Here is a 110525-nt window from a genome sequence, read left to right as displayed (position 1 = left end):
TGGCGCCGGGGAAAATGATGCGGTGATTTTTACCGGATCCGGCGCTACAGCGGGTCTCAACCGGCTGGTCAATCTGTTGGGGATCGAGGCCGCAGCACGACCAGTGGTAATGATCGGCCCATATGAGCACCATTCGAACATCCTGCCGTGGCGGGAAAGCAAAGCGCTGGTGATTGAAATCCCCGAAGCATCCGAAGGGGGTGTCGATCTGTCGGCTTTAGAGCGTGCCTTGGTTGAAAACGCGGACTCGGATCTGATCATCGGGTCATTTTCGGCCGCTTCGAATGTGACGGGCATAATCACTGATCCCGACCCGGTTACGCGGCTGCTTAAGGCTAATGGTGCTGTAGCGGTTTGGGATTATGCGGGCGGTGGGCCTTATCTGCCAATGGAAATGGGCCCGGCGGATGCGCGCAAGGATGCGATCGTGGTCTCTCCTCATAAATTTGCCGGTGGGCCCGGCGCGTCTGGTGTATTGATCGTCAATCAAAACGTTGTGCAGCGCACATGCCCCAGCTGGCCCGGTGGTGGCACTGTGAGTTTCGTGTCCCCTTGGGGGCATGACTACAGCGCCGATCTTGCAACGCGCGAAGAGGCGGGAACGCCGAATGTCATAGGCGACATCCGTGCCGCGTTGGCTTTCATGGTCAAAGATGCAGTTGGCGCAGACGAAATCGCAAGGCGCGAGGCGCTTTACAACCAGATGGCATTGGAAGGGTGGGGAGATAACCCAGGTCTGACCTTGTTGGGCGCGGACAATCCACATCGGTTGCCGATTTTTTCCTTTCTTGTTCATGACAGTAAAGGTCAGCCGGTGCACCAGCAGTTATTCACCAGGATGCTGAGTGATGTTTATGGCATTCAAGCCCGGGGTGGGTGTGCTTGTGCCGGGCCCTATGCCCATCGGTTGCTGGGTATTGATCGTGCAGCCTCGGAGCAGTTGCATGCGGCGCTTGGTGCTGGAGAAGAGTTGAAAAAACCCGGTTGGGTGCGTCTGAACTTTTCATATCTGATGTCCCAAGAGACTGTCCGCTTCATCATCGACAGCGTCAATGACCTGTCCCGGCGGACCGAAGAGTTTACTCCTTTTTACGACGCCGACCCGGCGACAGCCCGCTTCAAGGCGGCATAAGGGAATTGCCGCTTTTCTCAACGCTTTGAGACGGGTATGAGGGGCTTCTAAATACGGAGCCTCTTATGACCCAGATCACCCCTCAACCCGGCATTATGGACATCGCGCTTTATCAGGGCGGCCAGTCGAAGGTGGCGGGGGTCGACCATGTGATCAAGTTGAGCTCGAACGAAAACCCCTTTGGCCCTAGCCCCAAAGCGATCGAAGCAGTGCGTGACAGTGCGGCCACCCTGAACCGGTATCCCAGTACAGATCACGCCAGTCTGCGTATGGCTATTGGCGAACGCCACGGGCTGGACCCGGCGCGAATTATCTGCGGCGTGGGCAGTGACGAGGTGCTGCAATTCGTGGCACAGGCCTATGCCGGTCCGGGTGATGAGGTTATCTATACCGAACACGGATTTTCGATGTACCCGATCATCGCTCGGATGGCGGGGGCAACTCCGGTGATGGTGTCTGAAACCGATCGTCACGTGGATGTGGGCAACATTCTTGCCGCTGTGACTGACCAGACCCGGATCGTGTTCGTGACCAATCCGGGCAATCCGACATCGACCATGATCCCCGAGGCTAATCTTATCCGACTGGCCGAAAGCTTGCCGCAGACCTGTCTGATGGTGATTGATGGCGCCTATGCCGAGTTTGTCGAAGGGTTCGACGGAGGCCGCGCTCTGGTGGATCGGTTCGAGAATGTGATCATGACGCGGACCTTTTCCAAGATCTATGGACTGGGCGGGATGCGGGTCGGTTGGGGCTATGCGGCGCAAGAGATCATAGATGTGCTGAACCGGGTGCGCCAGCCCTTCAACCTGTCGCTGACTGCGTTGGCCGCTGCCGAAGCCGCCATAAAGGACGAAGAGTACCTGACCTTTTGCCACAGCGAAAATGCACGCCTGCGAGTTTGGCTTTCGGCCCAGTTGTCCAAAATCGGCGTATCTTCGGATGCGTCCAGCACCAATTTCATCCTCGCCCGCTTTAAAGATCAGGCCGAGGCCGAAGCGTGCGACGATTACCTCAAGACACAGGGTTTGATCGTGCGCCGCGTGGCGGGATATAACCTGCCAAATGCTCTTCGGATCACGGTTGGGGACGAGGAGGCTTGTCGCCGTGTCGTTGCGGCCATAACCGCTTTCAAAGGGAGCGCCGCATGAGCCAGGTATATGACCGCGTTGCGCTGATCGGGTTGGGCCTGATCGCATCGTCGATGTTCTGGGCGATTAAACGTGCTGGATTGGCCGCCGAAGTAACCGGCTATGCCCGGTCCGAGGCCACGCGCGACACCGCGCGCAAGATTGGCCTATGCGACCGGATCTGTGACACCGCGCAAGAGGCCGTTGAGGGTGCAGACCTTGTAGTTCTGTGCGTGCCTGTTGGCGCGATGGGCGCGGTAGCGCAGGAGATTGCGCCTGCCCTGAAGCCGGGCGCGACCGTTTCGGACGTGGGTTCGGTCAAGCGACATGTCATTCAAGATGTCTCACCTCACATCCCGCAGGATGTTCATTTCATTCCCGCGCATCCGCTGGCCGGGACCGAGCATTCCGGCCCTGAATCCGGATTTGCCGAGCTTTTCGACAACCGTTGGTGCCTTTTGGTGCCGGTTGAGGGTTCGAGCCCGGACGCTGTGGCGCGCCTGCGCTCGTTGTGGACGGGTTTGGGTTCGAATGTTGATGAGATGGATGCCGATCACCATGATCTGGTTCTTGCAGTGACATCCCATGCGCCACACCTTATCGCCTATACGATGGTCGGCGTAGCGGATGATCTGCGCCGTGTGACCGATAGCGAGGTCATCAAATACTCGGCCGCGGGCTTTCGGGATTTCACCCGGATCGCGGCCTCGGACCCGACTATGTGGCGCGATGTGTTTCTGACCAACAAGGATGCGACGCTAGAGATATTGGGGCGTTTCACTGAAGAACTGTTTGCGCTGCAGCGGGCCATTCGTACAGGTGACGGCGATCAGCTGTTCGATTATTTCACGCGCACACGTGCGATCCGGCGCGGGATCATTGATGCCGGGCAGGATACGGACGCGCCGGATTTTGGTCGCGGGAATACCAACCCATGAGGCGCGGCTGGAGCGCTCTGTCGATTGGGTGGTTGGTACTTGGTGCCACAATGGGGAATGCAACGCCATCTGAACACCTGTTGACCCCCGATGACCAACCGGTTCTGGCCTTTGCCGCTCCGGTCGGGATGCAGCCAGAGTTGCAGCCGAATACGCTGGTACAGCAGGTGCTGTTCAAAAAGCGTAAGCTGCGCAAAACATCGGTCTGCGGGAATATCGAAATTCAGGGCAAGCCGGTGGGTAATGTTCCCGGCAAGATCAAAGCCTGCGGGATCAAGGAAGCGGTACAGATCACCTCAGTTTCTGGTGTGGCGCTTAGCCGTCCGTCCACCATGGATTGCGGCACAGCAATTGCGCTGAACCAATGGGTCGAGAAAAGCGTGAAGCCCACCTTCAAAAGGCGCGGTCCCGTTGTCGAACTGCAGGTCGCGGCCCACTACGCATGCCGGACGCGCAACAACCGCAAGGGTGCGCGGATATCGGAACACGGTAAAGGCCGGGCCATAGACATATCAGGTTTCAAGATGGCGAATGGCGAGGTTGTGACCGTTCTGAACGGTTGGCGCAAGAACCCGTCAAAGAAGCAACTGACCAAGATCTGGCGCGCCGCCTGCGGGCCGTTCGGAACGGTACTTGGCCCGAATGCGGACCGGTATCACCGGGATCATTTTCACTTGGACACAGCCCGGTATCGCCGTGGCCCGTACTGCCGTTAACGCAGGATCAACCGCGGGGCCGGACCAAGGGGTAGCGGGCCAAGCGCCACATAGCCCTCACGGAAATTCAACTGAAGATCCAGCGCGTCGGGATTGCCCCCCAAGCCAGCCATGAATTTCAGGGCACGTGTAACAGGGTCTACCGCCTGATCGGGTAGGGCCCCTGCGGCGTTGGCCATGGCAACCATCTCACGCCAATTTTCAGCCTTGATCGAAATCTCTCCGGTAGGAATACCCTGTTCGTCCACGTCCAGCTCTCCGGCAGCGAACAGGCGCAATGCACCCCATTTCATCTCAGCTAGACGCAGGTCGATCCGGGTGGGCTGAGGTCGGCTTTGTTCCAGTGCAGATCGATCCCACGGTTTGTCAAAGGTGGCGACCATATCCAATTCCAGCGCATCGAATGTCTGGGGCAGTGTGGTGGCGGAATGCATCATGGCGCGCAGATCATCGCCGGGGGAAAAGCCATCGATCCGCGCGCTGATCGCATAGGCTTGAGGATTTTCGGTTTGCTCCATCACCAGACCAAGCGTGGTTCCCGCTGCTAGCAAATCAGCATCATTGGCAACGGACCATGGTCCGGCAGTCAGAGACATTTTCTCTAGCACCAGCGCGACACCAGGTTGCAACTGCAGCTCGGCCTGCAGGTCAGCTGCAACGATGGTCGACGTTTGATCGAAATAGGACAGCAGCTGCGGCGTTTCCGCGAAACGCAGAACCTGTCGACCCGGCCAGATCGCGGGGCTTTGGAATTCGATCCAGTCGGCGCTCCAGGCGGTGCCGTTGACCGGGTCGGCCAGAGCGGGGCTGTTCAGTCGGGTGACGTGGTTGAATGGATAGCCTGCTGTGGCTACGTCCGAAAAATCGGCCAGCCAGCCTCTTTCTTGTTGGTTGTCGAACCATGTTGTGATCGCGTTGCGCAATCCATATCCGGCGACGAACCAATAGGCGCTCCAGATCGCAGTGATGAAAATGACTACTCGTATTAGCCCGCGCATTGCTAATGGCCCTTTTTCCCGCCTTGAAATTGATGTTTATAGGCGCAAACGGGCAAGGACCAGTGCTATGACGATGTGGGTTTTCGGATATGGGTCGCTGCTGTGGAATCCCGGCTTTCCCGTGTCCCGCAGCGAACGCGCAACCCTGAATGGATATGCGCGGTCTTTCTGCATGAGTTCGATTCATCACCGCGGAACCGAAGAGAAACCCGGCCTTGTTCTGGCGTTGGATGAACAGCAAGACACCCTGTGCAAAGGTCTGGCCCTCGCCGTCGAAGCAGGCCACGAAGAGCGTACCTTGCATGAACTGCGCGAGCGCGAGCTGATCTCGTCGGCCTATGTCGAAAAGATGCTGGATGTGCATTTGGAAACGGACGAGGTCGTAACGGCAGTCACCTATGTTATCGACGCAGATCACGTGCAGTATTGCGGGGGCATGCCGTTGGAAGACCAGGCGCAGATCATTGCCCATGCTGTTGGCGGGCGTGGTCCAAATACCGAATACCTTTATAACACTGCTGAACATCTGACCGAGATTGGTCTGCGTGATCCCGATCTTGAGTGGTTAGCGCAACGGGTGCGAAGCATTACCTCATAAACCCTTGGCGTCACCGGCAGATTTTCGGTAGATTCGCGTCAGAGCAGAAAAGAACCGGGAAAAACGCGCATGGCGCAGGCACAACAGGGCGCGAGACCGCATTTCTCGCAACCCATTCGTCAGATCGTAACGATGCTTGTGGCGATCGGCCTGGCTGGTATGGGCATCTTCATGGCGCTGCCTTACGTTTTGCCGGTTTTCTATGCAAACCCCTATCTGAACGGTTTTATCCTTCTGGTATTTTTTGTCGGCGTAATTGCCTGTTTTTATCAGGTGACACAGTTGATCGGTTCGGTGCGCTGGATCGAGTCCTTCGTTGGTGGCGTTGTTCATGAGGACGCGCGCACGCCTCAGCTTTTGGCACCGTTGGCGTCGCTGCTGCGGGACCGGGGTGCGCGATCACAGATCAGTTCCAGTTCGACCCGATCTATTTTGGATTCGGTGGCCGAACGGGTCGAGGAAGAGCGTGAGATCACGCGTTATATCACCAATGTTCTGATCTATCTTGGGCTTTTGGGAACGTTTTTTGGCTTGGCCACGACGGTTCCCGCTATTGTCGACACGATCCGCAGTCTCAATCCGCAGGATGGCGAAGAAGGGCTGGCAGTGTTCAACCGCCTGATGGTTGGCCTTGAAACGCAACTGCAGGGAATGGGCGTGGCCTTTGGGTCTTCGTTGCTGGGTCTTGCCGGATCACTGATTGTGGGGTTGCTGGAACTGTTCGCGGGCCACGGGCAGAACCGGTTTTATCGAGAGCTCGAAGAATGGTTGTCCTCGATCACCCGTGTCGGCTTTGCAGCAGGCGATGACGGCAGCAGCACCGAACTGGCGGTTCTGACACCGGTTCTGGATGCAATGTCCGAACAGATGAACGCCCTGCAGGACTTGTTTTCGGCGCAGGAAACCGACCGGGCCGAGCTGTCGGGCAAGCTGGGGCATCTTGTCGGCGCTATCGGAGATATGAACCAGCGTCAGTCTGAGACCGAGAATGTCACCGCTGCGCTGGAACGTGTCGCACTGGGGCAGGACGCTCTGCTGGATCATCTGCGGGAACAGGGGACCAGCGAAGGAATAGACGCAGAAAGCCGCATGCGCCTGCGCTCGATGGATGTTCAGTTGCTGCGTATCCTCGAAGAAATTTCTGCAGGCCGCCAAGAAAGCATGAGCGAGCTGCGCAAGGACATCGAACTGTTGGTCAAAGCTCTTACATTGCCCAGAGGCGCCGTTCGAACCGCTCCGGAAGGAGAGTAATCCATGGCTCTGTCCCGTCGCACAGGTCAGCGGTTTCAGGGGTCGGTCTGGCCTGGTTTCGTGGATGCGATGACCGGGCTGTTGATGGTTCTGACCTTTGTGTTGACCATCTTCATGGTGGTGCAATTCGTGCTGCGCGAGACGATTTCGGGGCAAGAGGATGAACTGACCGCTCTGTCCGGCGAAGTGGCGGCCCTTGCCGGTGCGCTTGGGTTGGAAGAACGGGAAAACAGCCGCCTTCAGGCCCGGTTAGGGGCGCTGAATGCGACCCTGACGCAGGCCGAGGAAGATCTGGCGCAGGCGGAAACCAGGATCACGTCATTCGAAGCACAGGTCGCATCTCTGTTGGCCGATCAAGAGCGGTCGCTGGGGGTTATCGCCTCACTGGAATCTGAGCGTTCGGAATTGCTGAATGAACAAGAGGCCCTGAACCTGGCCCTTGCCCAAAGTCGTGCCGAGGTCGATGCCCAGGCCGAGGCCGCCCGGCTTGATGCTGCCCGCCGCGAAGCGCTTGAAGCGTTGGTGGCGGATCTGGAACAAAATGAGGCCGCGCAGGCCGCATTGGTCACCGAGCTTGAAGGCCAGCTTGACGCCGAAGAGGCCGCGCGCCTGGCCGAAGCTGCGGCTGCCGATAACCTGCGCAATCGTCTGCAGGACGCGGATGCGGAACTGACCGCTATGACGCTGGCTCTGGAAGCGCAACGCAAGCAAGCCGAAGAAACCCTGACCCTGTTGGCCGCTGCGCAAGCTGCCAAGGCCGAGCTGGAGCGGCAGTTTGGTGAGCTCGATAGTCAGGAGTTGCAGGCCCAGCTGCAAGCGGCATTGGCCGCCCAAACCGACGCTCTGACAGCGGAACAGATACAGCGTACATTGGCCGAAGAACGCGCAGCCTTGCTGGCCGTTGCGCGTGAGGCAATCTCTGCCGAGAAAGCCGTTTCAGCCAAGGCGCAGCGTCAGACTGCCTTGCTGAACCAGCAGATGGCAGCCCTGCGCGAGCAGTTGGGTGGATTGCAGGCCCTGCTGGACGATTACGAAGACCGCAACGCCGCCGCAGATATTCGTATTCAAACATTGGGTCAGGATCTGAACGCCGCACTCGCCCGCGCCGCCTCGGAAGAGCGTCGTCGTCGTCTGTTGGAAGAGGCCGAGCGCGCCCGGCTTGAGGCCGAGGCCGAGGCTCTTTCGGGTCAGAACCAAGAACTTACGGCGCAGGCCGAGGATCTTCAGCGATATCGCTCGGAATTCTTCGGTCGGTTGCGCGATGTGCTGGGTAATCAGGAAGGCGTTCGGATCGAAGGCGATCGGTTTGTGTTCTCGTCCGAAGTACTGTTCGATACAGGATCAGCAGTGCTGTCGCCCAAGGGTCAGCTTGAGATCGCCAAGGTGGCCAATATACTGCGCAGTGTCGCGGCTGAAATTCCCGAAGGCCTGAACTGGGTTATTCGCGTGGACGGCCATACCGACAATGTCCCGCTGGCCGGAACTGGCCGCTATCGGGACAACTGGGAGCTTAGCCAGGGACGCGCCTTGTCGGTTGTCCGTTATATGGTCGATGCGCTGGGTATTCCACCGCAGCGTCTGGCGGCCAATGGCTTTGGTGAATTCCAACCCTTCAACCCCGCAAACACCCCAGAAGCGCGCGCTCAGAATCGCCGGATCGAATTGAAGCTAACCGAGCGCTGATTGCAGCAAGGAAGGCCCATTGTCAGAGTTGGGAGGTTTTCCGGGCGCCCCTGAGATTTTCTTTTGAGACAGGTGACACGGCTTAGGCAAGAAAAAAGCCCGGCGTAGAAGCCGGGCTTTGATTTGATGCGCTGCTTTTAATCTGCAGTCAGAAGCGGGGGTTTGTCGCCAGGGATGCGCGGTTGATCGGGGCCAAAAATGTCCAGATCCAGCTCTCCCTTCTTGACCGAGACGCGAACGACACCGCCCTTGGCCAGCTTGCCGAACAGCAGCTCCTCGGCCAGAGGTTTCTTGATGTGTTCCTGAATGACGCGCCCCAATGGGCGTGCGCCCATCTTGTCGTCATAGCCTTTGTCGGCCAGCCATTCGGCGGCTTTTGGCGTCAGGTCGATGGTCACATTGCGGTCCAGTAGCTGTGCTTCAAGCTGCAGCACGAACTTCTCGACCACCTGCAGGATGACCTCTTTCGGCAGCGGCGCGAAGGAAATGACGGCATCCAGACGGTTGCGGAATTCCGGCGTGAACATACGTTCGATCGCGGCGGTATCCTCACCTTCGCGGCGGTCGCGGGCAAAGCCGATGGCCGCCTTTGCCTGTTCTTGCGCCCCTGCATTCGAGGTCATGATCAGCACCACGTTGCGGAAGTTCACCGTGCGACCATTGTGGTCGGTCAGCTCTCCGTGGTCCATCACTTGCAGCAGGATGTTGAACACGTCCGGGTGGGCTTTTTCGATCTCATCCAGCAGCAGAACGCAATGCGGATGCTGGTCGACACCATCAGTCAGCAAACCGCCTTGGTCGAACCCGACATAGCCCGGAGGCGCACCGATCAGGCGGCTGACCGCGTGTTTCTCCATGTATTCCGACATATCAAAACGCAGCAGTTCCACTCCCAGCGTATCCGCCAGCTGTTTCGCGACCTCGGTCTTACCCACACCGGTTGGGCCAGCAAACAGATAGTTGCCGATGGGCTTTTCCGGCTCGCGCAGACCGGCGCGCGCCAGTTTGATGGCGCTGGACAGCGCCTCAATCGCCACGTCTTGCCCGAAGACCACCCGTTTGAGCGACTTTTCAAGGTCTTTCAGAACCTCGGCATCGTCCTTGGTGACGTTCTTGGGTGGAATCCGGGCGATCTTGGCAACAACGGCCTCGATCTCTTTGACACCGATGGTCTTGCGGCGCTTGCTTTCAGCAACCAGATGCTGGGCCGCACCGGCTTCGTCGATCACGTCGATCGCCTTGTCGGGCAGCTTGCGGTCATTGATGTACCGTGCTGACAACTCGACCGCGGTTTTAATCGCGTCGGCTGTATATTTGATCTCGTGATGCTTTTCGAAATAGGGCTTCAGACCGCGCAGGATTTTTACGCTGTCCTCGACCGAAGGTTCGTTCACGTCAATTTTCTGGAACCGGCGGCTGAGCGCGCGGTCCTTTTCGAAATGCTGGCGAAACTCTTTGTAGGTGGTCGAACCCATAGTGCGCAGTTTTCCACCCTGAAGGGCCGGTTTCAGCAGGTTCGAGGCATCCATTGCCCCGCCCGAGGTGGCACCGGCACCGATGACGGTGTGGATTTCATCAATGAACAGAACCGCGTCTGGGTGATCCTCAAGCTCGGTCACGACCGCTTTCAGGCGTTCTTCGAAATCACCGCGATAGCGGGTGCCCGCCAGCAATGCACCCATATCCAGCGAATAGATGGTGGTTTCTGACAGGACATCGGGGGCCTCGCCAGAAATGATCTTAAATGCCAGTCCCTCTGCGATTGCGGTTTTGCCAACGCCCGGATCACCGACTAGAAGCGGGTTGTTCTTGCGCCGGCGGCATAACACCTGAATGCAGCGCTCAACCTCATCAGCACGACCGATCAGCGGGTCGATATCGCCCGCGCGCGATTTCGCGTTCAGGTCGATGCAGTATTTCCCCAGCGCGCTTTCTTTTTGCTCGCCATCGGCAGTGCTGGCCGGAGATTCCTCTTCCGCCTGATCCGCGCCCGATACCGAACGGCTTTCGCCGTAGGCTGGGTCCTTGGCCACACCATGGGCGATGAAATTCACCGCATCGTACCGGGTCATATCCTGTTCCTGCAGGAAATAGGCTGCGTTGCTTTCGCGTTCGGCAAAGATTGCGACCAGAACATTCGCCCCGGTCACTTCGGTCCGGCCCGAACTTTGAACATGGATCGCAGCGCGCTGGATCACACGTTGGAAAGCGGCTGTCGGTACAGCCTCGGACCCGTCAATATCGGTGACAAGGTTCGATAGGTCTTCGTCGATGAATTCCACCAGAGTGCTGCGCAATTCGTCAAGATCGACGCTGCAGGCTTTCATCACGCGGATCGCATCGGGCTCTTCCAACAATGCCAGAAGCAGATGCTCCAGCGTTGCGAATTCATGTCGCCGTTCATTCGCAGCCGCCAGGGCCGCGTGGATGGCTTGTTCTAGTGTGCTCGAGAATGAAGGCACGCGGGTGCTCCTCTGTCTTGGGTCAGAAGGGGGCGGGCTGAAGGCCGGATCCCCATCCCAACCATGTCCTCATACTATTAGAGTTTGGTTGATCAGAGCCCGGCTTCAAGGGTTTTCTTGCTCTTGACAGTCACATTTGTTGTGACCGTGGCTGTGAAGTAGGTGAAATAGGTATCAAAACCGATCTTTTCTAGCCCTGATTTCAGCAAAAATTTTGGCTGGTTCGGCGCCTGCCATACCCAGATGCGCCTGAATCGCCGGGTCAGCGGCGCGCAGGAAGGGGTTAGTGGCCTTTTCCAGCGCCAGAGTGGAGGGAACTGTAGGCTGTTTGGCGGCTCGGGTGCTGTCAATTTCTGCGACGCGTTTCTGCAGCGCAGAATTTCCTGGATCGACGGTGAGAGCGAATTTGGCGTTGGACTGCGTGTATTCGTGCCCTGAACAAACCAGCGTGTCATCCGGCAAGGCGCTCAGTTTACACAGCGATTCCCACATCTGCGGTGCGGTGCCTTCAAACAGGCGTCCACAACCCATTGCCATCAGGCTGTCGGCGGTAAAGACCACCGCGCTTTGCGGCATGTGAAAGGCGATATGACCAAGAGTATGCCCCGAAACGTCCAGAACAAGGACGGGTTCCCCGCCGATTTCAAAACTGTCGCCGTCATTGACCTGTTGATCCAAGGGTGGCAGGCGATGTGCGTCGGCTGCCGCGCCGATCACCGTCGCCGGGTGCTGTTCCAAAATGGCCGGCAACCCGTCTATGTGGTCGAAATGGTGATGCGTGAGCAACACATGAGACAAGCCCCAGCCACGTCGTTCCAGTTCTGACAGAATCGGATCGCTTTCGGGCGCGTCGATTAATGCGGTGTTGCCGCTAACCGCGTCATGCGCCAGAAATGCGTAGTTATCGCTGAGACATGGGATGGTGACGATCTCAAGAGGCATGGCCTTTTGCCCTTTCGTTGCTAGACTGCGCTCAGCTAATCCGATTGGCCAGGTGTCCGCAATGCATCTTGATGTGCAGGATCTGAGGAATTTCTACTACCGCAGCACTCTTGGTCGTGCAGCGCAGGCGGCCATTCGTGGGCGAATGATTGATCTGTGGCCCGAGGCCAAAGGTCAAACCGTCGTAGGGTTTGGCTTTGCTGTGCCGTTGTTGCGGCCCTACCTGAAAGATGCGCGCCGCGTCATCGGGCTGATGCCCGGGCCGCAGGGGGTGATGCCCTGGCCTGCGGGAATGCCCAACGTATCTGTTTTGACGGAAGAGACCTTGTGGCCGATTGAAACGGGCCATGTGGACAAGCTGGTGGTGATGCATGGACTTGAAACGTCACAACGTCCCGCCGAATTGCTGGCGGAATGCTGGCGTGTGCTTGGTCCCGGTGGACGGGCGCTTTTTATCGTACCGAACCGTGCGGGGCTGTGGTCACGGACCGATCGAACGCCATTTGGATTCGGGCGCCCTTATTCTGCCTCGCAGTTGGAAAGCCAGCTAAGGGCGCATCACTTTATGACGGATAACTATTGTTCCGCCTTGTATTTGCCTCCGTCCTTCCGTCGGTTCTGGTTGAAATCCGGCAGCCTGATAGAGAAAACTGGCCAGCGATTGCCGACGATCATGGCAGGCGGCGTTCTGATGGTTGAGGCGACAAAGCAAATCAGACCGCCCAGCGGAACCGTCACCAAAGCGACAGGGCGCCGTCAGATCAAGGCGCTGGATGGCCTGCTCAAGCCAGCCTAGCGCAACGCCGGTACTAGCTTCCATCATAAGGCCGAAACACGCGAAAATGGCTGCAGGAATCGCAAAACCTTGCGGTTTGGTAACATTTTTCACCCTCATCAGCCGTATAAAAGGGTCGCACCCAAGCTAAGTGTCTGAAATAGAACGCTTTGTGGATAAGGTGCCCATGGTGATAATATGTTGCTAGCTGGGTTTACCTCTGCTACATCCCCGTTGATTTTGATCCCCGGCCTTATGGACGGGGTTTCTTCACGCCCCCGGGTAGCTGCCGCAACGCGAATTCGGGGCCCAAAATATCGGAAGGGTGGACGTGTCCGAACCAGCTTCGATTTCCACAGGCATCGCCGAGCGCTATGCCACAGCGATTTTTGAGATCGCTAAAGAGAATAAAGACCTCGCAGGTCTGGAAACCGGAATCAACGATCTGGCAGCAGCATTGGGCGACAGTGCCGATCTGCGCGACCTGATCGCCTCGCCTCTGGTTTCGCGCGCTGAACAAGAAGGCGCGATTACAGCGATTGCCGACAAGATGGGTCTGAACGCCATCCTGCGCAACACGCTGGGTCTGATGGCGCAGAAACGCCGTCTGTTCGTTGTGCCGCAACTGGTGCAGGTTCTGCGCGACATGCTGGCCGAAGAGCGTGGCGAAGTGACCGCCGATGTCGCCTCGGCCAAGGCGCTGACTAAGACACAGATGGATAAACTGTCCAAAACGCTGTCCGAGCGTGTGGGCAAGACCGTGACAATAAATGCGACCGTTGATGAAAGCCTCATCGGCGGTCTTGTCGTTAAAGTGGGCTCGAAGATGATCGACAGCTCGATCCGCTCCAAGCTCAACTCCCTACAGAATGCAATGAAAGAGGTCGGATAAATGGGAATCCAAGCTGCAGAGATTTCTGCAATCCTGAAGGACCAGATCAAGAATTTTGGTCAGGAAGCCGAAGTGGCCGAAATCGGTCGCGTGCTAAGCGTCGGTGACGGGATTGCCCGTGTATACGGCCTGGACAATGTGCAAGCCGGTGAGATGGTCGAATTCCCCGGTGGCATCATGGGCATGGCGCTGAACTTGGAAAGCGACAACGTCGGTGTTGTTATCTTTGGTTCTGACCGTGACATCAAAGAAGGTGACACTGTTAAGCGCACCAACTCGATCGTGGACGTGCCGATCGGCAACGGTCTTCTGGGTCGTGTTGTTGACGGCCTGGGCAACCCGCTGGACGGCAAGGGTCCGATCGAATCCACCGAGCGCGGCGTTGCAGACGTCAAAGCGCCGGGCATCATCCCGCGTAAATCGGTTCACGAGCCGATGGCAACCGGCCTGAAATCGGTCGACGCGATGATCCCGATTGGTCGTGGCCAGCGAGAGCTGATCATTGGTGATCGTCAGACCGGTAAAACTGCCGTTGCTCTGGACGCGATCCTGAACCAGAAAGTGTACAACGAAGCAGCAGGCGACGACGAGTCCAAGAAGCTGTACTGCGTTTATGTGGCCATCGGCCAAAAGCGTTCGACCGTTGCTCAGCTGGTGAAGAAACTGGAAGAATCCGGTGCGATTGAATATTCGATCGTTGTGGCCGCAACCGCGTCCGATCCGGCGCCGATGCAGTTCCTGGCACCTTATGCCGCGACCGCGATGGCTGAGTTCTTCCGTGACAATGGCCGCCACGCGCTGATCATCTATGATGACCTGTCGAAACAGGCCGTGTCTTATCGTCAGATGTCGCTGCTGCTGCGCCGTCCGCCCGGACGTGAAGCCTATCCTGGCGACGTTTTCTATCTCCACTCCCGCCTGCTGGAGCGTTCGGCGAAGTTGAACGAAGATTTTGGCGCGGGCTCGCTGACGGCTCTGCCGGTTATCGAAACCCAGGGTGGCGACGTTTCGGCGTTTATTCCGACCAACGTGATCTCGATTACCGACGGCCAGATCTTCCTTGAAACCGAGCTGTTCTATCAGGGTATCCGTCCCGCTGTGAACACCGGTCTGTCGGTTTCGCGTGTGGGCTCCTCGGCTCAAACCAACTCGATGAAGTCGGTTGCCGGCCCGGTTAAGCTGGAACTGGCTCAGTACCGTGAAATGGCTGCCTTTGCGCAGTTCGGTTCCGACCTTGACGCCGCAACCCAGCAGCTGCTGAACCGTGGTGCGCGTCTGACCGAGCTGATGAAACAGCCGCAGTACTCACCGCTGACCAACGCTGAAATCGTATGCGTCATCTTCGCCGGCACCAACGGTTACCTCGACAAGATCGACGTCACCGATGTTGGCCGCTATGAAGCTGGCCTGCTGGCGCATCTGCGTGGCAAGCACGCGGATCTGCTTCAGTGGATCACGGACGAGGACCCCAAGATCAAGGGCGACGCTTCCGACAAGATCAAGGCTGCGCTGGACGAATACGCCGCAACCTTCGCTTAAGGGAGAGGCGGGCACATGCCAAATCTTAAGGATCTAAAAAACAGGATCGAGTCGGTCAAATCGACCCGCAAGATCACCAAGGCCATGCAGATGGTCGCGGCCGCAAAACTGCGCCGCGCCCAGGAATCTGCCGAAGCCTCGCGCCCCTATGCCGCACGGTTCAATGCCGTGATGGCGGGGCTGGCGGCATCGGTCGGGGGCAGCGACAGCGCCCCCAAGCTGCTCCGGGGTACGGGCAGTGATGATGTCCATCTGCTGGTTGTCATGACAGCTGAACGCGGCCTGTGTGGCGGCTTCAATTCGAACATCGCCAAGCTGGCCCGCGCCAAAGCATATGAGCTGAAGGCCAAGGGCAAAACGGTTAAGATTCTGACCGTTGGCAAAAAAGGTCGTGACGCAATCAAGCGCGACTTTGGCGATCTGTTCGTGGGCCATGTCGATCTGAGCGAAGTTAAACGTCTGGGGTATACCAACGCGCAGGACATCGCCAAAGACGTCCTGTCCCGTTTCGACGCGGGTGAGTTCGACGTTGCCACGATCTTCTACTCGAAGTTCGTCAACGTCGTAAGCCAGACCCCGACGGCACAGCAGATCATCCCTGCCTCGTTCGAGGATGTCGAAGGGGACGACAGCGGCGCGGTCTTTGATTATGAGCCCAGTGAAGAGGCCATCCTGGCCGATCTGCTGCCCAAGGCGGTTGCGACTGCGATCTTCTCGGGACTGCTCGAAAACGGGGCCTCGGAACAGGGTGCACGGATGTCCGCGATGGACAACGCGACACGCAACGCGGGTGAGATGATCGACAAGCTGACGATCCAGTTCAACCGTTCGCGTCAAGCCGTGATCACCAACGAGCTGATTGAAATTATTTCCGGCGCCGAAGCGCTGTAGAGACAAACCGGAGACGAAACATGGCGAATGCAAAAGGCAAAGTCACACAGATCATCGGGGCCGTTGTTGACGTGCACTTCGAAGATGAACTGCCTGAAATTTTGAACGCGCTGGACACCACCAACAACGGCAAGAAGCTGGTTTTGGAAGTGGCACAGCACCTGGGCGAAAACACTGTCCGCACCATTGCGATGGACGCGACAGAAGGTCTTGTACGTGGTGCCGAAGTCACGGACACCGGCGCACCCATCGCGGTTCCGGTCGGCAACGCCACCCTGGGCCGTATCCTGAACGTTGTGGGCGAGCCCATCGACGAAAAAGGTCCCGTGGAAACCACCGAAACGCGCTCCATCCACCAGGACGCGCCGGATTTCGCGGATCAGGCCACTGAATCCGAAGTTCTGGTGACCGGTATCAAGGTTGTTGACCTGCTGGCCCCTTACGCCAAAGGCGGTAAGATCGGCCTGTTCGGCGGCGCCGGTGTTGGCAAAACCGTTCTGATCATGGAATTGATCAACAACATCGCCAAAGTGCACTCAGGCGTGTCCGTGTTCGCCGGTGTTGGTGAGCGGACCCGTGAAGGCAACGACCTGTATCACGAGATGATTGAATCCGGCGTTATCGTTCCCGACAAGCTGGAAGACTCGAAAATCGCGCTGGTTTACGGCCAGATGAACGAGCCTCCGGGTGCCCGTATGCGGATCGCTCTGTCGGGTCTGACCCTGGCGGAACAGTTCCGTGATGCAACCGGTGCCGACGTTCTGTTCTTTGTCGACAACATCTTCCGCTTTACGCAGGCGGGTTCCGAGGTTTCGGCTCTGCTGGGTCGTATTCCTTCGGCGGTGGGCTATCAGCCGACACTGGCGACCGACATGGGCGCGATGCAGGAACGCATCACCTCGACCAAGTCCGGCTCGATCACGTCGGTTCAGGCCGTCTATGTTCCTGCGGATGACTTGACCGACCCTGCGCCGGCCACCTCGTTCGCACACTTGGATGCGACCACCGTTCTGAACCGTGCGATCTCGGAAAAGGGTATCTACCCTGCCGTTGACCCGCTCGACTCGACCTCGCGTCTGCTCGACCCGGCCATCGTCGGTGAAGAGCATTATACCGTTGCGACTGACGTTCAGCAGATCCTCCAGCGCTATAAGTCGCTGCAGGACATCATCGCGATCCTCGGCATGGACGAACTGTCGGAAGAAGACAAACTGACCGTGGCCCGTGCCCGTAAGATTGAACGCTTCCTGTCGCAGCCGTTTGACGTGGCCGAAGTCTTCACTGGCTCGCCTGGTGTTCAGGTTCCTCTGGATGTCACCATCGCGTCGTTCAAGGCCGTTGTGGCCGGCGAATACGATCACCTGCCCGAGGCAGCCTTCCTGATGGTTGGCGGCATCGATGAAGTGATCGCCAAAGCGGAAAAGATGGCCGCAGAAGCCGCCTAAGGAGCACACCTGATGGCAAACACGATGCACTTTGACCTCGTCAGCCCCGAGCGGAGCCTTGCTTCACTCGCGGTGACTGCGGTCCAGCTTCCCGGCGCGGACGGGGACATGACGGCGATGCCCGATCATGCCCCCACCATCACCACGTTGCGCCCCGGTCTGCTAAAGGTCGAGGCACCCGAAGGGTCCAGCGAATACCTGGTCACCGGCGGGTTTGCCCAGATCAATGGCGACAGCATGTCGGTTCTGGCCGAGAAGGCCATTCCGGTCTCTGAAGTGACCCGCGCGCATCTGGACGATCTGATCGCCGAGGCACGTGCGTCGCATGACGCGGCCAAAGGCGGCGACGATCAATCAGTCGTCGACGATGCGGCCAAGCTGCTGGCCGATATGGAAGCTCTTGGGACACATATGAGCCTGTAAGTTTCAGGACATGTAGATTTAGAAACGGCCCTGCCTGTGCGGGGCCGTTTTTTTGTGGTGATTTTGGATGAAGGGCGGTCTAAGGTTCCGTAATTCTTTATAAAAGACGACAAAATGCAGACTTTTAGTACCCATCCGATTGGTATCGACCAAGGCGAAGTTGTGCTGTTCTCCGACTTCGCAGATGGCGGTGACATGTGGACAGGCGAGGGGCCGCGCGAACGACGGTCGGACATAGAATTCAGCCAGCCATTCCGTTCCGCGCCTGTTGTACAGATCAGCGTGTCACTGTGGGATGTTGATACATCTTCGGCATTGCGCGCCGAGGTCAAGGCCGAGGACATCACGCCCGAGGGATTTGCTGCGGTGTTCCGTACCTGGTCGGATACCCGCATCGCGCGCATCCGAATATCTTGGACAGCGTTCGGCGAGGTGCCGCATGAGGATGACTGGGATATTCTGTGAAGCCAGCCTTGGGTTTAGGACTCGTCCAATGCCTCTATCATGGCGACCCGGTGTGCATGCCGTCCGCCTTCGAATTCGGCTGACAGGAACGCATCCACTATATCCAGCGCCTGACCCTCACCCACGACCCGGGCGCCGACAGACAGCATGTTGGCGTCGTTATGCTGGCGGATCATGCGTGCGGAAAAGGCATCCGAGCAGACACCGCAGCGAATGCCGGGGACCTTGTTGGCCGCCATCATGATACCTTGACCCGTTCCACACAGAACGATGCCAAGCTGACAATCCCCGGAAGCCACTGCTTGGGCGGCGGCCTTGCCATGAACAGGGTAATGGGTGCTCTCAGGTGTCTTGGGGCCGATATCGACGACGTCCCATCCCTGGGCCGCAATATGAGAGGCAACCGCCTGGCGTAATTCGATAGCTGCGTGGTCGCTGGATAGAACAATGCGTTTTGAGGCTGTCACGGTAAACTCCGACCTGAATTTCAGAAAGAAAAGAGGCGGCCCTTGGGCCGCCGCGTTCGATCAATCCCTATGATACATCGACTCGTAGATCGGCGTCAGCGTCTTATCCTCGAACAATGACGATACACTGGTGCCGTTCCAGATATTCAGGATCGCCTGCGTAAAGATCGGGGCCGTGGGCACGATGCGGATGTTCTTGGCCTTGGTTATTTCTTCTGTCGGCTGGATCGTGTCGGTCAGCACCAGAGATTTCATCACCGAATTGGTCACGCGTTCGACCGCAGGGCCGCTCATGACGCCGTGTGTGATGTAGGAATGAACTTCTTTCGCACCATTATCCAGCAGTACTTGCGCCGCTTTGCACAGGGTACCGGCCGTGTCGCACATGTCGTCCACGATCAAACAGATCTTGTCTCTGACATCGCCAATTACGGTCATCTCAGCGACTTCGCCGGCTTTTTCGCGGCGTTTGTCCACGATCGACAGCGGGGCGTTGATCCGCTTGGCCAACTCGCGCGCGCGGGCCACGCCGCCCACATCGGGCGAAACGACCATGATCTCGTCGAGGCTGTCCTTGAACTGATGTTTCACATCCAGCGCAAAGATCGGCGAGGCATAAAGGTTGTCGACAGGCATGTCGAAGAACCCCTGAATCTGCGCTGCGTGCAGATCCATGGTCAGGATGCGCTCGATCCCGGCGCCAGTCAGCATGTTGGCCACCAGCTTGGCGCTGATCGGTGTGCGGGCCTTGGTGCGGCGGTCCTGGCGGGCATAGCCGAAATAGGGGATCACGGCGGTAATCCGTTGGGCCGACGAACGGCGCAGCGCATCAGCAATGATGAGCAGCTCCATCAGATTGTCATTGGCCGGGTTCGAGGTGGGTTGGACGATGAACATATCTTCGCCGCGCACGTTCTCGAACACTTCGACAAAGATTTCACCGTCGTTAAACCGTTCGACCCGGGCATCGACCAGACCCTGATCGACGCCGCGATACAGGCTCATTCGGCGTGCAATGGATTCGGCAAGCGGAAGATTAGCGTTCCCAGCGATTAACTTGGGTTCGTGAAGTGTCGGCATCGGCTGAGGTCCCCGGGCAGCAATGGCAAATGTGACAGATTCGTGATGTTGACACCGCTTAGCATGGCCTTACCGTCCAGCAAAGATAACGCTGCGGAGAAAGTGAACATGGCCCAAATTGACTACTATTTTGCGACACTCTCGCCATACACCTACCTGGCGGGACTGCGCCTGGAGGAGATTGCGGCCAAACATGGTGCGACAATCAACTACAAGCCGCTTGATATCGTCGCCCTGTTCGGACGTACGGGAGGTGTTCCGCCCAAGGACCGCCATATCTCGCGCATCGAATACCGGACGCAAGAAATGCAGCGACAGTCAAAAAAGCTGGGTATGGCGTTCAACCTGCAACCGGCCCATTGGCCCACCAATGCGGCGCCGTCTTCCTATGCCATTATCGCGGCCATTCAGGACGGGTCGGGGAATGTGGGGCAGCTGGTGCATTCCTTTGTACGCGCCTGCTGGGCCGAGGAAAAGGACATCGCGCAGGACGACGTGATCCGCGCTTGCCTGGCTGACGCAGGGTTTTCCCCGGATCTGGCCGTTGGCGGCTTGCTGCTCGGGGCTGAGACCTATACCGCCAATCTGGAAGAAGCCGTGGAACGCGGAGTTTTTGGAGCTCCGTTCTATTTAACGGAAGACGATCAGCGGTTCTGGGGTCAGGACAGGTTGGACGACCTGGACAGGCATCTGGCCGATCTGAGGGGATAGGATTCTATAATGGCTGTTGCGCAGAACCTGCATGTCACGCGGCTGGGGCAGGGTGATCGCCCTGTGCTGGCCTTGCATTGTACCATTGCTCATTCCGGGGTCTGGGCAGGCCTAGCCGCGGCGATGAAAGGGCAGGCAAGTTTTATTGCACCGGATATGCTGTCCCATGGGCGCAGCCCGGACTGGGATCGCCAGGGGGATCTGTATGACCGGCTGACCGAAGCCACACTTGAACATCTGACCGAGCCGATGGACGTGGTCGGGCATTCTTTTGGCGCGGCGATAGCCTTGCGGCTGGCGGTCGAGCACCCAACATTGGTTCGCAGTGTCGTCCTGATAGAACCGGTGTATTTTGCCGTGGCACAGCAGGAGGCCCCGGACCTTGTGGCGGAATACGCGCATGTTGCCCAACCCTGTATGGACGCGCTTGCATCAGGCGACGAACCTCTGGCGGCAAGGCTGTTCAACCGGTTGTGGGCCGGAGATAGGGGACCGCGTTGGTCAGACATGCCCGAAACTGCACGGGCGGGGATGGTGCGTGGAATTCATCTGGTATCCGAGGTCGAAAACGAACTGATAATGGATTCCAAAGGTTTGCTACGGCCCGAGCGGATCGCACACGCCAATATGCCGGTATTGCTGCTGCATGGGGCGCTCACCCACCCAGTGATGGTCGCGATAAACTCTGGATTGAAATCCCGTCTTCCAATGGCCGAAAGCGCCGTGATCGAAGGGGCAGGGCATATGGCTCCGATCTCCCACCCGACAGAGACCGGCACTCTGATCGAGGCTTTTTGGAACAGACTGCCTGCCACTGCCTGAAGCTTCGGGTGCGTCGTTACAAGAGCGCGATGAACCGATCAATTTGCGCAGGCTCGATGGACCAGTCACAAACCAGCCGACAGGCTAGAATTTCGCTGTCATCTGCCCCGTCCAGTTCTGCCCCCCACAGGTGGTAAACAGCACCTGCGGCATGCAGTTGCTTGTGTTGGGCGCGTGAAAACTGGGCAAAAATCATATTCGCCTGCGGCGCGTGCAGGAAAGAGGCACCTTTGGACTGCAATCCCTCGGTCAGACGGGCGCAGTTGTTATTGGCCTGACGGGCCAGTGTCAGCCACAGATCATCCTGCAGATACGCCGCCATTTGGGCGGACAGATAGCGGTGCTTGGAGAACAGGTGCGCCCCGCGCTTGCGGCGCAATTCGAATTCCCAGGCTTTGCTTTCATCAAAGAAGACAACGGCTTCGACGCCCATCAGCCCGTTTTTGGTCCCGCCAAAACTGACCGCATCCACGCCTGCTTTCCACGTCATCTCGGCGGGTGAGCAGTTCAACGCAACAAGGGCGTTGGAAAAACGCGCACCGTCCAAATGGACTGGCAGCCCATACTCTTTGGCCACAGCGCAGAGCGCCTGCAATTCTGACAGGGTGTAAACAGACCCTCGTTCGGTCACCTGCGTAATGGATACAGGTCCGCGCTGCGGTCCATGCACGCCGCGTGTTTCTTCGGCCAGAATCGAGCCGCGCAGCGCGTCCGGCGCCATCTTGTCCGCGCCCGGAACCAGCGTCAGCTTGGCGCCGCTGTAAAACTCGGGCGCGTTGCACTCATCCTCGTGGATATGGGCCACAGGTGAGCAGAACACCGTCTCCCACGGCTGCGCCAGCGTCGCCAGCGCCAGCGAATTCGCGGCCGTCCCGGTGGCCACCAGATACACGGCGGCGCCAGGTGCCTCGAACACCCCGCGAATGCGATCCCGGACCTCATTCATCAGGGTGTCGGTTCCATAGGCCATCTGATAGCCCTGATTGGCAGCATTCAGCGCTTCCATGACCGCCGGGTGAACCGGCCCCGAATTGTCAGAGGCAAAGTACATTAGCTGGGCTCCTCGATGATATGATCTTCCCACTCCTCCAGCGGAGTTTCGAGTTCCGATACCGTGCGCCCCTGAACCGAGACTCCGGCGGCATGAACGCTGTCCGGTGTGCCAGAAATCAAGGGGTGCCAGTCGTGTAGGGGTTTGCCCTCCCACAACAGGCGATAGGCACAGGTCTGTGGCAGCCAATAGGCGTGATCGTTGATGTTGCCCGGCGTCATCACGATACATTCCGGCACAAATTGGTGGCGGATATCGTATTGGGTGCAGCGGCAACTTTCGTCATCCAGCAGACGGCAGGCGACGCAGGTCAGGGCAACCTCGCCGGTGTCTTCATCTTCCAGTTTGTTCAGACAACATTTGCCGCAGCCATCGCACAAAGCTTCCCATTCGGCTTGGTTCATGCGGGTTAGCGGTTTTCGTTCCCAGAACCTGGGGGCCAGGCCGGTGCGGTCGATCGGATCCGTTGTCATCGGTCCGCCAGCAGGCCGCGGGCCTTGTCGCAATCGGCATCCATCTGCGCGATCAGGCCGTCCAGACCGTCAAAGGTCATCTCGGGGCGCAGGTATTCTACCAGACCCACCGACAGGGTCGCGCCATAAAGGTCACCCGAGAAGTCGAACAGGAAGGTTTCGATATTGGGGACTTCACCATTGAACATCGGTCGCGTCCCAACCGAGGCTGCGCCCTGATGGCTGCCCAGATGAGGTCCATCCAGAACATCGACCAGAACGGCATAGACGCCGAATCTTGGCGGATGCAGCCCCTCAATGGACATGTTTGCGGTGGGAAATCCCAGTTCACGGCCCCGTTGTTCGCCTCCGATCACCTCGCCTTCGATCCGGTGCCAGTGACCCAACATAGTAGCGGCATCCTGCGGGCGGCCCTCGGTTAGTGCAGTACGGATCGCAGTGGAAGAAACGACATTTTCGGACCGCTCCATCAACGGAGCGATGGTGACACCGAACCCCATCTCTTGCCCAAAGAGCACCAAGTCATCAGCGGTGCCGCTGCGGCCTTTGCCGAAACAGAAATCGGCACCTACGACGACATGCGACAGGCCGAGCCCGTCGCAGATTACGTTGCGGGCGAATTCCCTGGGCGTCAGGCCAGCCAATGCGGCGTTGAACGGCAGCTCATACAGCTTTTCGACCCCCAGTTTTGCTAACCGGTGCGCGCGGGCATTGCCGCGCATCAGGCGAAAGGGCGGGGTGTCCGGGGCGAAGTATTCTCTGGGATGCGGCTCGAATGTAAGTACGCCCAAAGGTGCACTCGGCGCGGCGCTGAGGGCCAGTTCAATCACAGATTGGTGGCCGATATGAACGCCGTCGAAATTCCCGATCGCCACGCTGGCGCCGCGATCTTGGGGTTCGATGAATTGGAGGTCACGAATGATGCGCATAGCGACTGCCTAGCGGGACAGGCGCGCTTGTTCAAGGGTCTGAGACCCCCGGAAACGCTCAGTCGAATTTGCGCGACGGGGCCAGCACCATGGCTTCGCCGACCAGCACCTTCTTGCCATCCACTGCGCAGTGACAATCGAGCTTGACCCGACGCTTGGCAAAATCAATGTCGATCACCTTGACCTCGGCATAGACCATGTCACCCGGGCGAACAGGAGCGAGAAACTTCAGCGACTGCCCCATGTAAACTGTGCCGTGGCCTGGCAACTGCTCGCCGATCACGGCCGAGATCAGACCCGCGGTCAGCATCCCATGCGCGATGCGCCCCTCGAAGATCGTGTCGCGGGCGTAATCGTCGTCCAGATGTACGGGGTTTCTGTCGGTCGACACCTGAGCGAACATTTCGATATCCTCGTCCGTCACCACTTTACGAAGGTGACGGGACATGCCCATCTCGATGTCTTCAATACAGATCGTGCCGCGTGGAAGATTATCCAACATGTTGCCCTCACTCGAATTCATCGGGCAACAAAAAAATCAAAGTCACCCCTGTTGGGAAACTTTATTACTTTGCAACTGCAGAAAATCAAGCCTTTTTTGACTACCTAAGGCGGCCGATCGTATAGGTCGGGTTTATCTTTTCCTTTTGAATATAATCAGTTAGGGATTCATGATGCGGATGTGCCTCGGTTTTTGTCTCGGCCGCGGCTAGCCCGCCCGAGATGAAAAGAGAATCAATGCCTTCCCCCATTCCCCCCAGAATGTCGGTGTGCGGACCGTCTCCGATGACAAGAATGTCCCCATCGGGGATGTCGTGGCCAAGTTCCTGCAACCTGCGGCGGGCAAGATCATAGATCGGCGGATGAGGCTTTCCGAAATATAGGCTTTCGCCACCCATTTCCGTATAAAGCCTGGCTAACGCACCAGCGCACCACTCCCGAACCTCGCCGCGGTCCACCACAATATCGGGATTGGCACAAAGCAGCTTCAGCCCCTTTTGTTTGGCGTACAGGAAATCAGCACGGTTCACGGACGGATCGGCCATAGGATCGAAGGGGCCGCAACAAGCAATGCCCTCTGCCTCGGCCAGCGGCACGCGCTCGATATGAATCGGGTGGTCCAACAACTTCAGCGGTTCAAAGAATCCCGCGTCCCGCTGCCATTCGCCCATGAAATAGACCTTTTCGCCCACTGCGCCCCGGAACATGGCCGACCGGGCCGAATCTCCGCTGGTTGCAATCGTGTCATAGGCGTCGTCTGGGACATTGAATTGCGCCAGCTGGGTGGCGACGCCAGCACGCGGTTTGGGTGAGTTTGTCACCAGGACAACAATGCCACCCTGCGCGCGATAGGCCTGCAGGGCCGCAACCGCTTCGGGGTAAGCGGTGATGCCATTGTGAACACAGCCCCAAAGATCGACGAACAGGGCCTTATAACGGCTGGAAACCTCGGGCAATGCGTGGATGATCTGCGTCATGATGGGCCCCCATTGATCTGGAAAGAGTGTCGTTTGAGCCTAAGACAGTGCGTGTGGTGTTTGGCCAGTAAGGGCAATGCCTAGCAAAAAAGGCGCCCGATCAAGGCGCCTTTGGTGATTTTGGGATCAGACCTTGAGGTTCGGAATGATCTGTTTCTTACGGCTCATGATCCCGGGCAGAACGACCGCGTCGCCATCAACCGAAGCGCCAAAGCTTTTCTCGGCCACGGCTTTGACCAGATCGTTGGGAACCAGTAGGGTGGCTTCTTCGTTCAGAATATCGACCACGAACAGCAATACCTGATCGACACCGTCCTCTTTGGCTACGTCGGCCATCGACGCCGCAAGGCTGTCTTTGCGGTCCAGCACGACACCCGGTGCTGTGGTTTCCAGAACCGAAACGCGGAATTTGGTGCCGTCGACTTCGTATTCCTTGCTGTCCATCCGGATCAGCTCGGCGTCCGAGAATGAGGACACATCTGATTTGGCCGCGAACATTTCTGCAGCATAGGCCGAGACGTCCAGACCCAGATCCGCGGCCAGTTTTTCGGCCACAGCGCGGTCATGCGCGGTTGTGGTGGGCGAGCGGAATTCCAACGTGTCCGACAGGATGCAGGTCAGCGCCGCGCCTTTGATGGCATCGGGCATTTTGGCGGCATCGTCGCCGATCATGTCGACCATGATAGTGGCGGTGCAGGCCAGCGGCCGCACGGTGATGTCGATCGGGCCTTTGGTTTCCAGACCGCCGACCAGTTTATGGTGGTCGATAATGGCGCGGATATCGGCGCCGTTGATACTGGCGGGCAGCTCGGCGGGGTTGTTCGTGTCGACAATAACAACCGGTGCGTCAGCCTCTACGTCTGTGATGATGCGCGGCTTGGGCAGGTCCCAGTGCTGCAGCATAAAGGCTGCTTCAGTGTTGGGTTCACCCAGCAGGACAGGCTCGGCCTGTTCGCCTTTGATTTCGTTCATGTACCACGACCACAGGATCGGCGAACCGGTGGAATCAGTGTCGGGGGATTTATGTCCAAATACGAGGGTTGTCATTTCAGCGTCCTGAGGAGAGTAGATTTGGGCGCCTTATAGGGTGGTCTGGCACACTTGTCACCCGCCCCTGCGTAAACTGCGACGAAGGGTAAGGCCGGGCCTAGAAAGCGGCACGTTTCAGCGTGTATCCAGCCTGTTCCAACTGGTTCAACAGACCGTGGTCATCGCCCAAATGTCCGGCGCCCACAGCAATGACCACCGTTTGGTCCTGAATGGCCAATATGTGCTGCATCCAGTTGTTGTTGCGCCCGACTAGAAGTTGCTGTTCGAAACTGGACCACTCTTCGTCGAAAACCTCTTGCGACAGACCGGAGGTTTCAAGCCCCTGTAGTCTGGCAAATTGGATGATCTCTGCGTGCTTTTCTTCCAGATAGGCATTGACCATAGTTGCCAGCTGATCCTCGCTGCTTTCAAAGGCACTGGCCATGCGGATCAGTGATTGCACCTGCTTTTCGATCGGGTGCTGGTCAAACATCGCCATCAGATCATTAATCTGCTCTAAAGAGTACTGGGGGATGTCATGGGCTTCGGCCATGTCGGTCAGGCGCGCGTCCATTCCATAGCTGGCTTCCGGATTCTCGGTCATGCATGGGGGGACACCCAGCATCATGCTCAGAAACCAGGGGCGCATTTTTGCAGCCATCCAACTGGGGATGCCACGCTCTGCCAGGCCGCTGGACAGGGCGGCCCAGTCTTCTTCCGGCATCAGCTCAATCAGGGTGGGACCTGAGGTGATCAGAACAGGGCTGAGGTCTTTGGCCAGTTCCTGTTCAAATGCAGTCATTTCGTCCTGGGTCACTTCGAAATAGAACGCATCCGCCTGGCTGAGTGTCGGTTCCAGCCTTTCTGTGACGGCGTCCATACGCGGGTCGTTTGTGTGCAGCGTTCCTATCAGATGCAGAACTGTATCGCCTTTTGTCGCGATCCAGTGATTGCCTTCCGGGTACGGGAAGTCGGCCAAAGCCTGCTGCAAATCAGCTTGCGCCTCTGGACTTAGGTCAGACCTCAGGTCGCGCCCCTCGCAGGCCGCTTGGGCCGAGAAAGGTACCAGCAGACAAGCCAAAAAGATCAAAAAACGCATCGTACCATCCTGGTTGGATCAATCCCTATATGGGGTGCGACCTTGCCGGGGCCAAGGCCGGTGTTCAACCTGCCAGGATGGACACTGACCTGATCTGTGTCTGGCATTCCACAGTAATTCGAATAGCATGAGCCACATGGACCGCGAGCAGGATCTCTACCCCCCAATCAAGGCGCTGTTAGAGCGTCAGGGCTATACCGTCAAAGGCGAGGTCGGTGCGGTCGATGTCATGGCTGTTCGTGAGGGTGAAGAGCCTGTGATTGTAGAGTTGAAGTTGCGTTTCTCCTTGGCGCTGTTTCACCAGGCAATCACCCGACTGAAGGTTACTGAAAATGTCTATATCTGTGTTCTCAAGCCCCGCGGACGCACGGCCAAGCGGGCGTTGAAGGACAACACGGCGCTATGTCGAAGGTTGGGCCTTGGCCTGATAACTGTTCGGGCGGATGGCGTTGTCGAGGTGCATTGTGATCCTGGGCCCTACGCCCCGCGAAAAGACAAGGCCAAAACAGCGCGGCTGCTGCGCGAGTTTGACAGGCTTGAAGGTGATCCGAACGCAGGCGGCGCCACACGCCACGGCCTCGTCACCGCCTATCGTCAGGATGCTTTGCGCTGTGCGGCGCATCTTGCAGAATGTGGTGCCACAAAAGGGGCAGATGTTGCTAAGGCAACCGGTGTTTCGATTGCGACCCGGCTGATGCGCGAAAACCATTATGGCTGGTTCGACAAAATTGAAAAAGGCGTCTACGCCTTGTCGGAATCCGGACAAGAGGGTCTGAAGCACTGGGCCTATAGCTGGGATCAGCCTGACTGAGTCCCAAGGATAAAAAATTCTTCACGCTTGTTGACTCAGGGATTTCGACCCCCTAGCTATACGCCGTTATCACTCGCAAGGGTCGAGTGCTAACGCCTCACCGCAAGGTGAGGGGAGGATAAATAAACTTTGAGCCCAAGGAGCTGCAAAGATGGCATTGAAACCGCTTCATGACCGCGTGTTGGTTCGCCGTACCGAAAGCGATGAGAAAACCGCTGGTGGTCTGATCATTCCCGACAGCGCAAAAGAAAAGCCCAGCGAAGGCGAAGTTGTTGCGACCGGCGAAGGCGCACGCAAGGACAGTGGCGAGCTGATCGCAATGGCTGTAAAAGCTGGCGACAAGATCCTGTTCGGCAAATGGTCGGGCACTGAGGTTCAGGTCAACGGCGAAGAGCTGCTGATGATGAAAGAAAGCGACATCATGGGGATCATCGAGTAAGCCCACGCGCTTCCTCTGATCTTCATCCCAATACATTTTCTCAAGGAGAAACGACATGGCTGCTAAGGACGTCAAGTTCGACACCGATGCCCGTAACCGCATGCTGGCAGGTGTGAACATCCTGGCCGACGCTGTCAAAGTGACCCTGGGCCCCAAAGGCCGCAACGTGGTTCTGGACAAATCTTTCGGCGCGCCGCGCATCACCAAAGACGGTGTTTCGGTTGCCAAGGAAATCGAACTGGAAGACAAGTTCGAAAACATGGGCGCGCAGATGGTGAAAGAAGTCGCCAGCCGCACCAATGACGAAGCCGGCGACGGCACCACCACCGCAACCGTTCTGGCTCAGTCCATCGTCAAAGAAGGTCTGAAGCAGGTTGCAGCGGGCCTGAACCCGATGGACCTGAAGCGCGGCATCGACCTGGCAACTGCCAAGGTTGTTGAAGGCATCAAGAACGCCTCGCGTGAAGTCAAGGACTCGGCTGAAGTTGCTCAGGTTGGCACCATTTCTTCCAACGGTGAAACCGAGATCGGCCAGCAAATTGCAGACGCGATGCAGAAGGTCGGCAACGAAGGTGTTATCACCGTCGAAGAAAACAAAGGCCTGGAAACCCAGACCGATGTTGTCGAAGGCATGCAGTTCGACCGCGGCTACCTGTCGCCTTACTTTGTCACCAACGCTGACAAGATGGTTGCAGACCTCGAAGACTGCATGATCCTGTTGCACGAAAAGAAACTGTCCTCGCTTCAGCCGATGGTTCCGCTGCTCGAGCAAGTGATCCAGTCGCAAAAGCCGCTGCTGATCATTGCAGAAGACGTTGAAGGCGAAGCGCTGGCAACTCTGGTTGTTAACAAACTGCGCGGCGGCCTGAAAATTGCTGCTGTCAAAGCACCGGGCTTCGGCGATCGCCGTAAGGCCATGCTGCAGGACATCGCAATCCTGACCGGCGGTCAGGTCATCAGCGAAGATCTGGGCATGAAGCTTGAGTCCGTGACCATGGACATGCTGGGCACTGCCAAGAAAATCGAAATCACCAAAGACGAAACCACCATCGTCGACGGTGCTGGCGAAAAAGCCGAGATCGAAGCACGTGTTGCTCAGATCCGCACCCAGATCGAAGAAACCTCGTCGGACTACGACCGTGAAAAGCTGCAAGAGCGCGTTGCCAAACTGGCAGGCGGTGTTGCTGTTATCCGCGTCGGCGGCATGACCGAAGTTGAAGTGAAAGAGCGTAAGGACCGTGTGGACGATGCTCTGAACGCGACCCGCGCTGCTGTTCAAGAAGGCGTTGTTGTGGGCGGTGGTGTTGCTCTGGTTCAGGCCGGTAAAGCACTGGACACTCTGCAAGGCGCAAACGCTGATCAGGACGCAGGCATCAACATCGTTCGTAAGGCAATCGAAGCGCCTCTGCGCCAGATCGCTGAAAACGCAGGTGTCGACGGTGCGGTTGTTGCTGGCAAAGTTCGCGAAAGCGACGATGTGGCATTTGGCTTCAATGCGCAGACTGAAGAATATGGTGACATGTTCGCATTCGGCGTGATTGACCCGGCCAAAGTTGTCCGTACCGCATTGGAAGATGCAGCGTCGGTTGCCGGCTTGCTGATCACTACCGAAGCAATGGTTGCTGACAAGCCGCAGAAAGATGGACCTGCTGGCGGCGGCATGCCCGACATGGGCGGCATGGGCGGCATGATGTAAAACGTCGAATTCGCTTAGGCGAATTCCGGCGGCCCCACAGGCGCTTGGCAGCATAGCCAAACCGCCCAGAGGGGAGCTGCAGAGCTAAGGAACGGGGTCGCCTTCGGGCGGCCCCGTTTCGTTTTGGCACGCCGCTTATAACTGAAACTGTGGCTCAAACTGTTCCGAGGTCGACGGTCTAACCGGTCCCTTCAGGAAAGTGAGTACCCAAACCGGTGTGAAACCGATATCGGGTTGATATGCGACTGTTCCTTCTGACCGCCCTCACCATGTGCGCCTTTGCAGCGAACTCCATTCTGAACCGGATGGCCGTTGAAGGCGGCGATAGCGACCCGGCCGGGTTTGCGGTTATGCGCGTTCTGGCAGGGGCGCTGATGCTGGCGGTGCTGGTTTTGATACGTGGCGGCAGCCTGCCGTTGCGCAGCTCTCGCCGGTTCATTGGCGCTGGCGCCTTGTCGCTTTACATGATCGGGTTCTCGATCGCCTATCTTACACTGGATGCTGGGCTGGGCGCCTTGATCCTTTTCGGGGTGGTGCAAATCACGATGTTCGTGGTCACTGCCGTGACTGGAAACTCACCGACACGACAGCAACTTCTGGGGGCGGCGATTGCATTGTGTGGCCTCGCCTATGTGCTTTGGCCGTCGGGCACGGTTCGCGTGGACCCGGTCGGAGCCGCCCTGATGTGCGCTGCCGGGATTGGCTGGGCAGCATATTCTCTGGCGGGACGGTCCGAGCCAAATGCGCTTGCCGGTACGGCGGCGAATTTCGTCATTGCCCTTCCGGTGACGGCCGGAGCTTTGCTGCTGCTCGGCGGAGGTTGGCAGATGACGGGCACCGGTTTGTTGCTGTCGGCGATATCCGGGGCGGTCACTTCGGGGCTGGGATATGCGTTGTGGTATCGTGTTTTGCCCCAACTGGCTCCGACCGTTGCAGCTGTGGTGCAGTTGAGCGTGCCCGTGATTGCTATTCTGGGCGGTGTCCTCTTGCTGAGCGAAACAGCAGAGGTCCGGCTTTTGATTGGCGCAGCGCTGGTGTTGGGCGGCATTGCGCTGGCGGTGCTGCGACGTCAGCGGGGGTAGGGCTTTCATCAGCGGCGCTAAGGCATTATCTGGCGCTTATGAAAATTCTGATCGCCCTGCTTATCTTTCTGCTTCCTGCCGCGGCCAGCGCGAAATGCGTGGTCTTGTTGCATGGTCTTGCGCGGACCGAGGCCTCTTTCACCGTGATGGAGCAGCTGTTCAAGTCACATGACTATTCGGTTGTGCGCCCGGGCTATCCCTCGACCGAGATCGGTATTCCCGAACTGGCCGAGCAAACCATTCCTGATGCCTTTGCGTCTTGTGGCGATGACACTGTCAATGTGGTGGCACATTCGATGGGCGGCATTTTGTTGCGCTATTGGCTCAAGGATCATAGCCCGGAAAACCTGGGTCGTGTCGTCATGCTGGGGCCGCCCAATCAGGGCAGCCAACTGGTCGATGAACTTAGCGCGTGGGAGGTGTTCGGCTATCTCAACGGACCTGCGGGCCTTCAACTGGGCACAGGCGCCGAAGGGATCCCGGGTCGTCTACCGCCGGTGGATTTTGAACTAGGTGTTATCGCAGGCGAAAACTCCTTAAACCCAGTATTTTCTTCACTGATTGATGGGTCTGATGACGGTAAGGTTTCGGTTGAAAGCACCAAGGTCGAAGGAATGACTGATCACCTGGTTCTGCCGGTGACCCACACGTTCATGATGAACAATCCGCGGGTCATGGCTCAGGCCCTGCACTTCATTGAATTCGGCCAGTTTGACCCGCAGATCACCTGGCTTGACGGGGTGATGGAAGCTATTGACGAGATCTGCATCGGACAGGATTGCTCGGAACCTGACTCGGAGTCCACGCAATGACCGCATTAAGCCTGACTCTGACCGGTGCAGAGGTTCTTCTGCCCGGCGAGGGGCTGACGGATGTCGATCTGACCATTGCCGATGGCGTGGTTCAGACAGGCCCTGCCGGGCGGCAGATCGACCTGTCAGGATATCTGGTTCTGCCCGGTATTATCGACTTGCATGGCGATGGGTTTGAACGGCACATCGCGCCCCGTCGCGGTGCCATGAAGCAGATGAACGAAGGGATCCTCTCGGTCGAGGCTGAACTGGCGGCCAATGGCATCACCACAGCCGTTCTGGCCCAGTTTTACAGTTGGGAAGGCGGGGTGCGCGGGCCTGAGTTCGCAGGGCAGGTGTTTAATGCCATTGCGGCAGTCAAGGACCACACCGTCACCGATCTGATGCCCCAGCTTCGGTTCGAAACGCATATGCTGGACGATTACGCCGGACTGGCAGAAAAGATTGCGGCTTGGCAGGTGCCCTATGTCGTGTTCAACGACCACCTGCCGCATGACCGTCTGGCTGAGGGGCGTAAGCCCCCGCGTCTGACCGGACAGGCGCTCAAGGCCGGTCGCAATCCCGAGGTGCATTTCGAAATGCTGCTGTCGATGCATGCTCGCCGGGATGAGGTGCCTACCGCACTGGATGTACTCTGTACTGCTTTGACAAAGCAGGGCGTCCGCATGGGCAGCCACGATGACGCCAAAGCCCAAACTCGTGCCGAATGGCGCGCGCGGGGCGCGCGGATTTCAGAGTTCCCCGAAACGCTGGAAGCCGCCGAGGCAACCCGCACCGCCGGGGATCACATCATCCTGGGGTCGCCCAATGTAGTACGCGGCGGGTCGCATAAAGGGAATGTTAGCGCGCTGGACCTGATTGCGATGGGGCTGTGCGATGCGCTGGCCTCGGATTATCACTATCCCAGCCCGCGCCGGGCAGCCTTGATGCTGGCCAAATCCGGCCTTCTGGACATGGCGGGCGCATGGGCGCTGGTGTCGTCAGGGCCAGCCCGCGTACTTGGGTTGCAAGATCGCGGCATGCTCACACCCGGGCAGCGTGCCGATCTGGTCATTCTGGAGGCAGATACAAACCGTGTCGCGGCAACGCTGGCTGCCGGGCGCGTCAGCTATATGGCCGGGGATATCGCCGCGCGGTTTGTCGGCTGATTTACCGCGTGATGCGGTTAAAATGACCCATCTTGCGGCCTGCCTTCACCTCGGCCTTGCCATAAAGATGCAGCGCAACATCACGTTCGGTCGCGAGTTCAGGTACGCGGTCCATATCGTCGCCGATCAGGTTCTCCATCACCACGTCTGAATGACGCTGCCCGTCGCCCAGAGGCCAGCCTGCCACAGCACGGATATGTTGCTCGAATTGATCCACCGCGCAGCCATTCTGTGTCCAATGGCCCGAGTTATGCACGCGCGGTGCGATCTCGTTCACGATCAGACCCTGCGGGGTCACGAACAACTCGACCCCCATGACGCCGACATAGTCCAAGGCGTTCAGGATATTTGCCGCCAACAGGATCGCATCTGTGCGCTTTGCTGCGGGCAGGCGGGCAGGGACGGAGGTGGTATGCAAAATGCCATCGCGATGCACGTTCTCACCGGGGTCGAAACAGGCGACCTGACCATCCAATCCGCGCGCGGCGATGATTGATACCTCATGGCTGAAATCGACAAAGCCTTCCAGGATCGCAGGCGCGCCCGCCATATCAGCCAGAGCAGTTTCAGCGTCATCTGGGCTGCGCAGCCGGGCCTGTCCCTTGCCGTCATAGCCAAATCGGCGGGTCTTCAGGATGGCAGGGGCGCCGATCTGGTCAATCGCAGCCTTCAGGCTGTCCAGATCCGTGATATCGGCGAAGGGCGCTGTATTTAGGCCCAGCCCTTGCAAGAAAACCTTTTCGTTCAGTCGATCCTGACTGACCCGCAGCGCCTCGCGCCCCGGGCGGATGGGGCGGTGGGCTTCCAGAATGTCCAGTGCTTCGGTGGGGATATTCTCGAATTCATAGGTGATGACATCGACTGCTTCGGCAAAGGCCTTGAGGGCCTCGGCATCATCATAAGAGGCGGTGATCACCCGATCCGCCACATGACCCGCAGGCGGGGTCGCACCGGGTTCATAAATATGCGACACAAAACCCAGCCGGGCTGCAGCAACGGACAGCATACGGCCCAGTTGACCGCCGCCCAAAATCCCGATTGTCGCGCCGGGGGCAAGCATTTCCACCATTCTCAACTCTCCAAACGTTTGCCAATAGCGCCAAGTGCTGCGTGCAATGCCTTGTGCGCGCCCTGATCTTGCAGGGTCTGTGTCATTTGCAGGCTCAGCGTGCCGTCAGTGGCCAGCGCATCGCGTTCGGCCTCTAGGTGGCCTGCGGCCTTCTTATCCATCGCGTGCAGAAAGCCCGATACCAACTGGGTGGTGTAGAATTCGGCCCCGGCTGCGTCTCCGGTTGTGTCTCCCAGCCAAGTTGCTCCGGTCGCCATCAGGTCCAGAAGGCCGGGAACCATGGCGCAAATGGCGAAATGGGCGTTCAGTGCCGCCTCATCTGCGACCTTGATCACCGGGTTTTCCGGTGCGAACAAATCGGCCAGCAGTTGATCGTTGCCGAAAGCGACCAGCGGGCAGCCACCGGCTTCCAAAAATCCCAGCGGAATGGTTTGCACGATTGCCGGCGCCGGAGAGCAGAGCTCGGTTAGTTCATCTTTCGAAACTGCTGCCATGACCGAGACGATCTGATGGTCGGATCGAAACGTTAAGGCGGCCAGAACGTCCGCAGCGATATGTGGGCGCAGGCACAGGAACACGATCTCGGATGCATCTATCACGGCCTGTGGCGTCGTGACAGACACACCCAGTTCAGCCTTTAGCGCGGTTGAAACCTGGTCATTGCGTTCTGTCACGGAGATCTCGTGCCCTTTACGGGCCAAAAAACGCACCATCGGGGCCGCAATATGGCCCGTACCGATGAATCCGATCCGGCTCATCCCTCGGGTTCTTCGGGGATTGAGGCCGATAGCGCGTCGCGCCAGGCATCCAGCCGGCCGGCCAGAGCGTTATCCTGCAGCGCCAGAATGCCAGCGGCCATCAGCCCCGCATTGGCGCCGCCTGCCAACCCGATCGCCATAGTCGCAACCGGGAACCCTTTGGGCATTTGAACAATGGAATAGAGCGAATCGACGCCAGACAGTGCCCGCGTCTGCACCGGAACGCCGATCACAGGAACGCGTGTTTTCGAGGCCATCATGCCCGGTAAATGCGCAGCCCCGCCGGCCCCTGCAATGATCACCTGCAATCCGCGCGAGACAGCAGTCTTGCCATAGTCCCACAAGCGATCTGGGGTGCGGTGCGCTGAAACGATGCGTTTTTCATAGGCCACGCCCAGCTCATCCAGAATGTCTGCGGCTTCTTTCATCGTGGACCAGTCTGACTGGCTTCCCATGATGATCCCCACTTTAACGTCGCTCATCCGCTTGCGTCCCTGCCTTCCGAAAGAGCGCGAACTATAGCCAAATCCGCCTTTGTGGCAATGCGGTTCAGATGTCTCAGGCGATGATATCTGGGGTCAGGCGGTCTTCGATCAGGCGAATGATGTCTTTCAGGCGCAGTTTCTGCTTTTTCAACCGTTTGATCGTCAGTTGATCCGAGGTGCCAGTGGCCTGAAGCGCCTCGATTGCTTCGTCAAGATCACGGTGTTGACGGCGGAAAACTTCCAGCTCTACCCGCAGAACCTCATCAGTTTTCATCGAAAGATCGGTGGGCGCGTTCATTGGCGACTCAGAGTTGTTGTGGTGCTTGTCACACAAGATAGTGTGTCAGGCTTGATCCGGCCAGACCTTGTGGACATCGCTGTATATTCCCATATTCTATTATACGCGGTTGCCAGAATGGGGCCGCACAACACGTCGCTTTGGCAATAAAGGACGAAAATACGTGTCTAAACTTACTCTGGGCTCATACCCGCATCTTTTGGGGTTCGAGCAGTTGGAACGCCTTCTGGAGCGGTCTGCAAAGGCCGGAAACGAGGGGTATCCGCCCTATAATATTGAACAGACCTCGAATTTTTCCTACCGCATTACCTTGGCCGTGGCCGGGTTTGCAGAAGAGGACCTGTCGATTACCATCGAAGATCGACAGTTGGTGATCCGGGGACGTCAGCGCGACGACAGCGAAGGACGTATCTTTCTACACCGTGGGATCGCGGCACGTCAGTTTCAGCGCATGTTCGTGTTGGCCGATGGGGTCGAGGTTGGCGAGGCGATCATTGAAAATGGTCTGCTGCATGTGGATCTGACCCGCGCCGTGCCCGAAACCGTGGTGCAAACGATCAACATAAGGAAGGGGTAAGAGCAATGAATACACCGTTTGAAATCAACGCCGAAGGCGATCGGATCGTCTATGTCAAAACAGTTGAAGTCGCCGATCTACCTCGGGAAGTTCGCGAACAGGCCGGAGATCTGAGCCTGCTATATGCGGTACACGATGCCGACGGCCAGCAACTGGCACTGGTTGCTGATCGCAAGCTGGCGTTTAACCTGGCGCGCGAGCATGATTTTTCACCGGTGGCCGTGCACTAAAGCGACCTCCGTACGTTTTCCTCGTGACATCCATGGCCTGTCGGGCGAGACAGTCGAACCTATGATGGTTCGAATATCGGAGTGCACGACACATGAATTGGTTCGACTTTGACTGGGTAGACGCCTTCAGCGATCGCGCCTTTGGTGGCAATGGGTGCGCTGTTGTTCATGGTGGGGCAGCTCTGTCCGAAGACGTCTGCATGGCCTATGTGCGCGAGACGTCCTTGGTTGAATGCACCTTTACTGGCCCGTCCGATGTGGCCGATTTCCGGGTTCGTTATTTTCTGGCCAGTCGCGAAATCCCCTTTGCCGGGCATCCCACGATCGCAACCGTAGCTGCAATGCAGTCCAGAGGAATGCTGCAAGGCAATACCCTGACGCTTGAAACCGGCGCGGGGATCGTTTCGATCTGCATCAGCGGTGATGAAATCGAGATGACGCAGATTGCACCACAATTCGGCGCCTATGTTCCCGCCGAGCTGGTCGCCTCTGCCATCAGCCTGCACAAAGAGGCGATCATCTCGCCGCCGCAATTTGTTTCTACCGGGCTGCCCTTCTGTGTCACTGTTCTTCGTGATCACGACGCCCTGCGCGCGGCAAAACTGGTCGAAAGGCCTTTGCGCGAGATTGCCGAAAAGGCGGGCTTTTCCGGCTCCGATATGGCCGAACCTTTTCTTGTAACGCTCAAAGGCGCGACCAAAGCAGGCGATACATTCTCGAGATTGCTGTTGGCCCCGCCCAGCCCGCCCGAGGATCCGTTTACCGGATCTGCCACAGGTGCGATGGCGGCGTATCTCTGGAAACATGGGCTGATGCCAAAGGACGTTTTTATTGCCGAGCAAGGCCATGATATGGGGCGCCCCGGTCAGGCGACTGTTACCCGAGCTGGCCCATCGGATGCGATGACAGGCATCAAGGTCGCCGGTCGCGGGCATATTCTGATGCGGGGTCAGGTTAATTTGCCAGATGCCGGATGATGACAGAACCTGCAATCGCCATTTTGCCCTATGGGCATCGGTTAGGGCCGAAACTGGCCACGGTTCCTTTGTCGGAACTGACCTGGCCCGAAGGTTGCCCGGATCGTCTGATCGGAAAAACAGTGGGCGATCTTGCGCACACGGACCATCTGATCATGTACCCCAATTCCACCGTACATCTGCGTCTTCGTCGGGGAACACGTGCGCGGATATCTTTGATGATGGGAGAGCCTTCGGCCATCCATGCCAAACATGATCGCATGTTGCGCTATACGTGGCGGCGGTTCTTCCGGGTGCTGACCTTTCATGATGTTTTGTTGCAAGGTATCCCAAACGCCGTGTTTCTGCCTTATGGCGTGACGATGGTGCCTGATTGGCGAGAACTTTTGGTCGAGAAATCTAAATCCTGTTCTTTGATCGCCTCGGCCAAACGTGATCTCGAAGGACATCAGCTGCGCCATTCCGTGATCGACTGGGTTCGTGAATCCGGGGCAGATGTCGATATTATGGGGCGTGGCTATACTCCGTTTGACCGAAAGTCTGACGGGCTGGCCCCATATCGCTATTCGGTGGTGATCGAGAATGTGCGGGAGCGGAATTACTTTTCGGAAAAGCTGACAGACGCGATCTTGTGCTCGACAGTGCCGATCTATTGGGGCTGTCCCAATATTGGTGATTTCTTCGACACATCTGGGATGATCCTGTGCGATTCCGAGGCCGACATTCGGAGTGCGATTCAAGCCGCTTCGGTCGATGACTATGCCGCGCGTCTAGGCGCCCTGCGGGCCAGCCACTCCAAAGCGGCCGAGTTTGGTGATTTCGAAGGGCGCGCGGTCGCCGCTATTCGGGCGGAGCTGTAGTCCAATAGAAAAAGGCCCCCGGAAACCGAGGGCCTTTTGCTTGATTCTTTGCGCAGGTTACGATCCGGCGATCAAACCCATGCTTTCCAGCTTGAGCAGAACCTGGTGGGCACAGTTGTCTACGTCCACATTCTCGGTCTCGACGCTCAGTTCAGGATTGGCAGGTACGTCGTAGGGATCGGAAATTCCGGTGAATTCCTTGATCTTGCCTTCACGCGCCAGCTTGTACAGGCCCTTGCGGTCGCGGCGTTCGCATTCTTCGATGCTGGTGGCCACGTGAACCTCGCAGAAAGCGCCAAACGCTTCGACATCTTCGCGGACGGCGCGGCGGGTCGTGGCGTAGGGTGCGATTGGGGCACAGATAGCGATGCCGCCGTTCTTGGTGATCTCGCTGGCCACATAGCCGATGCGGCGGATGTTCAGGTCGCGGTGCTCTTTCGAGAAGCCCAGTTCCGATGACAGGTTCTTACGAACAATGTCACCATCCAGCAGGGTCACCGGACGACCGCCCATCTCCATCAGCTTTACCATAAGCGCGTTGGCGATGGTCGATTTGCCCGAGCCGGAGAAACCGGTGAAGAATACGGTAAAACCCTGCTGACTGCGCGGCGGTTTGGTCTTGCGCAGCTCGGTCACAACCTCAGGGAAGCTGAACCATTCGGGGATTTCCAGGCCTTCGGCCAGACGGCGGCGCAGTTCTGTGCCCGAGATGTTCAGGATTGTGACGTTGTCTTTGTCGGCGATCTCGTCATTCGGTTCGTATTGAGCGCGTTCCTGCACAAAGACCATGTGTTTGAAATCGACCATTTCAACGCCGATTTCATCCTGGAACTGGCGGAACAGATCTTGTGCGTCGTAGGGGCCATAGAAATCTTCGCCGGCCGAGTTCTTGCCGGGGCCTGCGTGGTCACGGCCGACAATGAAATGCGTGCAGCCGTGGTTGGCGCGGATCAACCCGTGCCACACCGCCTCGCGCGGGCCTGCCATACGCATCGCCAGGTTCAGCAGTGACATCGAAGTTGTCGAGGCCGGGTACTTGTCCAGAACAGCCTCATAGCAACGCACGCGGGTAAAGTGGTCCACGTCGCCCGGCTTGGTCATACCAACAACAGGATGGATCAGTAGGTTGGCCTGCGCCTCTTTGGCGGCGCGGAAGGTCAGTTCCTGATGCGCGCGGTGCAGCGGGTTGCGGGTTTGGAACGCAACAATACGGCGCCAACCCAGCTTGCGGAAATAGGCGCGCAGCTCGTTCGGTGTGTCGCGGCGAGCGCGGAAGTCATAGTGAACGGGCTGTTGGATACCAACAACAGGACCGCCCAAGTAAACCTTGCCCGCAGTGTTGTGCAGGTAGTTGACCGCCGGGTGAGCATCGTCATCTGCGCCAAAGACCTTTTCCGCCTCGCGCGCCTTGTTCGGCGTCCAGCGGTCGGTCACAGTCATGGTGCCCAAAATGACACCTTCTTGGTCGCGCAGTGCAATGTCCTGACCCAGTTTGATGCCCTCAGCGAAGTCTTCGCTGACATCCAACGTGATTGGCATCGGCCAAAGGGTGCCGTCGGCCAGGCGCATGTTCTCGACGACATTGTCGTAATCGGCCTCGCTTAGGAACCCTTTCAGCGGGTTGAACCCGCCATTCATCAGCAGTTCCAGATCACAGATCTGACGAGGGCTCAGGTCCCAGCTTGTCAGGTCGGCAGCTTCTACTTTCAGTTTCTGTGCGGACTCGTACGAAACATAAAGTTCAGAGATCGGCGCCAGATTGCTTAACATCGTCATGGGAATTCTCTTGTCGAAGGATGGATTGGCCAGTGATTCAGGGGCGTTTGCCGGGCATGTGCCCCGGCGGTCGAGTGAAGTCCAGATGGATTTATGAAACAAAGGACGATATGCGCGGTTTTTCTCCGGATTGGAAGGATTTTCCACATTTTGACGCGAAACCCGACGACAATCCCTTGGATCAAGGCCAAATAGACCGGTTTGAATGAGTGTGTTCTCAGGCGGCAATCTTGGGGGTGAGGTCGGACGCACGTTCGACCGGCAGGGCAGAAATTGGCCTTGTTACCCCACGCAATTGGAAGGGGCGCAGATCGTTCTGCCAACTCTCATGCCCCGCTGCCTTCAGCAGATCGCCCGAAACCAAAAGCTCGACACCCAACCCCTTGGTCTCGGCCTCCAATCGGCTGGCGACATTCACGGCGTCGCCGATAATCGTGCGGCTTGCAGTGCCTACGGCGCCGATTTCGCCCAGAACCAGATCGCCCAGATGTAATCCCATTCCAATGCGGATAAGCGGGCTGCCCTCGGTTTCGAGTTGCTCGTTGAACCGTTGCAATGCGCGGCTGACATTGGCTGCAGCTTTCATCCCGGCCCGTGCTGAACTTGCAGCATCGGCGGTTTCAAACACTGCAAGCAGCCCGTCACCCATATACTTGTCGACCGCACCCCCATCCGAGGTGATGGCTGGCACGATGGCGTCAAAGAACCGGTTGAGCAGGAAAACGATGTCATAGGGCAACTGCCCGGTGGTCAGTGCCGTGAACCCGCGCATGTCCAGAAACAGCACCGCCAGTTTACGTTCCTGCCCCTGGCTGGCATGGGCGCGATTGCGACCGCTACCGGGATTGTACATCCGAAAGGCCGTGATTGGCTCGGTCGGGCGGATCTGACAGGCCAGGCGTGCGCCTTCGGGTGCTTTTACGGCAGCCAAGCTGCGGGCCTCGATCTCACTGGGGACGGGGAGCTGATCTGCACCATTCTCGACAATAACGCGACAGGTGGTGCAGCGCCCCTTGCCACCACACAGCGCAGTGTGGGGAATGCCGTTGGCCTGAGAAATCTCAAGCAGGGTCATGCCTTTTTCGGCCACAATTTCGGGGCCTTCAACATATTTGATGCGCACCGAATGTCGACGTCGCAAAATTTTGCGCACCAGAAACACAAGCAATGTAGCGCCAACCGCCAGCCCGAATGCAAGCAGCGTATCTTGCCTCACACCCATCAGAGCCTGAAAAGCCTGGGGCGATGGCCAGTTGTAATGTTCGATATACTGATCGCGCAGAAACGGGTCGGCGAAATCAGCCCAGATGCGTCGGCCCTCTGTCAAAAGACCTGCCAGAGCGAAAGACGGAATGAACACGGCGAGCCCGATCAGATAAGGCAGCGTCCTTTGCCACCAGGATGTCAGGCGCAGCCACATGTGAAGACCGATGCAACTGTGGACCCAGACCACCAGCAAAAGCAGGCTTTGTGTCCAGATTGCATAGCTGGGCCACATTAGCGCGATGATATAACCCATCTCATCATTAACCCCGAAAACTGCATGTGCGTATCGGGTGTGAACAAGGTGCGAGATCAGTTGCAGTGGAATCACAAATCCAAGCACCACCTGTAGCCCCAGGCTGAAAGGCATTCGCATGGTTCTGCGCTGAGCTAACGAATACAGCGCCAGCCCAAAATGCACGAGCAAGGCCAGATATAGAATCGCGCTGCCGATGTTATTGCGCGTAATGACATGGCGGCCTTTCTGCATTCCGTGGAGATAATCAGTATGAAACAGTCCCAGACCGATATTGATGAAGTGAAAGAAGGCAAAGATGAACAGGATCAGGCCGCTCATGATCCTCAGCCGGGTAGCCCACCCGCCTTGCCATAGTACGCTTTTCACTCGGTTCACCTGTGTTCGTTTTGCTCGCATCTCAGAGTCTGTAACGGCGCAGAGCGGGGGTCAAGCGAAGCCTCTATGCCCCGGCAACCAGGGATGCGGATCCCCATCCAGGCACACTACCTCTGGCGAGGTGCTAAACAAAACCGCATGACTGAGTTCTGGCCGGGATCGCGAGCTGTATAGCAAGCCGTCGGCGCCTTTGGCGCGGGCGTCATCCGAAAATAGCCAGGTGGGTGAGGCGCCTTCTTTTTCGTGGGCATCCTGCCACACGACCGAGGCTTCGCTGCGCCCCCGCAGATCTACCAGCCGAGCGCCGGTGATCCGGCATTTTTGAAGAATGCGTGGTGGATCGGATAGGCAGACATAGCGTTTGATGGCTACTTCGGCACCCTCAGCGCTCAGCGAAGAATAAAGCGCGAATTGGCCCGCATAATGAAAACGCCCCTCTGGCGCCCGTGCTGGGGCCAAAGGGGCGTCTATCTGTGAGAGGAACAGAATTCTCCAGATCGGGCCGGAGAACTCGATCACCTGATTAATCCTGCTCGGCCAGGAACCGTTCAGCATCCAGCGCGGCCATACAGCCCATCCCGGCGCTGGTAACGGCTTGACGGTAGATGTGATCTGTCAGGTCTCCGGCAGCAAAGACACCTGGAATGGAGGTTTCTGTGGAGCCCGGTTTGGTGATCACATAGCCGCCCATATGGGTTTCCAGCGAGTCCTTGACCAGCTCATTCGCGGGTGCGTGGCCGATGGCGATGAAAACACCTTTACAGGGGATTTCGCGAATCTCACCGGTTTTCACATTCTTGACGCGCACGCCTTCGACACCCAAAGGCGCGTCGGTTCCGGTGACCTCGTCCAGTTCGTGGAACCACAGGGGCTCGATCTTGTTGTTCTTCATCAGCCGATCCTGCAGGATCTTTTCGGCGCGCAATTCATCGCGGCGATGGATCAAGGTGACCTTGCTGGCAAAGTTGGTCAGAAACAGCGCCTCTTCCACGGCGGTATTGCCGCCGCCGATTACAACGATCTCCTGCCCGCGATAGAAGAACCCGTCGCATGTGGCGCAGGCGGAAACGCCAAAGCCTTTGAACTTCTCTTCCGAGGGCAATCCCAGCCATTTTGCCCGCGCGCCAGTGGCCAGAATGACCGCATCGGCAGTGTAGATGGTGCCGCTGTCGCCTTTGGCGGTGAATGGGCGTTTCGAGACATCCAGATCGCTGATGATGTCGCCGATGATCTCGCACCCCATCGCGGCGGCATGTTCCTGCATCTTGATCATCAGATCAGGACCCTGAACCTCGGTAAAACCGGGATAGTTCTCGACCTCGGTGGTGGTCGTCAGCTGTCCGCCCGGCTCGATGCCCTGAACCAGGATCGGTTCCAGCATCGCACGGCTGGCATATACGCCCGCAGTATAACCGGCAGGTCCTGATCCGATTATCAGAACCCTGGTGTGTTTTGTTTCGGCCATGATACCCCCGACTCGATCTGCCTGATACGGGCCTGCGGCCCCTTGGCGAATGGATATAGCGACCCCCTTGAGGCGCTTAAAGCCCCTTCGTGCCGTATCGGAGAATCCGTTTCACAACTCGCGCTAGAAAAATACCTGGAAAACCAAAGAATATTGCGCAAACGCGAAACATTATTGCGCATCCCTTGGGTGCTGATATAACAACCGAAAATTCAGGAGCTTTTTATGGTCGCGACACGGCTGGACGAGATTGACCGCAAGATTCTGGCAGAATTGCAGGCAGACGGTCGCATGACCAATGTAGAGCTCGCGAAACGTGTGGGAATTTCCGCGCCTCCGTGCCTGCGGCGCGTGCGCACATTGGAGGACTCGGGCCTTATCCGCGGATATCATGCGGAAGTGAATGCGCGTGAGCTGGGTTTTGAGGTTCAGGTCTTTGCAAGCGTCGGATTGGAAAGCCAAGCCGAAGCCGAACTCAGCGCATTCGAGGAACGCTGCCGCGAGTGGCCACTTGTCCGTGAATGCCACATGCTGAACGGCGAAGTGGATTTTATTCTGAAATGCGTCGCTCCTGATCTCAGCAGCTTTCAGCAGTTTTTGACAGGCGAGTTGCTGACCACGCCAAATGTGGCCAGCGTTAAAACCTCACTTGTGATACGCGGCGCTAAGGACGAGCCCGGTGTACCGTTTGACGTCCTGGAAGAACGAATGAACCGGACGGCGTAAAGCGCATCCTTTTGTGACGGCTGGTGCACGGCGGCAAAATCGCCGTGACAACCAGAAACAACACCCAACTAATTAAAATCTGCATAAAGCCCCCACTTTGCAGTACTGGTTAAAACTCAGGCAGTGATTGCGTCCACCTCTCCATCTCCGGCACGCGGTAACTGCAGCGGGCCAAAGTCATTCAGCGATTCGACATGCTCGAACAAGTTCAAATAGATTGAGCGAAGCGAATGGCTGATCATCCGAACCGCATTTACGCCTGGATGATATGATTCAAACTGTAATCCGTCTACCTTGATAACCGAATGGCGTTTCAGACAGATGTGAAACAATTCGATTGGGGTAGGCGGTAGCATCTCGATGACACCCATCCCGTCTTGGAACTCGTGCGCGGGCGTCAAAACAGGAGATCCGCCATACAAGTGCCGCAGATGTGCTGGGGTGCCCAACAGGCGCGCAGCCGGACCGACAGTCACGCCTGACATCGGTTTTTGCATTCCGAAGGTATCCGCCATGATGCGTGTCAGCGGGCGCGTGCGACCACGCGAGTCTTCGCGCCCGGGGATCAAAGTCACCGAGCCCTTCCAGACCACGGATTCCGAAGTTCCATTCTGGGTCAAAACCGTATCGCCAGGCAAAAGATCTTCGATCGCTATCGGCCCGTTTTCGGTTTCGACAAGCGAACCCCGCGTAAAGGCACAAAACGCATCCTCGAACATGGGCAGCGCTGGCGCGATGTGGCGGGTTTGGGATACCTCGCCATTGCTCAACAATGAACTGACCTCATAGCGCCGCAGCTGCGCTTTTTGTTTTGTTGTATTTCTTGGAATCTCGCGCAGCATTGTCGACGTATCGACGGCGTTTCTGGCGGCGCGGGCCAAAGAATGTGGAATAGTCATACTAATTCCGTCCCCTCAAACATCCGCTCAGGAAGGCTGAACCCCCGTACAGGCCCGCCTGATCGGTTTTCTTTGTCTTGAATGCTATGGCGACTTCGAGACGTCGGCTGTAACGGCCGCGCAGTGCGATGGAATTTCGCAAACTCTTGGTCAACACATTGACCCCCCAGACAAACTCACAACTCGCAGACGAAAATTGTCTACGCACACAAACTCCTAAACACATTCACAGAAAGCGTCTGTGAAGCGCCACACACCGGATCGGAGCACCCCCGCTGTGTGTCTTGACCCTCAAAGCCGGCAGAATGGCTTTGGTAGGCCTGTCTAATCAGCGTCGCGAAGCCAAACGGCGCGCCACACTGGCAGAACGACTGGAAACCCGTTTCCACGGCATCTCCAGTTTTTGCTCTCTGGACGCTTTTAGAACAGCGCTGAGAAAGCGGGATCTTTGTTTCATCCTGTTGTCCTACTCGTTCAAGGCTTAGTGCCTAACGACCCAATCTGGGCCTAACGTGTCGCCATATTGAGGCGGCCATAAGGCTGACGCGGGTTGAATCTGGGACAAAAGAAAGTTGGTTGTTTCCTTTTCTTAATCTAGCCGCGCTCACATTCAGAAATATGCAGATAACCATCTGAGAGAGGGCAATAAAACCTAATTTTGGCGACTCATATAGACACAACAAATGTGGCGAAAAAGCGGCGATTTCGCCACAATCAGGGCACGCGTCACAGTTTGATGGCGGAAATCAGGCGGCCGTAGTCGGCTTCTTTTGTATGAACCGATCGGCGGTACGAATAGAATCTGTTCGGGTCCGAATAGGTGCAATGACGAATCCACTCTGCATGCCCGACACCAGCCTGACGTAACCGGTGCAGCCCATAGGACGGGAGGTCAAATTGCATCCGATCACCCGTTCCATTTGCGAAGAATCGCAGGTTTTCTGATGATTCAGCGGCAAAGTCTTCTAGGAACTCGGGCCCGACCTCATACGCAGTTTGAGAGATTGTGGGCCCTATGACGGCCACTGTATTCTCGCGCCGTGCTCCCAGCGCCTCCATGGAGTCCAACGTGGCCTCAAGCACACCGTCCAGCGCGCCGCGCCAACCCGCATGTGCAGCTCCTATCACTTTTGCGTGGGTGTCGGCAAAAAGAACAGGTTGGCAATCCGCCGTGAGGATGGTCAGCGCCAGCCCGGGATAGGCCGTAACCAACGCGTCTGCTTTAGGCTTTTCCCCGTCGATTGGACCATCAACAGTTATGACCGTCGGTGAATGCACCTGATGCACCCCGATAAGGGATCCGGGATCGACCTCCATCGCATCCGCTACGCGGTTACGGTTTATCGCGACAGCCTCGGTCTGGTCAGATGATCCATGACCGCAGTTGAGCCCTGCAAAGATCCCGGATGAGGCCCCGCCACGGCGGCAGAAAAAACCATGGCGTACGGATGACAAGAGATCCGAAGTCAGAATTTCCAGCGTCATGATTCCAGTCCCGGTGGCAATGCGGCATAAGATGGGTACAGGCCCAGTACTTTGAACAGGTTTCCCATTTCCTCTGGGTGCGTCAACCGGCGATGTGCGGCTATCAACGCCTCAAGCTTGGACCCGCTGAGTGGTTTCGCCAATGCTTGCGCCCGCGCAGTGATGCCCAGCCGTTCCAGAAAAACGCCTTGGGGTGTCAGGCGCGAATGGGCGCAGCCCGCAGCTCGCGCTGCGCTCGCCAGAGGTTCGAAGTCCACATGGGCGGTCAGATCAGCTTGTCCGGGGCTGGAAAGAGGGTCTATCGGCTTGTGGGCATGCAGCGCTTGAAACGTATCCCCAAGCGAATGCCAGTCGCCATAATCCAGGATCAGTCCGGCCCCGCCGTGTGTCGCGATCCGTCCGGCGATCACAGTGATGATCGGTATGGCCGAAGGGCAAAGCTCGACCAGATCCCCATCCTGCGTGTCCTCAAGCCGGTTCTTCAAAGCGATCTGTGGCGACCGCGGCCCCTGGCCAAAAGCCAGTGATTCGTCCTTCATCCCGATCAAACGTTCCCGCCAATCGCTGCCATCACGGATGAATTGGCGAATGGGCAGAGCGTCAAAGAACTCGTTTGCCACCAGCAAAAGCGGGGAATCGGGTAGATCGGTGACCGATGTAATCCAGCGTGGAGCATAGGCATCCAGCGTCTTTGCCTGAATGGCGCGCAGGGTTGGTGAGGCCTCAAGCAGCACAATATCTGCCGCCGCGTGAAAGCCATCCACGCCCTGTGTCGCACGCAGCATGTCAGCCATCAGCGTTCCGCGCCCGGGACCCAGCTCCGCTAGCGTGAAACGGTCCGGACGCCCCTGGTCAATCCAGCATTGCGCAAGGCTGAGCCCGATTAGTTCGCCAAACATCTGGCTGATTTCCGGGGCGGTGATGAAATCGCCCTGCGGGCCAAGGGGGTCGCGGGTGGTGTAATATCCCAGTGTCGGGTGCAGCAGGCATTCGGTCATATAGTCGGCTACACTCATCGGGCCGTCTTGTGCGATACGAGCCTGTAAGAGGTTGGCGAGGGTCATCACTTGGCCTTAGCGCGTGATGCCAGCCAAAGGCCAAAGGCAATCATTGGCAAAGACAGTAACTGGCCCATGGTCAGGCCGTAGCCGCCCATTTGCCAGGCAAGTCCAAGCGGATTTCCGGCCGAAACAAACTGTGCATCGGGTTGCCGGAAAAACTCGACAATGAAACGCGATGCGCCATAGCCCGCCATAAACACGCCTGTGACCAGACCGGGCCGTAGGAAAGCGCGGCGCCGATAGACCAGCCACAACAGCAGGACGCCCAGCAGCAACCCTTCGAGTGCGGCTTCGTAAAGCTGAGAGGGGTGGCGGGCGCAAAGACCAATAACCTCCGGGCAGTTTTGGGCGGCGGCACCGGGGAATACAAAGGCCCAGGGCAGGTCGCTGGGCCTTCCCCACAGTTCGGCGTTGATGAAATTCGCGACACGACCCAATAACAGCCCAGGCGGCACGGTATGCGCGATCAGATCAGCAAGCGGCAAAATCGAAATTTGGTGACGTCTTGCATAGATATATGAGGCCACGACGACGCCTAGCAATCCACCGTGGAAGGCCATGCCGCCCTGCCAGACCATCAGAATTTCGATCGGGTTCGAAAGGTAATAGGCTGGTTGATAAAACAGCACGAACCCAAGTCGCCCGCCCAGAATCACGCCCAGGATGATCCAGGTGATCAAATCCTCAAGCTGGGCGGGTTGCATAGGTGGCGCCTTGTCGGGCCACAGGGCGGGGCGCTTTAGGGCGATCACCCCGAGACGCCATGCAATCACAATCCCGGCGATATAGGCGAGGGCGTACCATCTAAGTGCGAACTCCACCCCGAACAGCGAGATCGAGAAAAGTTCGGGCGACAGATCGGGGAAATTCAGAACAGCCTGCATGTGCGTCTCATTGCCCGGGCTTTGAGGGTTAAGTCAACCTTGAGCCTGCGCCAATCATTCCCCATATAGAGACCAACCGCCAAATCGGAGGATAACCATGCAAACCCGCAACAAGATTCTGGATGATGTTTCCCAACTCATGACCAACGCCATGGGTGTTGCCCAAGGCGCAAAGGACGAGGCGGAGAACGCCATGAAGTCGATGATCGACCGTTGGCTGGCTGATCGCGATTTCGTCACACGCGAAGAATTCGACGCTGTCCGTGCCATGGCTCAGAAAGCGCGCGAGGAAAACACAGCGCTCGAGGCGCGCATTGCAGCGTTGGAAGCCAAGCTGGGCGAATAATCCCCCGCGAAATTTTTGAAAAAAGACAAACGCCGCGCAATCCGGTTCTGGGTTGTGCGGTGTTGTGCATCATGCCGTCTTGCGGGAATTAATCAAGACAAAGCTGCATCTGATGCCAATATTTTGATCCCCGTTGCCAGCTATCCACAACTTATTGCTGTTATCCCCAAAAATGGGGGTTGTCAGGCCACCACCCACAGCGCACCATATTTAGTACAGGCCTATGGGGGAAGCCCGGCTTGTAGAGCAGGCAACTAGCGCTGGGGCGCTGCCAGCCCCGAAATGCTAGAAATTAGTGAGGTGGCATTATGGCCCTTTCCGAGCAGTTTCTTGACGAAGACCTTCATCCGATCGACATTGTTGAACATCTTGCCGAACATCACGATTGGGACTTTGATCGGATCGGGGATGATCAGATCGCAATGGCTGTCGAAGGACAGTGGCGCACCTACTCGATTACGCTGGCCTGGTCGAATTATGACGAAACGCTGCGTATGGTGTGCTCGTTCGAGATGGAGCCACCTGAGGCGCGCGAGACCGAGCTTTATGAACTTCTGAACAAGATGAACGATCAGTGCTGGGCCGGGGCCTTCACATACTGGGCCAATCAGAAGCTGATGGTTTACCGGTACGGTCTGGTTCTTGCGGGTGGTCAGATGGCCAGCCCGGAACAGATTGATACGATGATCACTGCAGCGGTCCTGAGCGCCGAGCGTTATTATCCCGCGATCCAACTGGTCACATGGGGCAACCGCACCCCGGAAGACGCGATGCAAGTCGCCATTGCAGAGGCCTACGGCCGCGCGTAAAGCTTTGCCCCGAGCCAAATAAGCGGAGGGGCAATCATGGACATGTCACGCGTCGCCGAACAGGGGCTGGTGCTTTTGGGATGCGGCAAGATGGGATCGGCCATGCTTGCCGGGTGGTTAGAGCATGGCCTTCCTGCCTCGTCAGTCTGGGTGATTGACCCTTTCCCGTCGGATTGGCTGAAATCGTCGGGCGTCAACATCAATACCCCGCTACCCGAGGCGCCTGCAGTTGTGCTGGTCGCGGTAAAGCCGCAGATGATGGGCGATGCGCTGCCCGCAATTACAGCCTTGGGCGGCGGGCGCAGCCTGTTCGTGTCGGTCGCGGCGGGCACCTCAATCTCCACATTCGAAGAGGTGTTGGGCCAGAAAACACCAATCGTGCGTGCCATGCCGAACACCCCGGCGGCGATCCGACAGGGAATCACGGCGTTGATTGGAAATTCTGCTGTTTCGGATGCGGATCTGGCCCTAGCCGAAAACCTGCTATCTGCGGTCGGTGAGACGGTCAGATTGCAGGATGAGGCGCAGATTGATGCCGTTACCGGGCTGAGCGGATCCGGCCCTGCCTATGTATTCCACCTTATTGAAACGCTCGCTGCCGCGGGTCAGGCTCAGGGCCTGCCACATGATCTGGCGATGAAGCTGGCCAAGTCCACGGTCGCCGGGGCAGGGGCCTTGGCCATGGCGTCTGACGAGGACCCATCGCAACTGCGCGTCAATGTCACTTCGCCTAATGGAACCACGCAGGCCGCGCTTGAGGTCCTGATGCACGACGAATTCGGTTTTCCCGACCTGCTGCACCGCGCTGTTAAAGCCGCAACCGATCGGTCCAAGGAGCTGTCTCGTGAGTGAAATTACATTCGACGATTTTCTTAAGGTCGACATTCGCGTCGGCGAGGTTATCCGCGCCGAGCCCTTCCCCGAAGCGCGCAAGCCAGCGATCAAGATGTGGATCGATTTTGGACGAGACATCGGCGAGCGGAAAACCTCGGCCCAGATCACCGCGCATTATGATCCCGCCTCATTGGTGGGCAAGCAGGTGATGGCGGTGGTAAATTTCCCTCCGCGCCAGATCGGCAAGTTCATGTCCGAAGTGCTTGTTTTGGGATTGCCCGATGAGACTGGTGAGATCGTCCTGATCGGGCCGGATGGCAAGGTTCCAACCGGTGGGCGGATGCACTGATGCGTGTGTTCATTGCCCGACCGATGACCGCCTCTGTCGCAGCACGTGCACGCGCAGAGTTCGACGCAGAGATGCGCAGTGAAACCTTGCCGATGTCACCCAAGGAAATGGGGCATGCGCTGTCCGAATGCGATGTCGTGGTGCCGACCTTGGGCGACCTGTTTTCTGCTCAGATCTTTGCCGAGGTGCCGAAACCGCGATGCAAGCTGCTGGCGAATTTTGGGGTTGGGTACAATCACATTGATGTGGACGCGGCCCGTAACGCCGGAATTGCCGTGACCAACACGCCGGGCGCTGTCACAGATGCGACTGCCGATATCGCCATGACATTGCTGCTGTCCACGGCCCGCCGCGCCGGAGAAGGCGAACGGCTGGTACGTTCAAACCTTTGGCAGGGCTGGCACCCGACACAGATGTTGGGCCATCACGTGACCGGCAAACGGGTCGGCATTGTGGGCATGGGGCGCATTGGGCAAGCCATCGCGCGACGTTGCCACTATGGGTTTGGTATGCACGTCGCCTATCAATCGCGCAGTCCAAAGGAGTTAGAGTTTCCGGCGGATTATGTCCCAGACCTCAAAGCTTTGGCTGCCGATGTCGATTTCCTGATCCTGGCTGTGCCGGGCGGTGCCGAAACCCGGCATCTGATCAATGCGCAGGTGCTGCAGGCGATGAACGCTGCTGCCATCCTGATCAATATTTCTCGGGGAGAGGTATTGGATGAATCGGCCCTGATTTCGGCGTTGCAAGAAAAGCAAATCGCGGGTGCGGGTCTGGATGTCTACGAATTCGAACCCGCAGTGCCGCAAGCTCTGATAGATTTGCAGAACGTTACCCTGCTGCCCCACCTGGGTACCGCGACTGAGGAGGTCCGCAGCGCTATGGGGCACATGGCGCTAGATAATGTTGGGGCCTTTGTTCAGGGGCGCCCGCTGCCAAATCCGGTTTAGGTGCCCACGGCCTCGCGCCAATGCCTGCGGCACAGCGAGACATAGGTTTCGTTGCCACCAATTTGAACCTGAGCACCCTGGGTGATGGGATTTCCATTCTCGTCCTGACGAATCACCATTGTTGCCTTGCGGCCGCATTCGCAGATCGTGCGAACCTCGCGCATCTCATCCGCCAGCGCCAGCAAGGCGGCCGATCCGGGAAACAGCCGACCCTGAAAATCGACCCGCAACCCATAGGCCAGCACCGGCACGTTCAGGTCATCTACGGCGCGGGCCAGTTGCCAGACCTGATCTTCGGTCAGGAACTGGGCTTCGTCGATAAAGACACATGCAATTTTGCCTTGCGCCAGACGGGCTTCGATCATGGCGAAAACATCATCATCGGTGTCAAAAGTATCAGCCTCGGATGATATCCCAATCCGCGAGGCAATTTTCCCAGCACCGGCGCGCCCATCCAATGCGGCCGTCATCAGGTAAGTATCCATGCCGCGCTCGCGATAATTATGCGAGGCTTGCAGCAACACGGTCGATTTGCCCGCGTTCATAGTCGAGTAGTTGAAGTAAAGTTTTGCCATGGCTCGGGTCTAATTCGCCAGCCCCGCCTGGGCAAGCCATCTCATGTGGCGAAATGAGCGACGCCGCCGTTGTCCAGTTAGGGGATGAGCTCACGCTCTTTGGGGATGGAGCCCCTGCACTCACAACAGCGACGCCTTCGGCCTATAAGCGGCCTAAACGAAGCGGGGCTAATATGTGCCCCGCTATCACTCGCTACCGGCATTATTGCCGCCACTCACTCACAAAACCCTCGCATATCTGAGGGATAGCCAACATATCGCATTTCAATTATGACTCAGGTATGGGAAATTTCATTTCCCTTTCCCCCGCAATGGCAGATGTAGTGGGGAAGGCAGGTAGCAAAGGTAAAAACATGGCAGATATCGGGGCCTATCTCAAAAAGCACACCGAAGCGTTGGTCAAGGACGTTGGAATTGAGTCCGCGTGCGAGGTCACGGGTAAATCCAAAGCCACGCTTGGCCGATATTATTCAGATAACGCAGAGCATGCTGATCGGTTCATGCCGGTTGATGCAGTTGCACGCCTTGAAGCGGTGGCCAACTTTCCGCATGTGACGTCGGCTTTGGCCGACCTCAAGAACATTACGCTGTCATATGATGGCCGCAACACGGACGCTCCTCGCACCGGAGGTGTTAATTCGGATGTCATCGCGTTGAGCCAACGCTTTGCCATGCTTATGACCGAATACCAGTCTGCTATCGAAGACGGTATCATCACGGTGAACGAGGCCAAACGCCTGTTGAAGGAAACCAGCCTGCTGCAGCATGTTCTGATCGAGATGAAGCTGCACCTGGAAGAAGAAAGCGTGAGCTGAGGCAAGGGAAGTTGCATGTCTTGATCCAGTTTGGTGTGCGTACCGATACTCATGACATGCTAGGTCAAACTTGACCCGATCTGAACGCTCGCATGCTGGGGCTTTTGCCGCTTGCCGCCGGACGGGGTGATGCCAGTGCTGAAACAAGGATCAAACAACCAAGCCGGGTCGAATGAGCCCGGCTTTTTTGTACGAATTTGTAGTTGCGCGGAATGTTGTCTTAACCGTGCCGTTTCACGATTACCGAACCCACGGAATACCCTGCTCCGAAGGAACAGATAAGGCCGATCTCGCCATCGGTGAAATCGTCCGAGTATTTCGAAAATGCGATGATCGACCCAGCCGAGGACGTGTTCGCATAGTCTTGCAGGATGTTTGGCTGCTCTCCGGGGGCGGGTTCGCGGCCCATGACTTTTTTACCGATGAAATCATTCATCGTTTTATTCGCCTGATGCAGCCAAAGACGTTTGAGATCGGCGTTGCTGATCCCTTCGGCGTCCATGTGATCGGCAATGTGTTTGCTGACCATTGGAAGAACCTCTTTGAACACTTTACGGCCGTTTTGCATGAACTGCATGTCGCGGCGGTCGGTCAATCCCTCTGGCCGAGTGCGACGCAGGAAGCCATTATTGTTTCGGATGTTGTTGGAAAAATCCGTGGCGCAGCTGGTCGACAAAATCTCGAAATGCGGTCCGGTCGCATCCTCGATCCGTTCGATCACGGTGGCCGTTGCCACATCACCAAAAATAAAGTGGCAATCTCGGTCACGCCATTCCAGGTGGCCCGTGCAAATCTCGGGGTTTACCACAAGCGCACATTTCACCGAACCGGACCTGACCATATCCGCCGCCGCCTGAATGCCGAACGTGGCCGAAGAACAGGCAACGTTCATGTCGAATCCGAACCCTTTGCATCCCAGCGCCTGCTGGATCTCGATCGCGATTGCAGGATAAGCCCGTTCATGGTTCGAAGCCGCGCAGATTACCAGATCAACATCGTCCCCGTTGCGCCCAGCCTGTGCCAGCGCTTTCTTGCAGGCGTCAACGGCCATTTCGGTCATGATGCCAGGTTCATCGTCAGAGCGCTGACGAAACAGCGGGTGCATCACGTCGGGATCCAGAACGCCCGCTTTGTCCATCACATAGCGGTTCTCGATTCCGGAGGCCTTCAGAATGAACTCTTCAGACGAATGCTGCATCGGCTCAACGTCACCAGCGGCAATCGCCTCTGCGTTCTGGGTGTTCATCCTGTCGGCATATGCATTGAAGGCCGAAACGAGCTCGGCATTCGTAATGACATTATCTGGCGTGAAAACACCCGAGCCGGTGATTGCTGGCGTATACATGTTGGGTCCTGGATTTCTGGATTCACCTAAAATGCCGTTATGATTGGTATTGTTCAAGAGAGATTGACCCGAGGGAATGTTAAGCTTGGTTGGAAATTGAGCTTCAGTTCTTGAATAGTTCGTTTTTCGAAGTATATACGCGTCAAATTCTGCAAGGAATCATCCCATGGCCCATGATCATAACACTCTGTTGCATCGCTTAAGCCCCGAGATGCAGGCGATGATGGGTGTGTATGCGCTCTATTGGAAGCTCGAGGAGAGCTTCGATGCCATCGAAATAGAACTGAGCCATCAGGAATGCCATATGGTGATCAAATTGGATCAGCCCAGGCGCATGGGCGTTTTAGCGGCTGACATGCTGTCAGTTCCTTCGACAATCACGTCGACCGCCGATGCCTTGGAAAAAGCGGGCTATCTGAGACGCGAACGCGATCCAGAGGATCGCCGTGCATGGCTTTTGGTTTTGACCGAAAAAGGCACAGAAACACGCCAGATGCTTGTAGCCCAAGCAGGCGCCCTGTTTCAGCGCGCGTCCGGACTGAACAAGGATGAAACCGCAGAATTCGCAAGACTGGCCCGGAAGATCCGGGAAAACATACTGAAAACTGGAATTCCCGAGGGACTGAAGAAATGAAACTGATCTCTGCTTTGGGCGTGGCCCTGATCTTTCTCTCCAGCTCAATCATGGCTGAAGAAGCTGCCAAGCCGGTAAAGCTGATGGTGGTAAAGGAAACCACGCCTGGGTTCACACGTCAGTTCTTTGGTCGCGTCGCTGCGCGGCAAACGGTTGATCTGGCCTTTCAGGTGGCTGGACAGATTGTTGAAATGCCAGTGGCTGAAGGATTTGTCATCCCCAAGGGTGAGCTGATCGCCGAGCTGGATCGTGAGCCGTTCCAGCGCCGCTATGATCGTGCCGTTCTGCAAAAAGATCAGGCGGATCGGACACTGGCCCGCCTGTCTCGGCTGCGGGGAACTGCGGCCAGCCAAGTGGCTGTGGACGACTCTGAGACTGCGGCGCAACTGGCTGATATCGCTGTGCGTGACGCGCTTTACGACCTGGAACAGGCGACATTGACGGCACCGTTTAACGCGCTGGTGTCCAGCCGGGCGGTCGAGGCCTTTACCACTGTTTCCGCAGGTACCCCGATCGTGCGTATCCATGATATGTCCGAACTTCGGATTGAGGTCGACGTACCCGAAATTTTGTTTCAACGGTCGGGCCAGCAGGATGACATCACCATCACCGCGAAATTTCCGGTGAGCGACGAAGTCTTCCCGCTTCAGATCCGCGAATTCGATGCTGAATCTTCAAGCGTCGGTCAAACCTTCCGCATCCAATTTGGCCTGACACCGCCTGAAGGGCTGCAAATTCTGCCTGGTTCGTCGGCTACTGTGACCGTTCGGGTCAAGGACCAGAAACGGGGAATCTTTGTTCCGCCTACAGCCATTGTGGCCGATGTCGAAGGGGCGCTGGGCGTAATGGTGTTTTCTCCGACTGGGGCTGACCAAGGGACACTGCGCCGCGTCCCCGTTACCATCGAGCCCACGGAAACCGGTGATGTCAACGTACTGGACGGCCTAAGTGACGGGGAAGAAATCGTTGTCGCCGGCGGCGACGTTTTGATTGACGGTCAGGTGGTGCGCCGCTTTACCGGTCTTGCCAACTAAGGGGCGGATTGATGAACATCGCACGCGCATCCATTGATCGCCCTATCTATACATGGCTGGTCATCCTGATCGCCTTGTTCGGCGGTATCTGGGGATTTCTGTCGCTTGGCCGTCTGGAAGATCCAGCCTTCACAATCAAAAACGCCGTCATCGCTACCCAATATCCGGGGGCAACGGCTGAACAAGTGGCGCTGGAGGTTTCAGAGCCACTGGAATCCGCCATCCAGCAGATGGGCGAGGTCAAGACAATCACATCAATGAACCAGCCCGGTTTTTCGCTGATCGAGGTCGAGATTAACTCAGCCTATGATGGGACCGAGCTGCCGGAGATCTGGACCAAATTGCGCGCCAAGGTCCGTGACGCCTCACGGGAGCTGCCATCCGGGGTGGGTGATCCGCTGGTCAATGACGGGTTTGGCGATGTGTTTGGCTTGTTTTATGCGGTCACGGCCGAGGGCTTCTCGGACGCTGAAAAACATGAGCTTTCCACATTTCTTCGGCGCGAACTACTGACGGTTGACGGTGTCGCGGATGTCGAGGTGATGGGCCTGCCGCAAGAGGCGATCTTTATCGAACCCGACCTGTCTATTTCGGTGAACCAAAACGTGCCTCTGCAGGCGCTTACCGACGCGATTACAAATGCGGACTCGGTAAACTCGTCGGGGTCATTGCGATCAGAAGATGGCCGGACCGCGATATTAACCGCCGAAGGATCCGATACGGTTTCCGCCATTGCTGGCCTTTCTGTTGGATCGCAGGGCCAGGTTATCAACCTGTTCGATATGTCGAATGTACATCGTGGTCGCCTAACCGATCCTAATGTCATCATCCGGTTCAACGGGACCGAAGCTTTCACTCTGGGTATCGCTGGGCTTTCGACTGATAATATCGTTGAGGTCGGCAAGCGTGCTGACGCGAAATTTGCCGAGTTGGACTCACAAATCCCGTTTGGCGTCGAAATCCTGCCGATCTACCAACAGCACGTGGTGGTCGAGCAGGCCTCGAATGACTTTCTGGTAAATCTCGCCATGTCCGTGACCATTGTGGTTATCGTACTCGCGGTGTTCATGGGATGGCGCGCGGCGGTTGTTGTCGGCTCAACCCTGTTGTTGACCGTGGTGGGAACGCTGCTGTTCATGTCGATGTTCTCAATCGAGATGGAGAGGATCTCGTTGGGTGCGCTGATTATCGCGATGGGTATGTTGGTGGATAACGCCATCGTTGTGGCTGAGGGCATGCAGATCGCGATGCTGCGCGGGAAAAACTCGCGCGATGCCGCGGATGAAGCTGCTTCCAAGACGCAAATCCCGTTGTTGGGCGCAACCGTCATCGGGATCATGGCCTTTGCAGGGATCGGTCTCAGCCCCGATGCGACGGGCGAGTTCCTGTTCTCTCTGTTTGCGGTGATCGGTATTTCACTGCTGCTGAGCTGGGTGCTGGCTCTGACGGTGACACCAATGCTGGGCCACTATTTCTTCAAGCAGGGTGAGGCAGGCGCTGTGGATGCCTATGGCGGGATCATGTTCCGTGTTTATGGCGCGATCCTAAACTGGGCGCTGCGGTTCCGTTGGATGGTGATTGCAATGCTGGTGGGCATTACCGTGGTCTGTTTCGCAGGATTTGGTTTGGTCAAACAACAGTTCTTTCCAGACTCGAATACACCGCTGTTTTTCGTGCATTACAACCTGCCGCAGGGCACACCCATTGCGCGCACCGCCGAGGATATGGCTGTTTTCGAAAACTGGCTGGCGGATCGGGACGATGTGGTATCTGTCACGACATTTGTTGGGCAAGGAGCAACTCGTTTTTTGTTGACCTACTCTTCGGAAAAACCGAACCCCAGCTACGGTCACATGATCATCCGGACGGAAACATTGGATGACATTCCGGCTTTGCGGGCGGATCTCGAGGCGTTTGGCTCGGCGCAGTTCCCCGAAGGCAAGTTCCGCACCAAGCGGCTGGTCTTTGGTCCTGGGGGTGGTGATCCAATTCAAGCCCGTTTCTCGGGAAGCGATCCGGCGGTGCTTCGGCAACTTGCGAATGAGGCTGTGCAGACGATGCGCGCGGCTTCGCCCAATGCGCTGAACGTCTATCACGACTGGCGCGAACAAGGGCTGGCTGTCCAGCCAATTTATGCGACCGAACGGGCGCAGACCGCAGGGGTGTCGCGCGAAGATATCGCGGCGACTCTGCAATTCTCGACCGATGGGATCACCGGTGGTGTGTTCCGCGAGCGCGACCGCCTGATTCCGATCATCTTGCGCCGCCCGGTGGACGGGGATTATTCGATCGTGGATCAGGTTGTATTCTCGGACCAGTCGCAGAAATTCGTACCGATCGAGCAGATGGTCGACAGGTTCGAATATAAGGCACTCAATACGCTGGTTCACCGCCGGGATCGTGTGCTGACCATTACGGTAGGGGCCGACATCCCGCCGGATTTGACAGCTGCGCAGGTTCATTCCGAAGTCCGCACAGCTATCGAAAGCATGGAGCTGCCAGCGGGCTATCGACTGGAATGGGGTGGAGAGTTCGAGAATGCTGGCGATGCAAATAAAAGCCTGGGTCGTCAGTTGCCGTTGAGCCTGTTGATCATGGTTCTGATTTCGGTGCTGATATTCAACGCCATTCGTCAGCCGATCATTATCTGGCTGTTGGTACCGATGTCGGTAAACGGAGTGGTGATCGGTCTGCTGGGCACGGGTCTGCCGTTCACATTTACGGCGCTACTGGGACTGCTTAGCCTATCGGGGATGCTGATCAAGAATGGTATCGTTTTGGTCGAAGAGATCGACTTGGTACGTGCAACCGGTCAGGGGCTGCGTGAATCGATCATAGAGGCTTCGGTCTCGCGTTTGCGCCCGGTGATGCTGGCCGCAATCACGACGATTTTGGGTATGGCTCCGTTGTTGACGGATGCGTTCTTCAGGTCGATGGCGGTGACCATCATGGGAGGTCTGGCCTTTGCCACGGTCCTTACCATGGTGGCGGCCCCCGTGTTCTACATGGTGTTCTTCCTGCCGGAGGAACGGCGCAAGAAACCACCGCAGCCGGTTGTTTAAATGAAAAACCCCCGGTCATGGACCGGGGGTTTTGCTCTATTCTGGTGTAGTGGGAGAAGGTCAGCCTTGCAGGGACCTGACCTCGACATCCCCTTCGGCCTGCGCCTTTATCGCCAACGCGGCAGCGTGGCTGGCGGCGGCGGTGGTGAAATATGGGATCTTGTCATAGAGCGCGATGGACCGGATGGCCTTGCTGTCCTCGACCGCCTGTGCACCTTCGGTGGTATTCATCACCAGCTGTACCTGACCATCTTTAAGCATGTCAGCCACGTCGGGGCGACCTTCGTAGACCTTGTTGACCAGATCACAGGCAATACCGTGCTCGGCCAGCCAGCTTTGCGTTCCGCGGGTGGCGACAAGGGCAAAGCCCTGCGCGGCCAGAACCTGTGCGGCCTCAAGCATGGCAGGCGTCTTGTCGGCATCCTTGATCGAAATAAACGCACGTCCCGAGGATGGCAGCACCATTCCCGCACCCATCTGTGCTTTGAGGAAGGCGCGGGGGAAGTCGCGGTCCCAGCCCATGACTTCTCCGGTCGAGCGCATCTCAGGCCCCAGAATAGTGTCGACGCCGGGGAACCGGGCGAAGGGCAGCACCGCCTCTTTCACCGAGAACCACGGCATATCCGGGTCTGCCAGTGTCATCTGGTCGGCGATCTTGGTGTCGTCCACGGTCTTGTAAGCCGGGCGCAACGGGAAATCCGCCAGCTTCTCGCCCGCCATCACACGCGCGGCGATGGAGGCAATGGCGCTGTCCGTGGCTTTGGCCACAAATGGCACGGTGCGTGAGGCGCGCGGGTTGACTTCGATCAGGTAGATATCGTCATCCTTGATCGCAAATTGTACATTCATCAGGCCGACAACGTTCAACGCCTTGGCCAGCTTGAAGGTCTGATCCTTGATCCGGCTAATCACCTCTTTCGACAGCGAGTAGGGCGGCAGCGAACAGGCGCTATCCCCCGAATGCACGCCAGCCTCTTCGATATGCTGCATGATGCCTGCGACATGTACGTCCGTGCCGTCGCACAGGGCGTCGACATCCAGTTCAACCGCGCCCGCCAAATAGCTGTCCAGCAGCACGGGGCTGTCGCCCGAGACCACCACGGCCTCGTTGATATAGCGCCGCAGCTGGTCCATATCGCGCACGATTTCCATCGCGCGGCCACCCAGTACATAGGACGGGCGGATCACCAGCGGAAAGCCGATATCCTCGGCGATTTTCAGCGCCTGCTCGTCGGTCGATGCGATGCCGTTATTGGGCTGTTTCAGGCCCAGATCGTTGACTAGCGCCTGAAACCTTTCGCGGTCTTCGGCGAGGTCGATGGCGTCGGGTGTAGTGCCGAGGATCGGAATGCCTTCTTCTTCCAGCGCGTTGGCCAGTTTCAGCGGGGTTTGACCACCGAACTGAACGATAACACCGTGCAGCGTTCCGTTTTCCTGTTCTTTCGTCAGGATTTCCATCACGTGTTCAAAAGTTAGTGGTTCGAAATACAACCGGTCCGAAGTGTCATAGTCGGTCGAAACCGTTTCGGGGTTACAGTTGATCATGATGGTCTCATAGCCCGCATCGGTCAGTGCGAAGCAGGCGTGACAACAGCAATAATCGAATTCGATCCCCTGACCGATCCGGTTGGGGCCGCCGCCCAGGATAACAACTTTCTTGCGGTCACTCGGGCGCGCCTCGCACTCAACATCACCCATCATAGGGGCTTCGTAGGTCGAGTACATATAGGGCGTCTGCGCCTCAAACTCGGCAGCGCAAGTGTCGATGCGCTTGAATACTGCGTTAACACCCAGATTGCGGCGGGCGCGGCGTACATTGCCTTCGTCACGGCCTGTCAGGTTGCCCAACCGCGCATCGGTGAAACCCAGCATTTTCAGCTTACGGATGCCGTCCTCGGTGACGGGCAGGCCGTCGCGGCGAACTTCTTCCTCGGCCTCGATGATTTCGCGGATGCGAGCCAGGAACCAAGGGTCGAATTTGGTGACGGCGAAAATCTCGTCGTCAGTCAGGCCGTGACGTATGGCCTGAGCAATTGTACGCAAACGATCCGGCGTTTGCTGGCTAATGGCTTTTACAATTGCAGCTTTGTTGTCTTTCAGCCACGCGAGATAAGCATCTTTATGTTCCCAAATCTCATCGTAGCGCATGTAGTGCGACGGTGTTGGGTTTGGGGTTAGACCGGGGATTTCTACTTCATCAAAGCCAGTCAGGCCGGATTCCATCGAGGCCAGCGCCTTTTGCATCGATTCGTGGATCGTGCGGCCAATGGACATGGCCTCACCCACCGATTTCATCGCCGTGGTCAGGTAAGGTTCAGAGCCGGGGAACTTTTCGAACGCAAATTTCGGAATTTTTGTCACGACATAGTCGATGGTCGGCTCGAAGGAGGCGGGCGTGACCTTGGTGATGTCATTGTCCAGCTCGTCCAGCGTATAGCCAACAGCCAGTTTGGCCGCGATCTTCGCAATCGGGAACCCGGTCGCCTTGGACGCCAGCGCGGACGAACGCGACACGCGGGGGTTCATCTCGATCACGACCATTCGGCCGTCTTCGGGGTTGATCGCCCATTGTACGTTCGAACCGCCAGTCTCGACCCCAATCTCGCGCAGAACGGCGATGGAGCCGTTGCGCATGATCTGGTATTCTTTGTCGGTCAGTGTCAGGGCAGGGGCCACGGTGATAGAGTCGCCGGTATGCACACCCATCGGATCGATATTCTCAATGGAACAGACGATGATGGCGTTGTCGGCCGTGTCGCGTACCACCTCCATCTCATACTCTTTCCAACCCAGCAGGCTCTCATCGACGAGGATTTGGTTTACCGGCGAGGCATCCATGCCAGAGCGGCAGAAGTGAATATAATCCTCGCGGTTATAAGCCACACCGCCGCCGGTGCCGCCCATGGTAAAGGCGGGGCGAATGATGGCAGGCAGGCCGATGTCTTCCAGATCGCCCAAGGCAATCTGGACGCCAGCATCAAGATCGGTGGAGCCGTCGTCGCGCTTGGGGGCGGTAACGATGGTGGCCTTGGGGTTTTCGATGCCCAGCCGATCCATCGCTTCGCGGAATAGTTTGCGGTCTTCGGCCATTTCGATGGCGTCGCGGGTCGCACCGATCATCTCGACACCGAACTCGTCCAGTACGCCCATCTCTTCCAGTGCAAGTGAGGTGTTCAGTCCGGTCTGCCCACCCATTGTGGGCAACAAGGCGTCGGGGCGTTCTTTCTCGATGATCTTGGCGACAACTTCGGGCGTGATCGGCTCGATATAAGTGGCATCGGCCAGACCGGGATCGGTCATGATTGTAGCCGGGTTTGAGTTTACCAGAATGACCCGGTATCCTTCTTCGCGCAGGGCTTTACAGGCCTGTGCGCCTGAATAGTCGAATTCGCAGGCCTGACCGATGACAATGGGGCCCGCCCCGATGATCATGATCGACTGGATGTCGGTTCTTCTCGGCATAGCCTGTTTCCTTCGGTTAACTGCGAGTCAGGGCACCGCCCGCGTGCCCAAATTGTTCTGCGTTATAGGGACCGCGCCAAAAGGTTCAAGAGGTATCGGAAACAGGGGCGAAATTGCCGCTTTCCCCTCTTTCCCTTACCGCCGTATTGTCTATACCGCGCAGCACGACAAATGAGGATGCACGTGCGTATTCGTTTTGATCAGGGGCCGGCCGGATCGGGAACTTATTTCGAACGGCCAGACCGGGTGATCCGCGCAGACAAAGCGGAAGACGTGCCACAGGCTTTGGCGGCGCTGGATGAGGCACGCGCGGATGGGGCCTGGCTGGCCGGTTATGCAAGCTATGAGCTTGGATATGCGTTGGAACCCCGCCTGTTGGACCGGATGCCTACTGACCGCCGCCTGCCACTGCTGTGTTTCGGTGCCTATGATGCGCCAGGCCAGTGCGATCTGCCCGCACCCCTAGGCGGTGTTGCCGAATTCACACCGCGCTGGGACGAGGCAAGATATGCAAGCGCCTTTCAGCTGGTCCACGATGCGATCGGGGCAGGGGATATCTATCAGGCCAACCTGACGTTCCCCATTGACCTGACATTGCAAGGGGATAGCGCCGCGCTTTATGCGGCGTTGGCTGTGGGCCAGCCGGTCGGTCACGGAGCGCTGGTTCAGCAGGATGATTTGCCCGATTTGCTCAGCCGCTCGCCAGAGTTGTTCTTTCGCACCGGTGCAGATCGGACGATCGAAACCCGCCCGATGAAGGGCACACAACCCCGCAGCGAAGACATGGCCGAGGACGCGCGCCGCCGCGATTTCTTGTCGAGAGACGAGAAGAACCGCGCTGAAAACCTCATGATCGTTGACCTTCTGCGCAATGACATCAGCCGGGTTGCGCTGCCGGGGTCCGTGAAGGTACCCGAGCTATTCAAGGTCGAAACATATGCAACCGTGCATCAGATGATCTCGCTGGTGCAGGCACAGCTGCATCTTGGGGCAGAACTTTCCGATATCCTAAACGCGTTGTTTCCCTGCGGCTCGATCACAGGCGCGCCCAAAATTCGCGCGATGGAGATTTTGACCGATCTCGAACCCTGGCCACGCGATATCTATTGTGGTGCTATCGGTTGGGCCGCGCCAGACGGGCGATCCGAGTTCAACGTGGCTATTCGTACGCTGATGGTCGAGGGCAACAAGGCCACGCTGAATGTGGGTGGGGGTGTTGTCTGGGACAGCACAGCCCCATCCGAATATGAGGAAGCGCTATGGAAGGCACGTTTCGCCCACCAGCTGACCCTGACTTCCGTCTGATCGAAACACTGGCATACCGGTCAGAGAGCGGGTTTGTGCGTGTTGGAAAACACTTGGCCCGGATGGAGCGTTCGGCACGGGCATTGGGGCTTCCTTTCGATGCAGGGCGCGCGATTGCAACGCTCGACCAAGTTGCGGGTTCAACCTCGTTGCGCTGTCGATTGACGATGGACATCAGTGGCGGGTTTGGCGTGACAACTGGTGCACTGGCGGATAACCCATCCGTCTGGCGGGTCGCAGTTTCCAATACGAGGCTTGCTGCCTCTGATATCTGGTTGCAGCACAAGACGACGCAGCGCGATGTTTATGACCGGGCCCGGGCGGCACTGTCCGAGGGCGTAGATGAGTGGCTGTTTCTGAATGAGCGTGACGAAGTGTGCGAGGGCACCATCACTAACATCTTTCTGGACATGCCCGATGGTCGTTGCCTGACGCCGCCCTTGTCCTCTGGCTTGCTTCCCGGGATCTTGCGCGAAGCCTTGCTGGAAAATAATAAAGTCAGCGAGGCGGTGCTGACCATGACCGACCTGCAAAGCGCGGAAAGGTTCTGGATGGGCAATTCCTTGCGAGGCCTGATCTGGGCAGAATTGGCGGTACTGTGAACAGGCAAACCGATTGGGCTGAAGCCGCAGCACCTTCCCGTTGGTTGCGACTGGAATTCGGTTTGTTCTTCATCGCCGCACCTGTGCTGATCGCCGTACTTTTCCCGCCCAACTGGATGTTTCCATCGCTGTTTACCTTTACGGCCATCGGGATCGTGTTGTTGCATTTCACGCACGGATTTGCCTGGGCGGAATTGCGATATAACTGGCGCAACTGGTCCTGGCCCGAAGTCGCCGGCTTTGCTGTGGGAATGACCCTGTTTTGTGTTGCGCTAGTACGACTGACCCGTCCCGAAGCTGCCTTTTTCCTGTTGCACAACCAACCCGAGCTGCTGGCGATGATTTGGGTGTTTTACCCATTCGTTTCCGCCCTGCCGCAAGAGCTGCTGTTCCGGTCGCTGTTCTTTCGTCGTTACCACGCGATCCTGCCCAATGGACGCACAGCTTATCTGCTGAATGCATCGCTCTTCTCGCTTGCGCATTTGATGTATTGGAGCTGGATCGTAGCTCTGATGACATTTGCCGGAGGGTTGCTGTTCACCTGGGCCTATCGCAAACGCGGATCGTTTTTCTATGCGGTTCTGCTGCATGCCATCGCGGGGAACATCATCTTTGCAGTGGGTCTGGGCATCTATTTCTACTCAGGCAACGTGCAAAGGCCGTTTTGACGGTGCGACTTGCCTTGACTTTCCCAGTCTGACGCGGTGTATCGGCCCGACCAATTCTGCGCCCGAAGGGATATGATCCATGCACGCCTATCGCAGCCACACCTGCGCCGCTCTGACCGCCGCCAATGTCGGTGAAACCGTTCGCCTGTCTGGCTGGGTGCATCGGGTCCGAGATCACGGCGGCGTTCTATTCATCGACCTTCGCGATCATTTCGGCGTCACACAGGTTTTGTGCGACGGCGACAGCGCGGCATTCGCCGAACTGGAAAAAGTCCGCTCGGAATGGTGTATCCGTATCGATGGCACAGTCAAAGCGCGCGCCGCTGATCTGGTGAACGCGAAATTGCCCACGGGCGAGATCGAAGTTTACGTGCGCGAGTTGGAAGTACTGGGCGCCGCTGACGAGCTGCCGCTGATGGTGTTCGGCGATCAGGAATACCCTGAGGAAACGCGCCTGCGCTATCGCTATCTGGACCTGCGCCGCGAAGTGATGCAGCAGAATATGACCTTGCGCTCGGACGTTGTTGCCTCGATGCGCCGCCGGATGTGGGATCAGGGCTTCCGCGAGTATCAGACGCCAATCATCACGGCGTCCTCGCCCGAAGGCGCGCGCGATTTCCTCGTTCCGTCACGTCTTCACCCGGGCAAGTTCTACGCGCTGCCGCAGGCCCCACAGCAGTTCAAACAGCTGATCATGGTGTCGGGCTTTGACAAGTATTTCCAGATCGCGCCCTGCTTCCGGGACGAAGACCCGCGCGCCGACCGCTCACCCACCGATTTCTACCAGCTTGACCTTGAGATGTCGTTTGTCGAGCAGCAGGACGTATTCGACACGATTCAGCCCGTTCTGACCGGCGTGTTCGAAGAGTTCGGCGGCGGCCGTAAAGTCGATCAGGACTGGCCGCAGATTTCCTACAAGGACGCGGCCTTGTGGTATGGCAGCGACAAGCCCGACCTGCGGAATCCTATTAAAATGCAAGTGGTCTCCGACCACTTCCGCGGGTCTGGGTTCGCGATTTTCGCGAAGCTGTTGGAGCAGGATGGCACCGAAATCCGCGCTATCCCTGCGCCGACGGGTGGCAGCCGCAAGTTCTGCGACCGCATGAACGCCTTTGCCCAGAAAGAGGGTCTGCCCGGTATGGGCTATATCTTCTGGCGCGATCAGGGCGAAGGGATGGAGGCCGCCGGTCCACTGGCCAAAAACATTGGCCCTGAACGGACCGAGGCAATCCGCCAGCAGTTGGGTCTGGGCGTCGGAGACGCTGCGTTCTTCCTTGGCGGCAAACCGAAAGCCTTTGAAAAGGTGGCCGGCAGGGCGCGCGATGTGATCGGTGATGAACTGAACCTGACTGAGAAAGACCGCTTTGCCTTTGCCTGGATCGTCGATTTCCCGATCTATGAGCAAGACGAAGAAACCGGTGCGATCGACTTTGAACACAACCCCTTCTCGATGCCGCAGGGCGGGATGGAGGCGCTGCAGGGTAATCCTCTGGACGTGCGCGGTTATCAATATGACCTGGCCTGTAACGGATACGAGCTGGTCTCGGGCGCGATCCGGAACCACAAGCCCGAGATCATGCTGAAGGCTTTTGAGCTGGCTGGCTATGGCGCGGATGAGGTGAAAACCCGCTTTGGCGCGCTGTTCAACGCCTTCCACTATGGCGCCCCGCCGCACGGTGGCTGTGCAGCTGGTATCGACCGGATCGTGATGCTTTTGGCCGATGAAGCCAATATCCGCGAAGTCATGATGTTCCCGATGAACCAGCGTGCCGAGGATCTGATGATGCAGGCACCGTCCGACCCGGCCTCGGACCAGCTGATGGAGTTGGGCCTGCGGATTATCCCTCAGGACTGATAGAAAACCCGCCACAGTCGCCTGTGGCGGTTTTTTCTGTTTTCAACCCATTCCCAATTCGCTGTTAGCGGGTTTACAGGAAATGGTCCTTTTTCCTCTCGCGGCTGTTCCGAATGTCACGCGCGCTGACGCGTGTCTGTCTGTATGCCCACAGACAAAGGAGCGATGCGGTAATTAGATATGCGGTTGTCACTTCAGATAGCCTCGCGCTGTTCCAGACGGGCCTGCACTATTCCCGCAACTTGGGCTGTCAGAGCGGTGATGGGCATACCTGCGGCGCGTGAGGCTGCCAACTGCTGGGCGGCTTCGGCCAGAACCGTATCTTCAGCATCACGGGCAACGCCGCGCAGGAATTGGGCCGCATAGTCCAGTGACCGATGGTCATTCGGTCCGGCCAGAACATCTGCGATATGTGCCATGTCGTCCTGATAGGCCATAGGATCGGGGCATATCACCTCATCCCGAACGGCGTGGAGCGTGCAGGGGCGGCGGTCTTCCGGTAGGCATTTCAGAATAGACGACTGGAAATAGGACAGTGAGTTAAGCGGTTTGGCAAGAAACCCGTCCGCACCAACCTCTGTCGCAAGGGTTTCTGAATTGTCGTCGCCTGACATGCCCAGAATCGCTCCGATCCGGGGCGTAGTCATGGCCAGTTCGGCAATCAGATCAGCGCCAGAGCCATCTGGCAGCCCCATATCCACCAAGATCACCGAAGGTCGATAGATCTGAAGATGGCGCCGGGCGGACTTCAGGCAATCGGCCCGCCTGATCCGCGCACCCGAATGCAAACACATTAACCGGATAGCGTCGCAGGCATAGCGGCTGTCCTCAACAACCAAAATGGTTTGTCCCAGCAGCGGCCGCGTGGCCGTTGGCTGTGCGGGTGCGGTGAAGGGGCTCGAATCGTCCATGGCAGAACTCCTATTCAGCAGATGCTTCAAGCTAGGAACTTCTGGCTAACACGGGGTTAACGGCAATTTGGCGCACTTGTCCTTTGCCTGATCTGTCCCCATAACCGCTGCAACGCAGAAGGTAGGAGAGTTCCATGATTGGCCGCTTAAACCACGTTGCCATTGCCGTCCCTGATCTTGTGGCGGCGTCTGAACAGTACCGCAGCGCTTTAGGTGCCAAGGTTGGCGCGCCGCAGGATGAACCTGATCACGGCGTTACTGTGGTGTTCATTGAATTGCCCAACACCAAGATCGAGTTGCTTTATCCTCTGGGCGATGACAGCCCGATCAACGGTTTTCTAGAGAAGAACCCCGCCGGCGGAATCCATCATGTCTGCTATGAGGTGGAGGATATCATTGCCGCGCGTGATCACCTGAAAGAAACCGGCGCCCGGGTGCTGGGTAGCGGTGAACCCAAGATCGGCGCGCACGGGAAACCGGTTCTTTTCCTGCATCCCAAAGATTTCAACGGCTGTCTGGTCGAGTTGGAACAAATATAAACACCGGAGGTGTACACATGACGATCACTGCAGGACTGGTTCTGTTTGCCGTCATCTGGTTCATGACGCTTTTGGTGATTCTGCCGATCCGCATCAAGACCCAGGGTGATTTGGGCGAGGTCGTTCCCGGCACCCATTCAGGGGCCCCGGAAGTGCATCACATGAAGAAAAAGCTATGGATCACCACCGGGGTGTCGGTCGTGCTCTGGGCTATCATTGCAGGGATCATTATTTCGGGCGTGATTTCGGTACGGGATTTCGATTGGCTAAATCAAATGGAACCGCGAAACTAAGCTTCAGGGCGTTGGCCCTGAGAGCTTATGAAAGATATGCGTGAATGTAGCAGCTCCGATAATCGGGATCACAAGATTCACCAGCGGAATAGACAGTGGGATGGCCATCAACGTGCCCGCAAGCCAAATTGTTGACGAATGTTGTGCCCGCAGTTTTCGCGCGCCCTCACGCCCGATACGGCGCATGGCTGCCAGCGTAAAATACTCACGCCCCAGCAGAAATCCGTTCATCGCCCAAAAGATAAACGGGGCCAGTGGCGTGAAGATCGCATAAAGGATCAGCGCCAGAAGGTTGGCCACAATCAGCACACCCATAAAACCAAGCGCGTCAGTGATCGCATCGCCTATCGGGATGCGTGGAACCGCGGGCAGGCTCGGATAATGCCTGTCCTCTACAGCTTGCGCGACATCGTCCAGAAACACAGACGTGATGGCTGAGGCGACGGGAATCATCAGAAACACTGGCAGGATCAGCACCAGGAAAATGCCGGAATAGCTAAGGACGTCATTCAGCCAGGGAACTGCACCAATGAATGGCAGCGATATCTCGTCCCCTGACAGCCGGTTGATCAGCCAAATTGCACCGGCGCAGGCTGCGATCAGCATCAGGATGGTCAGGCCGATACCTCGCAGCAGAACCCCGCGGAATTTCGGGTCTCCGATCTGACCAAGCGCTGAAAAAAAGGCGTTGAGGATGATCATTCTGTGACCCATTCGGTCAGGGCATCAACATCCGGGCGAGGGCGGTCGGGCGGGGTCGAGCCCTCGGTCGCGATATGGATCAAACCGGCAACACTCTCGTTATCCCGCAATCCAAACGCCTTGCGACAGAATTCTGGATCGTGGGTTTGCCAGCCAGACAACCAATTCGCGCCCCATCCTGCGGTCAAAGCAGCGTTCAGCAAAGCAAGGCAAACAGCCCCAGCTGAATAGGTCTGCTCGATGGCTGGAATCTTTTCCGAAGGCTTCTGAACCTCGATCACAGCGACGGCGAGATGGCCTAAATCAAACTGTCCGCGCGCTTTTTCAATGTCTTGAGGGGATTTGCCAAGCGCCTCACCGCATTCCTGGGTTAGCCCCGACAGGCGCCCCATTGCGCCTTTTTCAAGCACGATGAACCGCCAGGGTTCCAGTTTTCCGTGATCCGGGCTGCGGGCTGCTGCGGTCAGCAGGGGCATCAGCTGCTCACGGTCGGGGGCCGGTTCAATCAACGTTTTGGCTGGGCGCGACCGACGGGTCTGCAGAAACTTAAAAGCGGCCGGATTCTTCAAGGACATATGTTAACTTCCTTTACATAGGCTGTCTGTATCTGGTTGAACGTCTGGCGAGTTTCAAGTGCAATCGGCTGGACCAGTTGGATCAATTTCATTCCCCGCCCAACCGTGCAAGGGTCTTTGTTAACAGAAGGTGCCAATGGGAAAACCGAAACTAAGAAATCTTCCAGACCTGAGCGACCGTGTAGCACCGAATGCTGAGATTGCGGTCAGGGTTACCCCGAAAGCCGCAGCAGACAGGATTTTGGTTCAGGACGGAACGATCAGAATATATATCACTGCACCGCCCGAAAACGGCAGGGCAAATGAAGCCACACGTGAGCTTCTGGCGGTGGCGCTAAGGGTTGCTCCGTCCGCATTGATCCTGAAGCGCGGCCAGACATCGCGCGAGAAAGTCTTTGTGTGTCAGGCCTGATCGGGGGTTTCGCGAATTTGGTAAACACCTTCGGGCAGATCCAGTGCCGCAGCCAGATCACGAACCTGTTCGGGCGAAAGCGTAATCTTCTGAACCTGGTCAGTGCGCGGATCCAGTTGTTCCAGCGTTACGCATTCTGCAAAATTGTTAATAACCACATCCTCGTTCAAAGGCTTTTCGCCTTCGTCCACCAGGGTTATGACCGTCGAGTCGAATTCATGCTCAATCGAAAACATGTGTCCAGCTTGCCGGGCGGAACATTGCAATGCAACCCGTTCTTGGGAAATCGTCCGGTGGCGAACCGCCTTGTGTCGGGCTATGTTCGACGAAAAGGCATGACCGGACCGAAGGAAATAGTATGCGTCGCCTGATCTTGATGATATTTGGTCTGGTTCTGTCGGCCTGTGACACCGGTTCGTTACGCGTTCAGCCGGTAGAGGAATGGCAACAACCCTCAACTGATTTTCAGGTCGATGTGCTGACCTTTCGCGAAATCAGTCAAAGGGTCGGGGATGTGGCGCGCGCAGAGTGCAAGCGGCGCAGTAATGTCAGCAACTGCAATTTTTCGATCGTGGTTGATCTGAACCCTCGCGCACCAGCAAATGCTTTTCAAACCTTGGATGACGACAATCAACCAGTCATAATCTTCACCCGTGCGATGATTCAATCGGTGGAAAACGCCGATGAACTGGCCTTTGTGATGGGGCATGAATCTGCTCATCACATCCTGCGCCATATTCCCCGCCAGTCCGAAAACTCACGAGAAAGTGCCGCGATTTTTGGCGAGCTTGCACGCATAGCGGGGGCAAATGACGCCGATCTTGAACAGGCGCAGAAGCTGGGCGCGCAGGTGGGTGCCCAGATATATGTCAAGGACTTTGAACTGGAAGCGGACCGGTTGGGAACGATCATCACGCACCGGGCAGGTTACAATCCCTTGTTAGGAGCCCGCTATTTTGCCCGAATTCCTGACCCGGGCGATCGTTTTCTAGGCACCCATCCACCGAATGCTCAGCGCGTCGAAATTGTTTTGGAAACCTCGCGGCAGCTTGGGCTGACACAATGACGGGACTGAAACGGTTGGGGGTTGTCTTGACGGACCGCGGATCGAAATATGCCGTGTCCGGCGCTTTGGTCAGTTCCCGGGACGAGGTGGCAGCTGTCCTGCAGGACCTGAAATCTGACAAAAGCTATGCCAAGGCCACGCACAATACCTGGGCCGCAATCCTGCCTACTGGTGCGCTCAAGGCGGATGACGGGGAAAGCGGTGCCGGAATGGTGATTCTGCGCATGCTGGAAAGGGCCGAACTGAGCGGTCATATCGTCATTGTCACTCGATGGTATGGCGGAAAAAAGCTGGGCGGTGATCGATTTCGCCGGGTTCAGGATGCAACACGGGCTTATCTGGACGAACTGGAATTGGGACTTTGACCTGCGTCAAGGCTTGGGCTGTTTCGTATTGCTAGTCTGATCGGACAAAGCGAAACGGAAAGGAATGCCAATGCCCGATCGCGAAACGCTTAGGCATCATGCTGGTCTTGTTGACCGTATGGCTGGCAAGCTGGGGGTGGATCTGCAGGAATCTGCAATCGCTGGACATATATCGGTGGATCAGATTACCGATGCGGTTCTGCGATGCACCGATTGCCCGAACCCGGGCCATTGCCAATCTTTTTTGAATCAACCGGTTCTGGCAGCGCAGACACCCGAATATTGCCGGAACCAGGATTTGTTAAGCAAGTTGATCCCTTAGGGGGGCCGCAATGCCGCGTCTTGGACACCTCATGACCCATTTGCGCCTTGTGTTGAGGATGGGGCAAGCGACGGGTACGGATATTGTACGGGCCCACAATAAAGGTCGGCTAAGTCAGGAAGACTGGGCTGAAATGATCCGCCTGTGTCAGGGATGTGGCTGGGCGGCTGCCTGCCCGGATTGGATGGAAAGACATCCAGATATTGCAGGAGCACCGCAAACCTGCCCGAACAAACATCAATTCGCCGCGTTGAAAGCAATACAAATGCAGGAATTGGGATGAAACACGCTGTACTGGGCGACGTGGAAAAGCACTTTTGGCTGACACGATCCGTGGCCCGATGCCTTAAGATCTCGTTGACCGAAGCCATGTCCGACGGGCGGTTGAGCCCGGATGAATACGCCGAGATGGTAACGCGTTGCCGGGCCTCGGACTGTCACGAGAAATGCACGATATGGCTGGCGGCGCAGCAATCTGATCCCCGTTCAGCGCCCGGGTTCTGCGTAAATAGCCAGGTTTTCAACCGGCTGAAGTGATCAGATCTTGGAATGTGTCCCGTCGCAAAACGGTGGGTTAGCGCAGTTTTTACAGCCGCAGAAGAACAGTTTCTTGCTGGTATCAGCCGTGAACTTGACCGGTTCAAAGCCGGTTCCTTTGTGAGATCCATCACAAAATGGCTGCCGATTGGACCGGCCGCACGAGCACCAGAAATAGCTTTTTCCTTCGGTTACTTCGATTGGATAGGGCGCTTTTTGCGCAATGACTGGACCTTCTGGCATCTGGTTTCTCCGTTCGCTGACTTTCCCCAGTCTATCGCCTGAACAGATGTGCCGAAAGCAGTAGCTGCCACGCGGCACCCATTCCATGGGCAATCCCCCCGGCATGGTTTTGCCTGCTTTCGCAAACGCGCTGTTGATTTTATTGCAAAATTACCAACCACACCGTATTGTGAAGTCGGCCCCATGTTCAGGGCAATAACAGAAATTAATTAGAGGAATGACGGACATGAAACTCAAATTTGCTGCCGTTAGTGCGTTTGCCCTGGTTCTGGCTGCTTGCTCGCAACAGGAAGAGCCGACACCGGTATACATTACCCCAGATTATGACAAATACGGCACGCCGAGCTGCCCGGCAGGGACAGATCTGGCGACGACCGAAGCAGGTCAGACCGTATGTAATCCGACTGCTCAATAAGATTTTCGCGGGCGGATTCCGACATAGCCGCCCGCACAATCGAACAAAAAAAGCCGCCCTATGGGTGGCTTTTTTATTGCCTGTCATACGGTGTTAGGGTTTCTGTTTGACCTATTGAATTACCGAGGTCGCATGAGAAAACTTGTCACCCATCTAAAGGACCGCATCCGCTGGAGCTGGCAGGGATTGGCTGCCACTTGGCACAGTGAATACTCGTTCCGCGCTTGGGTCTGCACCAATCTTGTTTCTGCGGGTCTGGCCCTGTGGCTGCCCCTGAGCGACGGCGTTCGGGCTCTGATACTGGTGATCGGTCTGTTGGTTCTGGTGGCTGAACTGTTCAACACGGCGATCGAACGGGCGGTGGATCATACTTCGACCGAACACAATCTATTGGCCGGGCAAGCCAAAGACGCCGCCAGCGCTGCGGTGGCACTGACTGCTTTGGCTGGCGGATTGGCCTGGGTTATCGGGCTGTTGAGCCTTTTTTGACTGCCGCTGGGTCGGTCAATTCAGGTAGGTGTGGTTAGCGAAGCTTGCCCCATAGATCATATTCCCCGGCCTCGTCCACCTCGACCGAGACAATGTCGCCCGGCTTCAGGGCCTCAAACCCCTCGTCGATGAACAGATTGCCGTCAATCTCGGGCGCATCTGCGGTGGTGCGACAGGTCGCGGCCTCATCGTCGATATCATCCACGATGACTTGCAGGGTATGGCCGACCTTGGCGGCCAGTTTGGCCTCGGAAATCGCCTGAGCCTTTTCCATGAACCTTTCCCATCGGTCTTGTTTGACATCGGCGGGCACATGGTCAGGAAGGTCGTTGGATCGGGCTCCTTCGACGTTCTCGTACTGAAAGCAGCCGACGCGATCCAGTTGCGCCTCGTCCATCCAGTCCAGAAGGGTCTGGAACTCAGCCTCGGTCTCGCCGGGATAGCCCACGATAAAGGTGGATCGCAGAGTGATGTCAGGACAGGTCGCGCGCCAGGCGGCGATCTCGTCCAATGTTCTGGCAGCTGCAGCGGGGCGGGCCATTCGTTTCAAAACATCCGGATGTGCGTGTTGAAAAGGGATATCCAGATAGGGCAGCACGTTGCTGCCCGCATCCGCCATCAGCGGGATCAGTTCACGTACATGCGGGTAGGGATAGACATAGTGCAGACGAATCCAGGCATCCAACTGACCCAATTCACTCGCCAGATCGGTGATATGGCTGCGTACCTCACGGTCTTTCCAGGGGTTCACATCGTATTTCCGGTCCAACCCATAGGCCGAGGTGTCCTGCGAAATCACCAGCAATTCGCGCACACCGTTATCGACCAGCTTTTCCGCCTCGCGCAGAACCGCATGCGCCGGACGGCTGGCCAGTTTGCCGCGCATGTCGGGGATGATGCAGAACTTGCACTTGTGGTTACAGCCCTCTGATATCTTGAGATAGCTGTAGTGGCGCGGCGTCAGTTGAACGTTGGCCGCAGGCAGCAGATCCACGAAGGGGTCGGGATCAGGCGGCACGGCCTTGTGTACCGCATCCAGCACCTGCTCGTATTGATGTGGTCCGGTGACGGCCATGATACGCGGGTGATGCTCGCGGATGTAATCGGGTTCGGCCCCTAGACATCCGGTTACGATAACCTTGCCGTTTTCTACCAAAGCCTCGCCGATGGCATCCAGAGACTCCGCCTTGGCGCTGTCCAGAAATCCGCAGGTATTCACAATCACGGCATCTGCGCCTGAATAGTCCGGCGAGATGCCGTATCCTTCGGCCCTCAGGCGCGTCAGAATCCGCTCGCTGTCGACCAAAGCCTTGGGGCAACCCAGCGATACCATGCCGATGGTCGGCTGGTTCGGACGTGGTGTATCAGTGATCCGGGCAGCAGGTGCCAGGTCGGGGCGGAGGTTTGGCGGATTTGTGGTCATGGCGCGGCATATAGTGGGGAAAGCTTCCCCTTGCAAATGCGCTGCCGTCTTTGAATGATCTTTTTATAGCGTGCCAAATAAGTCGGAGAGCAGAAAATGAAATGGCTAATGCGCATCCTGTTCCTTTTGGTGGCTGTGGTCGGTCTTGTCATCGGCGCGTTGCTGCTGATGCCGGGCGACAAGTTGGCGACCATTCTGGCCGAGCAGGTCAAGGCACAAACCGGGCGTGATCTGAAACTGTCGGGGGGCGTTAAGCTGTCCTTCTGGCCTGTGCTGGGCATGGAAACCGGGGCGGTTTCCTTCGGAAATGCCTCGTGGGCGGGGTCTGAGCCGATGCTGAGCGCCGAAAGCCTGGCGGTTGGGGTCGATACCTTGGCCATTTTGTCCGGCGATGTGCTGATCAAACGGATTATTGCCGAGAATCCGACCCTCAGACTTGAACTGTCAGACGGGCGCGGAAACTGGGAGTTTGACACGGCCGTCGCCCCGACAGCCAGCGGCTCGGGTGGATCAAAACCGGCCGATGCATCGCGTGCGGTGACACTGGAGCATCTGAAACTGACTCAGGCGCGTCTGATCTTTGTTGAAAATGGATCGGCCCGATTTGATGTCGCAGACGTGGATTTGTCTGCCAGTTGGCCAGCAGTCTCGGCCCCCATGGTTCTGGATGCACAAATGCCGGTTCCGGGCGGTGAGGCCCGCGTGGATATCAAGATACCCGACCTGCCGGCCTATGCCTCGGGCGCGGCATCCGAGATTGAGCTGGCGCTTGCCGCCCCCGGTGGTGACATCGGGTTTGACGGGCGCGTCAACCTTGCCGGAGAGATGGACGGCAAGCTGCAGTTGAAAACCAAAGACACGGAAAAAATGCTGGCCGCGTTCGGTCAGGAGGGCGTTGGAGTGCCGCACGGGTTGGGCCGCGCTGCGAACGTGTCGGGGCAGATGACTTATACCAGAGATGGTCGCATATCTGTGCGCGATCTGGTGGCTTCACTCGACAGTAACCGTTTTACAGGCGAAGTTGATATTGTCATTTCCAACCCGCCACAGATCACTGCTCGGTTGGATGCCAGTGATCTTGATCTTTCTCGCTATAATCAAAGTGGTCAGACGGTCTCGTCCAGTTCCGGCGGTTCCGGCTCGGGTGCTGCCTCGGAGGGGTGGTCAAGGGAACCGATCGACGCCTCGGCGCTGGCTTTGGCCAATGGTGAAATTCGACTGACAGCCAAATCTATCGCGCTGCCCGAGCTGACGCTTGGCCCCAGCGACCTGACAATGCGGCTGGACCGGTCTCGGGCTGCATTGGAGATGAACCCGGCAACCTTGTTTTCCGGAACGCTGAACGGGCAGGTGGTGGCCAATAATCGGAATGGGTTGTCCGTTGGCGGCAAGATAAAGGCCAAGGGCATTGACCTCAAACTAGCTCTGACAGCCTTGGTCGGGGTCGAGCGGCTGTCCGGGACCGGGTCGGGATCATTCGAGTTTCTGGGCGTTGGCCAGAACGAGAATCAGATCATGCGCTCGCTCAGCGGTAAGGGCCGCTTGGATGTAGGAAAGGGGCTGATATCGGGTTTTGACCTTGATCGTCTGATGGGACGAGGCAAAGGTTCGGGTGGCACCACCGTGTTCAACAGCCTGACGGCTAGCTTCACCATTGATAAGGGCGTTTTGCAGAACAACGATCTGTTGATGTCGCTGGACAATTTCCGCGCGGATGGCAAAGGAAAAGTCGGGATCGGAGCGCGCAATATCGACTATCTGTTCACGCCAGTCGCTCTGCGTGCGAATTCGGGAGAGGGCCTGTCGGTTCCGGTGCGTATAGTTGGACCATGGAGCAATCCGTCGATCAAGCCAGACCTGACCAAGGTGATCGAAGCGGCCGCCGGAGGAAAAGTCAAAGAGCTTGAGGATGATGTCAAAAAGAAAGTCATCGACAAGATAGGCGGCGATACCGGTACGGCCGGGACTGACGGTGACAGCGTCGAGGACGCGCTGAAGAACAAGCTTGAGGACGAGGCCAAGAAAGGACTGCTTAAGCTGTTTGGCGGAAATTGAAGTGTCGGGGCCAGAGCCCCGACACCAACGCTCAGATGGTCTGGTCGTAATCTCCGACACCAGGTTCGGTTCGGATGACCGCGTCGATATCCGCAAAAATGGCACGCATCTCTTCTTCGCTTTCGCTGCTTTCGCAGACGACCACCAGATTGGGCGTATTCGACGAGGCGCGCACCAACCCCCAGCTGCCATTGTCCAGAATGACTCGGGCACCGTTGACAGTGACCACTTCCTTGATCGGGCGACCTGCAAGCGTCTCTCCGGCTTCGGATTTGGCGACCAGCTTTGCGACCAAACGGTCGAGTATGTCGTATTTCTCGGTATCCGCTGCATAGGGGGACATGGTCGGTGTCGACCATGTTTTCGGTAGTGCCTTTCGCAGGTCGGACATGCTTTGGTCCGGGTTGCGGTCCATCAGTTTACAGATCTCAACCGCGACGCGCATGCCGCAATCATAGCCACGGCCAATCGGTTCGGCCAAAAAGTAATGCCCCGACTTTTCGAACCCGGCCAGCGCGTTGATCTCTTTGACTCGCCGCTTCATGTGGCTGTGGCCGGTTTTCCAATAATCTGCCTTGACCCCGCGAGCCTTCAACTCGGGGTCGCTGGCAAAAAGGCCGGTTGATTTCACGTCGGCGACAAAGGTGGCATTGGGGTAAATCTTGGCCAGATCGCGGGCCATGATCACGCCGACCTTATCAGCAAAAATCTCCTCCCCCTCGTCATCCACAACGCCACAGCGGTCACCGTCACCATCGAACCCCAGCGCCATGTCTGCACCGCTGGCTTTCACGGTATCGGACATGTCGTGCAGCATTTCCATCGCTTCTGGGTTCGGGTTGTAATGCGGGAAGGTATAGTCCAGTTGGTTATGGCTGGGCACGACTTCGACCCCCATGCGTTCAAAGATTTCCGGGGCAAAGGCGGATGCGGTGCCGTTCCCTGTGGCACAGACCACTTTGAGAGGTCGGGATATTCTGAAATCGCCGACCAGATCGTCGATATAGGCCTCTTTCACGCCATCAACGAATTCGTAGGACCCGCCAGGGTGGGTCTGCCCTTCGCCATTCAGAACAATGTCTCGCAGTTCCGACATCTCGTCCGGGCCATGGGTCAGGGGACGTTCAAACCCCATCTTGACCCCGGTCCAGCCATTTGGATTGTGGCTGGCCGTGACCATGGCCACCGCTGGAACGTCCAGATGGAACTGAGCGAAATAGGCCATCGGGCTAAGCGCCGGACCGATATCCTTTACCTGAATTCCCGCCTGCATCAGGCCCAGGATCAGGGCATTTTTAATGGTCAGAGAATAATCACGATAATCATTGGCTACAGCAATCACGGGTTCAATCCCACGCTTGCGCATCTGTGTGCCCAGACCCAACCCCAGTACGGTCATGCCCGGCAGGTTGATCTCTTCTGGATATTTCCAGCGGGCATCATATTCGCGAAAGCCGGTTGGCTTGATCATTGCGTCGCGCAGAAAGCTCCAGGTGTTCGGAGTCACCTCGGGGTTGGGTTTGGTCATGGGAATACTCTTGTTCAGATCTGGATAGGGTTGGCCTTGGCCAACGCATCAAAACGCATCAATGTATCGATGAGCTGCGGCATCTGGTCCAATGGGATCATATTAGGACCGTCGGAAGGTGCAGTATCAGGGTCCTGATGGGTTTCGATAAAAACCGCACCGATGCCAAGCGAAACCGCAGCGCGGGCCATCACAGGCGCGAATTCTCGCTGCCCACCAGTTGAACCACCTTTGCCGCCAGGCTGCTGTACCGAGTGTGTGGCATCCATTACGACCGGGTATCCCGTTTTGGCCATCTGCGGCAGGCCGCGCATGTCAGCGACCAACGTATTATATCCAAACGAAGTTCCGCGTTCTGTCAGCAGGATGTTTGTGTTCCCAGTGCTTTCTACCTTGCTCACGATGTTGCCCATCTCCCATGGGGCCAAAAACTGTCCTTTTTTGACATTAACCGCCTTGCCGGTTTCGCCAGCTGCGAGCAGCATATCTGTTTGTCGGCATAGAAAGGCAGGGATTTGCAGCACGTCCACAGCCTCGGCCGCAATCGCGCATTGGGCTTCGGTATGTACGTCAGTCAGCACTGGAATGCCCAAGGTTTTGCGGATGTCATCCAGAACCTTGAGCCCTGTGTCTATTCCCATACCTCGCGCACCCGACAGCGAAGTTCGGTTCGCCTTGTCGTACGAGGCTTTAAAGACGTACTGCGCCCCGGCGGCGTCGCAGGCCTCTTTCATTTTTCCTGCGATCATTTGGGCATGATCGGCAGTTTCCAGTTGGCAGGGACCGGCGATGATCGTCAGCGGAAGATCATTGCCGACCGTGAGATCGGAGATTTTTACATGTTTCATGTGTCTTACGAGGATACCTGTTCACGAAGGACCGACGCGGTAAGCGAGATCATCAGGTAGATACCAGCAAACAACAGGAAAGCCAAAATCGTATTTTCGAACTTGCGCGGATAGCTGGGTTCCTGACTGGGAACAGGATTGACGGAAACCGTCAGATACCGAACCTGACGATTGGCTTCGGTCCTGGTTGTCTCCATATGCTGCATCGCTGATTGCAGGATCATATCCCGAGCGGCCAGATCGGCCTGTGCCATCTGAATCCGAACGCTCAGCCTGGCCAGCGAATTCTCGCCGGCAGAGACATCCAGCATTTCGGCGTTCAATTCCTCCAGTACAACCGTAAGCCGTGCGATATCGGCCTGTGCGCCATCCACCTTGGCTTTGTTTGGGCGGCGATTGTCCAACAAGGCTGCAAGCTGCAGCTCTTTGTCCTGAATAAGCGTCTCGATTTCGTTTATGCGGCCCCGCAACCCGGCAATGACGCTTTCAGGGTCAAGGATTGCGCCTTGCAGCTGAAGCTCGATCAGGTCTTCCTGAGCTTTCTTGCGTTCTTCCTGAGCGCTTACAAACCCTTCCCGGGCATCTTTCATCTGGTCTTCGCGTTTCTTTTCGGTCAGCGCGTTTACCCGTTGCTCGGCATAGGAAATCAGTTCTCGGGAAAACGCGGCCGAAGTCTGGGGGTCAGGTGTCGCCACCTCCATCCGGATCAGGCCATCGGTCGGGTCATATCCGACCGTGATCATGCGTTTGTACAGCTTGTAAGCCTCTTCGAGACTGGCGTCCGGGGACAATCGCTGAATGGGGTCGATCCAGTCCTGTTTGAACACATCAGCGAAACCGGCCTCTGTGTCCAAAAGTTCAAGCGCATCTTTCGATTCCAGAAACTCCTGGGTGGCAACCGAATCCTGCGTGGTCGCAAATTGGGTCCCTGCCAGAAGCCCTCCGATAGAGCCTGCGCCCCCGTCCGCCTGAAGGATAAGAAAGGCAGAGTTGCTGGCGTACATTGGGGTCGCGATCCGATAGAAATAGAGACCCACGACAAAGGTAGGTAGCAGGACAAAGGCCGCAAGCCGCGCAAACAGAGCGAACAGTTTGCGACGGCGGCGGCGGGCGATGTCCCTCTGAATCTGTCCGATTTCACGTTCACGCCGCTCGGCCGGGCTCATCTCGGGTCCGGGCAGATTCTCTGGTGCATCTTTCACGGTCTGGGGCAGGTGGATCGTGATGCGATCATTCGTCTGCTCGTCCGAAGTTTTCTTTTCCGAGGCAAGGTTCAGCAGACTGGAGCGTTCAAACGGATCAATTCCCTTTTTGCGCAACAACCGAACTGCATCATAGTCCGAAGTCGCCGCAAGACCGTTTTTCTGGGCAAGACGACGTGCCACCCGCAGTTGGCGGCCGGTCAGTCCTTCGCGTTTGATAGCGTCGATCTCGGTCCCTACTGGTGGTTCATTTTCTGCGCCGGGCGCCTGTGTGGCCTGGCGAATGCGCGAGATCGCGTCTTCGCGCGTTTCGGCATTTCCCGCAGACCGCCGTTTGCGGCGCCAGTTGTATTTATCAGCCCTGGGTTTGGTAGTCATATAACTGCTTTGCCTCTTCCAAGGTTTCGAACAAGTGAAGCTGACCATCCACTAATACCGCCGCCTGACGCGCGAATTTTTCAAGCAGGGCCGGGTTGTGAGAGACGATGACCAGTGTTGTTGTGCGCAGCCGTTCCTGCAGAATGTCGCCTGCCTTTTTGTTGAATTCAACATCCGTTGTGGCCGGCATCCCTTCGTCGATGAGGTACATGTCGAAATCCAGAGCCAGCATCAACGCGAATGTGAACCGCGACCGCATACCGGATGAATAGGTCGCCAGCGGTTGATTGAAATATTCACCCAGGCCACACAGCCAACTGCAATATGCCTCGACATAGTCCGGGTCCATACCATAGATCTTGGCGATATAGCGCGAGTTCTCCAGAGCCGACAGCTTGTTTGAAACTCCGCCGGTAAATCCCATCGGAAAAGAGACGCGGCAGGATTTGCGAATGACCCCTTCGTCGGGTTTCTCTAGTCCGGCCATCATGTTGATCAGGGTGGTTTTCCCGGTACCGTTCGGGGCCAGAATACCGATGGAAGTGCCAAGTTCGACGCGAAAAGACACCCTGTCCAGAATCACCTTTCGGCGCGTCCCGGTCCAAAAGGACTTGCTGACATTTTCAAACTCAAGCATCCAAAGCCTGCGGGTTTATCTTGTTGTTGCGCCGTTCGGACCGGCGAAAGAACGGTACCTCTACGGTGCCATATAGGCCACATTATGTCGAATTATGAAACAAATGATCAATGCGTTCCGGGGGTCGTTTTTGGTAATGTGACTTTTGCATCTGTTGGTGTCTGGATGTGTGTTACCTATCTTGCTTTACGAACACCAACCATCTGATGCGGCACTGATTGCGATCTCATGAACCCACTCGAAAAAGAAATAGAGGCCTGCCGTATTTGTGCCGACCGATTTGCGGCAACCGAAACCGCGCATGAACCAAGACCCATTGTCTGGTTCCGCAAAGACACGCCTATTTTGGTCTGTGGTCAGGCTCCGGGGGCACGTGTGCATGCGTCGGGTCGCCCTTTTACCGACCCTTCCGGTGATCGGCTTCGGGCGTGGTTGGGTGTTGATGAGGAGCTGTTTTATGACCGTTCACGTGTCTCGATCGTTCCAATGGCGTTTTGCTTTCCCGGCTATGATGCGCGCAAGGCAGATTTGCCTCCTCCGCCAGTATGCGGTCAGACTTGGCATGATCGGGTCATGGCGGATCTTGGGCCTGTGCCGTTGACCATTCTTGTCGGGGGGCACGCCCATAGATATCACCTGAAGTCACGTGGGTCAGTCACCGAAACCGTCCGCAACTGGCGGGACTATGCGCCGCGGGTCTTTGCCTTGCCTCATCCGTCCTGGCGGAATACGGCATGGATGAAGAAAAACCCGTGGTTCGAAGCCGATCTGTTGCCGGTTTTGCGCGCACGGGTGCAAGAGGTTCTGAATGACTGAGATTTCGGCTCTGGACGCCGCCCATGCCGCGGCTGAGGCTGCTCCGCAGGATGATGCGGCCCGTCTGCGTTTCTTTGAACGGCTGGCTGACAGTGAGCTGTTCCTGATGCTGACGGAAGAGGCAAAGAACGAGAATATTTCGCCCGAATTGTTCGATGTGGCAGATGGGCGTTTTGTGCTGGCTTTCGATCGCGAAGACCGGCTGGCCCGCTTCGCAGACCGCCCGGTGCCCTATGTTGCGCTGTCGGGGCGGGTTTTATCGTCTATGTTGTCGGGGCAGGGGATCGGGCTCGGGTTGAACCTTGAGGTTGCCCCATCCTCGATGTTGATCCCGCCCGAGGCATTGGGCTGGTTGGCGGAAACATTGCAGCATGGTCCCGAAGAGGTGCAACAGCACCTGTCCGAGTTCCTGGCTCCATCGGGGCTGCCTGACGAACTGCTGACAGCTTTGGACGCCAAGCTGGCTACGGCCATTGGGTTGGCGCAAGCCGCCTATCTGGTCAGCACCAAAACGGCTGAAGGTGGGTTCGGGCATTTGCTGGGTTTTGTCGATGCCGTCGAAGGGGCAGAGGCAGCTCTGGCTAAGGCCGCGTCCGAAGCGCTTACCTTTTCCGGGGTCGAAGCTGGGGCAATGGACGTAGGTTTTTTCAAATCAAGTGACACGGCCGCAGCGTCTTTGGCGCGGGTGGGTTTGCGGTACGATCTGCCGCAGCCTGAGGCGCGTGTGAATGCGCATATCGCTCCTGGGCGCGATCCGGATAAACCGCCTTTGCTTAAGTAATGGCAGAATGGGGCTTCGCAGATTGATCCGCGAAGCCCGGTTTGTTTACTCGGCTGCCGGCTCCAGCTTGTCCTGTGTGCGCGTTTCAAAGTCGCCGGCCTCGTGGCGTTCGTGAAGCTGTGTATGCTTTTCGCCGAAGGCACGATTGACCATGCGACCGCGTTTCACGGCGGGACGGGCGTCAATCTCCTTGGCCCAGCGCATGACGTTCTTGTAGGATTCGACGTCTAGGAACTCGGCTGCGCTGTACAGGCGCCCAAGAACCAGTTGTCCGTACCAGGGCCAGATCGCGATATCGGCGATAGAGTAATCCTCGCCTGCGATATAGGTTTTCTCGGACAGCTCCCGATCCAGAACATCCAGCTGCCGCTTGGTTTCCATGGCAAAGCGGTTGATGGGATATTCCCATTTCTCGGGCGCATAGGCGTAGAAATGGCCAAACCCGCCACCCAGATATGGTGCACTGCCCATTTGCCAGAAAACCCAGTTCATCACCTCTGTCCGTTCTGGCCCGGATTCGGGTAGGAATGCGTTGAACCTTTCAGCTAGGTGAAACAGAATTGAGGCACTTTCGAACACGCGCACTGGTTTTTCACCGGACCGATCCCACAGGGCAGGGATCTTCGAGTTCGGGTTGGCCTCTACAAAGCCCGAACTAAACTGATCTCCCTCGCCGATGTTGATCAGCCAAGCGTTATACTCGGCCTCTTCATGGCCTAGCGCCAGAAGCTCTTCCAGCATGACGGTTACTTTTACCCCGTTCGGAGTGGCAAGCGAATAGAGCTGCAGAGGATGGTGCCCAGCAGGCAAATCCTTGTCATGAGTTGCCCCCGCAATCGGGCGGTTGATATTAGCGAATTGTCCGCCGTTTTGGCTGTCCCATGTCCAGACCATCGGGGGCGTATAGGTCGATTGCTCGCTCATTTCTTGCCTTTCTCAGCAAAGTTCGGGTGAATTATCCGTTCGCTTCAACAGCTAATATTGCAAAGGGCAAAGTCCAACCCTGCCCGTTGGGAAGATTTTGTAACATTCAGTGCAAAAGACTTCACGTTTTCTCATTCGATGTCACAGCGACGCGAGCGGGACTGCGTTCGATCGAGGAATCACCTATTCTCTGCACAGCCCCGTATTCCGGGCCGATCATCCATCCAATAAAAAAGGACCGCCCTTATGAAACGACTTGCCTGGACCTTAGCTGCGACCTTGGCATTTGCCATGCCTGCCCTTGCAGGTGATCAGTATGTGGACGGCACCGGCTATGCGGTGTCAGGATATGACGTGGTTGCCTATCGCAGTCTGGATCAGGTTGCTGTCGGTCAATCACAGCCCGAAGCCGTCCGCGGAAGGTCAGATATTACGGCCGAATACAACGGCGTTACCTGGGCATTCTCGACCGAAGAGAACCGGGACAAGTTCTTGGAAAACCCTGCTTATTATGCGCCGCAATATGACGGTCACTGCGCCTATGGCGTGTCACGCGGCGGCAAGGTGCCTGCGAACCCGAACCTGTGGCGGATTGTTGATGACAAGCTGTATCTGAACATTACTGATGTGGTTGTCGGGTTCTTTGAAGAAGATATTCCCGGCAATATCAATCTGGCTGAAGGAAACTGGCCGGGCATCGAGGCCGACGGGGCCTCCAGCAGCGTGATCCCGAAGTTTACCTCCGAAGGCCCGGTCGCAAACTGAGATTTCTGCAACGGATGCAAAGCCCGGCATTGATTTGCCGGGCTTTTGTTTGTCATCCGGTCAACCAGTACTCATCCTGCGTTTGCTGGTCGGCGTTGAATCTGATCCGGACGCTGCGGGCGCCCGGAAATTTCTTGGTCGCAAGCGCAACGGGTACGACAACTTCGCCCGTGCCCGCATCTTTGGACTGAAAGCTCAGAATCTCTGTCTTGACGCGCTTGGTGCCAGCAAGAACACTCGTCGGCAATGCGACGCGGTTAGCACCTTCGCAGACAGGTGCGGAAATGAAATAAGTCAGGTTGCGGCCATGCAAGCCGACAGCGTCCGGAATGTGGTCAGCATCTTGCAGGCGATCCGCATCTTGACTGTCCACTGGGGTGTCCGGGGAGTCCTGCAAGTGGGGCAGCGCCGTATTCAACATTGCACGACAGGCATCAATATCTTGGGTTTCCAGCTGAATAACGCGTTTGCGCAACCGGGGGCGGCGTGGTTTCCCCGCCGCCGAGCCCGCCAGACCTTTCCCGGCCAGCCCCTCGCTGCGCAGCAAATCATAGGCCGCCTTGGCGTTGGCCAAGGCCGCACCGTCTCCGCCATTCTTATCGGGGTGGGCTTCGAATGCGATGTCGCGCCAGGCCTCTCGAATGTCATCTGAACTGGCGCTTTGAGCCAGACCAAGTGTGCCGAATGCATTGGCGCGGGCACTAACCTTGTCAAAAGGTTCCATACTAAATTCACTCATAAACAAACTATACGACCCCACAATGAATGGGCGGTTGCTAAAGTCAAATTTGTAACAGAATTGAACGGTTTATCGCGACAATGATTAAGGCTTCAGTTGGATTGTTCAAGTGGCCCCTGTCAGGCAGGGCAATCCCAACTTGTTCCACAAAAACACCCGGGGTTTTAGCCCCGGGTGCACAGTCTGAAACAAGCGGATATCAAGCGACGTTCTGAAGCTCGGCCTTTGGTGTGACTCCAAGGGCAAAGCACACATCCCGGGTCAGTTCCGGCCGGTTCAGTGTGTAAAAGTGGAGCTTGTCTACTCCGCCCTCGATCAGGTCTGAACAAAGTTCTGTGCACAACGCGGTGGCCAGCAGGTCTTCGCGGTCGTCACGAATGGCCTTCTCAAAGGCATTCTCGATCCAATCCGGAATATGTGTCCCGCATCTGCGGGCAAAGTTGCGCGCCCCTTTCCAGTTTTCGATTGGCAGGATGCCCGGAACGATGGGCTTGTCGATCCCTGCCTTTTCACAGGCATCGCGGAAACGGAAAAAGGTCTCGGCCTCAAAGAAGAACTGTGTCAGCGCTTCGTCGGCACCCGCGTCCAGCTTGGCCTTTAGCCAGTCGATATCAGCGGCAAAATCCTGTGCTTCCGGGTGTTTGTCCGGATAGGCGCCAACACGGATGCTGAACATCTCGGTTTCTGCCAGTGCTTCGATTAATTCGACCGAGTCCGCGAACCCTTCCGGGTGCGGCGCGAACCGATCCTGACCCTTGGGCGGATCGCCGCGCAAGGCGACGATGTTCTCCACGCCCGCCCGAGCAAAGGTATCTGCGATTTCCAGTGTTTCCTGACGTGACGCATCCACACAAGTCAGATGTGCAGCAACAGGCAGGCCGGAGGACTTGTGCAGTGTGGCCACCGCATCGCGCGTCAGCTCACGCGTGGTGCCCCCCGCGCCATAGGTGACAGAAACAAAGCGCGGTTCAAGCGGTGCCAGTGTTTGCACCGTATCCCAAAGGCGGAATGAAGCCTCAAGTGTCTGTGGCGGGAAAAATTCAAATGAAACTTCTGGTCTTGTCATCTCGGCCTCACGGGTGAAATCTCTGACCCTTGTGCCAGCTTACGCATTGTGAGACAAACTCATATTATTCAAGAACAACATGAGTTCCGCGCAATGCATATCGAATTCCGCCACCTGCGTACGATCAAGGCGATCCATGAATGTGGCGGGCTTGCCCGTGCCGCAGATCAACTGAACATCACTCAATCCGCGTTGAGCCATCAAATCAAAGGCCTAGAGGATCAGGCCGGGGTCGAATTGTTCTTGCGCCGGTCCAAACCGATGAAACTTTCGGCGGCCGGTTTGCGGCTGTTACGCCTGGCCGAGCAGATCCTGCCGCAGGTCGAGGCGACACAGCAGGAGTTCTCTTCTTTGCGCGACGGGCGCACGGGCCGTATGCATATCGCCATTGAATGCCACGCCTGTTTTGAGTGGCTGTTCCCGGTGCTGGAATCCTTTCGTAAATCCTGGGGCGATGTGGATGTCGATATCCGCCCCGGCCTAGCCTTTGATGCCTTGCCGGCTTTGCAAAAAGAAGAGGTCGATCTGGTCGTTTCCTCGGACCCAGAAGATCTGCCCGGTGTCGAATTCATCGAACTCTTTGACTATGACGCAGTGTTTGTCGCGGCTTCGACACACCCGCTTGCCCAGAAAGAGTTCATTGAGGCCGAAGATTTTCGGGGCCAGACCCTGATTACCTATCCGGTCGAACGTACACGGTTGGATGTATTCAGCCAGCTGCTGATCCCTGCGCGGGTTGAACCGGCCGCAATCCGGCAGGTTGAGCTGACCGCTGTGATCCTGTTGCTGGTCGCGTCGAACCGGGGGATTTCGGTGCTGCCGGACTGGGTCGTGCGTGAGGTGAAGTATAATTCCGACTATGTTACCCGCCCGCTGACCAAGGCGGGCGTAACACGTCGCCTTTATGCTGCAGTGCGCACCGAGGACCTTGAGAAACCCTTTGTGCAAGAGCTGATCAAGCTGGCCAAAACCGAGGCGCGCAAGCTGCAGGAGCAATAGGCACAAAACGCGGGTCTGCTATGCGTATCATTCCTCTTGGCAAGGGCGCATTGCCCCAGTATACGCGCGGTTTGACCGGACAGGAGCCTTTGGACAATGGTTGGCAGTGCAAACCTCAACATCATGATCAAAGCCGCGCGCAAAGCGGGGCGTTCACTGGTCAAGGATTTTCGTGAAGTCGAGAACCTTCAGGTGTCGATGAAAGGCGCCGGGGATTTTGTGTCCAAGGCAGACATTGCAGCCGAGGCGATCCTGAAAGAGGAACTGCTTGGCGCGCGCCCGACCTATGGCTGGCTGGCCGAAGAGGGCGGCGAGATTGCCGGCGAAGATCCCACCCGCCGCTGGATTGTGGATCCGCTGGATGGCACCACGAATTTTCTGCACGGCCTGCCGCACTGGGCGATCTCGATCGCGTTGGAACATAAAGGCAAAATTGTTGCCGGTGTGATCTATGACGCCGCCAAGGACGAGATGTTCTTTGCAGAAAATGGCGAAGGCGCCTGGATGAACGACACCCGTATCCGCGTTTCGGGTCGTCACCGCATGATCGAGTCGATCTTTTCGACCGGGCTGCCTTTTGGCGGACGGTCTGACTTGCCTGCGACCCTGCAGGATCTGGCGCGTCTGATGCCAGTCTGCGCCGGTGTACGTCGGTGGGGCGCAGCAGCGCTGGACATGGCTTATGTTGCTGCTGGCCGGTATGAAGGCTTTTGGGAACGCCGTCTGAATGCCTGGGATGTTGCCGCCGGGATCATCATCGTGAAAGAGGCTGGTGGCTTTGTGCAGGCTTTGAACCCGGAAGGTAACGTGCTGGAGGACGGCGAGGTCATCTGTTCCAACGAGCCCATCTTTGATCAGTTTTCCAAGGTCATCCGGGGCTGAGCCACCAACAGACAGGTCAAACAAGCGCGCCCGATTGAGGCGCGCTTTTTCGTTTCAGAGGGTCGCGCGCTGGGCTAGATCCGCCTCTTCAGCCAATCGTGCAGCGACTGAGGCGACTGCAAGATCCTGCAACCCGACCCCGGTTCCATCAAACAGAGTGATCTGATCGTCGCTTGTCCGACCGGGATGGTCACCATTGATGACGGCGCCGATGGGCGCGATTGCATCCTCGGTCAAGGCGCCAAGGCTGATGGCATGTTGGGCCTCGCCGATTGTCACGGACTGGGCGACCTCGTCGGTAAAGACAGTCGCCGCAGCGACGAGATCCGCGTCAACCTCCTGTTTGCCTTTGGTGTCGGTGCCCATGCAAGCCAGATGCGTGCCGGGCTTGATCCAGTCTTTCATCAAGAGCGGCTCAAAAGCCGAGGTGATGGTGATGATCACATCCGCCTGTGCGCCCAGCTCCTTTTGGCTGACGGCCTCGAATTCCAACCCAACCTCAGTGGCCACAGCTGCAAGGCGGGGCAGCATGTCGGGATGCGGGTTCCAGGCAATGACCTTTTCGAAGTCGCGCTGTTCCGCCGCCGCCCGCAGCTGGAAAGTTGACTGATGTCCGGCCCCGACCATACCAAGTACTCTTGCGTCTTGCCGCGCCAGATGCGCGATCGAAACCGCCGAAGAGGCCGCTGTGCGCACCGCTGTCAGGTAATTGCCCCCGACAAGCGCGGACAATCGCCCGGTATCGGGGTCGAACAGAAACACCGTGGATTGGTGGTTGGTCAGGCCCTTCGCCGCATTGCCCGGCCAGTATCCACCGGATTTGAGGCCCAGCACCTGACCGTCGCGGTCAAATCCCGATTTGAACCCATAGAGAGCGTCGGCATGGCCCAAAGCCTCGCGGATAACGGGAAAGTTCCACGCGCCACCTTTAGCCATCGCACCGAACACAGCTTGTACAGCGTCAAAGGCCTGCTGGCGTCCTACCAGTTTCTCGCACAGATCTTCGCCTACAATCAGCAGGCCGTCGCTTTTCATAACATCCCTCATCTCAATAGGCTTTCCCGCGGGCCGAGACCGGCCACAGGGCTTCGACTTTGCCGCCCCGTACGCCCACATACCAATCATGGACATTGCAGGTCGGGTCACAGTGGCCCGGCACCAACCGCAGCTTGTCATTGACTTTCAGTACGCCGTCTGGATCCCCGATAACCCCATGCTCGTCCGAGCACTTGAGGTATTCGACATCATCACGCCCGAACACAAAGGGCAGGCCGCTATCGACCGACTGCGCCTTGAGGCCGGCGTCGCAGATGGCCTTGTCTGCTTTGGCGTGGCTCATGACGCTGGTCAGGATGAACAGCGCATTTTCCCATTCTCCCTGATCAATCCGCTGGCCGTTCTGATCCAGAATCCGCCCATAATCCGCGTCCATGAAGGCGTAAGAGCCGCATTGCAATTCGTTGTAAACGCCCGAGTTACTTTCGAAGTAATAGGAACCGGTGCCGCCGCCCGAAACCAGCTCGCACTCGATCCCTTCTGCTTTCAACCCGGCGACAGCGTCTTTGACCATGGCAATGGCTACATCCAGCTTCTCTTTACGGGCCTCATAGGTGTCGAGATGTTGCATCGCACCCTGATAGGCCTGAATGCCGGTGAATTTCAGATTTGGCGCTGCTTGCACAGCTTTGGCAATCTCGATGACCGCCGATGTCGTGGTTACACCACAGCGCCCTGCGCCGCAGTCGATCTCGATGAACACTTCCAGTTCTGTGCCGTGACGCGAAGCGGCAGCCGACAGGTCGGAGATATTATCGATATCGTCCACGCAGACAATGATACGTGCGCCGAAATTGGGCAGCCGTGCCAGTCGGTCAAGCTTGGCCGGGTCGCGCACCTGGTTGGATACAAGGATGTCCGTAATGCCGCCACGGGCAAATACCTCGGCTTCCGACACTTTCTGACAGCAGACGCCGACCGAACCGCCCAACCGTTCCTGCAGCTTGGCCACATCGACCGATTTGTGCATCTTGCCATGAACACGATGGCGCATCCCATGGGCCTTTGCGAAATCGCCCATCTTTCGGATGTTGCTCTCTAGCGCGTCCAGATCAAGGATCAGGCAAGGCGTCTGTATCTCGCTTTCGTCCATGCCGATCGCGGCAGGGATGTCGAAGCCGACCTCGAGGTCTTCAAAATTTACGGTCTTGTTCATGTTGTTTCTCCTTACCCTTTCAGCCAGGGCAGTTTGTCCAAGTCTACATTGCCACCGGTCACGATGACGCCAATGCGCTTGCCTCGGAAAACCTCTGGGTTCTTCAAAATGGTTGCCAGAGGAACCGCCGAAGACGGCTCCATCACCACGCGCAGGTGCTTCCAGGTCAGTTTCATCGCTTCGATGATTTCCTCTTCCGAGGCGGTAAAAATATCGGTCACGTGGTTGGATACGAAATGCCAGGTGTTTTCTTTCAGGGGCACCAGCAGCCCATCCGCGACTGTCTTGGGGGCGTCATCTGCGATGATATGCCCGGCCTTGAAGGACCGGTAGGCGTCATCCGCCTGTTCCGGTTCCGCTGCATAAATTGCGGTCTCGGGCGCAAGGTTCGAAACCGTCAGACAGGTGCCTGAAATCATGCCGCCACCGCCGATGGGCGCGATAACGGCGTCCATACCACCAGTCTGTTCCAGCAGTTCGGCGGAGCAGGTGGCCTGACCGGTAATCACACGCGGGTCGTTATAGGGGTGAACAAATTCGCCACCGGTTCGGGCCTGAACCTCGGCAAATGTTGCTTCGCGCGAGCTTGTCGAAGGGTCACATTCGGTGATTGTACCGCCATATCGGCGAACTGCATCCTTCTTGGCCTGCGGGGCTGTGCGCGGCATGACCACGTTGCACGGAATACCGCGGCGGCCGGCCGCATAAGACAAAGACAAGGCGTGATTGCCGCTGGAATGCGTGCAGACACCCTTGGGCATCAAATGGTCTGCAAGGCCGAATACAGCGTTGCAGGCCCCACGCACCTTAAAGGCCCCGGCTTCTTGGAAATTTTCGCATTTAAAGAACAGCTGCGCGCCGGTCAGGTCATTCAGGTGGTCCGAAACCATGACCGGAGTTCGGCGGATATGCGGTTTGATCCGATCATGCGCGACTCGCATGTCCTCGATCGTCAGATCCGCGGCAGAGGGGTGATCCAACATTGTCATTCTCCTTACGCCGCGACCTCGGTTCGGTTGCCGGGTGTGGCGCGAAAGTGTTCCTGGGCTGCGGCGACGCCAGAGCCCAATGTGATCGGATAGCTTAGATCGGCCATTGCCATCTCGATCGTACAGAGCCCGGACAGGACCATCGCATCTGTCAGACTGCCCAGATGCCCAATACGGAACGCCTTGCCGTGCAACTGGCCCAAGCCAACACCAAAGGACATCCCGTAGGTGTTAAAGGCATGGTCGGTCAGAATGTTGCTGTCGAACCCTTCGGGCACGTAGATTGCGCTGACCGTGTCCGAGTAAAGTTCTGGCGATTGAGCAACCAGTTCCAGCCCCCAAGCATCGACGGCGCGCCGGACGCCCTCGGCAAGCCGATGATGACGGGCGTAAACATTCGGTAAGCCTTCTTCAAACAGCATCTTCAGGCTTTCACGCAGCCCGTAGATCAGTTGCAGGGGTGGTGTATAGGGAAACCCTCCGGTCGCATTGGCCGCCATCATATCCCGGAAATCGAAAAAGGTCCGGTGCAGCTCTGCGGTTTCCATCGCGTCCAGCGCTTTCTGGCTGACGCAAAGGATGGCCATGCCAGTGGCCAGCATGAATCCCTTCTGCGATCCCGAAACCGCGATGTCGACGCCCCAGCGGTCGAACTCAAACGGTACAGAGGCCAAAGAGCTGACGCAGTCCACCATCAAAAGCGCCGGATGATTGGCGGTATCCATCGCCCGCCTTACAGCCCCGATATCCGAAAGCACCCCTGTCGCCGTTTCATTATGAGTGACCAGAACGGCGCGAATTTCATGCGCTTTGTCCCCAGTCAGAACCGTCTGAAATTGGTCAGCGGGAGCGCCGCTGCCCCAAGGGCAGTCGATGACCTGAACGTCAAGCCCGTGACGTGTGCACAGATCAATCCAGCGGTGGCTGAAAACGCCATAGCGCGCTATCAGGACCTTATCACCGGGGCTGAGCGTGTTGGTGATTGCAGCCTCCCATCCACCTGTGCCGCTGGCGGGAAAGGTAACGATCTGGGCCGCAGCGGTATCAAAGACCTTCTTGGTGTCTTCCAGTACGGGTGCAAATGTCTGGACAAAGTCCGGCGCGCGATGATCCTGCGTCTGGACCTGCATGGCCAGGCGCAATCTATCAGGTATGTTGGTCGGGCCGGGAATGAAAACCGGGTTTTGGTTCGACATGGCTTGTTCCTCTGCTTTGGAGATAAGTGTCTGGGAAAAAGCTGCATTACGCAATTTTCTTGAAAAATATTTTCATTTATTGAAGATAAATATTAAGCTACTGATATATTAAACTTTTCCGTTTTTCATTTTTACGTACAAGAAATCCGGACGCGAGAAACTTTGGACAGCTGAAAGGAAATGCCTGGGATGGAAACGCAGAAAAGGCCACGCGGCAGACCAAAATCGCTGTTCAAGGAAAGCTCGGCCGGGACCATGCAATCGCTGGATCGGGCGCTGAGCGTTTTGACCACAGTGGCCCGTCTGGAACGCGCAGCACTCAGCGATTTGGCGCGCGAAGTTGATGTGCCCACGGCCACAACACATCGAATTCTGGTGACGCTGCAGAAGCACGGTTTCGTCGCCTTTGATGAAGAGCGTCAAGAATGGATGATCGGGATCGAGACCTATCGCACCGGAGCGTCCTTTCTACGCCGTAATGGTGTTATCGAAATCGGAAGGCCCATTTTACGCCGGCTGATGCAAGATAGCGGCGAGACGGCGAATCTAGCCGTTCCGGACGGGGCCGAAGTGGTGTTTGTGGGGCAGGTCGAAACGGCCAATCCGATCCGGGCCTTTTTTCCTCCGGGCGCGCGGACACCGATGTATGCCTCGGGCACCGGTAAGGCGATCTTGGCCGCGTTGAACGAGGCTGCATTGATCAAGGCGCTGGGCACGTTGGACACAAAGGTCTTCACGCCTCAAACACTGGTGCCCGGCGATGCACTACAAAGCGATCTGGATCAGACCCGGGCCCGCGGGTGGTCGCATGATCGGGAGGAACGATACGAGGGGATGTCATGCATCGGTGCGGCCATCTTCAACGACCGGGGGGAACCCTGTGCGGGCATTTCCGTATCTGGCCCTACCGCCCGGTTCAGCACTGAACGCGCGCCGGAATTGGGCGGATTGGTACAAGCCGCCGCGCAAGAGGTTACCTTGCTCAGCGGTGGGCGCTTACCGGCGCGGGATGCGGGGGATGCGGGATTGTGACAGCTTGTATTTGTGCTCTGGATGGGGCGGATGCCCATGGGTGCGGTTCCAATAGTCACTCGCACCGCGCCGCAACCAAAGGGGTATGCACAAGAGCAAACCAACAAGGAAGCCCCCGGTATGGGCCCAATAGGCGACGCCGCCCTCGTCGGGGTTGCTTGACAGGCTCCCAATGAACTGCATACCCAGCCACACGCCTAGCATGACAAACGCCGGGATCGAGAAGACACGAAAATAGATCACCAGAACAAGCAGGATGTCCACGCGCGCTTTGGGGAACATCAACAAATAGCCACCCATGACGCCAGCTATTGCGCCAGACGCACCAATCGTAGGGACCAGAGATTGTGGCGCTGTGACGACGTGGATCAGACCGGCCCCGATACCGGCGGCAAGATAGAACAGCAGAAAGGGCAGGTGGCCCATCTCGTCTTCGAGGTTGTCGCCGAAGATCCACAGGAACAGCATGTTTCCTGCCAGATGCATCCAGCCGCCATGCAGGAACATCGAGGTCACGAGGGTCTCAAGCGTATAGCCGTCCGTAATCCGGGCGGGCACCACCGCAAAGTCGGTATACAGCTGGGTGATCAGCCGCTGGTTCTCCATGCTTCCCGCATAGCTGAGGAAAATCAGGATATTTGCAGCCATCAACAGATAGATGACATACGGTGTGCGTCCCGAAGGGTTATGGTCACGAATTGGAAACATGGTGCGACGCTGGGCGGTTGGCTGCCCAGCGTCAAGGCCTGTTTAGGCCGCACCCCCCAGCAATGCGGCATTCCCACCCGCAGCAGTGGTGTCGACACAGACATGTCGTTCTCCCAGAACGCGGGTGCGATCTGGCAGGCCGGGGATCAGAGGGATGATTGGGCCTGCACGCCGGGACAGATGACGCTCGATTTCCTGACCGGTTGCGTCGTCGCCCCACCACAATACGCCCGAGAATCCAGTCAGGTTTTCAAGCCGGTGCAGGTCTAACGCGCCGATAGCAGTGATAGCCCGCCCGCCCAGTGCTTTGACCGCGTTGGCCTGCGCTTGTGCGGCTTCAACTCCGGGGCCCATACACAATAGCGGTGCGCGTGAGAATTCACTCAGGCGGTTCGATTCACCCGTCGGACCGGGCAGCAACCGGGCTTTGATCTCAGCAGATTTTCCTTCTGGCAATGGTAGATCGGTTATATCGGTGGACCATTGCTCGGGACTGACCTTCCGGTCCGGGGCGCAGAAACGGGTCAGGTAGTTCGGCCCGCCCGCCTTTGGGCCGGTCCCCGACAGGCCCTCGCCGCCAAAGGGTTGCGATCCAACTATGGCGCCGATCTGGTTGCGATTGACGTAGATGTTTCCGGCATGAACAGCTTCGGTGATGTGCTGAACGCGGTCGTCGATCCGTGTGTGCAGGCCAAAGGTCAGCCCGTATCCTGTGGCGTTGATATCGGCGATGATCTGATCCAACTCCGAGGAATTGAACCGCACTACATGCAGGACGGGGCCAAACACCTCGCGCTCCAACTCGGCAATGCCGGGGATTTCGATAAGGGTTGGGGCGATGAACGTGCCGTCGCCAGGGACGGACATCTCTTTCAGGACACGCCCTTCGGACCGTGCCAATGCGATGTGATCAGCGATTCCAAGGCGGGCATCTTCGTCGATCACGGGGCCGCAATCGGTTGAAATCAGCCAGGGATCGCCAACCAGCAGCGCGTCCATGGCCCCTGTCAGCATGGTCAGAAGATCATCGGCAATGTCTTCTTGGACATAAAGACAGCGCAACGCCGAGCACCTTTGTCCCGCTGATTGGAATGCGCTTTCGATGATCGACTGAACCGCCTGTTCGGGCAGGGCGGTGCTGTCCACGATCATCGCATTCAAGCCACCGGTTTCCGCGATCAGAGGCGTTCCCGGTCGCAAGTTTCCGGCCATGGCCGCACGGATTTTCAGGGCGGTCCCGGTCGAGCCGGTAAAGGCCACTCCCGACACCCTCGGGTCCGAGGTCAGGGCTGCGCCCACCGATGGACCGCCCGGCAGCAACTGTAGCGCCCTGCGTGGCACTCCGGCCTCGTGCAGCAATTCAACGGCGCGATGCGCGATCAATGGTGTCTGCGGTGCGGGCTTTGCCAATACCGCATTCCCAGTGGCCAAAGCGGCGGATATTTGACCGGTGAAAATGGCCAGCGGAAAGTTCCACGGGCTGATGCAGGTGAACACACCCGCTGGTTCTGCGTCGGGTATATTCGCCGCATAATAGCGCAGGAAATCTACCGCCTCGCGCAGTTCGGCGACTGCATCGGGCAGGGACTTACCAGCCTCACGGGTCAGCAGGGCGAAAAGCTCACCGAAATGGGTCTCGTAAAGGTCGGCGGCGGCGTTCAGAACCTGCGAGCGTTGATCTGCCACTACCTGCCAGGGGGTGGCTGCAGTCAAAGCAAGCTCGACATCTTGTGCGCTGGCCGGGGCAACAGCACCGGGGCGATCCCGCGACTGTGCGGGGTTGACGATGGGCTGATCGTCATCGGGCCGCGCATCGCCGGACAACAACGGGCGCGCATACCAGTGATGCGTCCGAAACGCGTCCCGCGCGGCGTTGACCCGGTCCAAAGTGGGAATGTGCCGTAGGTCAAACCCCTGCGAATTGGGCCGCTCGGGTTGAAACAGCTCGGGTCCGGTTGGAATGGGGAGCGCCGGTTCGAGGAGAGTGAGAAACGGATCGGCTGCAACCTCCTCCGGGGGAACAGTATCATCCACGATTTGGTTCACGAATGAAGAGTTCGCACCATTCTCAAGCAGTCGCCGCACCAGGTAGGCCAGCAAGTCACGATGGGCCCCGACAGGCGCGTATATGCGGCAGCGTGTGTTGTTTGCGTCCTTAACCAGATGGTGCAGGGTTTCCCCCATGCCGTGCAGGCGCTGGAATTCGAAAGGCTGATCAGTGGCCATCTGAAGAATGGCGCTGACCGTATGGGCGTTATGGGTGGCGAACTGCGGGTAAATCCGGTCGGTCATACCCAGCAATTTTCGCGCATTGGCGATATAGGAGACATCGGTCACGGCCTTGCTGGTAAACACCGGAAAACCCTCGACGCCTTCTACCTGAGCGCGCTTGATCTCGGTATCCCAATAGGCGCCTTTGACCAGCCGCACCATCAGTTTGCGGTCATAACGCTCGGCCATTCCATAGAGCGCGTCCAGTGCGATTCCAGCACGCGGACCATAGGCCTGAACCACAATTCCGAACCCGTCCCATCCTGCGAGTGCAGGCTCGGCCATCACCGCTTCGATGACCTGCAGGGACAGCGACAGGCGGTCGGCCTCTTCGGCGTCGATATTCAGGCCCATGCCAGCGGCTTTGGCCAAAAGGCACAGGGCGCGCAGGCGGGGGACAAGCTCGGCCATCACACGCTGTTCCTGGGCCAGCTCATACCGGGGGTGCAGCGCCGACAGCTTGACCGAGATGCCCGGATTGGCCCGAATGTCATCATGGGTGCAGGCCTCTGCAATGGCGGTGATGGCACGGGAATAAGACAAATGATATCGGGCCGCGTCGGCCTCGGTCCGTGCGGCTTCACCCAGCATATCGTAGGAATAGGTATAGCCCTTGGCCTCCATCCCGCTGGCACGTTCCATGGCCGACTGGATGGTCTCGCCCAGCACGAACTGACGGCCCATTTCCTTCATTGCGCGCCCGACGGCCGTGCGGATAACCGGTTCACCCAGTCTTTTGATCGCACCTCGCAGGGCACTGACAGGCGAGGGCTTGCCGTCGTCGAGAACTTTACCGGTCAGCATCAGCGCCCAGGTCGAGGCATTCACCAGCGGCGAGGAGGATTGCCCAAGATGCTTGCCCCAGTCGGACGGCGCGATCTTGTCTTCGATCAGTGCGTCGATCGTGTCGGCATCCGGAACGCGCAGCAGCGCTTCGGCCAGACACATCAGCGCCACACCCTCGTCGGTGGACAGGCCATATTCGGCCAGAAAGACCTCCATCATGCCGGGCGACGTGCTGGATCGGATATCACGCACCAGCTGGGCGGCCGCCGAACAGATTTGGGCGCGATCAGTTTCAGACAGCGCGGCATGATCGATAAGATTGTCGAGAACGGCGGTTTGATCAGCGTAGGTTTGGCTGTCGATATGGGTGCTCAGGCTGTGTGACATGAATCCTCCAGGCTTTTGTTGAATATAATGTCGATTTCTCAGGACGATTGCCGTATTTTTTAATTCATCTGGTCGGATAGACTGTATTTAGGGGATAATGCCGTGCAAATGAACTTTCCGGATTTGGATCGGTTTGATCGAGCGATCTTGGCGATTCTCTCAGAGGATGGGCGCATATCAGTTGCCGACCTTGCGCGGCGGATCGGGCTGTCGAAATCCCCAACCCAGGCGCGTCTAAAGCGACTTGAGGCTAGCGGGGTGATCACCGGGTATCGCGCCCTACTGGACCCGATCCGACTGGGGCTGGACCATGTGGCTTTTGTCGAGGTGCGCCTGACCGACACGAGAGAGAAGGCACTGGCCGAGTTTAACGCCGCAGTCCGCAAGGTGCCCGAAATCGAGCAAGCCCATATGATCGCGTCGAATTTCGACTATCTGCTGAAAATCCGCACTGGTTCAATGTCGGAATACCGCGCCGTTTTGGCTGAGAAGATATCCTCGCTTCCGCATGTGGCGAATACCTCGACCTTTGTGGCGATGGAGGCAGTTAAGGAAACCGTTGTTTCAGGCGCTTTGGACAGGGTGGGTTGACGAATTGCGCAAGCGCGTCACCATACGCGTATGAAGCGTTTTGTGTTCCCTCTGCTAGTGTTGGCGGCCCCTCCGGGTGTCGCCTGGTCTGAAGAATGCCCGTCCTCGCCGGATCATACCGAAAGCATCTCGGCCGTAATCGCGCAAATTCAGGATGTTGGAAACGAGGCCGAAGCCCAGACATTTTCCAATCAATTATGGGAGTTCTGGACCGATGCGCCCGACGCTGTTGCGCAGGCCGTGCTGGACCGGGGTATGACCCGCCGCAGTGGCTGGGACCTTCGGGGCGCCATCGAGGAGTTTGACAAGCTCATCGAATACTGCCCGCACTATGCCGAGGGGTACAATCAGCGCGCCTTTGCATATTATCTTAGCCAGGATTTCGCATCTGCGTTGCCGGATCTGGACAAGGCGATCGAGCTGTCTCCGAACCATGTCGCGGCGATCAGCGGGCGCGCCCTAACGCTGCTTGGCTTGCATCGGATTGATGAAGCCCGTGCGGCACTGTCACATGCTTTGGAGCTTAACCCCTGGCTGTCCGAGCGCCACCTGATGGCTCCGGGCGGACCGTTGGAGCCGCCGGGTAAGGATATCTGAGGAATAGACCTCCCCGACCCATAGGACCGGGGACAATCTGGAACAGCTTAACCGACCAGCCCGTTGTCGGTGCGCTTGATCGTGATCACCGACGAGCGCGGTGTGCCTCCATCCGGCCATTCGCTGCCGGGATGCTGAATGCCGACAAACATGGTGCGCAGATCGCTGGACCAAGCCAGCCCCGTGACCTCACATCCTTTCGGACCGGTCATGAAACGGGCGATTTCGCCAGTGACCGGATCGCCGACCAGCATCTGGTTGTTGCCGTGGCCTGCAAAGTCTTCTTCGTTGTCGTCATTGCCGTCGGTCTGGATCCAGACCAGACCAGTCGAGTCAATGGTCATTCCGTCGGGTGAGTTGAACAGGTTGCCCTCGTTCACATTGGCCGACCCGGCGCGGGCGTCAGAGTGCACCGTCGGATTTCCCGCCATGACATAGAGATCCCAGACGAACGCGTCGGCTGCGTGATCGTCATCGGCGGGTTTCCAGCGGACAATCTGGCCGTATTTATTGGCTTCACGCGGGTTGGGGCCGTTGGTCGACGTATCATCACCCCCGGCATTTGGTTTCACGCCGCGGTTCTTGTTGTTGGTCAGGCAGCAATAGGCTTCGACCGCTACCGGGCTGGACGCGACCCATTCAGGGCGATCCATGGTCGTGCCACCCGCCTTGGACGCCGCCATTCGGGTGAAGATCGCAATATCCGCCGCATCCATGCCGGTTGCATCCGGCGTCAGCGGCAGCCAGGTGCCTGTCATGTCGTCATTGAATTTCGCCACGTAAAGCGTGCCGTCGTTCAACAGGCTCTGGGTTTCGCCGCCGGGCTGATAGGTTCCGTTCGAGACGAATTTGTACAGATACTCGCCCCGCTCATCATCGCCCATATAGACAACCACGCGGCCATCAGCGGCCAGAGTCACCTCGGCATTCTCATGCTTGAAGCGACCCAGACCAGTGTGTTTGACCGGGGTGCTGTCCGGTTTGGTCGGGTCGATTTCGACGATCCAGCCCACCCGGTGCGGCTCATTGGGGTTTTTGGAGGTATCGAACCGTGGGTCGAACAGCTCGTAGCCGTTCCAGCTTTCGGCTTTGACACCATAGCGCTTGAAGCCGTCCGCGACCTTCTGATCGTAGCTGGCGTTTTCGTCGCTGGAGCCGAAATAGCCGTTAAAGTTCTCTTCACAGGTCAGATAGGTGCCCCAGGGCGTCTTGCCTGCACCGCAGTTGTTCATAGTGCCCAGCGAGGTTGTGCCGGTCGGGTCGGCCTCGGTCTTCAGCAGGTCGTGGCCAGCGGCGGGGCCGACGATAGCCATCGGCGTGTTGTGGTGAATGCGCCTGTTGAACGGGCTGTCCTTGACCACCGACCAACCTTCGGGGCCTTCGGTGATTTCCATCACGGTCACGCCTTGCAGGTTCTGCAGTTTGCGCACGTCGTCAGCACTGGCCGGAACACCTTCCCGCGCGGCTGGCAGGTTGATTTTACCGTTCGGATATTCGTGATTGATCGCAATCAGCTCATGACCCTGGAAGGTAAAGGTCTCCATGCCGTCGGTATTCTCGCCAAAGATGCGGTCCGAGTTCTCAACCGGGCCGCCCTCGGCGAGGTCATAGCCATCGGCATCCGAAAACAGTGGATCACCCCAGCGCATCAGGATCTGCCAGTCGTACCCTTCGGGCACATGGACGGTGCCGTCGGTCTGTGCGGCGATTGGTGTGAAGGCAAAGCGGGATGCAGCCTGTGCCTGCGCCGAGGTCGAGCCAAGCAGGCCGGTTCCCAACGCAGCCGCGCCAGAGCCGAAAGCCACGACGCCGGACAGAAATCCACGGCGGGAAATGGCGCTTTCGACGACACGGTCAAAGTCGTTTTCTTCGGGGCGGGGGAAATGCAGCTCGTCCCAGTCGTCGGCGGAAAGTGTGGTAGGGTCAACGTCTTTCATGGATTGCTCCTGGCTGTCTGTGAAAAGTCGATGAAACGGATTTAGGGGGCATTTGTGACAGGGTAATAACAGCACCATTAACAATGATGCCGGGATACTCAGGAAACAGATAAACTTTGGATGCGTTAGGATACGCCGATGTGATCAGCCCGTCAAAACGGGCTGATCACATCTTGTTTTTATTGGCTTTTTGACAGGAAAAGCGGTCAGGTAAGGCGCTGACCGTCCGCATTGAACCGATAGGCCTTGCCCGGAGAATAGGCGAAACGCAATTCCTGCCCTTCGGATATCGCATGCTGGCCAAACAGCCGGGCGGTTATGGTGTGTTCGTTGATCTGCGCGATGACATTTGTGTCTCCGCCCAGCTTCTCAACATGGCTGACGCGTGCAGTGAGCGGGCCGTCATCTGCAAGGAACAGATCCTCGGGCCGAATGCCGATCGTGTTCCGACCGCTTTCGTTGAGCAATCCTTGAGGCAGAAAATTCATTGACGGCGAGCCGAGGAACCCTGCCACAAACTGGTTGGCGGGATTGTTATACAGTTCCATCGGGCTACCGATCTGTTCTACCCGGCCGTCACGCAGAACGACGATCTTGTCGGCCAATGTCATGGCCTCGGTCTGATCATGGGTGACATAGATCATCGACGCATCCAGCGCTCGGTGCAGGTTGGCGATCTCGATTCGCGTATTCATGCGAAGCGCGGCATCCAGATTGGACAGAGGCTCATCAAACAGGAACAGTTTGGGTTCGCGCACGATGGCGCGGCCAATGGCAACCCGCTGACGCTGACCGCCCGACAATTCCGAGGGGAAGCGATCCAAATAGGGCTCGAGGTTCAGCATCCGGCTGGCTTTGGCCACGCGGCCTTCGATTTCCGATTTGGGCTGCTTTTCCTGCTTCAGCGCCAGGGTCATGTTGCCGCGCACGCTGAGATGCGGGTAAAGCGCATAGCTTTGGAAGACCATCGCGATGCCGCGCTTGGATGGCGGCACCAGATTGACCTGCTGCCCGCCAATGTTGATCTCACCGGACGATGCATCCTCGAGCCCCGCAATCACCCGCAACAGGGTGGATTTGCCACAGCCCGAAGGGCCGACAAAGACGACAAACTCGCCGTCTTCGACTTCAAGCGTGATGTCTTTTAGGACATGCACATTGCCGAAGGATTTATTGATTTTGTTCAGCGTCAGGGCGGTCATGTCGCTTGCTCCTCAAAGGAAACGGGCTGGCCAGTGCGGATGCTTTCATCTGCGGCCAGGCAAATGGCAAGGGATTGGACAGCGTCATTCATATGACGCGTCAGGTCTATGTCTTCGGCGATGGCGCGCAGCATAAAGCCCTGCTCGGCATCGCAGAGTTCCTGGTGACCGGGTTCACCGGGCATGTCGATTGTGTGGTCGCCTTGCGGTGTGTGGACTAGCAGACCGCCAACCTTTGTGTGGCCGTCAATATCCGCCGAGGCGCCCTTGTTCCCGTCGGTGATCGAGACCGAACCGTTGGGCGACACTATATCTTTCACGAAGAATGCGGTTTCCGACATCATCGGGCCCCAGCCGGCCTCATACCAGCCGACCGAGCCGTCATTGAAAACCACCTGAAACTGCCCGTAATTGTACATGTCGGGCGCGATCTCATCGGATAGGCGCAGACCCATTCCGTGGACACGGACGGGCCGGGCATCGGTGATCTGGCACATCACATCGACATAGTGAACGCCGCAATCCACGATGGGCGAGGTGGTCTGCATCAACGCTTTATGCGTCTCCCATTCCGCGCCGCTGGATTGCTGGTTCAGGTTCAGGCGGAATACATAAGGCCCACCCAGGTTGCGGGCCTCGGCAATCAGCCGCACCCACGAGGGGTGGTGGCGCAGGATGTAGCCAACAACCAATTTGCGGTTCAGTCGGGTGGCGGTTTCGACCACGCGCCGCGCATCAGCGACATTGGTGGCCAGCGGTTTCTCTACAAAGACATGCGCCCCGGCTTCCATCGCCGCACAGGCATAATCCGCATGGCTGTCGGAATAGGTGGCGATCACGACCAGATCCGGGTTTGTTTCGGCCTGCGCGGTTTCGAAATCCGAATAGGCAGGATAATCCGCCAGATCGGGGTGATCCACGCGCCCGGATCGGTTCACCAGCCCGGCAATTTGCACGTCCGGGTGATGGTGATGCGCCAGCGCGTGGCTGAACCCCATATTGCCAAGACCTGCGATCAGAACACGTGTCATTTGACAGCCCCTGACGTGATGCCGCGGATCAGCTGGCGTGAGAATATGACATAGAGAACCAGGACCGGCAGGATTGCCATCGACAAGGCTGACAGGACCGCGTTCCAGTCGGTGACAAATTGACCGATAAAGACCTGGCTACCCAGCGTCAGGGTCTTGGTCTCTTCTGCGGGGGCCAGGATCAGCGGGAACCAAAGGTCGTTCCAGATCGGGATCATGTTGAATACGGCCACCGTCGCCATGGCGGGCCGCACCAGTGGCAGCACCAGCCGGAAGAAGATCGTATATTCCGACAGCCCATCAATGCGCCCGGCATTCTTAAGATCATCACTGACCTGTCGCATGAATTCGGACAGGATGAACACAGCCAGCGGCAAACCCTGTGCCGTATAGACCAGGATCAGCGCCCAAAGTGAGTTCACCAACCCGGTCGCCACCATCATCTCAAGGATTGCGACAGTGCCGATGCGGATCGGAATCATGATCCCCAGTGCCAGATACAGGCCCATCAGCAGGTTGCCTTTGAACTGGTATTCGGACAGCGCATAGGCCGCCATGGCACCGAACAGCAGGATAAAGAACAACGACGCCACGGTGACGATCATCGAGTTCTGAAAGTAGAGGAAGAAATCCCCCTGCTTCATCACCGTCTCATAGCCGATCAGCGAAAAACTGTCTGCGTTGGGCAGGGACAGCGGTTCGCGAAAGATCGACCGGCGGGTTTTGAAGCTGTTGATCAGGATCACAAAGACCGGGAACAGCGCGATCAGCGTGTACAGGATCAACCCGGCATGCATTGCTGCGGTGTTGAGGGGGTTTTGGCGTGCTTTGTTCATCACTTGGCCCTCACAGTTGATACCGGCGCATCCGGGTCTGGATGCCGAACAGATAGATGCAGACGCCCACCAGGATGATTGCGAACATGGCCCCGGCGATGGCGGAACCCATATGCGGGTCGCCCAGTTGCAGCTGGAAGCCAAAGAAGGTGCGATACATGAAGGTGCCCAGAATATCGGTTGAGAAATCGGGACCGGCCAGCGCGCCTTGTGAGGCATAGATCAGGTCGAACGCGTTGAAGTTGCCCACGAAGGTCAGGATCGAGATGATCCCGATCGAGGGCAGGATCAGCGGCAGTTTGATCTTCCAGAAAGCCGAGGCCCCGGTGATGCCGTCGATCTCTCCAGCCTCAAGGATTTCTTCGGGGATGGTCAGCAGGGCGGCATAGATCAGCATCATCGGGATGCCCACGAACTGCCAGACCGAGATCAGCGCCAGCGTGGTCAGTGCGTATTCCTCTTTTCCCAGCCACGGCGCAAAGAGGGACTTCAGCCCAACAGCATCCAGCATCGAAGGCGCAATGCCCCAGATCGGCGACAGGATCAGTTTCCAGGCAAAGCCCACGATTACAAAGCTGAGGATCGTAGGAATAAAGATCGCCGAGCGATACAGGGCAGCAAACCGTAGACGGGGTTGGCTGAGAAGGGCGGCCAGCGCGATGCCGATCGGGTTCTGAACCAACATATGGATCAGGAAGAACCAAAAATTATTACCCAGAGCATTCCAGAACTGATCCGACCAGTTGGGATCGAAAAACAGCGTCCGGAAATTCTGCAATCCGACAAACACGCGAGCCTGATCAACCTCTGTATACAGTGCAAGGCGCAGTGTGTTGAACAGCGGGAAAATCATCACAGCGGTATAGACGAGTACGGCAGGTGCCAGAAATACAACGATATGCCAGCGGATGCGGGGGCGGGTCATGGGATTGCTTTCAAAGGGGTGTCGGAGTTACCCGGGCGGTCGGCACCGCCCGGGTATGGATCAGCTTACTGATGCGGAGCGTACCAGGAGGCCAGGCCTTCCTGCAGTTCGGCACCCAGTTCCTCGGGGGATTTTGCGCCTTTGATGGCGGCAACCGAAGCGCCCCAGGTATCGTTTTCTAGGTTCGGTGTGCCACGCGACAGGATTTGATAGGTCGAGCGGATGGTCGATTCACACTCTTCGCGCCAGCCTACGATTTCCTTGGCCAGCGGGTCCTGCAGCTCGACCGGAGTGTTCGAGAGCGGGAAGAAGCCAGGCAGGGCGTTGCCGAAGATTTCGGCGAATTCCGGGCTTGCGACCCAGGCCAGGAACGTCTCGGCAGCTTCGGGATTCGCGGTGGCCGCATTCATACCAATGCCAATGTCGGTGTGGTCCGAGATATAGCAGGTATCGCCCGCATTCTGGACTGGCGGCTTAAAGGCGCCCATTTCGAAATCGGCCTGCGCATTGAAGCCCGAAATTTCCCAGGATCCCGCAGGGTAGACGGCTGCGCGACCCAGGGTAAAGATGTTCTGGCTGTCGGGATAGGTCTGCGCCTCATATCCGTCACCCAGATAAGCGCCCCAACGGGCCAGGGTGGCATAGGGGGCGGTCCAGGCTTCATCGGTCAGCTTTTGCTCGCCTGCGATCAGCGCCTGGCGGCCCTCTTCGCCTTTCCAATAGTTCGGGCCGATGTTGTTATAGCCCATAGTGGCGGCTTCCCACTGGTCGTTGGTGCCCATCGCCATCGGGATATACGTGCCGTCTTCCTTGATCTTGTCGAGGGCGGCAAAGAACTCGTCCTCGGTTGTGGGAACTTCGATGCCCAGTTCGGCAAACGCGTCCTTGTTGTAGATGAACCCGTGGATCACCGATGCCATGGGAACGCAGAAGCTGGCCGAGCCGTCATCCGTCTGCCAGGCCGATTTGGCCACATCCGAGAAGTTGCCCATCGCTTCGACACCCGACAGGTCGCTCAGGTGGCCGGCCTCATAGAGGGCCAGTGATGCATCGAAAGGACGGCAGGTGATCAGATCGCCAGCCGAGCCCGCATCCAGTTTCGAGTTCAGGACAGCGTTGTATTCTGCCGGGGCCGAGGGTGTGAATTGCACTTTGATGCCGGGGTGTTTGGCCTCAAACGCAGGGATGATCTGGTCCTGCCATAGCGTCAGGTCGTCATTTCGCCAGCTTTCGATGGTCAGGGTCACATCTTCCGCATAGGCAGCCGACGCCATCAGCGTCGTGCCCAGCAGAGCAAGTTTCAAGCTATTCTTGGTCATCCATATTCTCCCGATTGATGGTTATTATTCTATGGCCAGTGCGGCCGTTAGGATTCCGTCTGATGTTCGTAGGCGTTCGGTGGCTTCGGATGCCGAAACACCTTTTGCGGCGACAAGCACGGCGGGCTTCACATCACCGCGCGTTGCTTCCAGTGCGCGCTTTGCAGCGCCTGTGTCCACCTCGGCAATGCGGGTGACGATTCCGGCCGCGCGGGCGCGCAGTTTGTCATTGTCCGCGCGCAGGTTGACCATCATGCCGCCATGTACGTGGCCAAGGTCCAGCGCCATCAGCGACGACAGCATATTCAAGGCGATCTTTTGTGCCGTTCCCGCGCCCATCCGAGTTGATCCAGAGATCAGTTCGGGCGGTGTGGCAAGCAGGATCGGGATGTTGGCCTGTATCAGCAGGGGGCTGTTGGCGTTATTGGCGATGCCGATCAAGGTCGCGCCGTTTGCGCGGGCGATGCCTGCCGCTGTCATCGTGTAAGGTGTGGATCCGCTGGCGGATACGGCAATTACCGTATCGCGGGCTGTTAACGCGTTCAGCGCCTCACGCAGGTCTCCGTCGGCATCTTCGGAGTCGCCAGGCATCTCAACACCCGTCGGAAGGCCGCCAGCCATGTGAATCCGCAACTGGTCTGGCGTGATTGAGAAGGTTCCGCCCAGCTCTTGCGCGTCAGCTGCAGCCATCAGTCCGGAGGATCCCGCCGCAACATAGTGCAACATGCCGCCCGAACGCAGAGTCACAGCCATCGCTGCAGCACCCGAGGCGATGGCCTCTAGGGCCGGGCGCACTGCTGCCGCCGCTGCGATCTGACCCTCGGCCAGCAGCAAGGCTGACCCCGTCAGGTCATCGCGACAAAGGCTGGCGGCATTATGATGCAGTTGTTCGGTCGACGGCAGCGTCAAGAGAATCCCCTCCCAGGTTTCCTGATTACAATACCTATTTAATACCACCTGTCCAACATTTTATTTTCAGTGAAGGTTTTGTGCGGTTTTTATAGGAAAAATTGCAATATTTGCGAGCTATGCCAAAATCTAGGCTTTTCTAAATCAAATAGGTATTGTATTGGTATTGTCATGATTGAGTCCCTGCATAATGCTGTATTGGCCGTTGATGGCGGTGGAACGCGCTGTCGTGTGGCCTGTGAAGTTGCTGGAATCGCTCACAGTGTTGAAGTTGGCGCTGCAAACGTCTCGACTGATTTTCAGGCTGGCGTTTCACAGATAAAGCTGGGGTTAGACCGGCTGTCTGGCAAGCTTGGCATCGGGGTTGAGGGCTTGTTGGCAAGTCCTGCCTTTGTTGGTTTGGCTGGGGTCACGGATCAGGCGATCGCAACTCGTTTGAGGGATGCGCTTGGTCTAAAGCACGCCCGGATAGAGGATGATCGTCCCGCAGCCTTGCGCGGGGCGCTGGGTGCGCAGGACGGGCTGATTGCCCATTGTGGTACAGGCTCATTTCTGGCCAGACAAACTGGTAGAGACATGCGCTTTGCCGGTGGCTGGGGCTCGGTCTTGGGGGATGAAGCCTCGGCCCAGTGGGTTGGAAGGATGGCATTGTCCTTGGCATTGCGTGCGTTTGATGGAACGCAGGCCCGTTCGGACCTTTTGACCACTTTGCTGTCCGAGCATGACGGACCTGCCGGGATCGTTCGCTTTGCGGGGGCTGCAGACCCTGCGCAGTTTGGTGCGATTGCACCAAAAGTGACCATGGCTGCCCAAGATGACGACGTGGTTGCGCAACAAATCATGCGGGCAGGTGCTGCCTATCTGGCGGATACTGCCACGCATTTGGGGTGGAGCCCGGGAACCGCGCTGTGCCTGACGGGCGGTATTGGTGGTCAATACGCGTCGTATCTGCCCGAAAACATGCAATCCGACCTGCGCGCGCCGTTAGGAGAACCGCTCGACGGGGCGCTCGCCTTGGCAAAGGAGGTCGAACATGAGCATTGCTGATTTTCTGCGTTCGGATTCCTGGCTGACCGCTGATAATGGGCCGAGATATGTCCAACTGCGGCGAAGGCTGCAGGAGGGCATTGATACGGGTGTTCTGCCCCCCAAATCGTCGCTTCCGTCCGAGAGAGAACTTGTCGAGATCACGGACCTTTCGCGCGTCACCGTGCGAAAGGCGATTCAAGAGCTTGTCCAGGAGGGCGTGATCGAACAGCGTCAGGGCTCGGGCTCGTTCATCCGCGAGCGCATGCCACGGGTCGAACAATCGCTGACACATCTGACTTCGTTCACCGAAGACATGTCCAGCCGTGGAATGAAAACCGCGTCGAAATGGCTGGAGCGGGGGGTCTTTGCGCCGACCCAAGAAGAGATTTCCGCCTTGAGCTTGTCCGAGGGTGAGCAAATCTCTCGTATCTACCGATTGCGCGAAGCCGATGGCCGTCCACTGGCGCTGGAAAAAGCGGCGCTACCTTTGGATATCCTGCCGAACCCGATCGAGGTGACCACCTCTCTGTACGAGGTCTTGGATCGGTTGGGCCGCCGTCCTGTTCGGGCGGTTCAGAAGATCTCGGCCCTGAATTTGGCCGCGCGTGAGGCTGAACTGCTTGATGTTCCCGAGGGAGCCGCCGGGCTGAATATTGAACGTGTTTCTTTTCTCAGAAACGGACGCGTCGCCGAACTGACACGCTCGCTTTATCGCGGCGATGCGTATGATTTTGTCGCTGAATTGCGGTTGTAACCTGAAAGGACGGAACTTGATGTCCGTAGAACTCTCGAAGATGCGTCAGGAAATTCTGGAAATTCCTGATGCCGTAGACCGATTGCTAAGCAATGGGGCTGACAATATCCGCCACGCTGCCCAGTTGGCGCGCGACGCAGACCCGCGTTTTCTGGTCTCGGTGGCGCGAGGATCTTCGGATCACGCCTGCACCTATCTGAAATATGCATGCGAACTGTTGCTGAATCTTCCTGTTGCCTCGGTCGGGCCCTCGGTCAACTCGATCTATGGTGCCGAGCTGCGGGCGCAGGGTGCGTTGAGTATATCGGTGTCGCAATCTGGTCAAAGCCCGGACATCGTTGGCATGACGCGCGCGCTGAAACGATCTGGTGCCGTGACGGTCGCCATTACGAACAATACGGAA

General features: G+C 57.5%; 115 protein-coding genes (2 of these 115 cut by a window edge). 62 read left to right on the top strand and 53 right to left on the bottom strand.

Annotated features, from left to right (window positions below):
* The 4 genes from AC2FH9_RS13935 to AC2FH9_RS13920 form a co-directional block, all read left to right on the top strand.
* Nucleotides 1–1132, top strand: partial view of an aminotransferase class V-fold PLP-dependent enzyme gene (locus tag AC2FH9_RS13935; RefSeq protein ID WP_496871914.1) — the 3' portion only. The gene continues 284 nt to the left of window position 1, outside the view; only the last 1132 of its 1416 coding nucleotides appear in the window; its start codon lies off the left edge, out of view; it ends in the stop codon at nucleotides 1130–1132.
* A 65-nt stretch (nucleotides 1133–1197) separates the two neighbouring features.
* Complete coding sequence (gene hisC, locus AC2FH9_RS13930; protein WP_496871913.1) at nucleotides 1198–2283, top strand: histidinol-phosphate transaminase; 1086 nt, start codon at nucleotides 1198–1200, stop codon at nucleotides 2281–2283.
* Nucleotides 2280–3200 (top strand): prephenate/arogenate dehydrogenase family protein, encoded by a 921-nt coding sequence (locus AC2FH9_RS13925; RefSeq protein ID WP_496871912.1) that lies wholly within the window; start codon nucleotides 2280–2282, stop codon nucleotides 3198–3200. Before hisC ends, AC2FH9_RS13925 begins: the two co-directional genes overlap by 4 nt.
* A complete protein-coding gene (locus AC2FH9_RS13920) occupies nucleotides 3197–3916 on the top strand; it encodes an extensin-like domain-containing protein (protein ID WP_496694692.1) in 720 nt (239 codons plus the stop codon). Before AC2FH9_RS13925 ends, AC2FH9_RS13920 begins: the two co-directional genes overlap by 4 nt.
* On the opposite strand, the gene AC2FH9_RS13915 is transcribed toward AC2FH9_RS13920, so the two are convergent.
* Entirely contained in the window at nucleotides 3913–4914 is a 1002-nt protein-coding gene (locus AC2FH9_RS13915) for a DUF2125 domain-containing protein (protein ID WP_496871911.1), read from the bottom strand. The genes AC2FH9_RS13920 and AC2FH9_RS13915 overlap by 4 nt on opposite strands.
* 67 nt (nucleotides 4915–4981) lie before the next feature.
* Between AC2FH9_RS13915 and AC2FH9_RS13910 the strand changes: the two genes are divergently transcribed.
* From AC2FH9_RS13910 to AC2FH9_RS13900, 3 genes are all read left to right on the top strand, one after another.
* Nucleotides 4982–5512: a gamma-glutamylcyclotransferase gene (locus AC2FH9_RS13910; protein ID WP_496691028.1), complete on the top strand. Its 531-nt coding sequence runs from the start codon at nucleotides 4982–4984 to the stop codon at nucleotides 5510–5512.
* Between the two features lie 69 nt (nucleotides 5513–5581).
* Nucleotides 5582–6763, top strand: a complete 1182-nt coding sequence (locus AC2FH9_RS13905) for a biopolymer transporter ExbB (RefSeq protein ID WP_282021534.1) — start codon at nucleotides 5582–5584, stop codon at nucleotides 6761–6763.
* A 3-nt stretch (nucleotides 6764–6766) separates the two neighbouring features.
* Nucleotides 6767–8446 carry a peptidoglycan -binding protein gene (locus AC2FH9_RS13900; protein WP_282021533.1) on the top strand — a complete coding sequence of 560 codons (1680 nt, stop codon included), beginning with the start codon at nucleotides 6767–6769 and terminating at the stop codon, nucleotides 8444–8446.
* A 137-nt stretch (nucleotides 8447–8583) separates the two neighbouring features.
* On the opposite strand, the gene clpA is transcribed toward AC2FH9_RS13900, so the two are convergent.
* Together clpA and gloB are read right to left on the bottom strand one after the other, a co-directional pair.
* Nucleotides 8584–10908 carry an ATP-dependent Clp protease ATP-binding subunit ClpA gene (gene clpA / locus AC2FH9_RS13895; protein ID WP_496693892.1) on the bottom strand — a complete coding sequence of 775 codons (2325 nt, stop codon included), beginning with the start codon at nucleotides 10906–10908 and terminating at the stop codon, nucleotides 8584–8586.
* 174 nt (nucleotides 10909–11082) lie between these two features.
* A complete protein-coding gene (gene gloB / locus AC2FH9_RS13890) occupies nucleotides 11083–11850 on the bottom strand; it encodes a hydroxyacylglutathione hydrolase (RefSeq protein ID WP_496750305.1) in 768 nt (255 codons plus the stop codon).
* A 61-nt stretch (nucleotides 11851–11911) separates the two neighbouring features.
* On the opposite strand from gloB, the gene AC2FH9_RS13885 reads away from it, so the two are divergent.
* The 7 genes from AC2FH9_RS13885 to AC2FH9_RS13855 all read left to right on the top strand — a co-directional run bounded on the left by AC2FH9_RS13885 (nucleotide 11912) and on the right by AC2FH9_RS13855 (nucleotide 18280).
* Nucleotides 11912–12646: a class I SAM-dependent methyltransferase gene (locus AC2FH9_RS13885; protein ID WP_142636487.1), complete on the top strand. Its 735-nt coding sequence runs from the start codon at nucleotides 11912–11914 to the stop codon at nucleotides 12644–12646.
* A gap of 310 nt (nucleotides 12647–12956) precedes the next feature.
* On the top strand, nucleotides 12957–13517 hold the full coding sequence (locus tag AC2FH9_RS13880; RefSeq protein WP_142636489.1) for a F0F1 ATP synthase subunit delta: 561 nt from the start codon (nucleotides 12957–12959) through the stop codon (nucleotides 13515–13517).
* Nucleotides 13518–15056 (top strand): F0F1 ATP synthase subunit alpha, encoded by a 1539-nt coding sequence (gene atpA, locus AC2FH9_RS13875; RefSeq protein ID WP_142636491.1) that lies wholly within the window; start codon nucleotides 13518–13520, stop codon nucleotides 15054–15056.
* 15 nt (nucleotides 15057–15071) lie between these two features.
* On the top strand, nucleotides 15072–15947 hold the full coding sequence (locus AC2FH9_RS13870; protein WP_496691024.1) for a F0F1 ATP synthase subunit gamma: 876 nt from the start codon (nucleotides 15072–15074) through the stop codon (nucleotides 15945–15947).
* Between the two features lie 20 nt (nucleotides 15948–15967).
* The gene (gene atpD / locus AC2FH9_RS13865) at nucleotides 15968–17392 is read left to right on the top strand and encodes a F0F1 ATP synthase subunit beta (RefSeq protein WP_282021532.1); all 1425 of its coding nucleotides are present in this window, start codon (nucleotides 15968–15970) and stop codon (nucleotides 17390–17392) included.
* 12 nt (nucleotides 17393–17404) lie between these two features.
* Nucleotides 17405–17815 (top strand): F0F1 ATP synthase subunit epsilon, encoded by a 411-nt coding sequence (locus AC2FH9_RS13860; RefSeq protein WP_142636498.1) that lies wholly within the window; start codon nucleotides 17405–17407, stop codon nucleotides 17813–17815.
* Between the two features lie 114 nt (nucleotides 17816–17929).
* Nucleotides 17930–18280, top strand: coding sequence for an H-type lectin domain-containing protein (locus AC2FH9_RS13855; RefSeq protein WP_142636499.1), 351 nt, complete (start codon nucleotides 17930–17932; stop codon nucleotides 18278–18280).
* Between the two features lie 14 nt (nucleotides 18281–18294).
* On the opposite strand, the gene rpiB is transcribed toward AC2FH9_RS13855, so the two are convergent.
* Together rpiB and AC2FH9_RS13845 are read right to left on the bottom strand one after the other, a co-directional pair.
* Nucleotides 18295–18747, bottom strand: a complete 453-nt coding sequence (rpiB, locus tag AC2FH9_RS13850) for a ribose 5-phosphate isomerase B (protein ID WP_281972651.1) — start codon at nucleotides 18745–18747, stop codon at nucleotides 18295–18297.
* A gap of 60 nt (nucleotides 18748–18807) precedes the next feature.
* The gene (locus AC2FH9_RS13845) at nucleotides 18808–19827 is read right to left on the bottom strand and encodes a ribose-phosphate pyrophosphokinase (protein WP_142636504.1); all 1020 of its coding nucleotides are present in this window, start codon (nucleotides 19825–19827) and stop codon (nucleotides 18808–18810) included.
* Between the two features lie 108 nt (nucleotides 19828–19935).
* Between AC2FH9_RS13845 and AC2FH9_RS13840 the strand changes: the two genes are divergently transcribed.
* Both AC2FH9_RS13840 and AC2FH9_RS13835 read left to right on the top strand, forming a co-directional pair.
* Nucleotides 19936–20538, top strand: coding sequence for a 2-hydroxychromene-2-carboxylate isomerase (locus AC2FH9_RS13840; protein ID WP_496750304.1), 603 nt, complete (start codon nucleotides 19936–19938; stop codon nucleotides 20536–20538).
* A 9-nt stretch (nucleotides 20539–20547) separates the two neighbouring features.
* The gene (locus AC2FH9_RS13835) at nucleotides 20548–21360 is read left to right on the top strand and encodes an alpha/beta fold hydrolase (RefSeq protein WP_496750303.1); all 813 of its coding nucleotides are present in this window, start codon (nucleotides 20548–20550) and stop codon (nucleotides 21358–21360) included.
* Between the two features lie 16 nt (nucleotides 21361–21376).
* On the opposite strand, the gene AC2FH9_RS13830 is transcribed toward AC2FH9_RS13835, so the two are convergent.
* The 7 genes from AC2FH9_RS13830 to AC2FH9_RS13800 all read right to left on the bottom strand — a co-directional run bounded on the left by AC2FH9_RS13830 (nucleotide 21377) and on the right by AC2FH9_RS13800 (nucleotide 27419).
* Entirely contained in the window at nucleotides 21377–22411 is a 1035-nt protein-coding gene (locus AC2FH9_RS13830; RefSeq protein WP_496750302.1) for a threonine aldolase family protein, read from the bottom strand.
* Nucleotides 22411–22884: a YcgN family cysteine cluster protein gene (locus AC2FH9_RS13825; protein WP_496871908.1), complete on the bottom strand. Its 474-nt coding sequence runs from the start codon at nucleotides 22882–22884 to the stop codon at nucleotides 22411–22413. Before AC2FH9_RS13825 ends, AC2FH9_RS13830 begins: the two co-directional genes overlap by 1 nt.
* The gene (locus AC2FH9_RS13820; RefSeq protein WP_496750301.1) at nucleotides 22881–23813 is read right to left on the bottom strand and encodes a bifunctional riboflavin kinase/FAD synthetase; all 933 of its coding nucleotides are present in this window, start codon (nucleotides 23811–23813) and stop codon (nucleotides 22881–22883) included. The genes AC2FH9_RS13825 and AC2FH9_RS13820 overlap by 4 nt, the downstream gene beginning before the upstream one ends.
* A 58-nt stretch (nucleotides 23814–23871) precedes the next feature.
* Complete coding sequence (locus tag AC2FH9_RS13815; RefSeq protein ID WP_074736482.1) at nucleotides 23872–24315, bottom strand: MaoC family dehydratase; 444 nt, start codon at nucleotides 24313–24315, stop codon at nucleotides 23872–23874.
* A 100-nt stretch (nucleotides 24316–24415) separates the two neighbouring features.
* The gene (locus AC2FH9_RS13810; RefSeq protein ID WP_142636518.1) at nucleotides 24416–25291 is read right to left on the bottom strand and encodes an HAD family hydrolase; all 876 of its coding nucleotides are present in this window, start codon (nucleotides 25289–25291) and stop codon (nucleotides 24416–24418) included.
* 126 nt (nucleotides 25292–25417) lie between these two features.
* Nucleotides 25418–26338 carry a manganese-dependent inorganic pyrophosphatase gene (locus AC2FH9_RS13805; RefSeq protein ID WP_281972652.1) on the bottom strand — a complete coding sequence of 307 codons (921 nt, stop codon included), beginning with the start codon at nucleotides 26336–26338 and terminating at the stop codon, nucleotides 25418–25420.
* A gap of 100 nt (nucleotides 26339–26438) precedes the next feature.
* The gene (locus AC2FH9_RS13800) at nucleotides 26439–27419 is read right to left on the bottom strand and encodes a TraB/GumN family protein (protein WP_282021526.1); all 981 of its coding nucleotides are present in this window, start codon (nucleotides 27417–27419) and stop codon (nucleotides 26439–26441) included.
* Nucleotides 27420–27555: 136 nt separating this feature from the next.
* Between AC2FH9_RS13800 and AC2FH9_RS13795 the strand changes: the two genes are divergently transcribed.
* From AC2FH9_RS13795 to AC2FH9_RS13770, 6 genes are all read left to right on the top strand, one after another.
* Nucleotides 27556–28230, top strand: a complete 675-nt coding sequence (locus AC2FH9_RS13795) for a DUF2161 domain-containing phosphodiesterase (protein WP_496871927.1) — start codon at nucleotides 27556–27558, stop codon at nucleotides 28228–28230.
* Between the two features lie 151 nt (nucleotides 28231–28381).
* Nucleotides 28382–28669 (top strand): co-chaperone GroES, encoded by a 288-nt coding sequence (locus AC2FH9_RS13790; RefSeq protein ID WP_120632017.1) that lies wholly within the window; start codon nucleotides 28382–28384, stop codon nucleotides 28667–28669.
* A 55-nt stretch (nucleotides 28670–28724) separates the two neighbouring features.
* Nucleotides 28725–30365, top strand: coding sequence for a chaperonin GroEL (gene groL / locus AC2FH9_RS13785; protein ID WP_142636527.1), 1641 nt, complete (start codon nucleotides 28725–28727; stop codon nucleotides 30363–30365).
* Between the two features lie 239 nt (nucleotides 30366–30604).
* Entirely contained in the window at nucleotides 30605–31447 is an 843-nt protein-coding gene (locus AC2FH9_RS13780) for a DMT family transporter (RefSeq protein ID WP_496871907.1), read from the top strand.
* Nucleotides 31448–31485: 38 nt separating this feature from the next.
* Nucleotides 31486–32259: an alpha/beta fold hydrolase gene (locus AC2FH9_RS13775; protein ID WP_496871905.1), complete on the top strand. Its 774-nt coding sequence runs from the start codon at nucleotides 31486–31488 to the stop codon at nucleotides 32257–32259.
* Nucleotides 32256–33407 carry an alpha-D-ribose 1-methylphosphonate 5-triphosphate diphosphatase gene (locus AC2FH9_RS13770; RefSeq protein WP_496750297.1) on the top strand — a complete coding sequence of 384 codons (1152 nt, stop codon included), beginning with the start codon at nucleotides 32256–32258 and terminating at the stop codon, nucleotides 33405–33407. The genes AC2FH9_RS13775 and AC2FH9_RS13770 overlap by 4 nt, the downstream gene beginning before the upstream one ends.
* Nucleotide 33408: 1 nt before the next feature.
* Here the strand turns inward: AC2FH9_RS13770 and AC2FH9_RS13765 are convergent, their stop codons facing one another.
* From AC2FH9_RS13765 to AC2FH9_RS13750, 4 genes are all read right to left on the bottom strand, one after another.
* Nucleotides 33409–34476, bottom strand: a complete 1068-nt coding sequence (locus tag AC2FH9_RS13765; protein WP_496871902.1) for a 5-(carboxyamino)imidazole ribonucleotide synthase — start codon at nucleotides 34474–34476, stop codon at nucleotides 33409–33411.
* A gap of 2 nt (nucleotides 34477–34478) precedes the next feature.
* The gene (locus AC2FH9_RS13760; RefSeq protein WP_496871901.1) at nucleotides 34479–35234 is read right to left on the bottom strand and encodes an NAD(P)-binding domain-containing protein; all 756 of its coding nucleotides are present in this window, start codon (nucleotides 35232–35234) and stop codon (nucleotides 34479–34481) included.
* On the bottom strand, nucleotides 35231–35716 hold the full coding sequence (purE, locus tag AC2FH9_RS13755) for a 5-(carboxyamino)imidazole ribonucleotide mutase (protein ID WP_496871899.1): 486 nt from the start codon (nucleotides 35714–35716) through the stop codon (nucleotides 35231–35233). Before purE ends, AC2FH9_RS13760 begins: the two co-directional genes overlap by 4 nt.
* A 76-nt stretch (nucleotides 35717–35792) precedes the next feature.
* On the bottom strand, nucleotides 35793–36017 hold the full coding sequence (locus tag AC2FH9_RS13750; RefSeq protein WP_037308505.1) for a YdcH family protein: 225 nt from the start codon (nucleotides 36015–36017) through the stop codon (nucleotides 35793–35795).
* Between the two features lie 163 nt (nucleotides 36018–36180).
* On the opposite strand from AC2FH9_RS13750, the gene AC2FH9_RS13745 reads away from it, so the two are divergent.
* The 4 genes from AC2FH9_RS13745 (at nucleotide 36181) to AC2FH9_RS13730 (ending at nucleotide 38661) form a co-directional block, all read left to right on the top strand.
* Nucleotides 36181–36594 carry an Hsp20 family protein gene (locus AC2FH9_RS13745; RefSeq protein WP_142636541.1) on the top strand — a complete coding sequence of 138 codons (414 nt, stop codon included), beginning with the start codon at nucleotides 36181–36183 and terminating at the stop codon, nucleotides 36592–36594.
* Nucleotides 36595–36599: 5 nt separating this feature from the next.
* A complete protein-coding gene (locus tag AC2FH9_RS13740) occupies nucleotides 36600–36824 on the top strand; it encodes a DUF1150 family protein (protein ID WP_142636543.1) in 225 nt (74 codons plus the stop codon).
* Nucleotides 36825–36916: 92 nt separating this feature from the next.
* Nucleotides 36917–37801, top strand: a complete 885-nt coding sequence (locus AC2FH9_RS13735) for a PhzF family phenazine biosynthesis protein (protein ID WP_496871897.1) — start codon at nucleotides 36917–36919, stop codon at nucleotides 37799–37801.
* On the top strand, nucleotides 37801–38661 hold the full coding sequence (locus AC2FH9_RS13730; protein ID WP_496871894.1) for a hypothetical protein: 861 nt from the start codon (nucleotides 37801–37803) through the stop codon (nucleotides 38659–38661). The genes AC2FH9_RS13735 and AC2FH9_RS13730 overlap by 1 nt, the downstream gene beginning before the upstream one ends.
* A gap of 57 nt (nucleotides 38662–38718) precedes the next feature.
* Here AC2FH9_RS13730 and AC2FH9_RS13725 read toward each other — a convergent pair whose 3' ends face one another.
* The 4 genes from AC2FH9_RS13725 to trxB form a co-directional block, all read right to left on the bottom strand.
* Nucleotides 38719–40437, bottom strand: coding sequence for a bifunctional sulfate adenylyltransferase/adenylylsulfate kinase (locus AC2FH9_RS13725; RefSeq protein WP_142636548.1), 1719 nt, complete (start codon nucleotides 40435–40437; stop codon nucleotides 38719–38721).
* Between the two features lie 217 nt (nucleotides 40438–40654).
* The gene (locus AC2FH9_RS13720; RefSeq protein ID WP_496871893.1) at nucleotides 40655–42325 is read right to left on the bottom strand and encodes an adenylate/guanylate cyclase domain-containing protein; all 1671 of its coding nucleotides are present in this window, start codon (nucleotides 42323–42325) and stop codon (nucleotides 40655–40657) included.
* A 60-nt stretch (nucleotides 42326–42385) separates the two neighbouring features.
* A complete protein-coding gene (locus AC2FH9_RS13715) occupies nucleotides 42386–42853 on the bottom strand; it encodes an RES family NAD+ phosphorylase (RefSeq protein WP_496871892.1) in 468 nt (155 codons plus the stop codon).
* A gap of 4 nt (nucleotides 42854–42857) precedes the next feature.
* The gene (gene trxB, locus AC2FH9_RS13710) at nucleotides 42858–43799 is read right to left on the bottom strand and encodes a thioredoxin-disulfide reductase (protein ID WP_496871891.1); all 942 of its coding nucleotides are present in this window, start codon (nucleotides 43797–43799) and stop codon (nucleotides 42858–42860) included.
* A gap of 225 nt (nucleotides 43800–44024) precedes the next feature.
* Between trxB and AC2FH9_RS13705 the strand changes: the two genes are divergently transcribed.
* Nucleotides 44025–44525, top strand: a complete 501-nt coding sequence (locus AC2FH9_RS13705; RefSeq protein WP_142636556.1) for an Lrp/AsnC family transcriptional regulator — start codon at nucleotides 44025–44027, stop codon at nucleotides 44523–44525.
* Between the two features lie 116 nt (nucleotides 44526–44641).
* Here AC2FH9_RS13705 and AC2FH9_RS13700 read toward each other — a convergent pair whose 3' ends face one another.
* From AC2FH9_RS13700 to lgt, 4 genes are all read right to left on the bottom strand, one after another.
* Nucleotides 44642–45424: a Hint domain-containing protein gene (locus AC2FH9_RS13700; RefSeq protein ID WP_496871890.1), complete on the bottom strand. Its 783-nt coding sequence runs from the start codon at nucleotides 45422–45424 to the stop codon at nucleotides 44642–44644.
* Between the two features lie 726 nt (nucleotides 45425–46150).
* A complete protein-coding gene (gene pgeF, locus AC2FH9_RS13695; protein ID WP_496785718.1) occupies nucleotides 46151–46909 on the bottom strand; it encodes a peptidoglycan editing factor PgeF in 759 nt (252 codons plus the stop codon).
* Nucleotides 46906–47973, bottom strand: coding sequence for a class I SAM-dependent methyltransferase (locus tag AC2FH9_RS13690; RefSeq protein ID WP_496871888.1), 1068 nt, complete (start codon nucleotides 47971–47973; stop codon nucleotides 46906–46908). The genes pgeF and AC2FH9_RS13690 overlap by 4 nt, the downstream gene beginning before the upstream one ends.
* On the bottom strand, nucleotides 47973–48854 hold the full coding sequence (gene lgt / locus AC2FH9_RS13685) for a prolipoprotein diacylglyceryl transferase (protein WP_496750291.1): 882 nt from the start codon (nucleotides 48852–48854) through the stop codon (nucleotides 47973–47975). The genes AC2FH9_RS13690 and lgt overlap by 1 nt, the downstream gene beginning before the upstream one ends.
* A gap of 97 nt (nucleotides 48855–48951) precedes the next feature.
* Between lgt and AC2FH9_RS13680 the strand changes: the two genes are divergently transcribed.
* The 5 genes from AC2FH9_RS13680 (at nucleotide 48952) to AC2FH9_RS13660 (ending at nucleotide 52142) form a co-directional block, all read left to right on the top strand.
* Nucleotides 48952–49200 (top strand): accessory factor UbiK family protein, encoded by a 249-nt coding sequence (locus AC2FH9_RS13680; protein WP_142636566.1) that lies wholly within the window; start codon nucleotides 48952–48954, stop codon nucleotides 49198–49200.
* Nucleotides 49201–49508: 308 nt separating this feature from the next.
* The gene (locus AC2FH9_RS13675) at nucleotides 49509–50009 is read left to right on the top strand and encodes a type III secretion system chaperone family protein (RefSeq protein ID WP_496691006.1); all 501 of its coding nucleotides are present in this window, start codon (nucleotides 49509–49511) and stop codon (nucleotides 50007–50009) included.
* 36 nt (nucleotides 50010–50045) lie between these two features.
* Entirely contained in the window at nucleotides 50046–50861 is an 816-nt protein-coding gene (proC, locus tag AC2FH9_RS13670) for a pyrroline-5-carboxylate reductase (RefSeq protein WP_496750290.1), read from the top strand.
* Nucleotides 50854–51192 carry a tRNA-binding protein gene (locus AC2FH9_RS13665; RefSeq protein WP_496694714.1) on the top strand — a complete coding sequence of 113 codons (339 nt, stop codon included), beginning with the start codon at nucleotides 50854–50856 and terminating at the stop codon, nucleotides 51190–51192. Before proC ends, AC2FH9_RS13665 begins: the two co-directional genes overlap by 8 nt.
* A complete protein-coding gene (locus tag AC2FH9_RS13660; protein ID WP_496750289.1) occupies nucleotides 51192–52142 on the top strand; it encodes a 2-hydroxyacid dehydrogenase in 951 nt (316 codons plus the stop codon). Before AC2FH9_RS13665 ends, AC2FH9_RS13660 begins: the two co-directional genes overlap by 1 nt.
* On the opposite strand, the gene AC2FH9_RS13655 is transcribed toward AC2FH9_RS13660, so the two are convergent.
* Nucleotides 52139–52717, bottom strand: a complete 579-nt coding sequence (locus AC2FH9_RS13655; RefSeq protein WP_142636576.1) for a thymidine kinase — start codon at nucleotides 52715–52717, stop codon at nucleotides 52139–52141. The two genes, AC2FH9_RS13660 and AC2FH9_RS13655, sit on opposite strands and share 4 nt — an antisense overlap.
* A gap of 353 nt (nucleotides 52718–53070) precedes the next feature.
* Here AC2FH9_RS13655 and AC2FH9_RS13650 point away from each other — a divergent pair, with 353 nt between their 5' ends.
* Complete coding sequence (locus AC2FH9_RS13650) at nucleotides 53071–53532, top strand: hypothetical protein (protein WP_496871925.1); 462 nt, start codon at nucleotides 53071–53073, stop codon at nucleotides 53530–53532.
* 220 nt (nucleotides 53533–53752) lie between these two features.
* Here the strand turns inward: AC2FH9_RS13650 and AC2FH9_RS13645 are convergent, their stop codons facing one another.
* Nucleotides 53753–54877, bottom strand: a complete 1125-nt coding sequence (locus tag AC2FH9_RS13645; protein WP_142636578.1) for a beta-ketoacyl-ACP synthase III — start codon at nucleotides 54875–54877, stop codon at nucleotides 53753–53755.
* Nucleotides 54878–55043: 166 nt separating this feature from the next.
* Here AC2FH9_RS13645 and AC2FH9_RS13640 point away from each other — a divergent pair, with 166 nt between their 5' ends.
* Genes AC2FH9_RS13640 through AC2FH9_RS13630 form a run of 3 tightly spaced genes read left to right on the top strand, consistent with a single transcriptional unit; the run spans nucleotide 55044 to nucleotide 59607 of the window.
* The gene (locus AC2FH9_RS13640; RefSeq protein ID WP_185956678.1) at nucleotides 55044–55511 is read left to right on the top strand and encodes a MarR family winged helix-turn-helix transcriptional regulator; all 468 of its coding nucleotides are present in this window, start codon (nucleotides 55044–55046) and stop codon (nucleotides 55509–55511) included.
* Nucleotides 55508–56545, top strand: a complete 1038-nt coding sequence (locus tag AC2FH9_RS13635; RefSeq protein WP_271949243.1) for an efflux RND transporter periplasmic adaptor subunit — start codon at nucleotides 55508–55510, stop codon at nucleotides 56543–56545. Before AC2FH9_RS13640 ends, AC2FH9_RS13635 begins: the two co-directional genes overlap by 4 nt.
* A gap of 11 nt (nucleotides 56546–56556) precedes the next feature.
* Nucleotides 56557–59607: an efflux RND transporter permease subunit gene (locus AC2FH9_RS13630; protein WP_496871885.1), complete on the top strand. Its 3051-nt coding sequence runs from the start codon at nucleotides 56557–56559 to the stop codon at nucleotides 59605–59607.
* Between the two features lie 60 nt (nucleotides 59608–59667).
* Here the strand turns inward: AC2FH9_RS13630 and carB are convergent, their stop codons facing one another.
* Entirely contained in the window at nucleotides 59668–63069 is a 3402-nt protein-coding gene (carB, locus tag AC2FH9_RS13625; protein ID WP_496871883.1) for a carbamoyl-phosphate synthase large subunit, read from the bottom strand.
* Nucleotides 63070–63246: 177 nt separating this feature from the next.
* Between carB and AC2FH9_RS13620 the strand changes: the two genes are divergently transcribed.
* The 4 genes from AC2FH9_RS13620 (at nucleotide 63247) to aspS (ending at nucleotide 67499) form a co-directional block, all read left to right on the top strand.
* Nucleotides 63247–64374 (top strand): aminodeoxychorismate synthase component I, encoded by a 1128-nt coding sequence (locus AC2FH9_RS13620; RefSeq protein WP_142636586.1) that lies wholly within the window; start codon nucleotides 63247–63249, stop codon nucleotides 64372–64374.
* Nucleotides 64329–64976, top strand: a complete 648-nt coding sequence (locus AC2FH9_RS13615; protein ID WP_496750282.1) for an aminotransferase class IV family protein — start codon at nucleotides 64329–64331, stop codon at nucleotides 64974–64976. Before AC2FH9_RS13620 ends, AC2FH9_RS13615 begins: the two co-directional genes overlap by 46 nt.
* On the top strand, nucleotides 64973–65644 hold the full coding sequence (locus AC2FH9_RS13610) for a CPBP family intramembrane glutamic endopeptidase (protein WP_496871880.1): 672 nt from the start codon (nucleotides 64973–64975) through the stop codon (nucleotides 65642–65644). Before AC2FH9_RS13615 ends, AC2FH9_RS13610 begins: the two co-directional genes overlap by 4 nt.
* A gap of 79 nt (nucleotides 65645–65723) precedes the next feature.
* A complete protein-coding gene (gene aspS, locus AC2FH9_RS13605) occupies nucleotides 65724–67499 on the top strand; it encodes an aspartate--tRNA ligase (RefSeq protein ID WP_496693875.1) in 1776 nt (591 codons plus the stop codon).
* A 194-nt stretch (nucleotides 67500–67693) separates the two neighbouring features.
* Here the strand turns inward: aspS and AC2FH9_RS13600 are convergent, their stop codons facing one another.
* The gene (locus AC2FH9_RS13600; RefSeq protein ID WP_496693874.1) at nucleotides 67694–68410 is read right to left on the bottom strand and encodes a response regulator; all 717 of its coding nucleotides are present in this window, start codon (nucleotides 68408–68410) and stop codon (nucleotides 67694–67696) included.
* A 134-nt stretch (nucleotides 68411–68544) separates the two neighbouring features.
* On the opposite strand from AC2FH9_RS13600, the gene mce reads away from it, so the two are divergent.
* Together mce and AC2FH9_RS13590 are read left to right on the top strand one after the other, a co-directional pair.
* A complete protein-coding gene (gene mce / locus AC2FH9_RS13595) occupies nucleotides 68545–68949 on the top strand; it encodes a methylmalonyl-CoA epimerase (protein ID WP_496871877.1) in 405 nt (134 codons plus the stop codon).
* 17 nt (nucleotides 68950–68966) lie between these two features.
* Complete coding sequence (locus AC2FH9_RS13590; RefSeq protein ID WP_142636598.1) at nucleotides 68967–69242, top strand: DUF1467 family protein; 276 nt, start codon at nucleotides 68967–68969, stop codon at nucleotides 69240–69242.
* A 3-nt stretch (nucleotides 69243–69245) separates the two neighbouring features.
* Here AC2FH9_RS13590 and AC2FH9_RS13585 read toward each other — a convergent pair whose 3' ends face one another.
* Both AC2FH9_RS13585 and AC2FH9_RS13580 read right to left on the bottom strand, forming a co-directional pair.
* Nucleotides 69246–69944, bottom strand: a complete 699-nt coding sequence (locus AC2FH9_RS13585) for an EI24 domain-containing protein (RefSeq protein ID WP_185956679.1) — start codon at nucleotides 69942–69944, stop codon at nucleotides 69246–69248.
* Nucleotides 69941–70519, bottom strand: coding sequence for a nitroreductase family protein (locus AC2FH9_RS13580; protein ID WP_496871875.1), 579 nt, complete (start codon nucleotides 70517–70519; stop codon nucleotides 69941–69943). The genes AC2FH9_RS13585 and AC2FH9_RS13580 overlap by 4 nt, the downstream gene beginning before the upstream one ends.
* A 136-nt stretch (nucleotides 70520–70655) precedes the next feature.
* Between AC2FH9_RS13580 and AC2FH9_RS13575 the strand changes: the two genes are divergently transcribed.
* Nucleotides 70656–70931 carry a DUF167 domain-containing protein gene (locus tag AC2FH9_RS13575; protein ID WP_496785702.1) on the top strand — a complete coding sequence of 92 codons (276 nt, stop codon included), beginning with the start codon at nucleotides 70656–70658 and terminating at the stop codon, nucleotides 70929–70931.
* Here AC2FH9_RS13575 and AC2FH9_RS13570 read toward each other — a convergent pair.
* Nucleotides 70922–71167 (bottom strand): DUF8831 family protein, encoded by a 246-nt coding sequence (locus AC2FH9_RS13570; RefSeq protein ID WP_271949269.1) that lies wholly within the window; start codon nucleotides 71165–71167, stop codon nucleotides 70922–70924. The two genes, AC2FH9_RS13575 and AC2FH9_RS13570, sit on opposite strands and share 10 nt — an antisense overlap.
* Nucleotides 71168–71289: 122 nt before the next feature.
* On the opposite strand from AC2FH9_RS13570, the gene AC2FH9_RS13565 reads away from it, so the two are divergent.
* The 5 genes from AC2FH9_RS13565 (at nucleotide 71290) to AC2FH9_RS13545 (ending at nucleotide 73221) form a co-directional block, all read left to right on the top strand.
* On the top strand, nucleotides 71290–71997 hold the full coding sequence (locus tag AC2FH9_RS13565) for a M48 family metallopeptidase (protein WP_496871873.1): 708 nt from the start codon (nucleotides 71290–71292) through the stop codon (nucleotides 71995–71997).
* Nucleotides 71994–72362 carry a YigZ family protein gene (locus AC2FH9_RS13560; RefSeq protein WP_142636608.1) on the top strand — a complete coding sequence of 123 codons (369 nt, stop codon included), beginning with the start codon at nucleotides 71994–71996 and terminating at the stop codon, nucleotides 72360–72362. Before AC2FH9_RS13565 ends, AC2FH9_RS13560 begins: the two co-directional genes overlap by 4 nt.
* 64 nt (nucleotides 72363–72426) lie before the next feature.
* Complete coding sequence (locus tag AC2FH9_RS13555) at nucleotides 72427–72684, top strand: DUF6455 family protein (RefSeq protein WP_496701527.1); 258 nt, start codon at nucleotides 72427–72429, stop codon at nucleotides 72682–72684.
* 10 nt (nucleotides 72685–72694) lie between these two features.
* Complete coding sequence (locus AC2FH9_RS13550; RefSeq protein WP_496694728.1) at nucleotides 72695–72967, top strand: DUF6455 family protein; 273 nt, start codon at nucleotides 72695–72697, stop codon at nucleotides 72965–72967.
* The gene (locus AC2FH9_RS13545) at nucleotides 72964–73221 is read left to right on the top strand and encodes a DUF6455 family protein (RefSeq protein WP_271949278.1); all 258 of its coding nucleotides are present in this window, start codon (nucleotides 72964–72966) and stop codon (nucleotides 73219–73221) included. The genes AC2FH9_RS13550 and AC2FH9_RS13545 overlap by 4 nt, the downstream gene beginning before the upstream one ends.
* On the opposite strand, the gene AC2FH9_RS13540 is transcribed toward AC2FH9_RS13545, so the two are convergent.
* The gene (locus tag AC2FH9_RS13540) at nucleotides 73222–73464 is read right to left on the bottom strand and encodes a CDGSH iron-sulfur domain-containing protein (protein ID WP_142636614.1); all 243 of its coding nucleotides are present in this window, start codon (nucleotides 73462–73464) and stop codon (nucleotides 73222–73224) included.
* 226 nt (nucleotides 73465–73690) lie between these two features.
* On the opposite strand from AC2FH9_RS13540, the gene AC2FH9_RS13535 reads away from it, so the two are divergent.
* On the top strand, nucleotides 73691–73879 hold the full coding sequence (locus AC2FH9_RS13535) for a hypothetical protein (protein ID WP_142636616.1): 189 nt from the start codon (nucleotides 73691–73693) through the stop codon (nucleotides 73877–73879).
* Between the two features lie 132 nt (nucleotides 73880–74011).
* On the top strand, nucleotides 74012–74368 hold the full coding sequence (locus AC2FH9_RS13530) for a diacylglycerol kinase (protein ID WP_496690995.1): 357 nt from the start codon (nucleotides 74012–74014) through the stop codon (nucleotides 74366–74368).
* Nucleotides 74369–74402: 34 nt separating this feature from the next.
* Here AC2FH9_RS13530 and rimO read toward each other — a convergent pair whose 3' ends face one another.
* The gene (rimO, locus tag AC2FH9_RS13525) at nucleotides 74403–75791 is read right to left on the bottom strand and encodes a 30S ribosomal protein S12 methylthiotransferase RimO (RefSeq protein WP_496871870.1); all 1389 of its coding nucleotides are present in this window, start codon (nucleotides 75789–75791) and stop codon (nucleotides 74403–74405) included.
* A 96-nt stretch (nucleotides 75792–75887) separates the two neighbouring features.
* Between rimO and AC2FH9_RS13520 the strand changes: the two genes are divergently transcribed.
* Entirely contained in the window at nucleotides 75888–77846 is a 1959-nt protein-coding gene (locus tag AC2FH9_RS13520) for an AsmA family protein (protein WP_496871868.1), read from the top strand.
* Between the two features lie 31 nt (nucleotides 77847–77877).
* Here the strand turns inward: AC2FH9_RS13520 and AC2FH9_RS13515 are convergent, their stop codons facing one another.
* From AC2FH9_RS13515 to AC2FH9_RS13500, 4 genes are read right to left on the bottom strand one after another with little or no spacing between them, the layout of a single operon-like run.
* Nucleotides 77878–79374 carry a phosphomannomutase/phosphoglucomutase gene (locus tag AC2FH9_RS13515; RefSeq protein WP_496871867.1) on the bottom strand — a complete coding sequence of 499 codons (1497 nt, stop codon included), beginning with the start codon at nucleotides 79372–79374 and terminating at the stop codon, nucleotides 77878–77880.
* A 14-nt stretch (nucleotides 79375–79388) separates the two neighbouring features.
* Complete coding sequence (gene kdsA / locus AC2FH9_RS13510) at nucleotides 79389–80222, bottom strand: 3-deoxy-8-phosphooctulonate synthase (RefSeq protein WP_142636626.1); 834 nt, start codon at nucleotides 80220–80222, stop codon at nucleotides 79389–79391.
* A 5-nt stretch (nucleotides 80223–80227) separates the two neighbouring features.
* Entirely contained in the window at nucleotides 80228–81802 is a 1575-nt protein-coding gene (locus AC2FH9_RS13505) for a KpsE/RkpR family capsule polysaccharide export protein (protein ID WP_282027572.1), read from the bottom strand.
* Complete coding sequence (locus AC2FH9_RS13500; RefSeq protein WP_142636630.1) at nucleotides 81780–82439, bottom strand: ABC transporter ATP-binding protein; 660 nt, start codon at nucleotides 82437–82439, stop codon at nucleotides 81780–81782. The genes AC2FH9_RS13505 and AC2FH9_RS13500 overlap by 23 nt, the downstream gene beginning before the upstream one ends.
* Before the next feature lie 228 nt (nucleotides 82440–82667).
* Here AC2FH9_RS13500 and AC2FH9_RS13495 point away from each other — a divergent pair, with 228 nt between their 5' ends.
* Together AC2FH9_RS13495 and AC2FH9_RS13490 are read left to right on the top strand one after the other, a co-directional pair.
* A complete protein-coding gene (locus tag AC2FH9_RS13495) occupies nucleotides 82668–83255 on the top strand; it encodes a uracil-DNA glycosylase family protein (protein WP_282027571.1) in 588 nt (195 codons plus the stop codon).
* On the top strand, nucleotides 83248–84036 hold the full coding sequence (locus tag AC2FH9_RS13490) for an SseB family protein (protein ID WP_496701943.1): 789 nt from the start codon (nucleotides 83248–83250) through the stop codon (nucleotides 84034–84036). The genes AC2FH9_RS13495 and AC2FH9_RS13490 overlap by 8 nt, the downstream gene beginning before the upstream one ends.
* A gap of 45 nt (nucleotides 84037–84081) precedes the next feature.
* Here the strand turns inward: AC2FH9_RS13490 and yghU are convergent, their stop codons facing one another.
* Complete coding sequence (gene yghU / locus AC2FH9_RS13485) at nucleotides 84082–84960, bottom strand: glutathione-dependent disulfide-bond oxidoreductase (protein WP_496750274.1); 879 nt, start codon at nucleotides 84958–84960, stop codon at nucleotides 84082–84084.
* A 246-nt stretch (nucleotides 84961–85206) separates the two neighbouring features.
* Between yghU and AC2FH9_RS13480 the strand changes: the two genes are divergently transcribed.
* Nucleotides 85207–85725, top strand: coding sequence for a YHS domain-containing (seleno)protein (locus AC2FH9_RS13480; RefSeq protein WP_496689615.1), 519 nt, complete (start codon nucleotides 85207–85209; stop codon nucleotides 85723–85725).
* A gap of 52 nt (nucleotides 85726–85777) precedes the next feature.
* Here AC2FH9_RS13480 and AC2FH9_RS13475 read toward each other — a convergent pair whose 3' ends face one another.
* Complete coding sequence (locus tag AC2FH9_RS13475) at nucleotides 85778–86464, bottom strand: J domain-containing protein (RefSeq protein WP_496690989.1); 687 nt, start codon at nucleotides 86462–86464, stop codon at nucleotides 85778–85780.
* A gap of 199 nt (nucleotides 86465–86663) precedes the next feature.
* Nucleotides 86664–87530: a methylenetetrahydrofolate reductase [NAD(P)H] gene (metF, locus tag AC2FH9_RS13470; protein WP_271949306.1), complete on the bottom strand. Its 867-nt coding sequence runs from the start codon at nucleotides 87528–87530 to the stop codon at nucleotides 86664–86666.
* Between the two features lie 93 nt (nucleotides 87531–87623).
* Between metF and AC2FH9_RS13465 the strand changes: the two genes are divergently transcribed.
* Complete coding sequence (locus tag AC2FH9_RS13465) at nucleotides 87624–88529, top strand: LysR family transcriptional regulator (protein WP_496701538.1); 906 nt, start codon at nucleotides 87624–87626, stop codon at nucleotides 88527–88529.
* Nucleotides 88530–88625: 96 nt separating this feature from the next.
* Nucleotides 88626–89411 carry an inositol monophosphatase family protein gene (locus AC2FH9_RS13460; RefSeq protein ID WP_142636646.1) on the top strand — a complete coding sequence of 262 codons (786 nt, stop codon included), beginning with the start codon at nucleotides 88626–88628 and terminating at the stop codon, nucleotides 89409–89411.
* A gap of 54 nt (nucleotides 89412–89465) precedes the next feature.
* Here the strand turns inward: AC2FH9_RS13460 and bhcD are convergent, their stop codons facing one another.
* The 4 genes from bhcD to bhcA are packed head-to-tail and all read right to left on the bottom strand — an operon-like array spanning nucleotide 89466 to nucleotide 93808.
* Nucleotides 89466–90446, bottom strand: a complete 981-nt coding sequence (gene bhcD / locus AC2FH9_RS13455; protein WP_496785681.1) for an iminosuccinate reductase BhcD — start codon at nucleotides 90444–90446, stop codon at nucleotides 89466–89468.
* A gap of 13 nt (nucleotides 90447–90459) precedes the next feature.
* Entirely contained in the window at nucleotides 90460–91623 is a 1164-nt protein-coding gene (gene bhcC, locus AC2FH9_RS13450) for a 3-hydroxy-D-aspartate aldolase BhcC (protein ID WP_496785679.1), read from the bottom strand.
* An 11-nt stretch (nucleotides 91624–91634) separates the two neighbouring features.
* Nucleotides 91635–92606: a beta-hydroxyaspartate dehydratase BhcB gene (gene bhcB, locus AC2FH9_RS13445; protein WP_496694737.1), complete on the bottom strand. Its 972-nt coding sequence runs from the start codon at nucleotides 92604–92606 to the stop codon at nucleotides 91635–91637.
* An 11-nt stretch (nucleotides 92607–92617) separates the two neighbouring features.
* The gene (gene bhcA / locus AC2FH9_RS13440; protein WP_496750271.1) at nucleotides 92618–93808 is read right to left on the bottom strand and encodes an L-aspartate--glyoxylate aminotransferase BhcA; all 1191 of its coding nucleotides are present in this window, start codon (nucleotides 93806–93808) and stop codon (nucleotides 92618–92620) included.
* A gap of 189 nt (nucleotides 93809–93997) precedes the next feature.
* On the opposite strand from bhcA, the gene AC2FH9_RS13435 reads away from it, so the two are divergent.
* The gene (locus tag AC2FH9_RS13435) at nucleotides 93998–94840 is read left to right on the top strand and encodes an IclR family transcriptional regulator (protein WP_496871862.1); all 843 of its coding nucleotides are present in this window, start codon (nucleotides 93998–94000) and stop codon (nucleotides 94838–94840) included.
* Here the strand turns inward: AC2FH9_RS13435 and AC2FH9_RS13430 are convergent.
* Entirely contained in the window at nucleotides 94805–95548 is a 744-nt protein-coding gene (locus AC2FH9_RS13430; RefSeq protein ID WP_496694740.1) for a rhomboid family intramembrane serine protease, read from the bottom strand. The genes AC2FH9_RS13435 and AC2FH9_RS13430 overlap by 36 nt on opposite strands.
* 42 nt (nucleotides 95549–95590) lie before the next feature.
* The gene (gene putA / locus AC2FH9_RS13425; RefSeq protein WP_496871860.1) at nucleotides 95591–98992 is read right to left on the bottom strand and encodes a bifunctional proline dehydrogenase/L-glutamate gamma-semialdehyde dehydrogenase PutA; all 3402 of its coding nucleotides are present in this window, start codon (nucleotides 98990–98992) and stop codon (nucleotides 95591–95593) included.
* A 108-nt stretch (nucleotides 98993–99100) separates the two neighbouring features.
* Between putA and AC2FH9_RS13420 the strand changes: the two genes are divergently transcribed.
* Nucleotides 99101–99583, top strand: coding sequence for an Lrp/AsnC family transcriptional regulator (locus AC2FH9_RS13420; protein WP_425595921.1), 483 nt, complete (start codon nucleotides 99101–99103; stop codon nucleotides 99581–99583).
* A gap of 30 nt (nucleotides 99584–99613) precedes the next feature.
* Nucleotides 99614–100180, top strand: coding sequence for a tetratricopeptide repeat protein (locus tag AC2FH9_RS13415; RefSeq protein ID WP_271949329.1), 567 nt, complete (start codon nucleotides 99614–99616; stop codon nucleotides 100178–100180).
* 47 nt (nucleotides 100181–100227) lie between these two features.
* Here AC2FH9_RS13415 and AC2FH9_RS13410 read toward each other — a convergent pair whose 3' ends face one another.
* The 7 genes from AC2FH9_RS13410 to AC2FH9_RS13380 form a co-directional block, all read right to left on the bottom strand.
* Nucleotides 100228–102117, bottom strand: a complete 1890-nt coding sequence (locus AC2FH9_RS13410; protein WP_496750267.1) for a PhoX family protein — start codon at nucleotides 102115–102117, stop codon at nucleotides 100228–100230.
* A 206-nt stretch (nucleotides 102118–102323) separates the two neighbouring features.
* Complete coding sequence (locus AC2FH9_RS13405) at nucleotides 102324–103319, bottom strand: ABC transporter ATP-binding protein (RefSeq protein WP_496871856.1); 996 nt, start codon at nucleotides 103317–103319, stop codon at nucleotides 102324–102326.
* Entirely contained in the window at nucleotides 103316–104350 is a 1035-nt protein-coding gene (locus AC2FH9_RS13400; protein ID WP_496871854.1) for a Gfo/Idh/MocA family protein, read from the bottom strand. The genes AC2FH9_RS13405 and AC2FH9_RS13400 overlap by 4 nt, the downstream gene beginning before the upstream one ends.
* Nucleotides 104347–105186, bottom strand: a complete 840-nt coding sequence (locus AC2FH9_RS13395; RefSeq protein WP_496871852.1) for a carbohydrate ABC transporter permease — start codon at nucleotides 105184–105186, stop codon at nucleotides 104347–104349. The genes AC2FH9_RS13400 and AC2FH9_RS13395 overlap by 4 nt, the downstream gene beginning before the upstream one ends.
* A 10-nt stretch (nucleotides 105187–105196) precedes the next feature.
* Complete coding sequence (locus AC2FH9_RS13390) at nucleotides 105197–106111, bottom strand: carbohydrate ABC transporter permease (RefSeq protein WP_496871851.1); 915 nt, start codon at nucleotides 106109–106111, stop codon at nucleotides 105197–105199.
* 65 nt (nucleotides 106112–106176) lie between these two features.
* Nucleotides 106177–107430, bottom strand: coding sequence for an ABC transporter substrate-binding protein (locus AC2FH9_RS13385; protein WP_142636676.1), 1254 nt, complete (start codon nucleotides 107428–107430; stop codon nucleotides 106177–106179).
* A gap of 24 nt (nucleotides 107431–107454) precedes the next feature.
* Complete coding sequence (locus AC2FH9_RS13380) at nucleotides 107455–108339, bottom strand: N-acetylmuramic acid 6-phosphate etherase (RefSeq protein ID WP_496694745.1); 885 nt, start codon at nucleotides 108337–108339, stop codon at nucleotides 107455–107457.
* Nucleotides 108340–108510: 171 nt separating this feature from the next.
* Between AC2FH9_RS13380 and AC2FH9_RS13375 the strand changes: the two genes are divergently transcribed.
* The 3 genes in view from AC2FH9_RS13375 to AC2FH9_RS13365 are tightly spaced (at most 19 nt apart) and all read left to right on the top strand, a layout consistent with a single transcriptional unit that may run on beyond the window.
* On the top strand, nucleotides 108511–109386 hold the full coding sequence (locus AC2FH9_RS13375; RefSeq protein WP_496694746.1) for a glucosamine kinase nucleotide-binding domain-containing protein: 876 nt from the start codon (nucleotides 108511–108513) through the stop codon (nucleotides 109384–109386).
* The gene (locus AC2FH9_RS13370; protein ID WP_496694747.1) at nucleotides 109373–110122 is read left to right on the top strand and encodes a GntR family transcriptional regulator; all 750 of its coding nucleotides are present in this window, start codon (nucleotides 109373–109375) and stop codon (nucleotides 110120–110122) included. The genes AC2FH9_RS13375 and AC2FH9_RS13370 overlap by 14 nt, the downstream gene beginning before the upstream one ends.
* 19 nt (nucleotides 110123–110141) lie before the next feature.
* On the top strand, nucleotides 110142–110525 hold the 5' portion of the coding sequence (locus AC2FH9_RS13365; RefSeq protein WP_496694748.1) for an SIS domain-containing protein. Its footprint extends 645 nt past the window's final position; the window shows 384 of its 1029 coding nt (coding positions 1–384); it begins with the start codon at nucleotides 110142–110144; its stop codon lies beyond the right edge, outside the window.

This window comes from Ruegeria sp. CDSC081, assembly GCF_059610485.1.
Note: the sequence above shows the minus strand (reverse complement) of the source record. Positions and strands in the feature narration are given on the sequence as shown.

Bases quoted from the DNA above. Each gene is read 5' to 3' on its own strand.
- AC2FH9_RS13555 (WP_496701527.1), top strand. From the start codon at position 72,427: ATGCCAATGCCCGATCGCGAAACGCTTAGGCATCATGCTGGTCTTGTT.
- AC2FH9_RS13915 (WP_496871911.1), bottom strand. From the start codon at position 4,914: ATGCGCGGGCTAATACGAGTAGTCATTTTCATCACTGCGATCTGGAGC.
- AC2FH9_RS13660 (WP_496750289.1), top strand. From the start codon at position 51,192: ATGCGTGTGTTCATTGCCCGACCGATGACCGCCTCTGTCGCAGCACGT.
- rimO (WP_496871870.1), bottom strand. From the start codon at position 75,791: ATGACCACAAATCCGCCAAACCTCCGCCCCGACCTGGCACCTGCTGCC.
- AC2FH9_RS13765 (WP_496871902.1), bottom strand. From the start codon at position 34,476: ATGGTGGAAATGCTTGCCCCCGGCGCGACAATCGGGATTTTGGGCGGC.
- AC2FH9_RS13775 (WP_496871905.1), top strand. From the start codon at position 31,486: ATGAAAATTCTGATCGCCCTGCTTATCTTTCTGCTTCCTGCCGCGGCC.
- yghU (WP_496750274.1), bottom strand. From the start codon at position 84,960: ATGAGCGAGCAATCGACCTATACGCCCCCGATGGTCTGGACATGGGAC.
- purE (WP_496871899.1), bottom strand. From the start codon at position 35,716: ATGAGCGACGTTAAAGTGGGGATCATCATGGGAAGCCAGTCAGACTGG.
- AC2FH9_RS13630 (WP_496871885.1), top strand. From the start codon at position 56,557: ATGAACATCGCACGCGCATCCATTGATCGCCCTATCTATACATGGCTG.
- AC2FH9_RS13840 (WP_496750304.1), top strand. From the start codon at position 19,936: ATGGCCCAAATTGACTACTATTTTGCGACACTCTCGCCATACACCTAC.
- AC2FH9_RS13500 (WP_142636630.1), bottom strand. From the start codon at position 82,439: ATGCTTGAGTTTGAAAATGTCAGCAAGTCCTTTTGGACCGGGACGCGC.
- AC2FH9_RS13385 (WP_142636676.1), bottom strand. From the start codon at position 107,430: ATGACCAAGAATAGCTTGAAACTTGCTCTGCTGGGCACGACGCTGATG.
- AC2FH9_RS13740 (WP_142636543.1), top strand. From the start codon at position 36,600: ATGAATACACCGTTTGAAATCAACGCCGAAGGCGATCGGATCGTCTAT.
- AC2FH9_RS13600 (WP_496693874.1), bottom strand. From the start codon at position 68,410: ATGGACGATTCGAGCCCCTTCACCGCACCCGCACAGCCAACGGCCACG.
- AC2FH9_RS13830 (WP_496750302.1), bottom strand. From the start codon at position 22,411: ATGTACTTTGCCTCTGACAATTCGGGGCCGGTTCACCCGGCGGTCATG.
- AC2FH9_RS13505 (WP_282027572.1), bottom strand. From the start codon at position 81,802: ATGACTACCAAACCCAGGGCTGATAAATACAACTGGCGCCGCAAACGG.
- AC2FH9_RS13495 (WP_282027571.1), top strand. From the start codon at position 82,668: ATGAACCCACTCGAAAAAGAAATAGAGGCCTGCCGTATTTGTGCCGAC.
- AC2FH9_RS13795 (WP_496871927.1), top strand. From the start codon at position 27,556: ATGGACCGCGAGCAGGATCTCTACCCCCCAATCAAGGCGCTGTTAGAG.
- AC2FH9_RS13845 (WP_142636504.1), bottom strand. From the start codon at position 19,827: ATGCCGACACTTCACGAACCCAAGTTAATCGCTGGGAACGCTAATCTT.
- AC2FH9_RS13820 (WP_496750301.1), bottom strand. From the start codon at position 23,813: ATGCGCATCATTCGTGACCTCCAATTCATCGAACCCCAAGATCGCGGC.
- AC2FH9_RS13680 (WP_142636566.1), top strand. From the start codon at position 48,952: ATGCAAACCCGCAACAAGATTCTGGATGATGTTTCCCAACTCATGACC.
- AC2FH9_RS13900 (WP_282021533.1), top strand. From the start codon at position 6,767: ATGGCTCTGTCCCGTCGCACAGGTCAGCGGTTTCAGGGGTCGGTCTGG.
- AC2FH9_RS13730 (WP_496871894.1), top strand. From the start codon at position 37,801: ATGACAGAACCTGCAATCGCCATTTTGCCCTATGGGCATCGGTTAGGG.
- kdsA (WP_142636626.1), bottom strand. From the start codon at position 80,222: ATGAAACATGTAAAAATCTCCGATCTCACGGTCGGCAATGATCTTCCG.
- metF (WP_271949306.1), bottom strand. From the start codon at position 87,530: ATGACAAGACCAGAAGTTTCATTTGAATTTTTCCCGCCACAGACACTT.
- AC2FH9_RS13405 (WP_496871856.1), bottom strand. From the start codon at position 103,319: ATGACCGCCCTGACGCTGAACAAAATCAATAAATCCTTCGGCAATGTG.
- AC2FH9_RS13635 (WP_271949243.1), top strand. From the start codon at position 55,508: ATGAAACTGATCTCTGCTTTGGGCGTGGCCCTGATCTTTCTCTCCAGC.
- AC2FH9_RS13925 (WP_496871912.1), top strand. From the start codon at position 2,280: ATGAGCCAGGTATATGACCGCGTTGCGCTGATCGGGTTGGGCCTGATC.
- hisC (WP_496871913.1), top strand. From the start codon at position 1,198: ATGACCCAGATCACCCCTCAACCCGGCATTATGGACATCGCGCTTTAT.
- AC2FH9_RS13800 (WP_282021526.1), bottom strand. From the start codon at position 27,419: ATGCGTTTTTTGATCTTTTTGGCTTGTCTGCTGGTACCTTTCTCGGCC.
- AC2FH9_RS13520 (WP_496871868.1), top strand. From the start codon at position 75,888: ATGAAATGGCTAATGCGCATCCTGTTCCTTTTGGTGGCTGTGGTCGGT.
- AC2FH9_RS13750 (WP_037308505.1), bottom strand. From the start codon at position 36,017: ATGAACGCGCCCACCGATCTTTCGATGAAAACTGATGAGGTTCTGCGG.
- AC2FH9_RS13790 (WP_120632017.1), top strand. From the start codon at position 28,382: ATGGCATTGAAACCGCTTCATGACCGCGTGTTGGTTCGCCGTACCGAA.
- AC2FH9_RS13420 (WP_425595921.1), top strand. From the start codon at position 99,101: ATGAACTTTCCGGATTTGGATCGGTTTGATCGAGCGATCTTGGCGATT.
- AC2FH9_RS13515 (WP_496871867.1), bottom strand. From the start codon at position 79,374: ATGACCAAACCCAACCCCGAGGTGACTCCGAACACCTGGAGCTTTCTG.
- AC2FH9_RS13825 (WP_496871908.1), bottom strand. From the start codon at position 22,884: ATGACAACGGATCCGATCGACCGCACCGGCCTGGCCCCCAGGTTCTGG.
- AC2FH9_RS13705 (WP_142636556.1), top strand. From the start codon at position 44,025: ATGGTCGCGACACGGCTGGACGAGATTGACCGCAAGATTCTGGCAGAA.
- AC2FH9_RS13760 (WP_496871901.1), bottom strand. From the start codon at position 35,234: ATGAGCCGGATCGGATTCATCGGTACGGGCCATATTGCGGCCCCGATG.
- AC2FH9_RS13725 (WP_142636548.1), bottom strand. From the start codon at position 40,437: ATGACGATGTTAAGCAATCTGGCGCCGATCTCTGAACTTTATGTTTCG.
- atpD (WP_282021532.1), top strand. From the start codon at position 15,968: ATGGCGAATGCAAAAGGCAAAGTCACACAGATCATCGGGGCCGTTGTT.
- AC2FH9_RS13460 (WP_142636646.1), top strand. From the start codon at position 88,626: ATGGTTGGCAGTGCAAACCTCAACATCATGATCAAAGCCGCGCGCAAA.
- AC2FH9_RS13905 (WP_282021534.1), top strand. From the start codon at position 5,582: ATGGCGCAGGCACAACAGGGCGCGAGACCGCATTTCTCGCAACCCATT.
- AC2FH9_RS13550 (WP_496694728.1), top strand. From the start codon at position 72,695: ATGCCGCGTCTTGGACACCTCATGACCCATTTGCGCCTTGTGTTGAGG.
- AC2FH9_RS13480 (WP_496689615.1), top strand. From the start codon at position 85,207: ATGAAACGACTTGCCTGGACCTTAGCTGCGACCTTGGCATTTGCCATG.
- AC2FH9_RS13805 (WP_281972652.1), bottom strand. From the start codon at position 26,338: ATGACAACCCTCGTATTTGGACATAAATCCCCCGACACTGATTCCACC.
- bhcA (WP_496750271.1), bottom strand. From the start codon at position 93,808: ATGTCGAACCAAAACCCGGTTTTCATTCCCGGCCCGACCAACATACCT.
- AC2FH9_RS13700 (WP_496871890.1), bottom strand. From the start codon at position 45,424: ATGACTATTCCACATTCTTTGGCCCGCGCCGCCAGAAACGCCGTCGAT.
- AC2FH9_RS13855 (WP_142636499.1), top strand. From the start codon at position 17,930: ATGCAGACTTTTAGTACCCATCCGATTGGTATCGACCAAGGCGAAGTT.
- AC2FH9_RS13535 (WP_142636616.1), top strand. From the start codon at position 73,691: ATGAAACTCAAATTTGCTGCCGTTAGTGCGTTTGCCCTGGTTCTGGCT.
- AC2FH9_RS13870 (WP_496691024.1), top strand. From the start codon at position 15,072: ATGCCAAATCTTAAGGATCTAAAAAACAGGATCGAGTCGGTCAAATCG.
- AC2FH9_RS13430 (WP_496694740.1), bottom strand. From the start codon at position 95,548: ATGTTTCCAATTCGTGACCATAACCCTTCGGGACGCACACCGTATGTC.
- AC2FH9_RS13580 (WP_496871875.1), bottom strand. From the start codon at position 70,519: ATGTCCTTGAAGAATCCGGCCGCTTTTAAGTTTCTGCAGACCCGTCGG.
- pgeF (WP_496785718.1), bottom strand. From the start codon at position 46,909: ATGACGCTGGAAATTCTGACTTCGGATCTCTTGTCATCCGTACGCCAT.
- AC2FH9_RS13465 (WP_496701538.1), top strand. From the start codon at position 87,624: ATGCATATCGAATTCCGCCACCTGCGTACGATCAAGGCGATCCATGAA.
- AC2FH9_RS13910 (WP_496691028.1), top strand. From the start codon at position 4,982: ATGACGATGTGGGTTTTCGGATATGGGTCGCTGCTGTGGAATCCCGGC.
- AC2FH9_RS13770 (WP_496750297.1), top strand. From the start codon at position 32,256: ATGACCGCATTAAGCCTGACTCTGACCGGTGCAGAGGTTCTTCTGCCC.
- AC2FH9_RS13640 (WP_185956678.1), top strand. From the start codon at position 55,044: ATGGCCCATGATCATAACACTCTGTTGCATCGCTTAAGCCCCGAGATG.
- aspS (WP_496693875.1), top strand. From the start codon at position 65,724: ATGCACGCCTATCGCAGCCACACCTGCGCCGCTCTGACCGCCGCCAAT.
- proC (WP_496750290.1), top strand. From the start codon at position 50,046: ATGGACATGTCACGCGTCGCCGAACAGGGGCTGGTGCTTTTGGGATGC.
- AC2FH9_RS13645 (WP_142636578.1), bottom strand. From the start codon at position 54,877: ATGTATACGCCAGCAATCACCGGCTCGGGTGTTTTCACGCCAGATAAT.
- bhcB (WP_496694737.1), bottom strand. From the start codon at position 92,606: ATGTTGGATCACCCCTCTGCCGCGGATCTGACGATCGAGGACATGCGA.
- AC2FH9_RS13860 (WP_142636498.1), top strand. From the start codon at position 17,405: ATGGCAAACACGATGCACTTTGACCTCGTCAGCCCCGAGCGGAGCCTT.
- AC2FH9_RS13390 (WP_496871851.1), bottom strand. From the start codon at position 106,111: ATGACCCGCCCCCGCATCCGCTGGCATATCGTTGTATTTCTGGCACCT.
- AC2FH9_RS13735 (WP_496871897.1), top strand. From the start codon at position 36,917: ATGAATTGGTTCGACTTTGACTGGGTAGACGCCTTCAGCGATCGCGCC.
- AC2FH9_RS13435 (WP_496871862.1), top strand. From the start codon at position 93,998: ATGGAAACGCAGAAAAGGCCACGCGGCAGACCAAAATCGCTGTTCAAG.
- AC2FH9_RS13620 (WP_142636586.1), top strand. From the start codon at position 63,247: ATGCACGTGCGTATTCGTTTTGATCAGGGGCCGGCCGGATCGGGAACT.
- AC2FH9_RS13530 (WP_496690995.1), top strand. From the start codon at position 74,012: ATGAGAAAACTTGTCACCCATCTAAAGGACCGCATCCGCTGGAGCTGG.
- AC2FH9_RS13490 (WP_496701943.1), top strand. From the start codon at position 83,248: ATGACTGAGATTTCGGCTCTGGACGCCGCCCATGCCGCGGCTGAGGCT.
- AC2FH9_RS13835 (WP_496750303.1), top strand. From the start codon at position 20,548: ATGGCTGTTGCGCAGAACCTGCATGTCACGCGGCTGGGGCAGGGTGAT.
- mce (WP_496871877.1), top strand. From the start codon at position 68,545: ATGATTGGCCGCTTAAACCACGTTGCCATTGCCGTCCCTGATCTTGTG.
- AC2FH9_RS13375 (WP_496694746.1), top strand. From the start codon at position 108,511: ATGATTGAGTCCCTGCATAATGCTGTATTGGCCGTTGATGGCGGTGGA.
- groL (WP_142636527.1), top strand. From the start codon at position 28,725: ATGGCTGCTAAGGACGTCAAGTTCGACACCGATGCCCGTAACCGCATG.
- carB (WP_496871883.1), bottom strand. From the start codon at position 63,069: ATGCCGAGAAGAACCGACATCCAGTCGATCATGATCATCGGGGCGGGC.
- AC2FH9_RS13885 (WP_142636487.1), top strand. From the start codon at position 11,912: ATGCATCTTGATGTGCAGGATCTGAGGAATTTCTACTACCGCAGCACT.
- AC2FH9_RS13415 (WP_271949329.1), top strand. From the start codon at position 99,614: ATGAAGCGTTTTGTGTTCCCTCTGCTAGTGTTGGCGGCCCCTCCGGGT.
- AC2FH9_RS13575 (WP_496785702.1), top strand. From the start codon at position 70,656: ATGGGAAAACCGAAACTAAGAAATCTTCCAGACCTGAGCGACCGTGTA.
- AC2FH9_RS13810 (WP_142636518.1), bottom strand. From the start codon at position 25,291: ATGACGCAGATCATCCACGCATTGCCCGAGGTTTCCAGCCGTTATAAG.
- putA (WP_496871860.1), bottom strand. From the start codon at position 98,992: ATGTCACACAGCCTGAGCACCCATATCGACAGCCAAACCTACGCTGAT.
- AC2FH9_RS13475 (WP_496690989.1), bottom strand. From the start codon at position 86,464: ATGAGTGAATTTAGTATGGAACCTTTTGACAAGGTTAGTGCCCGCGCC.
- AC2FH9_RS13545 (WP_271949278.1), top strand. From the start codon at position 72,964: ATGAAACACGCTGTACTGGGCGACGTGGAAAAGCACTTTTGGCTGACA.
- bhcC (WP_496785679.1), bottom strand. From the start codon at position 91,623: ATGAACAAGACCGTAAATTTTGAAGACCTCGAGGTCGGCTTCGACATC.
- AC2FH9_RS13400 (WP_496871854.1), bottom strand. From the start codon at position 104,350: ATGACACGTGTTCTGATCGCAGGTCTTGGCAATATGGGGTTCAGCCAC.
- AC2FH9_RS13565 (WP_496871873.1), top strand. From the start codon at position 71,290: ATGCGTCGCCTGATCTTGATGATATTTGGTCTGGTTCTGTCGGCCTGT.
- AC2FH9_RS13560 (WP_142636608.1), top strand. From the start codon at position 71,994: ATGACGGGACTGAAACGGTTGGGGGTTGTCTTGACGGACCGCGGATCG.
- AC2FH9_RS13615 (WP_496750282.1), top strand. From the start codon at position 64,329: ATGGAAGGCACGTTTCGCCCACCAGCTGACCCTGACTTCCGTCTGATC.
- AC2FH9_RS13370 (WP_496694747.1), top strand. From the start codon at position 109,373: ATGAGCATTGCTGATTTTCTGCGTTCGGATTCCTGGCTGACCGCTGAT.
- AC2FH9_RS13690 (WP_496871888.1), bottom strand. From the start codon at position 47,973: ATGACCCTCGCCAACCTCTTACAGGCTCGTATCGCACAAGACGGCCCG.
- bhcD (WP_496785681.1), bottom strand. From the start codon at position 90,446: ATGAAAAGCGACGGCCTGCTGATTGTAGGCGAAGATCTGTGCGAGAAA.
- AC2FH9_RS13395 (WP_496871852.1), bottom strand. From the start codon at position 105,186: ATGAACAAAGCACGCCAAAACCCCCTCAACACCGCAGCAATGCATGCC.
- AC2FH9_RS13655 (WP_142636576.1), bottom strand. From the start codon at position 52,717: ATGGCAAAACTTTACTTCAACTACTCGACTATGAACGCGGGCAAATCG.
- gloB (WP_496750305.1), bottom strand. From the start codon at position 11,850: ATGCCTCTTGAGATCGTCACCATCCCATGTCTCAGCGATAACTACGCA.
- AC2FH9_RS13780 (WP_496871907.1), top strand. From the start codon at position 30,605: ATGCGACTGTTCCTTCTGACCGCCCTCACCATGTGCGCCTTTGCAGCG.
- lgt (WP_496750291.1), bottom strand. From the start codon at position 48,854: ATGCAGGCTGTTCTGAATTTCCCCGATCTGTCGCCCGAACTTTTCTCG.
- AC2FH9_RS13675 (WP_496691006.1), top strand. From the start codon at position 49,509: ATGGCCCTTTCCGAGCAGTTTCTTGACGAAGACCTTCATCCGATCGAC.
- AC2FH9_RS13570 (WP_271949269.1), bottom strand. From the start codon at position 71,167: ATGTTTTCGATTGAGCATGAATTCGACTCGACGGTCATAACCCTGGTG.
- AC2FH9_RS13410 (WP_496750267.1), bottom strand. From the start codon at position 102,117: ATGAAAGACGTTGACCCTACCACACTTTCCGCCGACGACTGGGACGAG.
- trxB (WP_496871891.1), bottom strand. From the start codon at position 43,799: ATGGCCGAAACAAAACACACCAGGGTTCTGATAATCGGATCAGGACCT.
- AC2FH9_RS13590 (WP_142636598.1), top strand. From the start codon at position 68,967: ATGACGATCACTGCAGGACTGGTTCTGTTTGCCGTCATCTGGTTCATG.
- AC2FH9_RS13815 (WP_074736482.1), bottom strand. From the start codon at position 24,315: ATGTTGGATAATCTTCCACGCGGCACGATCTGTATTGAAGACATCGAG.
- AC2FH9_RS13920 (WP_496694692.1), top strand. From the start codon at position 3,197: ATGAGGCGCGGCTGGAGCGCTCTGTCGATTGGGTGGTTGGTACTTGGT.
- atpA (WP_142636491.1), top strand. From the start codon at position 13,518: ATGGGAATCCAAGCTGCAGAGATTTCTGCAATCCTGAAGGACCAGATC.
- AC2FH9_RS13585 (WP_185956679.1), bottom strand. From the start codon at position 69,944: ATGATCATCCTCAACGCCTTTTTTTCAGCGCTTGGTCAGATCGGAGAC.
- AC2FH9_RS13540 (WP_142636614.1), bottom strand. From the start codon at position 73,464: ATGCCAGAAGGTCCAGTCATTGCGCAAAAAGCGCCCTATCCAATCGAA.
- AC2FH9_RS13650 (WP_496871925.1), top strand. From the start codon at position 53,071: ATGGCAGATATCGGGGCCTATCTCAAAAAGCACACCGAAGCGTTGGTC.